Origin of the sequence: Klebsiella sp. CN_Kp104, from assembly GCF_040064515.1 — a bacterium.
In the GTDB taxonomy this organism is placed as follows: Bacteria; Pseudomonadota; Gammaproteobacteria; order Enterobacterales; family Enterobacteriaceae; genus Klebsiella; species Klebsiella aerogenes.
In genome coordinates, this window is the sequence record NZ_JBEAII010000031.1 from 1 (window position 1) to 85,222 (window position 85,222).

General features: G+C 53.9%; 79 protein-coding genes and 1 other annotated feature. Of the genes, 18 read left to right on the forward strand and 61 right to left on the reverse strand.

All coding sequences use genetic code 11. The features are described from left to right. The 3 genes from ABLU80_RS16660 to ABLU80_RS16670 all read left to right on the forward strand — a co-directional run. Positions 1 to 230 (forward strand): sodium ion-translocating decarboxylase subunit beta (locus ABLU80_RS16660; protein ID WP_348850218.1); only part of this gene is annotated, 230 nt, incomplete at its 5' end. A 170-nt stretch (positions 231 to 400) separates the two neighbouring features. Then, complete coding sequence (locus tag ABLU80_RS16665) at positions 401 to 2,029, forward strand: sensor histidine kinase (protein ID WP_045358816.1); 1,629 nt, start codon at positions 401 to 403, stop codon at positions 2,027 to 2,029. After that, positions 2,022 to 2,726 (forward strand): response regulator, encoded by a 705-nt coding sequence (locus tag ABLU80_RS16670; RefSeq protein WP_015368314.1) that lies wholly within the window; start codon positions 2,022 to 2,024, stop codon positions 2,724 to 2,726. The genes ABLU80_RS16665 and ABLU80_RS16670 overlap by 8 nt, the downstream gene beginning before the upstream one ends. A gap of 5 nt (positions 2,727 to 2,731) precedes the next feature. Here the strand turns inward: ABLU80_RS16670 and ABLU80_RS16675 are convergent, their stop codons facing one another. Next, positions 2,732 to 3,361, reverse strand: coding sequence for a hypothetical protein (locus ABLU80_RS16675; protein WP_063445707.1), 630 nt, complete (start codon positions 3,359 to 3,361; stop codon positions 2,732 to 2,734). Between the two features lie 92 nt (positions 3,362 to 3,453). On the opposite strand from ABLU80_RS16675, the gene ABLU80_RS16680 reads away from it, so the two are divergent. Next, entirely contained in the window at positions 3,454 to 4,386 is a 933-nt protein-coding gene (locus ABLU80_RS16680; RefSeq protein ID WP_348850219.1) for a LysR family transcriptional regulator, read from the forward strand. On the opposite strand, the gene ABLU80_RS16685 is transcribed toward ABLU80_RS16680, so the two are convergent. The 5 genes from ABLU80_RS16685 to ABLU80_RS16705 form a co-directional block, all read right to left on the reverse strand. Further along, positions 4,331 to 4,696 carry a DUF805 domain-containing protein gene (locus ABLU80_RS16685; RefSeq protein WP_047080134.1) on the reverse strand — a complete coding sequence of 122 codons (366 nt, stop codon included), beginning with the start codon at positions 4,694 to 4,696 and terminating at the stop codon, positions 4,331 to 4,333. The two genes, ABLU80_RS16680 and ABLU80_RS16685, sit on opposite strands and share 56 nt — an antisense overlap. A gap of 189 nt (positions 4,697 to 4,885) precedes the next feature. Beyond that, positions 4,886 to 7,171 carry a hydratase gene (locus ABLU80_RS16690; protein ID WP_348850220.1) on the reverse strand — a complete coding sequence of 762 codons (2,286 nt, stop codon included), beginning with the start codon at positions 7,169 to 7,171 and terminating at the stop codon, positions 4,886 to 4,888. Between the two features lie 55 nt (positions 7,172 to 7,226). Further along, positions 7,227 to 8,489 (reverse strand): SLC13 family permease, encoded by a 1,263-nt coding sequence (locus ABLU80_RS16695; RefSeq protein ID WP_348850221.1) that lies wholly within the window; start codon positions 8,487 to 8,489, stop codon positions 7,227 to 7,229. 79 nt (positions 8,490 to 8,568) lie between these two features. Continuing rightward, positions 8,569 to 10,002, reverse strand: a complete 1,434-nt coding sequence (locus ABLU80_RS16700) for an anion permease (protein WP_015368319.1) — start codon at positions 10,000 to 10,002, stop codon at positions 8,569 to 8,571. A 44-nt stretch (positions 10,003 to 10,046) separates the two neighbouring features. Further along, on the reverse strand, positions 10,047 to 11,102 hold the full coding sequence (locus tag ABLU80_RS16705) for a 4-oxalomesaconate tautomerase (protein WP_262853376.1): 1,056 nt from the start codon (positions 11,100 to 11,102) through the stop codon (positions 10,047 to 10,049). Positions 11,103 to 11,368: 266 nt separating this feature from the next. Between ABLU80_RS16705 and ABLU80_RS16710 the strand changes: the two genes are divergently transcribed. Further along, positions 11,369 to 12,307 carry a LysR family transcriptional regulator gene (locus tag ABLU80_RS16710; protein ID WP_020079641.1) on the forward strand — a complete coding sequence of 313 codons (939 nt, stop codon included), beginning with the start codon at positions 11,369 to 11,371 and terminating at the stop codon, positions 12,305 to 12,307. Positions 12,308 to 12,310: 3 nt separating this feature from the next. On the opposite strand, the gene rihC is transcribed toward ABLU80_RS16710, so the two are convergent. From rihC to ribF, 6 genes are all read right to left on the reverse strand, one after another. Further along, positions 12,311 to 13,225: a ribonucleoside hydrolase RihC gene (gene rihC / locus ABLU80_RS16715; RefSeq protein WP_046883386.1), complete on the reverse strand. Its 915-nt coding sequence runs from the start codon at positions 13,223 to 13,225 to the stop codon at positions 12,311 to 12,313. A gap of 67 nt (positions 13,226 to 13,292) precedes the next feature. Further along, positions 13,293 to 14,243 (reverse strand): 4-hydroxy-3-methylbut-2-enyl diphosphate reductase, encoded by a 951-nt coding sequence (gene ispH / locus ABLU80_RS16720; protein WP_015368325.1) that lies wholly within the window; start codon positions 14,241 to 14,243, stop codon positions 13,293 to 13,295. 1 nt (position 14,244) lies between these two features. Continuing rightward, on the reverse strand, positions 14,245 to 14,694 hold the full coding sequence (fkpB, locus tag ABLU80_RS16725) for an FKBP-type peptidyl-prolyl cis-trans isomerase (protein ID WP_015368326.1): 450 nt from the start codon (positions 14,692 to 14,694) through the stop codon (positions 14,245 to 14,247). Positions 14,695 to 14,819: 125 nt separating this feature from the next. Beyond that, positions 14,820 to 15,317 (reverse strand): signal peptidase II, encoded by a 498-nt coding sequence (gene lspA / locus ABLU80_RS16730; protein ID WP_015368327.1) that lies wholly within the window; start codon positions 15,315 to 15,317, stop codon positions 14,820 to 14,822. Beyond that, positions 15,317 to 18,133 carry an isoleucine--tRNA ligase gene (gene ileS, locus ABLU80_RS16735; protein ID WP_348850223.1) on the reverse strand — a complete coding sequence of 939 codons (2,817 nt, stop codon included), beginning with the start codon at positions 18,131 to 18,133 and terminating at the stop codon, positions 15,317 to 15,319. Before ileS ends, lspA begins: the two co-directional genes overlap by 1 nt. Positions 18,134 to 18,178: 45 nt before the next feature. Continuing rightward, positions 18,179 to 19,117: a bifunctional riboflavin kinase/FAD synthetase gene (gene ribF / locus ABLU80_RS16740; RefSeq protein WP_015704352.1), complete on the reverse strand. Its 939-nt coding sequence runs from the start codon at positions 19,115 to 19,117 to the stop codon at positions 18,179 to 18,181. A 330-nt stretch (positions 19,118 to 19,447) separates the two neighbouring features. Here ribF and rpsT point away from each other — a divergent pair, with 330 nt between their 5' ends. Next, entirely contained in the window at positions 19,448 to 19,711 is a 264-nt protein-coding gene (rpsT, locus tag ABLU80_RS16745) for a 30S ribosomal protein S20 (RefSeq protein ID WP_001518655.1), read from the forward strand. 72 nt (positions 19,712 to 19,783) lie between these two features. Here the strand turns inward: rpsT and nhaR are convergent, their stop codons facing one another. From nhaR to ABLU80_RS16815, 14 genes are all read right to left on the reverse strand, one after another. Beyond that, positions 19,784 to 20,683, reverse strand: a complete 900-nt coding sequence (nhaR, locus tag ABLU80_RS16750) for a transcriptional activator NhaR (protein ID WP_015368331.1) — start codon at positions 20,681 to 20,683, stop codon at positions 19,784 to 19,786. A gap of 50 nt (positions 20,684 to 20,733) precedes the next feature. After that, positions 20,734 to 21,906 (reverse strand): Na+/H+ antiporter NhaA, encoded by a 1,173-nt coding sequence (gene nhaA, locus ABLU80_RS16755; RefSeq protein WP_032706676.1) that lies wholly within the window; start codon positions 21,904 to 21,906, stop codon positions 20,734 to 20,736. A 120-nt stretch (positions 21,907 to 22,026) separates the two neighbouring features. Next, positions 22,027 to 22,317, reverse strand: coding sequence for a hypothetical protein (locus tag ABLU80_RS16760; RefSeq protein ID WP_047080140.1), 291 nt, complete (start codon positions 22,315 to 22,317; stop codon positions 22,027 to 22,029). Between the two features lie 60 nt (positions 22,318 to 22,377). Then, the gene (locus ABLU80_RS16765) at positions 22,378 to 23,217 is read right to left on the reverse strand and encodes a DsbA family protein (RefSeq protein ID WP_063445903.1); all 840 of its coding nucleotides are present in this window, start codon (positions 23,215 to 23,217) and stop codon (positions 22,378 to 22,380) included. A 58-nt stretch (positions 23,218 to 23,275) separates the two neighbouring features. Beyond that, the gene (locus tag ABLU80_RS16770; protein WP_348850225.1) at positions 23,276 to 23,974 is read right to left on the reverse strand and encodes a pili/flagellar-assembly chaperone; all 699 of its coding nucleotides are present in this window, start codon (positions 23,972 to 23,974) and stop codon (positions 23,276 to 23,278) included. After that, the gene (locus tag ABLU80_RS16775) at positions 23,967 to 24,485 is read right to left on the reverse strand and encodes a fimbrial protein BcfF (protein WP_348850226.1); all 519 of its coding nucleotides are present in this window, start codon (positions 24,483 to 24,485) and stop codon (positions 23,967 to 23,969) included. Before ABLU80_RS16775 ends, ABLU80_RS16770 begins: the two co-directional genes overlap by 8 nt. Before the next feature lie 10 nt (positions 24,486 to 24,495). Beyond that, positions 24,496 to 25,032: a fimbrial protein BcfE gene (locus ABLU80_RS16780; RefSeq protein WP_047080143.1), complete on the reverse strand. Its 537-nt coding sequence runs from the start codon at positions 25,030 to 25,032 to the stop codon at positions 24,496 to 24,498. Further along, positions 25,033 to 26,040: a fimbrial protein BcfD gene (locus ABLU80_RS16785; RefSeq protein ID WP_032709853.1), complete on the reverse strand. Its 1,008-nt coding sequence runs from the start codon at positions 26,038 to 26,040 to the stop codon at positions 25,033 to 25,035. Next, the gene (locus tag ABLU80_RS16790) at positions 26,041 to 28,644 is read right to left on the reverse strand and encodes a fimbrial biogenesis usher protein (RefSeq protein ID WP_227513471.1); all 2,604 of its coding nucleotides are present in this window, start codon (positions 28,642 to 28,644) and stop codon (positions 26,041 to 26,043) included. 7 nt (positions 28,645 to 28,651) lie between these two features. Next, entirely contained in the window at positions 28,652 to 29,371 is a 720-nt protein-coding gene (locus ABLU80_RS16795; protein ID WP_072206461.1) for a fimbria/pilus periplasmic chaperone, read from the reverse strand. 38 nt (positions 29,372 to 29,409) lie between these two features. Continuing rightward, on the reverse strand, positions 29,410 to 29,952 hold the full coding sequence (locus ABLU80_RS16800; protein ID WP_015704344.1) for a fimbrial protein BcfA: 543 nt from the start codon (positions 29,950 to 29,952) through the stop codon (positions 29,410 to 29,412). Positions 29,953 to 30,267: 315 nt separating this feature from the next. Continuing rightward, positions 30,268 to 30,960 (reverse strand): winged helix-turn-helix transcriptional regulator, encoded by a 693-nt coding sequence (locus ABLU80_RS16805; RefSeq protein ID WP_015704343.1) that lies wholly within the window; start codon positions 30,958 to 30,960, stop codon positions 30,268 to 30,270. 318 nt (positions 30,961 to 31,278) lie between these two features. Continuing rightward, on the reverse strand, positions 31,279 to 34,350 hold the full coding sequence (locus tag ABLU80_RS16810; protein WP_348850227.1) for a chitinase: 3,072 nt from the start codon (positions 34,348 to 34,350) through the stop codon (positions 31,279 to 31,281). Between the two features lie 88 nt (positions 34,351 to 34,438). Then, positions 34,439 to 36,556, reverse strand: a complete 2,118-nt coding sequence (locus ABLU80_RS16815; RefSeq protein ID WP_063445898.1) for a glycosyl hydrolase family 18 protein — start codon at positions 36,554 to 36,556, stop codon at positions 34,439 to 34,441. A 390-nt stretch (positions 36,557 to 36,946) separates the two neighbouring features. Here ABLU80_RS16815 and ABLU80_RS16820 point away from each other — a divergent pair, with 390 nt between their 5' ends. Together ABLU80_RS16820 and ABLU80_RS16825 are read left to right on the forward strand one after the other, a co-directional pair. Next, positions 36,947 to 37,390: a transcriptional regulator gene (locus ABLU80_RS16820; protein WP_015368346.1), complete on the forward strand. Its 444-nt coding sequence runs from the start codon at positions 36,947 to 36,949 to the stop codon at positions 37,388 to 37,390. Between the two features lie 15 nt (positions 37,391 to 37,405). Continuing rightward, the gene (locus ABLU80_RS16825; protein WP_015368347.1) at positions 37,406 to 37,939 is read left to right on the forward strand and encodes a glycoside hydrolase family 108 protein; all 534 of its coding nucleotides are present in this window, start codon (positions 37,406 to 37,408) and stop codon (positions 37,937 to 37,939) included. Between the two features lie 60 nt (positions 37,940 to 37,999). Here the strand turns inward: ABLU80_RS16825 and ABLU80_RS16830 are convergent, their stop codons facing one another. From ABLU80_RS16830 to dnaK, 4 genes are all read right to left on the reverse strand, one after another. Next, the gene (locus ABLU80_RS16830; protein ID WP_015368348.1) at positions 38,000 to 38,344 is read right to left on the reverse strand and encodes a phage holin family protein; all 345 of its coding nucleotides are present in this window, start codon (positions 38,342 to 38,344) and stop codon (positions 38,000 to 38,002) included. A gap of 126 nt (positions 38,345 to 38,470) precedes the next feature. Further along, entirely contained in the window at positions 38,471 to 39,415 is a 945-nt protein-coding gene (locus ABLU80_RS16835; protein WP_015368349.1) for a LysR family transcriptional regulator, read from the reverse strand. Between the two features lie 169 nt (positions 39,416 to 39,584). After that, entirely contained in the window at positions 39,585 to 40,727 is a 1,143-nt protein-coding gene (gene dnaJ, locus ABLU80_RS16840) for a molecular chaperone DnaJ (RefSeq protein ID WP_045395847.1), read from the reverse strand. 87 nt (positions 40,728 to 40,814) lie between these two features. Further along, positions 40,815 to 42,731, reverse strand: a complete 1,917-nt coding sequence (gene dnaK, locus ABLU80_RS16845) for a molecular chaperone DnaK (RefSeq protein ID WP_020079654.1) — start codon at positions 42,729 to 42,731, stop codon at positions 40,815 to 40,817. A 442-nt stretch (positions 42,732 to 43,173) separates the two neighbouring features. Here dnaK and satP point away from each other — a divergent pair, with 442 nt between their 5' ends. Next, the gene (gene satP, locus ABLU80_RS16850; RefSeq protein WP_015368353.1) at positions 43,174 to 43,740 is read left to right on the forward strand and encodes an acetate uptake transporter; all 567 of its coding nucleotides are present in this window, start codon (positions 43,174 to 43,176) and stop codon (positions 43,738 to 43,740) included. Positions 43,741 to 43,780: 40 nt separating this feature from the next. On the opposite strand, the gene ABLU80_RS16855 is transcribed toward satP, so the two are convergent. The 3 genes from ABLU80_RS16855 to tal all read right to left on the reverse strand — a co-directional run bounded on the left by ABLU80_RS16855 (position 43,781) and on the right by tal (position 46,850). Beyond that, a complete protein-coding gene (locus ABLU80_RS16855) occupies positions 43,781 to 45,085 on the reverse strand; it encodes an MFS transporter (protein ID WP_047041276.1) in 1,305 nt (434 codons plus the stop codon). Positions 45,086 to 45,198: 113 nt separating this feature from the next. Beyond that, positions 45,199 to 45,786, reverse strand: coding sequence for a molybdopterin adenylyltransferase (gene mog, locus ABLU80_RS16860; protein WP_015368355.1), 588 nt, complete (start codon positions 45,784 to 45,786; stop codon positions 45,199 to 45,201). 110 nt (positions 45,787 to 45,896) lie between these two features. Then, the gene (tal, locus tag ABLU80_RS16865; RefSeq protein WP_348850228.1) at positions 45,897 to 46,850 is read right to left on the reverse strand and encodes a transaldolase; all 954 of its coding nucleotides are present in this window, start codon (positions 46,848 to 46,850) and stop codon (positions 45,897 to 45,899) included. Between the two features lie 202 nt (positions 46,851 to 47,052). Between tal and ABLU80_RS16870 the strand changes: the two genes are divergently transcribed. After that, entirely contained in the window at positions 47,053 to 48,483 is a 1,431-nt protein-coding gene (locus ABLU80_RS16870) for a sodium:alanine symporter family protein (RefSeq protein ID WP_063445895.1), read from the forward strand. Positions 48,484 to 48,560: 77 nt separating this feature from the next. Then, positions 48,561 to 49,334: a peroxide stress protein YaaA gene (yaaA, locus tag ABLU80_RS16875; protein WP_032713284.1), complete on the forward strand. Its 774-nt coding sequence runs from the start codon at positions 48,561 to 48,563 to the stop codon at positions 49,332 to 49,334. Between the two features lie 50 nt (positions 49,335 to 49,384). On the opposite strand, the gene thrC is transcribed toward yaaA, so the two are convergent. The 6 genes from thrC to yjjY all read right to left on the reverse strand — a co-directional run bounded on the left by thrC (position 49,385) and on the right by yjjY (position 55,647). Beyond that, positions 49,385 to 50,665, reverse strand: coding sequence for a threonine synthase (thrC, locus tag ABLU80_RS16880; protein ID WP_015368359.1), 1,281 nt, complete (start codon positions 50,663 to 50,665; stop codon positions 49,385 to 49,387). A 3-nt stretch (positions 50,666 to 50,668) separates the two neighbouring features. Next, a complete protein-coding gene (gene thrB / locus ABLU80_RS16885; RefSeq protein ID WP_020079659.1) occupies positions 50,669 to 51,598 on the reverse strand; it encodes a homoserine kinase in 930 nt (309 codons plus the stop codon). A gap of 1 nt (position 51,599) precedes the next feature. After that, positions 51,600 to 54,062, reverse strand: coding sequence for a bifunctional aspartate kinase/homoserine dehydrogenase I (thrA, locus tag ABLU80_RS16890; RefSeq protein ID WP_042892484.1), 2,463 nt, complete (start codon positions 54,060 to 54,062; stop codon positions 51,600 to 51,602). Positions 54,063 to 54,087: 25 nt separating this feature from the next. Next, positions 54,088 to 54,206, reverse strand: a sequence feature (Thr leader region). Further along, positions 54,145 to 54,213: a thr operon leader peptide gene (gene thrL / locus ABLU80_RS16895; protein WP_004222578.1), complete on the reverse strand. Its 69-nt coding sequence runs from the start codon at positions 54,211 to 54,213 to the stop codon at positions 54,145 to 54,147. Its footprint overlaps the feature before it by 62 nt. Positions 54,214 to 54,423: 210 nt before the next feature. Beyond that, a complete protein-coding gene (locus ABLU80_RS16900) occupies positions 54,424 to 55,110 on the reverse strand; it encodes a tRNA/rRNA methyltransferase (RefSeq protein WP_032706622.1) in 687 nt (228 codons plus the stop codon). A gap of 396 nt (positions 55,111 to 55,506) precedes the next feature. After that, the gene (gene yjjY, locus ABLU80_RS16905; protein ID WP_001541509.1) at positions 55,507 to 55,647 is read right to left on the reverse strand and encodes a protein YjjY; all 141 of its coding nucleotides are present in this window, start codon (positions 55,645 to 55,647) and stop codon (positions 55,507 to 55,509) included. Between the two features lie 95 nt (positions 55,648 to 55,742). Between yjjY and arcA the strand changes: the two genes are divergently transcribed. After that, the gene (arcA, locus tag ABLU80_RS16910; RefSeq protein WP_002887843.1) at positions 55,743 to 56,459 is read left to right on the forward strand and encodes a two-component system response regulator ArcA; all 717 of its coding nucleotides are present in this window, start codon (positions 55,743 to 55,745) and stop codon (positions 56,457 to 56,459) included. A 65-nt stretch (positions 56,460 to 56,524) separates the two neighbouring features. On the opposite strand, the gene creD is transcribed toward arcA, so the two are convergent. The 4 genes from creD to creA are packed head-to-tail and all read right to left on the reverse strand — an operon-like array spanning position 56,525 to position 60,539. Next, positions 56,525 to 57,880, reverse strand: coding sequence for a cell envelope integrity protein CreD (gene creD / locus ABLU80_RS16915; protein ID WP_032713281.1), 1,356 nt, complete (start codon positions 57,878 to 57,880; stop codon positions 56,525 to 56,527). 59 nt (positions 57,881 to 57,939) lie between these two features. Further along, a complete protein-coding gene (gene creC / locus ABLU80_RS16920; protein WP_129243836.1) occupies positions 57,940 to 59,364 on the reverse strand; it encodes a two-component system sensor histidine kinase CreC in 1,425 nt (474 codons plus the stop codon). Further along, positions 59,364 to 60,053, reverse strand: coding sequence for a two-component system response regulator CreB (creB, locus tag ABLU80_RS16925; RefSeq protein ID WP_015368366.1), 690 nt, complete (start codon positions 60,051 to 60,053; stop codon positions 59,364 to 59,366). Before creB ends, creC begins: the two co-directional genes overlap by 1 nt. 12 nt (positions 60,054 to 60,065) lie before the next feature. Then, positions 60,066 to 60,539 carry a protein CreA gene (gene creA / locus ABLU80_RS16930; RefSeq protein WP_015368367.1) on the reverse strand — a complete coding sequence of 158 codons (474 nt, stop codon included), beginning with the start codon at positions 60,537 to 60,539 and terminating at the stop codon, positions 60,066 to 60,068. Between the two features lie 208 nt (positions 60,540 to 60,747). Between creA and robA the strand changes: the two genes are divergently transcribed. Continuing rightward, positions 60,748 to 61,617: an MDR efflux pump AcrAB transcriptional activator RobA gene (gene robA / locus ABLU80_RS16935; RefSeq protein WP_020079662.1), complete on the forward strand. Its 870-nt coding sequence runs from the start codon at positions 60,748 to 60,750 to the stop codon at positions 61,615 to 61,617. On the opposite strand, the gene gpmB is transcribed toward robA, so the two are convergent. After that, entirely contained in the window at positions 61,614 to 62,261 is a 648-nt protein-coding gene (gene gpmB / locus ABLU80_RS16940; RefSeq protein ID WP_015704328.1) for a 2,3-diphosphoglycerate-dependent phosphoglycerate mutase GpmB, read from the reverse strand. The genes robA and gpmB overlap by 4 nt on opposite strands. 113 nt (positions 62,262 to 62,374) lie before the next feature. Here gpmB and yjjX point away from each other — a divergent pair, with 113 nt between their 5' ends. After that, positions 62,375 to 62,890: an inosine/xanthosine triphosphatase gene (gene yjjX, locus ABLU80_RS16945; protein WP_042892498.1), complete on the forward strand. Its 516-nt coding sequence runs from the start codon at positions 62,375 to 62,377 to the stop codon at positions 62,888 to 62,890. On the opposite strand, the gene trpR is transcribed toward yjjX, so the two are convergent. Continuing rightward, a complete protein-coding gene (gene trpR / locus ABLU80_RS16950) occupies positions 62,877 to 63,203 on the reverse strand; it encodes a trp operon repressor (protein ID WP_015368371.1) in 327 nt (108 codons plus the stop codon). The two genes, yjjX and trpR, sit on opposite strands and share 14 nt — an antisense overlap. An 87-nt stretch (positions 63,204 to 63,290) precedes the next feature. Then, positions 63,291 to 65,228 carry a murein transglycosylase gene (sltY, locus tag ABLU80_RS16955; protein ID WP_348850231.1) on the reverse strand — a complete coding sequence of 646 codons (1,938 nt, stop codon included), beginning with the start codon at positions 65,226 to 65,228 and terminating at the stop codon, positions 63,291 to 63,293. 219 nt (positions 65,229 to 65,447) lie between these two features. Between sltY and ettA the strand changes: the two genes are divergently transcribed. Further along, on the forward strand, positions 65,448 to 67,115 hold the full coding sequence (gene ettA / locus ABLU80_RS16960; protein ID WP_015704325.1) for an energy-dependent translational throttle protein EttA: 1,668 nt from the start codon (positions 65,448 to 65,450) through the stop codon (positions 67,113 to 67,115). 97 nt (positions 67,116 to 67,212) lie between these two features. On the opposite strand, the gene nadR is transcribed toward ettA, so the two are convergent. The 3 genes from nadR to serB form a co-directional block, all read right to left on the reverse strand. Then, the gene (gene nadR, locus ABLU80_RS16965) at positions 67,213 to 68,445 is read right to left on the reverse strand and encodes a multifunctional transcriptional regulator/nicotinamide-nucleotide adenylyltransferase/ribosylnicotinamide kinase NadR (RefSeq protein ID WP_015368374.1); all 1,233 of its coding nucleotides are present in this window, start codon (positions 68,443 to 68,445) and stop codon (positions 67,213 to 67,215) included. A 67-nt stretch (positions 68,446 to 68,512) separates the two neighbouring features. After that, positions 68,513 to 69,895 (reverse strand): DNA repair protein RadA, encoded by a 1,383-nt coding sequence (gene radA / locus ABLU80_RS16970; protein WP_015368375.1) that lies wholly within the window; start codon positions 69,893 to 69,895, stop codon positions 68,513 to 68,515. A 9-nt stretch (positions 69,896 to 69,904) separates the two neighbouring features. After that, positions 69,905 to 70,876 (reverse strand): phosphoserine phosphatase, encoded by a 972-nt coding sequence (serB, locus tag ABLU80_RS16975; protein WP_015368376.1) that lies wholly within the window; start codon positions 70,874 to 70,876, stop codon positions 69,905 to 69,907. Positions 70,877 to 70,980: 104 nt separating this feature from the next. Here serB and ABLU80_RS16980 point away from each other — a divergent pair, with 104 nt between their 5' ends. Together ABLU80_RS16980 and lplA are read left to right on the forward strand one after the other, a co-directional pair. Next, complete coding sequence (locus tag ABLU80_RS16980; RefSeq protein ID WP_015368377.1) at positions 70,981 to 71,613, forward strand: YtjB family periplasmic protein; 633 nt, start codon at positions 70,981 to 70,983, stop codon at positions 71,611 to 71,613. A 17-nt stretch (positions 71,614 to 71,630) separates the two neighbouring features. Next, positions 71,631 to 72,647, forward strand: coding sequence for a lipoate--protein ligase LplA (gene lplA / locus ABLU80_RS16985; RefSeq protein WP_047080153.1), 1,017 nt, complete (start codon positions 71,631 to 71,633; stop codon positions 72,645 to 72,647). Between the two features lie 79 nt (positions 72,648 to 72,726). Here the strand turns inward: lplA and deoD are convergent, their stop codons facing one another. The 12 genes from deoD to ABLU80_RS17045 form a co-directional block, all read right to left on the reverse strand. Then, positions 72,727 to 73,446, reverse strand: coding sequence for a purine-nucleoside phosphorylase (gene deoD / locus ABLU80_RS16990; protein ID WP_002887789.1), 720 nt, complete (start codon positions 73,444 to 73,446; stop codon positions 72,727 to 72,729). Positions 73,447 to 73,643: 197 nt separating this feature from the next. Further along, positions 73,644 to 74,867 carry a phosphopentomutase gene (deoB, locus tag ABLU80_RS16995; protein WP_048230596.1) on the reverse strand — a complete coding sequence of 408 codons (1,224 nt, stop codon included), beginning with the start codon at positions 74,865 to 74,867 and terminating at the stop codon, positions 73,644 to 73,646. Positions 74,868 to 74,919: 52 nt separating this feature from the next. Then, a complete protein-coding gene (gene deoA / locus ABLU80_RS17000; RefSeq protein WP_015368380.1) occupies positions 74,920 to 76,242 on the reverse strand; it encodes a thymidine phosphorylase in 1,323 nt (440 codons plus the stop codon). Positions 76,243 to 76,355: 113 nt separating this feature from the next. Continuing rightward, positions 76,356 to 77,135 carry a deoxyribose-phosphate aldolase gene (gene deoC / locus ABLU80_RS17005; protein WP_015368381.1) on the reverse strand — a complete coding sequence of 260 codons (780 nt, stop codon included), beginning with the start codon at positions 77,133 to 77,135 and terminating at the stop codon, positions 76,356 to 76,358. Positions 77,136 to 77,543: 408 nt separating this feature from the next. Next, complete coding sequence (locus ABLU80_RS17010; protein WP_015368382.1) at positions 77,544 to 78,329, reverse strand: metal-dependent hydrolase; 786 nt, start codon at positions 78,327 to 78,329, stop codon at positions 77,544 to 77,546. Further along, positions 78,326 to 79,399 carry a patatin family protein gene (locus ABLU80_RS17015; RefSeq protein ID WP_260842156.1) on the reverse strand — a complete coding sequence of 358 codons (1,074 nt, stop codon included), beginning with the start codon at positions 79,397 to 79,399 and terminating at the stop codon, positions 78,326 to 78,328. The genes ABLU80_RS17010 and ABLU80_RS17015 overlap by 4 nt, the downstream gene beginning before the upstream one ends. Before the next feature lie 151 nt (positions 79,400 to 79,550). Further along, positions 79,551 to 79,712, reverse strand: coding sequence for a DUF1328 domain-containing protein (locus tag ABLU80_RS17020; protein ID WP_015368384.1), 162 nt, complete (start codon positions 79,710 to 79,712; stop codon positions 79,551 to 79,553). 123 nt (positions 79,713 to 79,835) lie between these two features. Beyond that, positions 79,836 to 80,447: a molecular chaperone OsmY gene (gene osmY, locus ABLU80_RS17025; protein ID WP_045358894.1), complete on the reverse strand. Its 612-nt coding sequence runs from the start codon at positions 80,445 to 80,447 to the stop codon at positions 79,836 to 79,838. A gap of 217 nt (positions 80,448 to 80,664) precedes the next feature. Next, positions 80,665 to 82,254 carry a peptide chain release factor 3 gene (prfC, locus tag ABLU80_RS17030; protein WP_015704321.1) on the reverse strand — a complete coding sequence of 530 codons (1,590 nt, stop codon included), beginning with the start codon at positions 82,252 to 82,254 and terminating at the stop codon, positions 80,665 to 80,667. A gap of 91 nt (positions 82,255 to 82,345) precedes the next feature. Next, on the reverse strand, positions 82,346 to 83,023 hold the full coding sequence (gene yjjG, locus ABLU80_RS17035; RefSeq protein WP_015368388.1) for a pyrimidine 5'-nucleotidase: 678 nt from the start codon (positions 83,021 to 83,023) through the stop codon (positions 82,346 to 82,348). A gap of 14 nt (positions 83,024 to 83,037) precedes the next feature. Next, positions 83,038 to 83,484 (reverse strand): ribosomal protein S18-alanine N-acetyltransferase, encoded by a 447-nt coding sequence (gene rimI, locus ABLU80_RS17040; RefSeq protein WP_015368389.1) that lies wholly within the window; start codon positions 83,482 to 83,484, stop codon positions 83,038 to 83,040. Continuing rightward, positions 83,453 to 83,866, reverse strand: a complete 414-nt coding sequence (locus ABLU80_RS17045) for a DNA polymerase III subunit psi (RefSeq protein ID WP_032715969.1) — start codon at positions 83,864 to 83,866, stop codon at positions 83,453 to 83,455. Before ABLU80_RS17045 ends, rimI begins: the two co-directional genes overlap by 32 nt. A gap of 102 nt (positions 83,867 to 83,968) precedes the next feature. On the opposite strand from ABLU80_RS17045, the gene rsmC reads away from it, so the two are divergent. Continuing rightward, the gene (rsmC, locus tag ABLU80_RS17050; RefSeq protein WP_032715968.1) at positions 83,969 to 84,997 is read left to right on the forward strand and encodes a 16S rRNA (guanine(1207)-N(2))-methyltransferase RsmC; all 1,029 of its coding nucleotides are present in this window, start codon (positions 83,969 to 83,971) and stop codon (positions 84,995 to 84,997) included. The last annotated feature ends 225 nt before the right edge of the window (positions 84,998 to 85,222 follow it).

The window sequence follows — 85,222 nt, forward strand, 5'->3', positions numbered from 1 at the left end:
TGATCATGGCGAAGCTGATGAACGTGTTCAGTAAACACAAGATCAACCCGCTGATAGGTTCCGCCGGGGTGTCGGCGGTGCCGATGGCAGCAAGGGTGTCCAACAAGGTGGGTCTGGAAGCGGACGGGCAGAACTTCCTGCTGATGCACGCGATGGGCCCGAACGTGGCCGGGGTGATCGGCTCGGCGATCGCCGCCGGGGTGATGCTCAAGTACGTGCTGGCGATGTAAGCCGGCATCCTTCCCGGGTTGCGGCTGGCGCCCAACCCGGGCAACCACACCAGCGCCCGACTCAATGGCTTTTGATCGGGCGTTTTTCTGAAATTATTGGATCTGTGTGCCATCTGGTAGCACGCAGGCCGCCAAACGAGGAAACTAACTATTTAATGTCTATCGGCCCTATGTCTACCCGCAAAATCACCCACTGGTTTGCAAGGCGATCCTTTCAAAACCGCATCTTCCTGCTGATCTTATTTACCTCGACCGTCGTCATGTTGGCCATGTCCTGGTATCTGACAGACATTACAGAGGAACGTCTTCATTACCAGGTCGGACAACGGGCGCTGATTCAGGCGATGCAAATTTCGGCGATGCCGGAGCTGGTGGAAGCGGTCCAGAAACGCGATCTCGCGAGAATCAAAGAACTTATCGACCCCATGCGTTCATTCTCTGACGCCACCTACATTACCGTTGGCGATGCGCAAGGCCGACGTCTGTACCACGTTAACCCTGATGAAATCGGCAAATCGATGGAGGGGGGCGATAGCGATGAGGCGCTGTATAACGCCAAAAGCTACGTCTCTGTGCGCAAAGGTTCATTAGGATCATCGTTACGGGGTAAATCGCCGATTCAGGACGCCAGCGGGAAAGTCATCGGCATCGTGTCGGTCGGCTATACCATCGAACAGTTAGAGAACTGGCTCAGCCTGCAGATAAGTTCGCTACTGATCCCGATGGCGATTATCCTGCTATTACTGCTGTATTGCGCCCGCCGCTTCTCGTTGCATATCAAAAAGCAGATGCTCAATATGGAGCCCCAGCAGCTATCGCAACTGCTCATCCAGCAAAGCGTGCTCTTTGAATCGGTGTTTGAAGGGCTTATCGCCATAGACTCAAACTATAAAATAACCGCGATAAATCAGACCGCCCGCCGTCTGCTTAATCTGAGCCAGCCAGAGCCGACGCTAATCGGCAAAGGGATCAGCAGCGTTATTTCGCAAGAGGCCTTCTTCTACGATGCGCCTCACGAGAATAAGAAAGACGCGATCGTCACTTTTAATCAGATCAAAGTGATCGCCAGCCGTATGGCGGTGATCTTAAATAATGCGCCCCAGGGATGGGTAATTAGTTTTCGCAGCAAAGATGATATCAATACCCTCAGCCTGCAGCTCAGCCAGGTGCAGCAGTACGCCGATAACCTGCGCGCCGTACAGCATGAACACCGTAATTTGATCTCGACTATCGCCGGACTGCTGTTTCTCAAACGCTACGATCACGCATTGGATCTGATTCAGCAACAGTCAGAAAGCCACCAGAAGGTGCTCGATTTTATTGCGCGTAATTTCCAGGATAATCACCTTGCCGGGTTACTGATCGGTAAATATTACCGGGCCAAAGAGCTCGGCCTTGAACTGGTGTTCGACCCATCCTGTTTCGTCGATAAACTTCCCGGCGCGCTTTCGCACAGCGAATGGATCTCGATCGTGGGGAATCTTCTCGACAACGCCTACAATGCCACTTTGCGCCAGCCGCTGGGATCGAAACAGATCGAATGTTTGATTAACAGCGATGGTCATGAACTGATTGTCGAGATCGCCGATCAGGGTTGCGGCATTGACGAGGCGCTACGCGATCGGATCTTCGAACGCGGCGTCACCAGCAGCGCTAGCGGCGATCACGGTATTGGGCTCTGGCTGGTACGCAGTTACGTAGATCAAGCAGGCGGCAGTATCGTCGTCGAAAATAATATTCCTTTTGGCACCATCTTTACTCTTTATATCCCCCTGACCCGAGATGAACATCATGGATAGCATCACTACTCTTATCGTTGAAGACGAACCTATGCTGGCGGAAATCCTGGTGGATACCATCAAACAGTTCCCCCAGTTCAACGTTATCGGCATTGCGGATAAACTGGAAAGCGCAAAAAAAATGCTGCGTCTCTACCAGCCGCAGCTGATCCTGTTAGATAACTTTCTCCCTGATGGCAAGGGATTGGATCTGATTCGCCACGCCGTCAGCACCAACTACAAAGGGCGAATCATTTTTATTACCGCTGATAATCATATGGATACCATCAGCGAAGCCCTGCGTCTGGGGGTATTTGATTACCTGATTAAGCCGGTGCACTATCAACGTCTACAACACACCCTGGAGCGCTTCGCCCGCTACCGCAGTTCACTGCGATCAAGCGAACAGGCCAGCCAGACCCACGTCGACGCCCTGTTTAATATTCAGGCCCGCGAGCAAACAGAGCCCGCTGAAGCGCCGCTACGCGGGATCGATGAAAGTACCTTTCATCGTGTGCTGCAGTTGTTCTCTGACCCGAAAGTAGTGCATACCGCTGACTCTCTGGCTCGCATCCTCGGCAGCAGTAAAACCACCGCCCGTCGCTATCTGGAACAAGGCGTCAAAAACGATTTTCTGGAAGCGGAAATCAGTTATGGCAAAGTCGGCAGGCCGGAGCGTATTTATCGCGGTAAGCATCCCTATCCGGAGCATGCCTGAAACACTTACTCGAGGTTATAGCTGACGATCATCTGCCCCTTTTTCATTTTCAGCTGGCTGATAACAATATTCCCCAGCGCCGCCAGACTGGCGACATGGGTACCGCCGCAGGGATAAGCCGGTAGCTCGCCGAATCCCACGGCGCGCAAGCCATTAGCGAAGGTGATGCGGCGCGGTAAATCCTGTCGTTGCCACGCGCTCACCTGTGTCAGCAGTGCGCTGGCTTCCGGTAATACGGCGCCAGCGCGGGCAGCAAACGTAATCCGCCCCTCTCCAGGCCAGTGATGCGCCTTCACCGGTCGCCAGCCTAACTGCTCGCCTGCCAGTCCCAGCAAATGACCGGCTGAGTGCAGACGGGCATGTAGCTGCCGCGCAGAGGCATCAATTCGTATCTTCACCTCGCCCAGCGGCAGCGGCTGCTCAACGATATGCAGTACGCTATCGCCGCGCGTAGCGACCGTCATTACGACCTGCTCGTCGATCCAGCCGCTATCCGACGGCTGGCCGCCGCCCTGTGGATGAAACAGCGTACGATCAAGTTCAATAGCGTAACGGCCATCGGCTTCGGCGCGACAGCCGATAATCTGTGCGCGCCCTTCGGTGGCGTCGCTGGCGTAATAAACACGTTCAGTCATGGTTGTTCTCCTCTCTGTCAGCACAGTATATTGATAATATTGACAGCGATAATCTCCTCTACAACCAATGCACTTTTGCTCCAAGGGCACAAATGAATTTGAACCTTCTACCTGACCTCGCCCTCTTTGTACAAATTGTCGAGCAAGGCAGCTTTTCCGCCGTCGCCCGCCAGAACGGCCTTACCCCCTCCGCCGTGAGCCGCAGCGTCTCGCGGCTGGAGCAGGAGATGAGCTGCAAGCTGCTGCACCGAACCACCCGCAAACTACGGCTGAGCGATGCCGGGAAAGTGGTGTATGAACCTGCGCTTGAAATGCTGGAAGCAGCGCGACAGGCCATGGACTCCGCCGGGAGTACCCAAACGGTGGCTCAGGGCAAACTGACCCTGAGCGTGCCGAAGGCCGTCGGACGCTTTGTCATCCATCCGCTAATGATGAGCTTTTTCAACCAATATCCGCAGGTAGACGTCTGCTTACGGTTGGAAGACCGCGACCTTGATTTTATCGATGACGGCATTGATCTGGCGCTACGCATCACCCATAGCCCCTCCCCTGGCCTGCATGGCAAACCACTGATGCCGATCGCGCATCTCATCTGCGCCACTAAGGAGTATTTACAGCGCCACGGTACGCCGCATACCCCGCAGGATCTGCGCGCGCATAGCTGCATCAGCCTTGGCGAAACGCCCGCCGACGCGCGGTGGAAATTTCGTCGCGAAGGCAAAAGCGAAACGGTGCAGACGCATGGGCGCTACGCCGCTAACCACACCGCCGTGCGTCTCGATGCCGTTAAGCAACATCTGGGTATCGGTAGTCTGCCGCTGTTTACCGCTCGCGAAGCGCTGGCAAAGGGTGAAATTGTGCAAGTGCTGCCGGAATGGGAATTTATCAGCAGCTATTCCGGCAATCTGTGGTTGTTATGGGCAGGCCATAAGCATATGCCCGCCAGGATGCGGGCAATGATTGATTTTCTTAGCGAGAAGGTGCCGGCGCTGAACGCAGGCAACACATTGCCAGCGATAAAATAAAAAACCACGGGAAAATGAACCCCGGTAAGAACCAAAGACCGGATCGGCCAATGTCATGCATTCGACGGAAACCTACCGCCAGCATCGGAATAGTCATTGGCAACAGCAGCACAATATCCACTGGAACGACAAACAGGATAAACATCCCGTAATCATCGTTGTATGACATCGCCAGATACCACAGCAGCAGCGGCGCTGACAATATCAGTAAATTGAAGATCAAAAATGCCCAGAACTCCAGTCGACCAGCGCGACCGGTAAAATTAAAGGCCTCTTTCCAGCCGTTCAGATATGCCTGTCCATAGGTCATGATTTTTCTCTCCCTGAGCATGACGTTAATTATGGTGGATCGGTGTAATAGCTACCTTATCAGGTACAACTGACCTGAGGGTAGATAATCCACTATGAATAATAAATGAACTGGCGCAAGAAATGGATTTATAAACCTGAAAAAAATAAGGCTGGCAGCGACACCGCTGCCAGCATGGGTTGAAATCAATTAATGACTACTGGTTAATTGATTTTTATTATAATTAATAAGGCCACCGGCTTTGATAATATCTTGTTCTGATGAAGTTAATTTCTCCATATACAGCGTTATCTGCTGCACCGGGCGATGGTCGCTAACGACAAAAGCGGTGATATCACTTAACTCGCCCTTCAGCGCGCTTTTTATTGCCGGGATATAGATAAAATCGCCGACCTCGAAATCAGGCGCCTCTTTCATCTGCAGCGGCAGCATTCCCCAGTTAATCACATTGGAACGATAGCGCTTGGTCGCGTACTCCTGACAAATATTTGCCAACCCGCCAAGTACTCGCTGGCAGCTGGCAGCCTGCTCTCGCGCCGAGCCATCACCGGGTTTCACCGCATAGATCATGCTACCGATCTCCGTCTGCGCCGCGGTAATATTTTCCTGACCCGGCAGCAGCCGTATCTGGGAAAATATATTTTCCAGCTGTGGATTTAAACGGCAAAGATCTTCACCTTTGACGCGTTGTTGCTCGATGGCGGCAATTTTTTTAGCCCGCTCCACATACTGCGGATCGCGTCGGGAAAGGGTAAATTCCGCCAGGCCTAATGGGTTTGAACGAAACGATGATGTTTCACCTGATGGTATCAGTTCGTCGGTAGTGGTCACCGGATCCATTATTTTTGAAGTAACGGCTAACAGAATATTATCCGTTAACGCATTCATTTCCGGCCAGTCTTTGATATTTGGGCCATAGATCAGCGGTTGCTGCGTAACACCTTTAACGAATCCCTGATAAACCCGGCTTTTATAGGGGGAAACATCAAATTCATATTCCTGAGCTTCGTGCCAACAATCAAGCTCCGCCGCCGAGGTTAACAATCCCCCGTTAGCGGCCGTCGCGGCAATTGAACGCGCATCCATCAGCGCCACCGCTGACATTTGCCCATTTCCAGGCTTGGAACCTTCACGGTTCGGAAAGTTACGCGTCGTATGACGGATGCTCAAGCCGTTATGCATCGGGGTATCGCCGGCGCCAAAGCAAGGACCGCAGAATGCGGTACGAATAATGGCGCCCGCGCTCATTAAATCATTGATCATCCCCCTTTTCGTTAACGCCATCAGCACCGGCTGAGAGGAGGGATATACAGAAAGCGAGAAAATATTGTCGCCACAGGAATGATGCCTCAGGGCATTAGCCGCCTGCGCCACGTTGACATAGTTTCCTCCCGCGCAACCAGCAATAATCCCCTGCTGAACGCGTAATTTGCCATTCTCTATTTTGTCCAACAGAGATAGCTTCGCGCGCCCAAGCGAGATTTTCTCAGATTCAATTTCAACTTCGCGTAAAATATCCGGCAAATTCTGATTAAGCGTATCAATTTCATAGACATTGGCAGGATGAAACGGTAGCGCGATCATCGGCTTGATAGTGCTTAAATCGATCTCAATGCAGCCATCGTAGTAAGCCATCTCTTTGGCTGACAGCGCCCGATAGTCTTTCTCTCTACCATGAAGCCGCAAAAAGTTTTTCGTCTCTTCATCGGTCTGCCAGATGGAGGATAAGCAGGTGGTCTCAGTAGTCATGACGTCAATACTGTTTCTATAGTCGGTCGACATACTGGCCACGCCGGGGCCGACGAACTCCATCACTTTGTTCTTCACATAACCGTTTTTGAATACCGCGCCAATTACTGCCAGCGCTATATCCTGAGGGCCAACGCCAGCGGCAGGTTTGCCGGTTAAATACACCGCGACGACCTCGGGATAATCAATATCCCAGGTGTTTCCCAGTAGTTGTTTAACTAGCTCACCGCCGCCTTCACCGACGGCCATCGTCCCCAGCGCGCCATAACGCGTATGGCTATCCGAGCCCAGTATCATTTGGCCACCGCCGGCCATCATCTCGCGCATGTATTGGTGAATAACGGAAATATGCGGCGGTACATAAATGCCGCCATATTTCTGTGCTGATGTGAGACCAAAAATATGATCATCGCTGTTAATGGTACCGCCCACTGCACAAAGTGAATTGTGGCAATTGGTTAAAACATACGGCAAGGGAAAGCGCGTCATTCCAGAGGCCTTGGCCGTCTGGATGATGCCCACGAAGGTGATATCATGGGAAGCCATGGAATCAAACTTTATTTTTAATTTCTGTTCATCGCCAGAAATATTATGTGCTGACAGTATTGACCAGGCGATGGTTCCCTTCCGCGCAATATCTTTAGCGACAGGATTTGCGCACTCCTCTTCCGGAATAATCCCATACTGATGGGATAAATATACCCCACGATCGTGTAATTTGATCATGACTAGCATCCTTTAAGATAGATTAAACAATAACGGTGTTCTTTTATTCGTGACTCTACGAATAAAAAGGAAAGAATATCGGCAGCAAAATAAAACTGACAATTACTGAGATGACAATCAGAGGTAATCCGACTCTGACATAATCCATAAAGCGATATCCTCCCGCGGAAAAAATCATCATATTCGCCGGCGTCCCGACCGGCGTCGCATAGGCACATGAACAGCCAATGACAATAGCCATCAACACCGCTCGCGGATCAGCGCCCATTGAATTTGCAATAGACAGGCCAATGGGAATAAGCAAGGCCGCCGTTGCGGTATTCGACATAAAATTGGTTAATACGCAGGAAATAATCAAAACGGCACTTAACAATAAGAACGGTGAAGCCTGTTGACCAAGCAGATCGATAATTGAGCGGGCCATGATTGCACCAGCGCCAGTGGTTTCGAGTGCTTTCGCTAAAGCTAATGTGCCGCCAAAAAGGAAAATCGTCTGCGAGTCAATTGACTGGTACGCTTGTTTTTCAGTAATCACGCGTGTAATAACCAAGAATAAAGCGCCAATTGAACCGATAATCGCAATCGGCAAACCAATGACGTTCTCAAAAATCATCCCCAGTACGGTAAATACCAACACTAAAACAGCAATTACTTGCTTATATTTTGGACAGCCAACGTTCCTGCTCTTTTCTGATTTCCCCGCAGTACTCACAGATTGCGCTGGCAACAGTTTATAACCGATGGTCAAAAAGTAGATGATCCCGCAAAGCAGCATGGGGATACCCAGTTTGGCATACTCGAAAAAACCGAAGCGCTGCCCGACTTGCTCCAGAGCTGACTGGGCGATCAGATTACCCGGCGAGCCAATAAGCGATAAGTTTCCGCCCAACGCTGAAGCAAACGCTAATGGCATCAACAAACGGGATTGCGCATAGCCGGACTTAACCGCGGCACCAATGACCACCGGAATCAGAACCGCAGCTGTTCCCGTATTAGACAGAAAACCAGAGAGTATTCCGCAGACCAACATAATAATAACGATGAGCTGCTTCTCTGTGCGAGCGTAACGGGTAACGATTCCGCCAATTTTATCCGTCACTCCTGTCTCAAATAAGGCGCCGCCAACCACGAACATTGCCACAAATAAAATAACGTTCTGATTAATAAACCCCGCAAAAGCCGTTTTTACATCAAAAACGCCTGTTACGACTAAAGTAATACAGACGATCATAGCCGTAGCGGCCAGAGGGATTTTTTCCCAAACAAACATCACAATTGAAAATAACAACAGTGACAATGTAATTGCTACTGGTGACATAAAGATATAACACCTCTTTTCAGTGTGTGAATTTAATAATTAGTCTAAGCAGGTGATGCAGCGTTTTATAAACTTCAAGTTAAATCACTTTCCAGTACATTAATAATTCCCACCACCATACCCCAACGGTGATATGCAGAATAAAAGTTAACAGCGCTAATATACCGCCAACAATCCACCAGGATTTAATATCATTATAACCAACCCCAAATATAACCGGGCCAGCTGCGCCACCATAATGGGTGACCATACCGCCATAGGAATTACTAAACAGCAGCGCTAAAGCGGTTAACATAACTGGTGCACCGGAAACATTCGCTAGCATGGCAAAGACCGGAACCATCGCCACAATATAAGCGCTGCCCGAGGCAAAGAAATAACGAACCAGTATACTCAACGCGACGATGACAACGAATGCCAGCGTACTATGACTGCCAAATGAAATGTTATTTTTCAGTAACTCGGCCAACCACAAGAAAAAACCAACTTTGGAAAGCAAAGAACTCAAACCAATGATACCGCCGTACCAAATTAGCGTGTTCCAGCCACCTTTATTTTTAATGACATCATCCCAGGTAACAATTTTTAATATCAGCATCAACGCCATGACGCAAATCGCCACCGTTGATTCATTAACCCCAAGCGAAGTGCTAAATACCCAACCCGCTAACGCCATCACAAACAAGCAGGAGAGCATTTTCTCACGCAAGGTCATCGGCCCTAAAGACTCAAGACCTTCTTTGGCAATGGCTTTATTATCTACTTTTTTTAATTCTGGCGGGTATAGCTTATAGGTTATAAGCGGTGTCAGTAACAGCATGATTAAGCCTGGCAATATGCCAGCCAATGCCCATCCGCCCCAGCTCAATTTGATATGGCAAATATCCTCAATCATTTTGAGCGCCAGGATATTACCCGCCATGGCGGTAAAGAACATATAACTGGTGGTTTTGGTAACCATATAGACGTTCATCATTAAATAATGACCAACGCGTTTTGCCGTATGCTCTGGTTCCGACCCTAGCGCGACAGCCACGCTATTGATGATAGGTAATACGATACCGCCAGCACGGGCCGTATTCGACGGTGTCGCGGGTGAAAGAATCAGATCCAGAAAGGCGGTAACATAGCCTAAGCCAAGTGTGGTACTCCCTATCTTGCCAATAAGAATATATGCAATCCGTTTACCTAAACCAGTAATAACAAAAGCGGCACTTAAGGTAAATGCAGAAAACACCAACCAGGTGGTACCTGATGCATAGCCACTTAATACGCTCGATGATTTTATTGAACCATCACCTAAATTGCCAATGATAACCATGGAGGCAGCCACAGCGACTAACAGTATGACTGGTTCAGAAAATGGTTTAATCACTAAACCAACAATTGCAGCCAGATAAATACCTGACAATACCCATGCAAGTTCAGTCAACCCAGCCGGGGCCGGAAATAGACTAATAAGCAATGGGATGGCAACAAGCACTAATAGCTTGCATAATGTTTTTTTATCCATTTCAATCCCTTACCTGAATGAATTTTATAAGTGCGCAGCCGCAATTATTCAGGGAGATAAACCATGCCAGAAAGAATTTTACGTGCGGTACGAATCACCGATGCACGAATATTTTCAGGAGTTTCATTAGCATTACTTAAACTGACGTCAATACTTCCGCTAGGGTGTTCAACTCTGATTAATCCCTCACCCGACATTCTCGTCAGCTCGTTAACTACGGTATCAGCAATAATACAAGAACTCGCCAGACCGATAGCGCCCGTAATAGCCAACGATTTATGACAGTTATGAGGCATGAAATACCGAACACTCAGCGTTCCACCATGTTGAGGTGGAGCAACCAGCACTGGTTTAGGTATTACCATGTTCGAGACATCGCCAAACCCCATTGCCACGCCTGCTTGCTTACGTATTGATTCAAGGCGCTGAAAAAATTCTTTATCCTGATCTAATTCCGCCGCCGATTCATACCCTGTTTTACCCAAGCTATGCGCTGGAATAATAACCATCGGCATCGCCATATCGATACAGGTGACGCGAATATCATCAAAAATATCAACCCGGTTGCCGGTTGGGAAAAGCTGGCCCGATTTCGCCCCGGCGGCGTTTAAGAATGTCAGGCCTACCGGGGCCGCATGCCCTGGAACGCCATCAATATGGGTATCTCCTTCATAAACAACCTGGCCGTCCGGGGTTTGAATGTCTGCGTCAACAAAGGTGTTGGTATTGACGTTTCTGATTCGCACCCGCGTTACTGGGGAATTCGCCGCGACAAGTCCTTTTTCGATAGCAAACCCGCCGACTGCGCACAGCATGTTGCCGCAATTAGGCGTAGTATCAACCCGTCGCTCATTGACAATGACCTGTACAAATAAGTAGTCAATATCCGCTTGCTGGCTGGTCGATTTACTGACAATAGCCACTTTACTGGTTTGCGGACTCCCGCCGCCAATGCCATCAATTTCCAGTTCATGGCCAGAACCCATGATAGTTAATAATGTTTCATCACGTTTTTGAATATCTTCTGGTAGATCATCTGCTAACAGGAAAGCGCCTTTTGATGTTCCACCACGCATGAGAACACACGGAATTTGTTTCATAACATGTTCCTTACAAATATAAAAAGATTAAATAAACGGGGCGTGAATTTAATGCACTTAATGTATTTAAAGTTTTTTATTTACTTTATTATTCATTTACTCGCACAACCGTTTACCATCTGATTCTACTTGCAAGGAAGATAGTGATTGATAAAATATAAAAATAAGACTTATACCTACAAAACATTAATAACAACTATCGTCATGGCAATAATTAACAGAGCCATTCTATATATAAATTATTTATTTCTGATTACGGAGCAGCAATGAACAATGAACTATCCGGAATGAAAGCTTTTGTCACTGTTGCCGAGCTGGGTTCATTTAGCAAAGCGGCAGAAGTACTTAACCTGACGCAACCCGCATTGACCCGCAAAATACAAAAAATAGAAAGTAACCTCAATACAGCCCTTTTCGAAAGAACCACCCGAAAAATCATGCTCACTCAAGCAGGAAAAATGCTTCTTCCAAAGGCAAAGTCACTGATTGCCAGCCTTGATGCCGCCATTTTTAACATCAGCAACCTGACTTCTAATGTGCATGATACGGTAACGCTTTCTTGTATCCCGACGGCGGTATTTTATTTTTTACCTCGCGCCATCGTTCAATTTAATCAGCGTTACCCCCATATCAAAGTTCGAATTTATGAACAAGGTATAGAAAATTGCATGGCCTCGGTGAGAAAAGGCGAAGTCGATTTTGGAATAAATATGAACTTCATCACACATCCCGACATCGAATTTAGCCCACTGGTTAATGAACCCTTCGTGCTGGCTTGCCGGCAGGATCATCCGCTGGCCAGTAAAAAATTAGTGGAATGGCGGGAGCTCGTCTCGCAGAGATTAGTTGGCGTCAGACGCTCGAGCGGTAATCGGCAACTGATTGAAAGTTGCCTGCAGGATAAGCCATGGAAATTAGATTGGTTTTACGAAGTCAGACATTTATCCACCTCTCTGGGTCTGGTCGAGGCGGGGCTTGGCATATCGGCCTTGCCCTGCCTGGCCATGCCGCATCACGCCAACAGCGCTGTCGTCAGCGTGCCGCTGGTCGAACCGGTAATCAGACGCACGCTTGGCATGATTCGCGTTAAAAACCGTCCTCTTTCCGCAGCGGCTGAACGCTTCGCGTCATTATTACTGCTCATGTGGACGGATGAAGCGAGCGAGTTATGGTGTAATGTGGTCGATTCACACCAGCAGCTATAACTGTCATGGCGCGAGAGCGAAAACCTCCGCCGCCCAATGTTGAAAACCCGCGACATCCAAATCCAACGCCACCTGTGCGTTGGCCGGTTGTCCCAGACGCCCTTCGATATCTACCACGGTAGCGCCAGCCGTCCAGGTCCCCTGCGTCTCTACCGCCACAAAGCAGGGTTTGAGCGTAAACAGATCCGGACGAACCAACCACGCAATAGCGCATAAATCATGCATTCTCAGACCGCTGCTCATACTGCCGCTGCGATAATGGCTAAATAACGCATGAAGCATTTTGCCTGTCTGATTGAGCGTTGGCAGTGTGACCAGATAGTCCGCACTCAGCATCGCTTTATTGGTGACATCCAGCCCGCACATCACAATCTCCAGCCCGCTCTGGAAGACTTTCGCGGCGGCTTCAGGATCAATGGCGATATTAAACTCGGCGTTGGGGGTAAAGTTACCGCGCCCGGCCGAGCCGCCCATCAGCACCAGTCGACGAATATTAAACAGGCACTCAGGATACTGCGTTATCAGCAAGGCAATGTTGGTTAGCGGGCCGATGGCCACCAGGGTCACGGGTTCCGGCGCGTGCATCAACGCATCGCGGATCGCCTGAAACGCCGGTTTTGCCAGCGGTTGACGGTTATGTTCGACGAAATCATAACCCTCCATGCCGGACTCGCCATGCACCGAGGCGGCATCGCGCAACGGACGTACCAGCGGCATCGACGCGCCTTGCGCCAACGGTACATCGGCATTCCAGAAATGCAGCAGTTGCAGCGCGTTGCGGGTCGTCTTTTCCACCGAGACGTTGCCCGCCACCGTGGTCATTAATTGCAAATCCAACTGTGGCGAGAAGAGCGCGGCGGCGATCGCCGCCGCATCGTCAATACCCGGATCGGTGTCGAGAATAATCGGTAAGCGCATGGTTTTCTCCCAAAAAAAATGCCAGACGTTAAGTCTGGCATCTTCTCATACTGCTGGGTGAAAGAACTTATTCTACTTCACGGACATCTACACGCAGCTCTTTCGGCACCTCGAAAACGATATTCTCTTCACGGCCTTCCAACGGCACCGCTTCGCCGCCGCCCAGCTCCTGCAGACGGGCAATCACATTCTGCACCAGGATATCCGGGGCCGACGCGCCCGCCGTTACCCCAACGCAGGCAGCAGACTTAACCCATTGTTCCTGGATATCGGTGGCATCGTCGATAAGATAGGCCGCTTTCCCCATCCGCTGCGCCAGTTCAGCCAGGCGATTGGAGTTCGAGGAGTTTTTCGAACCGACCACCAGCACCACATCAGCCTGCTCCGCCAGCGCGCGTACGGCTTCCTGACGGTTGGTGGTGGCGTAGCAAATATCGTCTTTACGCGGGCCGACGATTTTCGGGAAGCGCTCGCGCAGCGCGTCGATAACGTCAGAAGTATCATCGACGGAAAGCGTCGTCTGGGTCATAAACGACAGTCGGGCATCGTTTTTCACTTCCAGCGTCAGCACATCCTCCGGCGACTCAACCAGATACATGCCCCCTTCGGGGTTATTGTACTGGCCCATGGTGCCTTCAACTTCCGGATGCCCGGCGTGGCCAATCAGAATCGACTCTTCGCCGCGGCGGCTGGCGCGGGCGACTTCCATATGGACTTTAGTTACCAGCGGGCAGGTAGCGTCGAAAACCGTCAGGTCACGACTCTTCGCTTCGTTGCGTACTGCCTGCGAAACCCCGTGGGCGGAGAAAATCAGGATCGCGCCGTCCGGCACTTCGCTAATCTGTTCGATAAAAATCGCCCCACGCTGGCGCAGGCTATCGACGACGTAGCGATTATGGACAACTTCGTGACGAACGTAGATCGGCGCGCCGTACAGCGTCAGCGCGTTTTCGACAATGCTGATAGCGCGGTCAACGCCGGCGCAAAAACCGCGCGGGTTAGCCAACAGGATCTGCATCTTACCCCTCCAGCGCCGGATCGACTTCCAGCACTTCAATATCAAAATGAACGGTACGCCCGGCCAGCGGATGGTTGAAGTCGACGGTGATGGAATCGCCGTTCACTTCGCGGATCACACCGGGCATTTCGCTGCCATCCATTGCGGTAAAGAGCATAATCGCGCCGATTTCCGGCTCGCCGGCGTCGATAAACTCGCGGCGAGAGAAGTACTGGATCAGATCCGGGCTAGGTACGCCAAAGGCGGCGTCAGGTTCCAGCGAGAACGTGGTTTTATCGCCGGCTTTCAGCCCCAGCAGATGCTGCTCCAGCCCTTCGGAAAGCGAGGCATCACCAAGACGAAACAGCGCTGGTTTGCCGTTGCCGCGCGTGGATTCGGCGGTGGAGCCATCATCCAGTTTCAGCGTGAAGTGCACCAGCACCGCGCTGTTGCTCTGTACAGAGTTAGACATGCAGGTTTGCTCTTTTATATTGCCGCCGCTTGTTTGCCCGATGGCGCTGCGCTTACCGGGCAAACAAAGGGCGATATATACTGTAGGCCGGATAAGACGCTCTCGCGTCGCCATCCGGCAATTTTTTATGATGTTTTTTTATCACTGGAAGGCAAGAAGCCTTCCAGCACGATCAGCGCCGCGCCGATGCAGATGGCGCTATCGGCAAGGTTGAAGGTGGCAAAATGCCAGTCGCCGACATAGAAGTCGATCATATCGACCACAAAGCCGTGCCACAGACGGTCGAACAGGTTACCCAGCGCGCCGCCAATGATCAGCGCGTAGGCAATGTTGTTCAGCTTTTGCGTCGCCTTCGAACGGTACATCAGCACCGCCAGCACCACGCAGATACCAACGGCAATCCCGGCGAAGAACCAGCGCTGCCAGCCGCCGCTGTCGGCGAGGAAGCTAAAAGCCGCGCCGTAGTTGCGCGCATAATGCAGATTAAGCGATGGGAACAGCGAAACCGTCTCCCCCAGAGCGAAGTTCTGGAGGATCAGGAATTTGCTGCCCAGATCGATAATCAGCACGGCTACGACGACCCACAGCCAGCGTAGCCCCGTTGAACAGATCGATTTACTCATCAGGCGAATTTACGTTGCTCGCCGTCACCGGCGACGTTACTGACACAGCGACCGCAGATTTCTGCGTGTTCCGCTACCTTGCCGACATCGCTGGTGTAATGCCAGCAGCGTGGGCACTTCTCGCCCTCGGCTTTGCTCAGGACCACTTTCAGCCCTTTCAGCAGATCGCTCTGCCAGGCATCGGCCGGCGCCTGTGCATAATCGGCAACGTTGGCGCCGGAGGTCAACAGGACAAATCGTAATTCTTCGCCCAGCGCGTTGAGCTTGGCCGCCAGGTCAGCATCGGCATACAGCGTAACCGCCGCTTCCAGAGAACCACCGACTTTCTTATCAGCACGCGCCTGCTCGATCACCTTGTTGACTTCGCCGCGCACTTTCAGCAGTTCATCCCAGAAACCGTCGTTCATCGCTTCGTCATCGGCCAGGCCGAACAGGCCTTCATACCACTCGCCGGTGAAGACGTATTTTTCACGCTCGCCCGGCAGATAGCCCCAGATTTCGTCCGCGGTGAAGGACATGATCGGCGCCATCCAGCGCACCAGCGCTTCCACGATATGGAACAGCGCGGTCTGGCAGCTGCGACGCGCCACGCTGTCCGCTTTCGCGGTGTACTGGCGGTCTTTGATGATGTCGAGATAGAACGAGCCCATTTCGATGGAGCAGAAGCGCATCAGGCGCTGCACCACTTCGTGGAAGTCGTAGGATTCGTAGGCTTTGAGGATATCTTCCTGAGCCGCCTGCGCGCAGCCGACCGCCCAGCGGTCCAGAACGACCATCTCTTCCGGTTTAACCATATCTTTTGCCGGATCGAAACCGTTAAGGTTCGCCAGCAGGAAGCGCGCGGTATTACGGATACGACGATAGCTGTCCGCGGCGCGTTTGAGGATCTCATCAGAGACCGCCATTTCGCCGGTATAGTCGGTGGAAGCCACCCACAGACGCAGAATATCGGCGCCCAGTTTGTTCATCACGTCCTGCGGGCTAACGGTGTTACCGATAGACTTGGACATTTTGCGGCCCTGACCGTCGACGGTGAAGCCGTGGGTCAGTACCTGACGATATGGCGCTTTGCCTTTCATCGCTGTGGAGATCATCAGCGAAGACATGAACCAGCCGCGATGCTGATCGGAGCCTTCCAGATACATGTCCGCGGCGTGACCGGCGAATTCCGGACGCACATCGACCACAGAAGAGTGGGTGGACCCGGAGTCAAACCACACGTCGAGGGTATCCGGCACTTTTTCGTAGCTGTCGGCGTCATCGCCAAGGATGTCGCGGGAATCGAGATCCCACCACGCCTGGATGCCGTCAACTTCAACGCGTTTCGCCACTTCTTCCATCAGTTCGAGGGTGCGCGGGTGTAGCTCGTGGGTTTCTTTATGCACGAACAGCGACATCGGCACGCCCCAGGTACGCTGACGGGAGATACACCAGTCAGGACGGTTGGCAACCATCGATTCGATACGCGCCTGGCCCCAGTCCGGGATCCACTGCACGCCTTTGATCTCTTTCAGAGACTGCGCGCGCAGGCCTTTTTGATCCATGCTGACGAACCACTGCGGGGTAGCGCGGAAGATGATCGGCGATTTGTGGCGCCAGCAGCACGGATAGCTGTGCTGCATTTTTTCCACGTGCAGCAGCGCGCCGCTGTCACGCAGCATCTCGACGATGATGTCGTTGGCTTTGAAGACGTTGATACCATCCAGAGACGGGTAAGTCCCCGGCAGATAAGAGCCGTCCGGGCCAACCGGGTTGGCGATTTCCAGTCCATATTTCTGGCTGATAGTGTAGTCGTCCGGGCCGTGGCCGCCGGCGGTATGTACCGCGCCGGTACCCGCATCCAGCGTCACGTGGTCGCCAAGGATCGCCGGCACATCGAAATCGAGGAACGGATGCTTAAAGCGCATCAGTTCAAGCTCGGAACCCTGTACCGCCGCCAGGATGGTGTAATCCGCCACGCCAATGCGCTGCATCACGCTCTCAACCAGGTCTTTCGCCAGGATCAGCGCCTGGCCGTCAACCTGCACCAGCGCATAGTCGAACTCAGGAGACAGAGAGATAGCGCGGTTGGCCGGCAGGGTCCACGGCGTGGTGGTCCAGATAACCAGAGAAACCGGGCCGTTAACGTCGGTTACGCCGAACTTCGCCAGCACGGCGGCTTTATCTACCGCGTGGAACGCCACATCGATAGACGGAGACGTTTTGTCATAGTACTCAACTTCCGCTTCCGCCAGCGCGGAACGGCAGTCAACGCACCAGTGCACCGGCTTAGCGCCTTTATGCAGGTGACCGTTGCCGATGATTTTACCCAGCGCGCGGATGATATTGGCTTCAGTTTTGAAGTCCATGGTCAGGTACGGACGCGACCAGTCGCCCAGCACGCCCAGGCGGATAAAGTCTTTACGCTGGCCGTCGATCTGCTCGGCGGCATATTCACGGCACTTGGCGCGGAATTCTGCGGCGGTGAATTTCTCACCCGGCTTGCCGTATTGCTGCTCGACTTTCAGTTCGATCGGCAGACCGTGGCAGTCCCAACCCGGAACGTACGGCGAGTCAAAACCCGTCAGTCCTTTGGACTTAACGATAATGTCTTTCAGAATCTTGTTAACCGAGTGACCAATATGAATGCTGCCATTCGCATAAGGAGGGCCATCATGCAGAATGAAGGTTTTTTTGCCTTTTTTCGCCGCACGGATGATGCCGTACAGGTCATCATCGGTCCAACGCGCCAGCATTCCCGGCTCGCGTTTGGCGAGATCGCCACGCATCGGGAACCCTGTTTCCGGCAAATTCAGGGTGGATTTATAGTCACTCATCAGATTCTCGGTTCCGTTATTTCGGTTTGATAAATACCAGTAGGATTATCCCTGCCTGGTGAGCCCAAAGTACTCGCGGGCCGTTAACTCATCTCGTGCGATTTGCGCTTTTAGCTCATCCAGCGACGCAAAACGCTGCTCGTTACGTATTTTTTTACGCAGTATTACATCTATATGGCGACCGTAGAGGTCCATTACAACGTCCAGAAGGTGAACTTCCAGCTGCTGTCGCACGCCGGAGACCGTTGGACGAGTGCCAATGTTGGCGACGCCGGGTAATGGCTTATCGCCGAGCCCTGTCACTTCTACCGCAAAGACCCCTTTAACCGGGGAAACCTGACGACGCAGCGGTAAGTTCGCCGTCGGGAAACCTATGGTGCGCCCCAGCTCATCGCCGTGGACGACGCGACCTGAGATGGTAAACGGATGCCCCAGCAGGTTTTCCGCCTGCGCGAGGTCATCGTCGGCCAGCGCCTGACGCACCGCGGTGCTGCTAATACGCACGCCGCCTTCGCAGAAGGTCTGGGTACTGGTGACGTCAAAACCGTACTCCGCCCCGGCCTTCTGTAATAACAAGAAATCCCCCTGACGACCAGCGCCAAAGCGGAAATCATCGCCGACGGCAAGGAACCGCACGCCCAACTGGCGCACCAACAGTTCGCTGATGAAATCTTGCGCCGTCAGCGCCGCGAAACGCCGGTCGAAACGGACACACAGCACGTAGTCGACACCGCTTTCCGCCAGGTAGCCAAGCTTCTCACGCAGCCGCGTGATCCGCGCCGGCGCTTTATCGGCGGCAAACAGCTCCAGCGGCTGCGGCTCAAAAATCATCACCACAACCGGCAGACCGAGCTGGCGGCCCTCTGCGCGCAGGCGCTGCAGCAGCGCCTGATGCCCGCGATGCACGCCGTCGAAATTTCCAATGGTCAGCACGCACCCGTGCGGGGCCTGACTGAGATTATGTATGCCGCGTATCAGCTTCATGTCTGGCTCAAAACAGTGAAAATCGTCCGAGTATACCTTGTACAACAGGCGACGTTAACCAGCGATTGCACCTCGATTACGAAAGATCCTGCTAATTCATTCACTCAGCGTAATAATGCAGGAAAAACTATACGCAGCCGTCGATTTTTATGGTGGAAAGACTGTATTCGACTACAACAAGCTGGTAGAATCTTGCGCCATCACTACGTAATGAAGCCTCGTTATCTTAAACGGCGCTTATTTGCACAAATCCATTGACAAAAGAAGGCTAAACGGGCATATTCCTCGGCCTTTGAATTGTCCATATAGAACACATTTGGGAGTTGGACCTTGGCTAATATCAAATCAGCTAAGAAGCGCGCCGTTCAGTCTGAAAAGGCTCGCAAGCACAACGCAAGCCGTCGCTCTATGATGCGTACTTTCATCAAGAAAGTATACGCAGCTATCGAAGCTGGCGACAAAGCTGCTGCACTGAAAGCATTTAACGAAATGCAACCAATCGTGGACCGTCAGGCTGCTAAAGGTCTGATCCACAAAAACAAAGCTGCGCGTCATAAAGCAAACCTGACTGCACAGATCAACAAACTGGCTTAATCGCCCGCTTGCTGAACTTTGTTAAAAAAACCCGCGAAAGCGGGTTTTTTTATGTCTGTTGTTTGCCGGTACTTAGTTTTGCGGCTGCGCAAATAGCGATGAATAATCGCGGTTGCAGATACGCTGTACCGCGGGATGCTGAATCATTCGCTCGGCAAAAATAGCGTGATACTCCTCCATCACGTTTTCCATGCGGCCAATTTCAACAATCGACTCATCGGCATAGAAATCGTGAGCATAGAGGGTTGGCGCCACAAAAATCGCATTATGCGCCGCGCCGAAGGCTTTCATAAGCGCCGCATCGTCGAACTCGCCGAGAATTTCCACCTGCAGCCCCTGCGAATTAAACCAGTTCAGCAATTTGCGCCCGAGCATGGAACGGCGACCGGGAATGAGCAGACGACGTTCCTCAAGACAGGCGGGAAACGGTTTTTCCGGCGGCGGATTCATACACCAGAAGCTCACCCCGCATTCACCGATTTTCACCGAGAACAGCCCTTCCTGCTGGGTTGAATCAATCGGGCAATCCGAGATAATCATATCCAGCTTATGCTGGCTCAGTTGCTCCAGCAGCATCTCGTGGGTGGATTCAAAACAGCGCAGGTGAATTTGTTCATCTTCTACTACCGCCGCATCCAGAACGCCGCTCACCAGCCGCTTGGATAGCGCATCGGCGACACCGACATCAAACAGCAGGTTCGACTCTTTGCGATAATTGACGATATCGAGCATCTCCTGGCTCAGGGTGAACATGCGATCCGCGTAGCGAAACACCAGCTCTCCCAGCTCACTGGGTTCCAGGCCTCGTCCTTTACGTTTAAAGAGTTTGCCCTGTAATCGTTCTTCCAGCGCCTTAATCTGCCCGGTAATCGTCTGCGGCGTCAGATACAGCGCCTCGGCGGCTCCGACGACCGAGCCTTCCCGATAGACGTGCCAGAAGTAGTACAAATGGTTGTAATTGATATGCGACATGCTTCTCTCCCTGATATGCCCCGGAGAGCCCGCAGGCTCTCCCGATGATGTTACACGCTGTGAGGATCCGTTACGCGCTTACGCAGAATCATGTAGCCAATGATGGCTGACAGAATCGACCCTATCAGAATGCCCAGCTTGGCCCAGTTGATCAATCCGGGGTCAACGCTACTGAAGGCGAGCGTGGCGATGAAAATCGACATGGTGAAGCCGATTCCGCACAGTACGCCGACCGCCATAATCTGCGGGAAGCGGGTTCCTGGCGGCAACGAGGCCCACTTAAACTTCAGCGCCAGCCAGCAGAACAGGCTAATGCCAAGCGGCTTACCGACAAACAGCCCGGCAATAATCCCCAGAGGCAGCAGCGAAGTCAGCCCTGCGAACGTGACGCCCTGCAGCGAAACCCCGGCATTGGCAAAAGCGAACAGCGGCAGGATTAGAAACGCAACCCACGGATGCAGCACATGCTCAAGCTGCTTCGCTGGCGATTTACCATTCTGCTCCTTCAACGGGATCATAAAGCCGACGATAACCCCCGCCAGGGTCGCATGTACGCCGGATTTCAGTACTGCCGTCCACAGCACCGCGCCAACCAGGATATAGATACCGGTGCGCCGCACGCCGCAGAGATTGAGCGCCGCCAGTACCACAATCGCGCCAGCGGCGACGGCCAACGACAGTACCGACAGATCGTTGGTATAAAACAGCGCGATAATCACAATCGCCCCGAGGTCATCAATAATAGCCAGCGCCATCAGGAAAATTTTCAACGCCGTTGGTACCCGGTTGCCTAATAGCGCCAAAACGCCAAGCGCAAAGGCGATATCGGTCGCCGCCGGGATAGCCCACCCTTCCCGCGCAACGGGATCCTGGGCATTGAAGGCTAAATAGATAAGCGCTGGCACCACCATGCCGCCAATCGCGGCAACCACCGGGAACACCGCCTGACGGCGGCTGGCGAGCGCCCCCTGGATCATCTCACGCTTCACCTCCAGGCCAATTAACAGGAAAAACACCGCCATTAGCGCATCGTTGATCCACAACAGCATGTTTTTGTTAATTTCCAGCGCGCCGACGCGCAGCTGTACCGGGGTATCTAAAAAAGCATGATACAGACCGCTGGTGACGCTGCTATTGGCCATAATCATCGCCAGCGCGGCGGCGCAGATTAGGATAATGCCCCCGGAAGCATCGCTACTGAAAAATCGTTGCAGATGTTTCACTTTTACTCTCACCTTGTTGGTCAATAACTCGATAAAAGTATGATACAGCCGCCAACACATCGAAAAAAACAGATTTAAATTGCCATTAAGATCGCTTTTTTCGATCATTACCGACATCCGTTAATCATAGACCACCCGCAACAGAGTGAGCTGCTTGTCGGCATCGAGATAAATTTTTTCCACCGTTGCATAAGCCGAAGCCAGCGAAGTGGTGATATTTTCCACAATCACGTGGCGCTCGATACGATCGGCGCGCTGGCACAAAATCTCGCTACTTTCCGTTTCGTTCCAGCAGCTTTCAGTAACTACATTGCCAAAAAATTGGATATTACCGGCAGTGTGAGCCCGCACGCCGCCAATGGTGAACAGTGAAAGGGCCGCCAGCCCTAACCAGTCTTTCTTGAATTGCATACGCCAAATCCTCGGTCTGAGGAAGCTGATAACCGGGTACAGCGCCCCGGTCGCTGAGACTTAACCTTTAGCTTTCTGAATTGCCATCTGCAACGCATCCTGCGACGTGCTGCCCGGCACTACCGAGATACGCCCGGCATCCGGAGCCGCTGCCTGCGGCATCACCACAAAAGCCGGGGTTCCGGAGAAATTCATATGCTGCGCCAGCGCCTGATTGCTCAGCAGCGCATCATGTACCGCCCCGCTCTGCTGGGCAGTTTTAACCGCCTTAATCTGCGGCTGGGTGAGATAGTGCGACGCCAGCGCGTAAACATCCTGCTCGGTGAGCTGTCCCTCCACTTTACCCGTGGCGTACAGGGCATTATGCCAGGCCAAATACTTTGCCCCGCCATCGTTTAGCCACACCTGTTCGCCGATTCTCGCCGCCAAACCAGACACCGGCCAGCGGGATGAAAAGATCGGAAACTCTTTAAAGATAAAACGCGTATCAGGATTCGATTTCACCAGTTCTTCCACCACGGGCGACATCTTGCTGCACCAGGAACACTGGTAGTCAAAAAACATCACTACCGCCGCTTTAGCATCCGCCGGGCCAACTGAGGGAGAGCTGTCGCTCAGCAGCTCAGAGCGGTACTGCAGCGCCAGCTGCGCATAAGCCTGCTTCTGGGCAACCTGCTGGCGCTGATGTAGCGTTTCGCTGGCGGCAATCAGGAATTCGGGATGATCCGCCAGATAGGTCGCTACCGCTTCGCCAACTTTATCCGGATGGCTGGCGATATACGCCTCAGCGGTCGGCCCAATATCACCTATCGCCGGGTCGGTCTTCGCCGCCAACGAGGAAAAAGAGATGATGCCGCCAAGCGCTAGCCACGCCGCCGATTTACAGGAAAGTTTGCGCATTATTGAGTTCTCATTATCAAGTTCAGGGGATGCCCACAGGGGCAGAATAAAATCGTCATCACCGTTGTATCGTTACCGTGACCGGCGGCATTACGCCCCCGGCATCGTTGAGGCTTTGCCAACGCACGGCGCAGTGTGTCGTTTGTCGACACCAGTCTGTGCGGCGGGTAGAAAACGGCGCGACCACACCGGCAGCGTCGATCGGCGTACCGTTGACGCGGATTGAAAAGAGGGTGACGTAATAGGGTCCTGAATTACGTACCGTCAGCCCATCCGCCGTTAGGTTCCAAACCAACTGACGATAGGCCTGCTGCGGGTCACCCGTTAGCCCGGCAGGCCGGTAAATCAGTTTTAACGCTGAGCGAAATGCCATCTGCACGCTATTGGCGCCGGTTTTACCCGATGGAATAGCGGCAATGCTCAGCGTAAATAAGCTTTCGCGATCCCGCGCCAGCGCCTCGCCGCTCCATGCGACACGCAGCGTGTTTTCCTGGCCTGCGCGCAATAAAAAGAGCGGCGGCGTCACCGCGAATGGCGGTTTACGGGACGACAAATTATCGGCGCCGGGCCAGCGTCCACCGCTCAGCACGTGGCTATCCACCAGCCAGTCACTGTCCGAGGTATTGCGCAGTGGAACGCTCAACGTCGTCCTCTCAGCGTGATAAATAAAACGCGTGCCGCCAATCACCACGCCTGCATGGCTTATTGCTACGGGCAGCAGCCAGAGCCCTGGCCAGTAGAAAAGTCTTCTATTCATAACTCAGTACGAAAGTCGCGGAAGCATCGGCAGCCCCCGGCGCCACCGGGGCGCCATCAGCCACATAGCGGGCATAAAACTGTATACGTTCGGACGCGGCGCCCGCGGTTAGCGCCAGCACATCGCTCTGCGCCCCCGGCGCGATTTGCTGTTTATTCTTGTCATAGAGCGCAATTCCTATACCGCTTGCGGTATCCGCTCCGGTATTCACCGCGAACAAATCGCCATCTTGCGGATCGCTGGTACCGCTAAAGCTCACCGTTACGCCGCTGGCGGTGCTGCCGCAATTTTGTAGCGTGATCGAAAAAGGCTGCCACTCCGCGCCGGCGCCTGCCTGATAAAACTGGCGGTTGCTAACGGTTCCCATATCGACCTGAATGTTCTCGGAATCCGGCGACAGCGTGCAGGTGTTGTCGGTAATGGTTCCGGTGACGTAGACCCGGCCGTCATGGGCCAGCGCACCGCTTGCCGCCAGAGCCAGCCCCCAGCAGAGGTACAGTTTTTTAATCATTGCCGCGCGCCTATTCATATTGCAGGTCGAAATACATCACCGCCGTCGCATTGCCGGAGGTCACGGTTGGCCGGGTAGATTTGTAGCGGATATAGAACGATAAGGTGTTGCGGCCCGTTTTCAGCGGGTAGACCACCGAACTGGTGTTATTGATGCTAACGGCATCCTGATCCTCATCCAGGATCTCCACGCCAACGCCGCTTGCCAGCATTTTTTCGCTACCCATACCGGTGTCGCTCAGCGCCAGCAGCGCCGGATTGTCGCTGTCGGCGGTACCGGTAAACCAGATTTTGCTGCCGGTAATGCCGCGCGAGCAGTTTTTCAGGTTGATGTTGAACGGCTTGAACTTCGTCGTCGTACCGGTAGAGGGAAAATCTGCCACTGAGAACTGACCTAAATCGATACTCTGGCTGAGGCTGGAAATTTCGACATCGCAGGTTTGCGCGACAATGGTCCCGGTGAATTCCAGGTTGTAACCGCTATCGTCGCCATAGCAACCGTTGCCGCATAGCAGGATCAATAAGAAGAAGTAACGAATCAGGCGCATTTAGTCGAAATCCACCCGTAAGTTAGCCAGCGCGGTGAAGGCGCCCTCCGCCGGCGTCTGGCCGGTGGTACTGACTGGATACGCCTGTAGGGAAATAGTCGCGTGTCCGTTTTCATCCGTCGTGAAAGGCTCGACGCTGCTGGCGTCATTTGGCGTTAATACCGCGCCGTCGCTGCTCTCAACCACCACGCCAACATCAGGATTGTCGGAGGCAATAGCCTGGCTTAAGTGGCTATCGGCGGTGGCTATCAACCGCAGACTTAAGTTGACCTGCGAATCCACCCCGCTGCACTTCACCGGCACGGTGAATCTTTTCTTACGGACACCCGTTGGTTTTTCCCCGGCGCGATTGAAACCGCCGCTGTACAGCGAGCCAAAATCCACAAGAATGGTTTGCCCGGCGTTAATTTCGCAGCTTTGCGGCACGGTCACGCTGCCGCTGTAGACAATGCTATATACCACGGTACTCAGCGGGTCGTCCCCGGTGGTGGTGACATAGACATTAAACATGGTCTTCGGCTCGATATTTACCGTGCCAATAAATGGCTTCACAACCTTAAGCTGGAATACCAGATTCGAATCATGTACCGGAAAAGGCGAGCCGTTGTTAACGTTGGCGTCATAGCCCATATAGACATAATCCATTGGTGGATAAAATTCCCCGGCCGCCGAATCTTCAATGCGCATTGCTCCTTCAAGATAGGCGCCATCCAGCTGCATATATTTCCAGTCGCCGTTGGTTTCCACTATCGATGAAGAAGCGACATACGAACGATACGTCCGCCCCGAATCCGAAGAGCCGGCGGGACAAACCGCCTGCACGTTCACATCCTGGTTTTTACTAAGTTGTGTGGTGGTACCGGCCTGATTTTGCGCCGCCGTTAGCGTCGTCGTCAGGTCATAATCGACCGTCGCGGGCGAGCCATTGGTGTTCTGGCAAACGGCCGCCAGACTACCGCGGGCCAGCAGCAGCCCCATTAACAGAACAAGAAAAGAGACAGGCTTCATTTAGCGACATTCCAGATGCTGACGCACCAAAGGCTGGCTAACGTCAGGGAGATGATAATGAGTGAGACATTGTTGGTCAGGCTGCGGCCCCCATTGTGCTTTCAGCGTGCCCTGCGGGCTAAGGCCTGAGAGATACACTTCGCCATCGTCGCCAACGATGCCTTCTTCCGCCGCGCCAGCAATGGATACCGTAGCGCCAAACGGCAGCGGTTTCCCGTAATGGCTTAGCGTCAATAGCGCGCGCTCGCCGATCCGGGCGGTAAAGTTGGCCAGCACCAACGCCCCTTGGGTGGGAACGACATTGATCACCGCATCATCGATATCGACATCGTCTTTTAGCGAGTTGACGTCCAGCGCCATGCGATTCTGGCGGTAAGTAGTGGCATACGGTACCACCGCGTAGCCGCGGCCATCGGTGTGGATCCCCGGCTGATCTTCGATATTGACATTCCCTGCCCCCGGCACGGCGATAAGAACATTGGTGTCGCCCAACGGCTGGCTGAGGGTCAGACCATGAGCATGCGCAACCATGCCGCCGCTGAGGCCATAGTTCAGTTGCCGATAATCACCATGGTTGCTGTTGTTGTAGCCGACATTCAGGTTGCCCTTTGCCCCGTCGTATTCGAGGCTGGCGGAGCCGCTCGCGCCAACCCCCTGATTCTGATAGCCCTGCTGGACGCTATAGCTCAGGTTGTTTTGATCCAACAACGTGCCGCTGATACCGCTATTTTGCGTCACGCCGCCGTGTCCATCGCTACTGGTGGAAAACGTCGCATAAACGTTATGACGACGCTGGGTAATATCGTCGCCGTGAGAAAGCCACTGGCTGAGCGGTAGCGAAAGATTGAGCGCCAGCGCCTGGTCGCGTTCCTCCTCGCCGGGCGCGCGGCTACTGCTATATGACAGGCTCCACGAGATCCCAGCCAGCGTGTCGCTGTAGCCGATTTGCAGTAATTTATTGGTTTCATCGGTGTGCCAATAGCTCTGTTGGCTACCGGTGACATACAGTGAGCCAAAATGGCCGAACTGCTGAGAGAGGTTGATCTGTACCTTGCCGCGTTTGGTGTAATACAGATTGTAGTCATCGCCAGCATCACGATCGCTGTCTTCCTCCTGCGGGCCGTTATAGCCTGACATCCGTTTCCACGCGGTATCATCGAGGGTATAAAAACCAGAGGTTGAGTAGCGATATCCCAACAGTTGAAAATGGGTGCCCAGGTCATTTAAAGATTTGGCATATAAAAAGCGCAGCGATTGCCCCTGGTGCTCGCTCTCATCTGCAAGTGTACTGTAAGCCTGGGTAAGATCGACGGAAATCGCCCCCCAGTCGCCGAAGTTGGCCCCTGTTCCCAGCGCCAGCGCGCGGTAATCGGATGAAAACTGCGTTCCGCCGTACAACGTAACGCCGTGCGGCAACCCCCACATCAGGGTCGCCTGGCCGAAACTCACATCCCGTTTCTGGCTACTATCGCCGCGATAGGTCGCCGCGGTGGCGGCGTATTTCACCCGCCCCTCGCGTTGCAGAACCGGTACGGCGGCATAGGGTACGCTATAACTGGAGATGCTACCGTCGGACTCCTTGATCTCAACGTTGAGATCGCCACTGGAGGAGGTCGGATAGAGATCGTCAATAGTGAATGCGCCAGGCGGTACATAGCGCTGGTCTATAGTGTAGCCATTCTGCCGAATCGTCACCTGGGCGTTGCTTTTGGCGATGCCGTGAATAGTCGGCGCGAAGCCCTTCATGCTGTCCGGCAGCATATTGTCATCGGACGCCAACTGTAGCCCGCGAAACGGCAGGCTATCGAAAACGCCTGAGGGGGTGTAGCTGTCGCCCGCCGTCAGTTCGCCTTTCAGCGCCGCCACATCGCGTTCAACGTAGGTGCTGATGTGCTGCCAGTCGCTTTTCTGTTGCTGATTATCGCTGTTGTAGTTCCATGTCGAATAATCACGTAGACGCCAGGCGCCAAGATTTACTCCGCTATTGAGACCGAGGAAGTAGCTATCGCTATCGGTACCGCCAGCGCTACGGTCCCGGCTATTCGCACCGGTAAACGTATAGTTGAGCAACAACGCATTAATACCTTCATCCCAGTTTTGCGGCGGAATATAGCCCCGCGCCCGGCTGTTCAGCGCCGCCTGCGGAATGCTGATATTCAGCCGCTGCTGACTAAAATCAAAAGCGGTGGAGGCGGCAGGGATCGTAGCCGCAAGATCGACGCAGTCGCCCGTAGCGGCCTTCGCCAATTGTGGGAAAGCGCTAATATTCACGTTCATGCCGTTGAGCATCTCAGGCGTCAGGCAAGCACGAAGTCCAGAGCCATCAGTGGCCTGGTTATTGACGCGAAAAGCGATATCGCGGGTCGTCAACAATGCGCCATTAAGGTAGACATCGACCCGATAAACCCCCGGCGCCTGACCGTTGCCTTCAAAGTGGGAAAGGTCGGCGATCTTCGACGGATCGTCAGATAAAAAGGCCGGGTTAAAATAGTTTTCGGCCCAGCAGCTCGGCAGCGTGCATACGCTTGCCGAGATCAGAGCCAGGCTGATAAGCGCCGGCAATCTACCGAGCGTCAACTGGCACGCGGAGACATCGAGTTTCAACACAATATCAATGACTCAGACAGGTTTGCAGCGGCGTGGTGGCGCCGAAATCGTTAATTGACTGGAAGGTCGCCTGCCCTGCTCCGCCGTGCAACGTTATCTCGCTTTTCGGCGGCACCATTGAATTGGCTAATTTCTGCCCGCCAACATGAATATCAACCAGCGAGACATAATAGGGTGATGGATTGGCGATCGTCAGGCGGTCGCCTGCACGCTGGCAGCGCAACATCGCCGGAGCATCTACCGAGGCAACCGGTAAGTGTTTGGGGCGGATAAACAGTTTAATGACGCTTTGCGTGGCGATTTGCAGCGAATTCGCCGCCAGTTTACTTTTATTAACCGAGGGAATGGCTTTACTGTTGAGATAAAAAACGCTTTCGCGATCTGTCGGCAGGGAGGGGCCAACGTACATAATACGCAGCAGATTTTCTTTCCCCGGCTGAATGACGAACAGCGGCGGGGTAACGACAAAATCGGCGCTTCTGCCGCCATCGGCATTCGCCACCCACGACTGAATTAAAAATACATTATTGCTGGAAGAGTTTATCACCGGCAGAGAGACCTGCTTATCACCCTGCGGATAAATAACCCGGGTAGAACCCAGCGCAATACCACCCGCATGGGCCAGCTGAGTCATTCCCAGCGCCGCCAGCAGTACTAATAAAAATAAAATCGGGGTAATTCGCGTACTCATTCTTTTGATAACCAGGGAGGAGATGAAATGCATCCCTCCGCTGCCAACAACGGAGGAGATGCGGATACCAATCAGGAATAGACCATGCTGAAGGTCGCGGTCGCTGCGACGTTACCTGCAGTCGCCGCGCCGGTTGCGACATAATCAACGCTCAGCGGTACGGTGTTTTCACCATCAATCAGGGTGATCGTGCCAGAGGTGTCGCCGATGTTCAGAACCTGTCCATCCGGGCCGTACAGCTGCAGCGCAACATTAGTCGCCGAGCCTGCGCCTGCGGTATTCGCCAGCGAACCGGCAAGTGAACTGTCCTGCTGACCATTAAAGATAACCGCCGCATTCTGGCTGACGGTGGTATCGCAATCTTCCAGTTTGATTGAGAAATCTTCTTTCTGATTGGCTACCATTCCGGCTGCCGTCAGTTTGCTGGTGCGAACCTGGCTCAGGGTAACGGTTTGATCGATAGAGTCAGCAGAAACGGAGCATGCGGCATTCACAACCTGTCCGGTAAAATTCACCGTACCACCGGAGACCGTCGCGGTATCCGCATTCGCCGCGCAGCTCATACCGCCCGCCGTCATGGCAGTCATGACCATCACTAAAAGATGTTTTTTCATAAATAACCTTTTAAATACACAAGTCGAAAATAGAATTAATAACGAATTTTAGTACCGAGCCCTCTTCACAGAGATCTCTTGCTGGTACCGGGCGCAAAAACGTTAAAGTTTGTAGCGTACAGAAATACTATATTCAATGAATAGCAAACCAGCGCTTATTTATAAGCGCCGATAGATAATTAATTTCTGCCGTTATTTAATTATTATAAATTGGCCAGAGAGTTGCAATCGACAAAAACTGTTTTTATAGGACCACCATTAACTGACTGTTTTTACAGTAAATAAATCGTTATAGGTGTTATTTAGATACAGCAACTAGTAAGCCAGTGGCAGTTTTTTAATCCCTAACAGACGTCCACCATCAATATTGATATATCCGCCCTTTCGCAATTCAGAAAGAAGCTTCATGGTACGACTCCGCGATATTCCGGTACGACGTTGAATAAAGTTCAGAACATTAATGCTCTGGCGATATTCGTCGTTGTAGGCGGCAATTTCGATTAATAACGCACGAACCTTAAGATAAGAGTCAACGCCAACCAGCTCCCGGTCGCGAACGTTCATCACCATCAGACGATAAGCGAGAAAACGAGCTACGTCGTGCCAAAGATTGCACTCATCCGTCACCTTAATAAAATCCGCTAACGAGACTGCACGACCACGGCATTCTGTTTCAGCAATCAAAAAATGCTCCGGGCGGGTGGGAACATCGTATGTCACACCGTAGCTATCTATCAGTCCAGCAATTGACGGGGCGAAAACCGATAGCACGTTCAAGCCTCGATCACTGCGGCAAATTGAGAAGATACCGGACTCAAGCAACACAATGCGGCTGCTCTGCTCTGTGTATAGTGAAAATTCTTCACCCGACTGCACGACGAAAGATTTACCAAAGGGCAAGAGCGCTGAAAATAAGGCGTCAATCGCTGCATGGGGTTTAGCCTGCTGAGAGAAAATATATGAGTGCAAGGCATTCTCATTATCATTTTCGAAACCATTTAATTTCATTATATCTTCATTAAATATCCATAATCATATGAGAAATAAAGATATACATACATTAGTTAGCCTGCAATTAATAATAAATAAATATTAAATATAGAATAAATGTATGATGAAAGCACAAATAATCAATCATTTATCAAATAAGATAATCCTCAAACAAATAACCAACAAAGATCTCAAAATGTTATTAATCATTTTTAACATTACACACTATAACAAATGAAATTATTTCTTATGATATAACAAGAAAGAGAAAAGGCAGCGATCCAGTATAGTACCGCCACTGAATCACCGCCTTAACGCTACATGAAATACAGGGAATTAACTAAAGTAGCGGGGCGCCGCGTAGTACTCCACCATTTTCTCCGCCAACCAACCGCCATCTTCACCGTTGGAATGAATAGTGGTGATACTGACGGTCGAACCGCCGCCCCACAGCACGGCAAAAACGTTATAATCCGGCAGATTTAACGCCTGCATCTGGCTCCAATCGTATCCGCCATCGCGGCGCAGAAAATCACCCACCGTCGCGACGCCATAGGTCGTGCTGTTCACCGCGGTATTTAACAGCGCCGGGGTAATGGTGTCGATATCGCTGCCAATCCGCGAATCCCCCATGAAGAAAGTACCGCCTGACGCAAAATGCGCCGCAGCGATTTTACTGGTCCCTTCCGCAACCGTCGGCATATGGCCGCCGGGGATCTGCCACAACATCGCCGGTTTCTGCAATGCTCTGGCGGTCTCCTTCACCATGCCCAGATAGTTCATCCAGCAGGTAGCGTTCCAGCCGTAGTGGGCTAAGGCATCCGGGCTGAAGCAGTCGCGTTCAAATTTATCAAATGCGATAAAGTCTGGCGCATAGTCGCCGCCGTACACGCCCAGTTCATTAATGAAGTCAGCGATCGCCGCCCCTTGTTCCCGCGGCGCGGCATTGACGCGCAGCAGCCAATCTGCCGTGCCCGTCGCCCAAACGTTGGTCTGCCAGCCGAAAGCGATGTCCGGCGCGAACTGGCGAACGATATAGTTAATCGCCTGTACGTAGCCGTACAAATCGTTGCTGAAAGTCGGCAGCGTCGGCGCGCTAAACCCTGGCATCGAAGGAAGCGCATTAATCGCCGCCGCCAGTTGGACATTGACCTGTACGCTATTGGCCTTACGCAGCGCGGTATAGCCATAAGGCTCCTGCTGCATGGCGCCAAGGAAGTCTGGATTCAGGACAAAGGTTGCCGGAACCGGATGCAGGTCATCTTTCCAGGATTGCGCCGCCAGACACTGGGTAATGAAGCTACCAAAGTGATTGCGTAGACGCTGTTCGTCCTGCAGGTCCGATACCGCGCTGCCGCCGCTAGCATTGGCGGTATAGACCACCATCACCGGCATCACCGCGCGGCCGGCATCGGCTTCGATTTCGCGAACCAAAGGTACGGTTTTATGGATCGGTAGCGAGGCATAATCAAGGAAGCCATCGCCGTTAGTGTCCACTTCCGCCGCCGGAATCGGATCGCCGCCACCATCAAAACCATCATATTTAAACAGCGCGCTGAACGGGACATTGCGATAAAGATCGACAGTCTCCGCCGCATTCACCGTCACGCCGCCGTGCGCCAGATAATTCGGCCAACCTTTTACCTGCAACGGAACGCCCTGGATAAACTCAAGCGTGACGTTATTAACGCTTTGCAGCAAACGCAACGGCGCGCTGACATCACAGCGCCACGGCGTACCGGCGATATACACATCCGCGACCTGCACGCTATATTCCCCGGCAGATAAACGCAGCGGTAATTTCTGCTGACGAGTATCGCTTGCCAGCACGAAACTGTACTGGTAGCTGCCGCAGCGGAAACGATAGCGTTGAGCTGCCGTACCCTGCGGTAAGCCTAATACCGTCACCGCGACTTCAACAAAGTTGTCGCTCGCAACGGGCGTTTTTTGTAGCGCAACGTCTGCCTGAGCCGTCGTGCCTACCTTCGGCACGAAGGTCGCAGGCTGCGCAGACGTTGTCAGCAACTGGTTGTTCATCGTCGTCGGCTGCAGGCAAATAGCATATTGATGATTTGCTAATAGCCGAGTGACGCGCTGCGGTTGGTTCGCCATCAGCGTCAGGGTACGTTCGCGTACACCTGCTTCCGACCACAGCTCAACGACGACTTCCGCGCCTTCCAGTTCATCATCCGCAAGCAGCAGCTCGATCGCGGCAAAGAGCACCGCTGGCTGATAAGCAATCGGGCACCGTTCAACGGCGTTACCGGACGAGAGTATCAATGTATAGTTTTCGGCAACGGGTGAAATTCTCATCTCGTCGTTACACAACTCCAGTACCGTAATACCGTAACTTCCTGCACTCAGATCGCCAATGGTTAGCGAAGCGCCCCATTCGCCGGCAAAGCGCTGCTGGCGGCCATCCGGATACTGCAGCTCAATCTCCGGCTTCAGCGAGGTGCTCTGCGCCTGCGTCGGGAATTGCACAATGATTTGCCCCTGGCGTCCAGGATCATGGGCCAGCGTCGCCGTCAGATCGCTAAGCGCGACGGGCGTTTGCGTGGCCGAAAGATAAAACTCCAGCACCGCCGATTTACCGGAAGCCAACAGATACTCGCCGTCGTTATTGATTGTGATGGTATTTTTTTCAATCGGCCAACCGCCATCGCTGGCCAGCGTTACCGCCTGATTCCCCAGCATGGTGCCGCTAAATGGGCTGTACGGATCGGGATGCGCTGTCGCGGTGAAACCTAATTTCAACTGATTAATATCGACGGACTGCGAATAGTGATTCGTCAGCGTCAGGGCAATACGTTGGTACCAGCTGGACGCTTTCACCTCCCCAGATACCAGGGTCAGTCCCGCGCCGGTAATCTCATCATCGATGGGCGCTTCAGGTTCTGGCTCAATATCATCAGCGGTATCATCCGCCGGTACTTCAGGTTCTGGTTCAACCTCATCAGCGGTGTCATCCGCCGGTACTTCAGGTTCTGGTTCAACCTCATCAGCGGTGTCATCCGCTGGTACTTCAGGTTCTGGCTCAACTTCATCAGCGGTATCGTCAGCCAGAGTTAACGTAAAGGTGGACATTTTTACCGGTACCTGGGTGGCAGCCAGGCTAAAAAACAGGGTACCGCTTTCCCCTGCCTGCAGCAGCAGTTCACTACTGTTGTTAATGATGATTTCATTGAATTCCAGGGTTCCCTGGGCGGTGTCACGCAAAGTTAACGAACGATCTCCTTTTAGCGTGCCTCCCGTATTGCCCCACGGATCCGGATGCCCGGAGGCGGTAAAGCTAATTGTCGCCAGGTTCAGATCTAGCGGGCGGTTACTTTCGTTTGTGAAGGTTAAAGTGACTTTCTGGTACCAGCTATTCACATCAATCTGGCTATTTTTAATTGCAATGGTCATCAACGCGATTCCTCATTCCCTGGTGGAAAAAAGCCCCGGAAAACCGGGGCTTTGTCATGGAGCCCATACCTCGTTTAGCGCAGAAGTATTAGTAAGCGCCTAAGTCAGTCCATGCGCCGCTCTGACCGCAGTTCAGGTCAGGCTGGTCGCCCTGGGACCACCATTTCACCTGGTAGTTGTGACCTTTCCAGCTCACGGTTTCGAAGGTACCCCAGCTTGCGCCGTATACGGTGTTAGCATCCCACAGCGCGTGTGGCGCATCCTGGTCTGCCGCATCATCGGTAGAGGCGTCATCTTCAGCCGGTGTAGTATCTTCGTCTGGAACCGGAATAATGTCGGTTTCATCTTCTTCTTCATCAGCCGGTTCAGGTTCGCCCTGAGATGCTAATGCTGGCACCGCCGTCAGCACAAAACGTTGCTGAGTGGAAGGTTCGTTGTAGCAGTCACGCACAAACAGAGTGAACTGGAAGGCCGTTTTCGCGCTCACTTCAGGCACCACAAACTCAATCACTTCCGCAGTTTTATCCGCGACGGTAATTTCAGACGGTACGCCCCAGCTGTAGCTCAGTTCATCATCATCTTCATCAGAAGAATTCGCGCCTGACAGCTGGACGGTAGAACCGCCGACAACCAGCAGCTCGATAGCGGCTTTTGGCGCATGATTGACATCAGTTGCCTTATCGTCTTCTTCAGATTCATCTTTTTCTACGTTGATGCCTTCGAAGTAGAACGGTTCCATATCGATGACTTCAGATTCAATTTCATAACCCAGACCTTCACGAGCCGCGTTCAGCAACACGCCATTGTCCTGATCGATAGTCCAGGTAAACATACCACCCAGACCCAGGCTTGCTGCATATTCGCCCTTCGCTTTTACTGAACGTGGAGTATCCAGAGACATGAACAGCTTGGATTCCGGGTTATACAGATAATCAGCATCAGCGACCTGGTCGGTGTAGACGTTGAAACCGTTACGGCCTTTCTGGTTTTCCAGATCCAGGTAGTTGTAGATCACGTCATACCATTCATTAGTGCCGGATTCGAAAGTACCGGTGGTATCGCCGTTACCTGGGTTATAGGTGCCTTTCAGCGGAGACAGCGACTCCAGCTCAACGTTACGGCCATTACGGGTATAGCCGGCATAACCAATGTTGATATTTTCAGCAGGGAAACCTTCAGACAGCAGATGCTCCACGATAGTGTTGACACCCCAACCGCCCTCTTCCAGCGCATTCAGGTTGGTGTGATGGGCAACGCTTTCCGCCCACGGGGTACCGAAGAAGTCATAGGTCATCAGGTTGATGCCATACAGACCTGCTTTAATCAGCGCTTTCACGTTGGAGTAATCAAAGGTCTTCACGACCGCGGAGCTGGCGATGGAGATTTTCACATTGCTCAGGCTGGCGGAATCCAGTTGCTTACGCAGTTCGCCAATAAGCAACGCATAGTTTTCACCATCTTCCGGGCCGCAAGGGTTGCCAGCGCCTTCGGCGTTCGGGTATTCCCAATCGATATCCACTTCGCTGAACATCGGGAACTGTTTGAACAGTTTCACCACGCCTTTAGCAAAGGTTTTACGTGCGGAATCAGACGCTGCAGTTTCATGGAAGCCGTTACTCATGGTCCAGCCGCCGATGCTCATGGACAGCACCAGGTTATGGCCCTGCTGTTTGGCTTTCGCCTGCAGATCGCGCAGACCGCCAAGCAGACCTTTACAATTTTCTTGAGTCACGGTCTTCGGATCAACATCCCAGCCGCTAACGCTATGTCCAACGTTGACGTAAGACTGGAAATCACCCCATGGATCAAGGAAAGTCGGTTCGTACTTAACTTTACCGCACTGTTCCGCGCCTTCAGCCACGACGTCACGATATTGGCCATCATTTTTATGGAAACCGGTCACGCCAACGAAGCCGAAAATAATTTTATCGTAAGCAGTCGGTGAGATATTGGTCAGGTCGTAGCCGCGACCGCGGTTATCTTTAGAATCGTCCCCTTGCAGGCGACCATCATACTGAGACCAGTCGGTATAATAGCCAAATACCTTCGGCTTAGTGGTTGCTGCTTTATATTTGTTATAGACCGGCTTTGCGACACGAGCTGATGTATAGCTATAGTTGCTAACTTCAGTTGCTGGGTTAAAACCATCAGCGGCGTTGCTGGTTTCGGTAAGAGTATCGCCTTTAATCAGTTTGCTGGTAGCCATTTTAAATTTCCTTTTAAGTTTAAAATTTATCGCAGTTCGTTCTGCGAGACCAATAATCCATTACTCACCCCAAATTAGCTAATCACAAAACCTCAGCAATTCATCAGCACTAAAAAATTATTTTAATGATGTCTACTCAGGAAACATCAACGTGGAATCATTGGGCAAATGAGGCCCGCCTTCCAGCAGGAAAGATAAAAAACAGACAGCATATTAAATATAATTTAGGTAGTAATTAACCGTCATTTAATTTGCATGAGATTATGTGACGAAGGTCTCCCCATCAAATGGCAATACAATAAAATCGATGACAAAAAATGGATTAAGCCATTTCTTGTGCAATATATTCACCAACGACAATCAGGATGTGCAAATCTAAAGGAAGACGTTATGAAAACTTATCTCATCAATAACAACTGCATCTACAATGAACAGAAATATGAACTAAGAACGAGCTCAAACTCGCAAGTTATTAGAATGACAGCAATGCGTTCTAAATGTCTTAGCTTCATTATTGAAAACGCTCATCTGGAGATTATCGAACGCCAGAAAATCACTAATGAGCTATGGGGTAGCAGAAGTCATTTTGTGAATGATGCCAATCTAACGCAGATACTGTATTTAATCAGACGAGACCTGAAGGCGTTGGGCATAAACGATCTCTTCATTACCATCCCGCGCCAGGGATTACAGGTCAATAAGGATATCGCCATTGAGAAAGTCGAACCAAAAAAACCAAAAGCCAGGAAGCAGTTTTTCCGTAAAACGCTGGCAGCCCTGACCACCGTCTTTTCCGTCACGCTAGGTACAATGATGTACATGCATATTCATTAATTCAGGGAGAAAAAAATGAATCCAATTATTGATGGAATTCTGGGGCTGGAAGGCGGTTACAGCGCCAACCCGAAGGATAAAGGCGGCGAGACTAACTGGGGTATCACAGAAGCAACGGCGCGAGCGCATGGTTACCAGGGGAAAATGAGTGAACTTTCTCACAATGAAGCCTATGCAATCCTGGAAACGGATTACTGGATCAAACCCGGCTTTGAACAAGTATCGCAACTTTCCTGGGCGGTGGCATTTGAACTCTGCGACGCCGCCGTGAATATTGGTCCCCATCACCCTTGCACGTGGCTACAGCGCTGGCTTAACGTGATGAACCGCGAGCAGCAGTATTATCCGGATATAAAAGCAGATGGCAGCATCGGCCCGCAAACCCTACATGCGCTAAATTCCTATTTATCGCAACGAGGTAAAGAAGGAGAAGCGGTGTTAGTGAAAGCGCTCAACTGTAGCCAGGGCGCTTATTATCTGGATATCTGCGAAAATCGCCGACAAAATGAAGAGTTCATTTACGGCTGGATTAAAAACCGAGTGACATAGTTGAGATAAACAAATCCGTAATAAAAGACTCAAGGATGAGCCTTTTATTATCTGATAATGCTATTTGAGTTTCGAACCGCCAACAGCACTTTTAACTTTCTCTCCGAGGATTTTTAAAATCGGGCCGGCAAATACACCGCCTAAACCAGCGGCCAACAACACCATGTTAAAGCTAAACCCTTTTTCGATAGCAATAGCACTAAGGAGAAAACTGGTAAAACAAGATATGACTATCTGCGTCAGGCAGGTCATAATCCCCTGATGGGCTTCGCCAGCCTCTTCTTTATTCCTGCGAAGCAGGAAACTAACGAACCCGCCCCAGGCGCCGATAGAAATAATGGTCAGAAGTATTTCTACTTCCAATAGTACAACTTCCGTTGTCTCTAAATGATTAGGAATAGACATAATCGCTCCTGAATAACTAAAGTTTAAAAAAGATTCATCAGGAGTGTAAACGGCGGAATAGCGGAAAGGTAATCAAAGAACATCATGACTAACCACATCATATTAATGACGGTAAGATGAGGAAACTTACCGTCTGAATGAGGACAGCGTATGTAACATGGAAACCGTTTCATTTATCGCTGATATATTTCTACTATTTTTGTTCCATGAAGCATAAACCTGCACGGATTTAAACATCAACTCAGGGGGCGGTTGGATAAAATTTATATCATATTTACGCTGATTTTTATAAAACAACGCCAGTTTCAAAGGTAACAGTGCAATCAATGCGGTTCTTTCTACCATGCTAACCAGCCCGGTGATAGAATCGCTACAATAGCCCATAGTACGTGAACCGTTATAATAAACATCATCTTTAAATAATCCGTTATCAGTGATGATGGTGGGTGAAGTAATCCCCGGTTGATACATGGCATGGCGGGAAGAGTAGAATTGATGCAAAGAAAGCTGCGACAGCTCGCTGAATAAATGACCTTTGGCACAAATACAGACAAAGTTTCTGAAGCTATCAATAATTTGATTATCGAGTCCGGGCTCAACCAGCGGTTCAGAACCGATCGATAAATCACATTGAGCGGTCAATAAAAGCTCTTTAGCTTTATCGCAGCTAATGTTGCGGGATGAAAAATGGTTGATAACGCCCTGCTCGAAAAGCGCGCTACCGTACAGTTGGGAAAGGTAATAACTTTCGATGAAATCGCTTCCAAGGATCGTAATCCGGGTGTCATCATCCTTGTTTTCCGGCAGAAAAGTATTGTCGACAAGCGACATGGCCTGACGGAAACTTTGGTGTATTTCGAGTGCTTTCGCCGTTGGCAGTAAACCATCTTTGCTTCTGACAAACAGCTCCTGCTGATAGAAGTTTTGCAGACGTCTTAATGCCAAAGAGACCGCGGCGGGAGTGATGGCCAATTTTTTCGCCGCCTTCGCGGCATTTCCTGCCGAAATGACAGCGTCAAGAACCTTGATTAAATTATAATCAAAGCCCTTATTGGCACCTTTCGATCCCATCCACTGTCAGCCTCTTTTATCGAAAAAAGCAATATAGATAATACTCAAAATAAATCAAATCCGGACATGCTAAACAAAGTATAGCGTTTCTATTCAAGGCTGAGGTTGGGACAGAAAAAAGCCTGAACAGGGATGTTCAGGCTTGTGCTAATAAGGTGATTAAACGCAATTAACGCGTTAAATCATCAAAGAATTTTTTCACGCCATCGAAGAAGCTTTTGGAACGCGGGCTGTTTTTCTCACCCGTCGGACCGCCAAAAGTTTCCTGCAGCTCTTTAAGCAATTGCTTCTGCTTGTCATTGAGGCCCACTGGCGTTTCTACCACCACGCGACACAGCAGATCGCCCTGAGCACCGCCGCGAACGGATTTAACGCCCTTGCCGCGCATGCGGAACAGTTTGCCGGTTTGCGTTTCGCCAGGAACTTTCAGGTTAACGCGGCCATCCAGCGTCGGTACTTCAATCTCGCCGCCAAGCGCAGCCATGGTGAAGTTGATCGGTACTTCGCAGTACAGATTATTCCCCTCACGTTCGAAGATCGCGTGCTGTTTGACCTGAACCTGAACGTACAGATCGCCCGACGGAGCGCCATGCTCGCCCGCTTCGCCTTCGCCAGCCAGACGAATGCGATCGCCGGTGTCGACGCCAGCCGGGATTTTCACCGACAAGGTTTTGGTTTTTTCAACGCGACCGTGACCGTGGCATTTATTGCACGGATCTTTAATCAGCGTACCGCGTCCCTGACAGTGCGGACAGGTTTGCTGAACAGCAAAGAAGCCCTGACGCATCTGGACCTGACCGGAACCGTGACAGGTTGGACAGGTCTGCGGCTGAGTACCTGATTTCGCACCGCTGCCGTGGCAGACATCGCACTCTTCCAGCGTAGGGATGCGGATTTCCTTGGTGACGCCACGGACCGCTTCTTCCAGCGTCAATTCCATGTTGTAACGTAGATCTGCGCCGCGTGCCGCGCGCTGACGACCACGACCGCCGCCGAAAATATCGCCGAACACATCGCCAAAGATATCGCTGAAATCCGCGCCGCCGCCAAAGCCACCACCGAAACCGCCGCCGCCCATGCCGCCTTGTTCAAACGCGGCGTGGCCGTACTGATCGTAGGCTGCACGCTTCTGGGCATCAGTCAGGACTTCATACGCTTCTTTGATTTCTTTAAATTTGGCTTCGGCCTCTTTGTCACCCTGGTTACGGTCCGGATGGTATTTCATGGCCAGGCGCTTGTACGCCTTTTTGATTTCACGCTCTTCCGCTGTTTTGGAAACGCCTAAAATCTCGTAATAATCTTGCTTTGCCATTGGTGTTTTTCAGCCCCTTAACATGCGTGCACGGGCGGAGAGGAAACCTCTTCGCCCGTGCCAGTGTTTTACCCGTTCAAAGGGCGATTATTTTTTGTCTTTCACTTCTTCGAACTCAGCGTCGACAACATCGTCATCCTTCGCGCTGCTTTCTTGAGCGTCAGCGCCGCCAGCCTGCTGCTGAGCGTGCTGCTGCTGAGCGATTTCCATCAGCTTCTGGGAAGCCTGGGCCAGCGCCTGCATCTTCGCTTCGATGTCCGCTTTGTCTTCACCTTTCAGAGAAGTTTCCAGTGCGGTCAGCGCAGACTCGATTGCAGTTTTGTCGTCAGCCGGCAGTTTGTCGCCTGCTTCTTCAACCTGCTTACGGGTGCTGTGCAGCAGATGGTCGCCCTGGTTACGGGTCTGAACCAGCTCTTCGAACTTACGGTCAGATTCAGCGTTAGCTTCCGCTTCGCGAACCATTTTCTGAATTTCTTCTTCATTCAGACCGGAAGAAGCCTTGATGGTGATCTTCTGCTCTTTACCGCTGTTTTTATCTTTAGCGGAAACGTGCAGGATACCGTCAGCATCGATATCGAAGGTCACTTCGATCTGCGGCATACCGCGCGGTGCTGGGTTAATACCATCCAGGTTGAACTGACCCAGAGATTTGTTATCGGAAGCGCGTTTACGCTCACCCTGCAGCACATGGATGGTTACCGCGGACTGGTTGTCTTCCGCAGTAGAGAACACCTGGCTGTGCTTGGTCGGGATCGTGGTGTTTTTGCTGATGAGCGCGGTCATCACGCCGCCCATGGTTTCGATACCCAGCGACAGCGGGGTAACGTCCAGCAGCAGAACGTCTTTAACATCACCAGTCAGTACACCACCCTGAACGGCTGCGCCGATAGCTACAGCTTCATCCGGGTTAACGTCTTTACGCGGTTCTTTACCAAAGAACTCAGCAACTTTCTTCTGCACCATCGGCATACGAGTCTGACCACCAACGAGGATCACGTCGTTGATATCGGAAACGGACAGACCGGCATCCTGCAGGGCAACTTTCAGCGGCTCGATGGAACGGTTAACCAGATCTTCAACCAGGCTTTCCAGTTTCGCGCGAGTCACTTTGATGTTCATGTGTTTCGGACCGGTCGCGTCTGCGGTGATATACGGCAGGTTAACGTCGGTCTGTTGAGCGGAAGACAGCTCAATTTTCGCTTTTTCTGCGGCTTCTTTCAGACGCTGCATCGCCAGCGGGTCGTTGCGCAGGTCAATACCCTGCTCTTTCTTAAACTCGTCAACGAGGTAGTTGATCAGACGAGTATCGAAGTCTTCACCACCCAGGTGGGTATCACCGTTGGTTGCCAGAACTTCGAAGGTTTTTTCGCCGTCAACTTCGTCGATTTCGATAATAGAGATATCGAAGGTACCACCACCGAGGTCGTATACCGCGATAGTGCGGTTGCCGACTTCTTTATCCAGACCGTAAGCCAGCGCAGCGGCAGTCGGTTCGTTGATGATACGTTTGACTTCCAGACCCGCGATACGACCGGCATCTTTGGTTGCCTGACGCTGAGCATCGTTGAAGTACGCAGGTACGGTGATAACAGCTTCAGTTACCGGCTCACCCAGATAATCTTCAGCGGTTTTCTTCATTTTTTTCAGCACTTCAGCAGAAATCTGCGGCGGCGCGGTTTTGGTGCCTTTCACATCAAGCCAGGCGTCGCCATTATCTGCGGCAACGATTTTGTACGGCATGATGGAAACGTCACGCTGAACTTCTTCATCCTGGAAGCGGCGACCAATCAGGCGTTTAATCGCAAACAGGGTGTTTTGCGGGTTTGTCACTGCCTGACGTTTAGCCGGCTGACCAACCAGAGTTTCACCATCCTGGGTATAGGCAATAATAGAAGGCGTGGTGCGATCGCCTTCGGCGTTCTCCAGCACGCGAGCGGTAGTGCCATCCATAATCGCTACACAAGAGTTGGTAGTACCCAGGTCGATACCAATAATTTTACCCATCTAAACGTCTCCACTAAAAATTCGATCAACATGTGGTTGTGAACCTGTAATAAGGGCGAAACGTGCGGTTTCAACTGCCCTGACATCATTTTTTTTCAGGTTCTTCACTGCGGTTGACTACAAGATGGGGTCGCCCTGGTTTTCATCAAGGGGCAGGCCAAAAAAAATTTTGCTGGCAAAACGCAGACGCGAGAGCAAACGACACGCCAGACGATAAAAATAACCGGTATAACCCATACAAAAAATAAATAGTAAATAAGAACATATTCATTGGATATCGCACTCGTTCGCCGAAGAGTTGGCCATTATCGCCGCGAAAGGTAAATTGCTGAAAAATACCCCGCCAGATCATAGACAGCCTCTGCACGCCTCATTATTATGCCGCGCCCCACCGCAAGTGGCGGGGTAATGCTTCCCTTTCTAATCATTATTTTGAGGAATTATGGGCAACACTAAGTTGGCTAATCCGGCACCGCTGGGCCTTATGGGCTTTGGCATGACCACTATTCTGCTTAACCTGGCAAATAGCGGCCTTTTCGCATTCGATGTAGCTATCCTGGCGATGGGCATTTTTTACGGCGGCATTGCGCAAATTTTTGCCGGCCTGCTCGAGTATAAAAAAGGCAACACCTTTGGTTTAACCGCTTTTACGTCCTACGGCTCCTTCTGGCTGACGTTGGTCGCGATCCTTCTGATGCCGAAAATGGGCCTGGCTGATGCGCCGAACGCGCACTTCCTGGGCATGTATCTCGGCCTGTGGGGTATCTTTACGTTGTTCATGTTCTTCGGCACGCTGAAAGCCGCGCGCATGCTGCAGTTCGTCTTCCTTAGCCTGACGGTACTGTTCGCGCTGCTGGCGATTGGTCACCTGGTCGATAACGAAGGCATTGTTAAAATTGCCGGTTGGGTCGGCCTGGTATGCGGCGCGAGCGCTATTTACCTGGCGATGGGTGAAGTGTTGAACGAGCAGTTCGGCCGCACCGTTCTGCCGATTGGCGAGCCACGCTAATGGCCTGCCGCCGCCCGCAAACCGGGCGGCGGCGTTAAATTTAACGCTGCAGTTCTCCTTGCGGTAAAACCGCCTGCGTCGTCAACCCCTGACGCAGCCAGATACCTAACCCCAGCCCCATCAGCGACAGCGCCAGTACGTACCAGGCCGGCGCCATCGGCGAAACCCCCATCAGCATCGTAACGGCGATCGGCGTCAGGCCGCCGAAAATGGCGTACGACAGGTTGTAGGAAAATGAGATGCCGGTAAAACGCACTTCCGCCGGGAAAGCGCGCACCATCACGTAAGGTACCGCCCCCACCACGCCGACACACAGCCCCACCGTCCCATACAGCAGAAACAGCCGCTGCGGGCTGGCGCCGGAAAGGTGGTAAAAGGCCCAACTGGCGGCCGCCAACAATAGGCTACCGACGATAAAAGTGCGGCTGGCGCCGAAACGGTCTGCCGCCAGACCGGCGAGTAGACAGCCGATGCACAGCATAATCGTGGCGATGCTATTGGCCTGCAGGGTAATCGCCGGCGCAAAGCCATAATGTTTTTGCAGCCAGACCGGCGACATCAGGATCACCACCACCACGCCGGCGGACAGCAGCCAGGTGAGCAGCATCGAAACGATGACGGCCTTCTGGTGCTTAAGCGCCACCGCCTTCACCGGCAACTCCTGCGCCAGCGCTTTGCGCTTCTGCATCTCCAGAAATATCGGCGTTTCCTGCAGCCAACGACGCAGGTACATCGCCACCAGGCCAAAAACGCCGCCCAGCAGGAAAGGAATACGCCAGCCGCCGTCGTGGATATCTTGCGGCGTCATGCTGGTGTTGATAAGCGTCGCCACCACCGAACCCAACAGGATCCCGACGGTCAATCCCGCGGTCAGGGTGCCGCAGGCGATACCGATGCGTTTTTCCGGGACATGTTCGGCCACGAAGACCCAGGCGCCCGGCACTTCGCCGCCAATCGCCGCCCCTTGCAAAATACGCATGAGCAGTAATAGCAGCGGCGCAACGATGCCCATTGAGGCATAAGTCGGCAGCAGACCGATCGCCAGCGTCGGCAGCGCCATGAGCAGAATGCTGAGGGTGAACATTTTTTTGCGACCGACCAGGTCGCCAAAGTGGGCCATGATAATGCCGCCAAGAGGGCGCGCCAGATAACCCGCGGCAAAAATACCGAAGGTCTGTACCTGACGTAGCCATTCCGGAATATCGGCCGGGAAGAACAGTTCGCCGACGACGGCGGCGAAGAAAACAAAGATAATAAAGTCATAAAACTCCAGCGCCCCGCCGAGGGCGGCCAGCGTCAGAGTTTTATAATCCTGTCGATTCAGTGCTCGGGTGTGTTGTGACATAACTGGCGCTTCGTCCGCAGTAATATTACGCAATGTGTAAAGTAAAAAACACTATACCGTAAATAAAACAGCACACCACCGGCGATGCAGGTTATATCAGCAATGCATTAAATTCAGGATAAAGTTTCACGCCGTGCGCTTTTCGGGCGAAAAGCTGCTACAACGCTCGCTTCCGTCTCCACATACGGTCCCTCAAGCAACTGTACACAATAAGGTACACTTGCGAAGACACCATGCACCAGCACCTTACCGTCCGCGTCTTTGACCCCTTCAAGGGTCTCCTGAATCGCTTTCGGCTGGCCAGGCAGGTTGAGGATCAGCGCCTGCTTGCGGATGACGCCAACCTGCCGGGAGAGGATAGCCGTCGGCACAAAGTGTAGGCTAACCTGGCGCATTTGCTCGCCGAAACCGGGCATGACGCGATCGGCAATCGCTAAAGTTGCGTCCGGCGTCACATCACGGCGCGCCGGGCCGGTGCCGCCGGTGGTCAACACCAGATGACAGCCCATCTCGTCAACCAGCTCGCACAGCGTTTGTTCAATGATGGGCTGTTCATCAGGGATCAGGCGAGTCTGCAGTTCAAAGGGCGTTGTCAGCGCACGCGCCAGCCACTCTTCCAACGCAGGAATACCTTTGTCCTGGTAAACGCCGCTGGAGGCGCGGTCAGAAATAGAAACTAAGCCGATGCGTAATTTATTCATATTCATTCCGTTCAAATAGTGCAATTAAGCGGAATGATACACGCTGGAGAGAATTACAGACAGGATTCAAAAGAAGTAGCGTGACCGGTAGCCCGGTCACGCTGGGATGATTACAGCAGGTCGCCGATCATTTTTTCCAGTTTTTCCTGGTCGATGGCAAACTTACGGATACCTTCCGCCAGTTTGTCTACCGCCATCGGATCCTGGTTGTGCTGCCACAGGAACTGGGATTCAGTAATGCGTTCCGGACGCGCTTTCACTTCGCCGCTGAACGCCAGTTTACGTTCGACAGCGCCTTCGCTTTCCGCCAGCTCTTTCAGCAGCGCAGGGGCGATGGTCAGACGGTCGCAACCGGCCAGCTCAAGGATTTCGCCAACGTTACGGAAGCTTGCGCCCATCACGACGGTTTCATAGCCGTGCTGCTTGTAGTACTCGTAGATTTCGCTAACGGAAACCACGCCCGGATCTTCTGCCGGCGCGTACTCTTTCTTATCCGTGTTCGCTTTGTACCAGTCGAGGATACGGCCAACGAACGGAGAAATCAGGAAGACGCCCGCTTCGGCGCAAGCGCGAGCCTGAGAGAAGGAGAACAGCAGGGTCAGGTTACAGTTGATGCCTTCTTTTTCCAGCTGCTCAGCGGCGCGAATGCCCTGCCAGGTGGAAGCCAGTTTGATCAGGATACGATCGTTGCCGATACCGGCATCGTTATACAGTTTGATCAGGCGTTTCGCTTTCGCGATAGAGGCGTCGGTGTCATAGGACAGACGGGCATCAACTTCGGTAGAAATACGGCCCGGGATCAGTTTAAGGATTTCGAGACCGATGTTCACCGCCAGTTTGTCGGAAGCATCGATAATCTGCTGCGCGCGATCGCTGCTCTGGCCGCGAGCCCAGGCAACAGCGTCGTCAATCAGCTTACGGTACTCAGGGATCTGAGCCGCGCCGAGGATCAAAGAAGGGTTGGTGGTGGCATCCTGAGGCTGATACAGCTTCATTGCCGCGATATCTCCGGTGTCAGCTACGACAGTGGTGTACTGACGCAGAGAAGTCAATTTATCCGTCATGATAGTGTTTCTCTTAAACAGCAGTTAAGGGGATGTAACCGGTCTGCCAAGATGATAACACGCCATAGGGTCAGCGCAACCGCCGACAATGCAAGAGCGCAGAGTGTGATAAACTCGACATATTAATTATCTGAATGCTAAAGGATTGTCACCGGAGTGGTAGCGCTTACACCGCGCGCCGGCATGGACAAGAGGACGTTTAATGCCTGATTTTCTCTCGTTTATCAATGAAATACTCTGGGGCTCGGTAATGATTTACCTGTTACTGGGCGCCGGTATTTGGTTCACCTGGCGAACGGAGTTTATTCAGTTCCGTTATATTCGCCAGTTTGGCAAAAGTCTTAAAAAAAGCCTTCGCCCGCAGCCCGGCGGATTAACGTCTTTTCAGGCGCTGTGCACCAGCCTGGCGGCTCGCGTCGGCAGCGGTAATCTGGCGGGCGTGGCGTTAGCGATTGCCGCCGGCGGCCCAGGCGCCGTGTTCTGGATGTGGGTCTCCGCACTACTCGGCATGGCCAGTAGCTTCGCCGAATGTTCGCTTGCCCAACTGTACAAAGAGCGCGATGGCGAAGGCCAGTTTCGCGGCGGCCCGGCGTGGTATATGGCCCGCGGCCTCGAGATGCGCTGGATGGGCGTGGTCTTCTCAATTCTGCTTCTGCTGGCCTATGGGGTGATTTTTAATACCGTGCAGGCCAACTCGGTGGCGCACGCCATGGCCTATGCCTTCGATTTGCCGATAGTCGCCGTCGGCGCCGCGCTGGCTGCCGCAACACTGTTGATTATCGTCCGCGGTCTACGCGGCGTGGCGCGATTGATGCAGTGGTTTGTGCCGCTTATGGCTCTGATATGGGTGGGCGCCAGTCTGTTGATTGGCCTCTGGCACTTCGCCGCCCTGCCGGCGGTTTTTGAAACCATCTTCCGCTGCGCTTTTGGCTGGCAGGAAGCGGCGGCGGGCGCGGTGGGTTATACCATCAGCCAGGCGCTTACCGGCGGTTTCCAGCGCGGGATGTTTTCCAACGAAGCAGGCATGGGTTCAACGCCAAATGCTGCCGCTGCCGCTGCATCATGGCCTCCGCATCCCGCGGCGCAGGGCATCGTACAGATGATTGGCGTCTTTATTGATACCATTGTTATCTGTACCGCCAGCGCGGTCATTATCATGCTGGCGCCGCGCGAAAACCGCGACAGTGCGGTCAGCGGTATTCAAACCATGCAGCACGCGATGGGCGATCTTATTGGCAGTTGGGGACCGGGATTGGTGGCTGCCGTGCTACTGTTCTTCGCTTTCAGTTCGATTGTCGCCAATTATATTTATGCCGAAAACAATCTGATCTTCCTGCGTCTCAATAAGCCGCTACATATCTGGACGCTCCGGGTTATCACCGTGTTGATGGTACTGACAGGCACCCTGGTGAGTCTTCCGGTGGTCTGGCAACTGGCGGATATTATTATGGCGCTAATGGCGATCACCAACTTAACGGCGATTTTGCTGCTGTCGCCAACGGTTCGGCTCCTCGCCAGCGATTATCTGCGCCAGCGCAAACTCGGCGTGCAACCGGTCTTCGACCCCGCTCGCTATCCGGAAATTCAGCAACATCTGGCGCCCGGCGCCTGGGATGAGATACCGCGTGAATAGCGCGGTAATCGCAGCAATCGATCCCACCGTACTCTTTTTTTGTTAAAATTCGTCGAAATTCCCTGCAAGGACTGGATATGCTGATTCTGATTTCACCTGCTAAAACGCTCGATTATCAAAGCCCGCTGGCAACGACGCGCTATACCCAGCCCGAACTCCTGGAGCATTCTCAACAGCTTATCGGTATCGCCCGTAAGCTGACGGCGCCGCAAATCGGTAAGCTGATGAGCATCAGCGATAAGCTGGCCGATCTCAACGCCACCCGTTTTCACGACTGGCATCCGGACTTTACCCCGCAGAATGCCCGTCAGGCGATACTGGCGTTCAAAGGCGACGTTTATACCGGTCTGCAGGCCGAAACCTTTAGCGAAGCGGATTTCGATTTTGCCCAGCAGCATCTGCGCATGCTTTCCGGCCTTTACGGCGTATTACGCCCGTTGGATTTGATGCAGCCTTACCGTCTGGAGATGGGTATTAAGCTGGAAAATCCGCAGGGCAAAGATTTGTATCATTTCTGGGGCGATATCATCACCGATAAGCTCAATCAGGCGCTGCAGGCCCAGGGCGACGATATCGTCATCAACCTGGCATCCGATGAGTATTTTAAATCGGTCAAACCGAAAAAATTGCAGGGACGGTTGATTAAGCCGGTATTCCTCGATGAGAAAAACGGCAAATTCAAGGTGATCAGCTTCTATGCCAAAAAAGCGCGCGGTCTGATGAGCCGCTACATCATTGAAAACCGTTTAACCCGTCCGGAACAGCTGCAGGCGTTTAATAGCGAAGGCTATTTCTTTGATGGGGAAGCTTCGGAGAAAGGCGAACTGGTGTTTAAGCGCCACGAGCAGTAAAAACGACGACACCCCTGTCCGGTAACCGACAGGGGTGTTTTCAGTCTTAATTAGCCCATCATCAGCTTACGCAGCGCGGCGAAATCAGCCGGCAGATTATGCGACAGCAGCGGCAGGTCGGCGCGGTCAGCCAGTTCTTTCGGCAGCGGCAGCGTCTCCTGCAGAATCTCTTCTACGCTCTCTTTGAATTTCGCCGGATGCGCGGTACCGAGGAATAACCCGTACTCGCCCGGTTGCAATTGGTCGCGCAGCGCGCGATAAGCAATCGCCGCATGCGGTTCAGAGGTGTAGCCGATGGACTTCAGTTCACGCATGGTTGCTTTGGTGGTTTCATCATCAACCGCGGCGTATCCCAGCTCATTAAGACGCCAGATTTTGCGGCGGAACAGCTCTTCCACGCGCGGCCAGTTGTTCGGTTGGCTGACGTCCATGGCGTTAGACAGGGTCGCCTGCGTCGCCTTCGGCGCCCAGTTGCCATCCTGCAGGAAGCGCGGCACGGTATCGTTGGCGTTGGTAGCGGCAATAAAACGCTTAATCGGCAGCCCCAGCGATTTCGCCAGCAGGCCGGCGGTGAGATCGCCGAAGTTGCCGCTTGGCACCGACACCACCAGCTGGTTACGGGCCTCCTGCGGCAGCTGCGCGACCGCCTCGAAGTAGTAGCAGATCTGCGCCAGCAGACGACTGATATTAATAGAGTTGGCGGAGTTGAGGCCAAGCGCGACCTTCAGCTCTTCATCGTCAAACGCCTGCTTAACCAGCGCCTGACAGGCGTCGAAATCACCGTCAATCGCCACGGTTTCGATGTTGCCGCCCAGGGTGCAGAACAGCTTCTCCTGCAGCGGGCTAATCTTACCGCGCGGATAGAGGATAACTACTTTGACGTTCGGCAGGCCGTAGAAGGCATGCGCCACGGCCGCGCCGGTGTCGCCGGAGGTCGCGGTCAGGATCGTCACCGGCTTATCGCCTGCGATATGCGTCAGCATCTGGGCCATAAAACGGCCGCCAAAATCTTTAAACGCCAGGGTCGGGCCGTGGAACAGCTCCAGGCAGCCGACATCATCCTGTACTTGAGTGACCGGCGCCGGGAAGGCGAACGCCGAAGCTACGCGGGCCTGCAGTTCATTCTGCGGGATCTCATCGCCAATAAAGGCCGACAGGATTTTCGCGCTGCGGGTCACGAAATCCTGCTCCAGCATTTCGTCGATTTCGGTCAGATTGAATTCCGGCAAATCGTGCGGAAAGAACAGCCCCTGTTGTTTGCCAAGCCCTTGCGTCACGGCCTGCGCAAAGCTGACCTGTTCGTTATGATCTTTTAAGTTATACAGTTTCATCACTTATCCCACTACTCGAGCGCCCGCCGTGTCCAGCCGGCAAATATGAACGAAGCCTTCCTGATTTTGCAGATAATGCGCGGCCAGCCAGTCGGCGACGCGCTGCGCGGTGTCCGGTTTATCGCACAACGCGAACAGCGTCGGGCCGGAGCCGGAAATACCACAAGCCTGCGCACCGATTTCCATCGCCGCCTGACGCGCTTCGCTGAAGCCCGGCAGCAGTTTGGTGCGGTACGGTTCGGCAATAACATCTTTCATTAACTTTGCCGCCAACTGCGGCTGACGGCTATAGCAGGCGTGAATAAAACCTGCCAGATGGCGACCATGGGCGATGCAATCCTGACGGCGATACTGTGCCGGAAGAATCGCGCGCGCTTCGGCGGTAGAGACCTTAATACCCGGATAGGCCAGCACCCACAACCATTCATCAAAACCCGGGATCTGCTGGCTGATGATGCCTTGCTCTTCAATCATCAACTGCATACCGCCAAGATAGCACGGCGCCACGTTATCATAGTGAACGCTGCCGGAGATGCGCCCTTCCATCTCGCCCATCAACGCCAGCATCCGGTTTTCATTCAGCGGCTTGCCGCAGTGTTCGTTCATCGCCACCAGCGCGGCGACCACCGAACAGGCGCTGGAGCCAAGGCCCGAGCCAATCGGCATATTCTTTTCCAGGGTCATCGCCACCGGAACCGTTTTACCGATCTCGCGGCAAAAGGCTTCCCAGCATTGATAGACGATATTTTCCTGCGGCGCCGACGGTAATTTTCCGGCAAAGCGGCCTACGTTACGCAGGCTAAACTCCGCCGCCGCCTCTACCGAGACGTTATCACCCAGCAACGTGCCGTCGACCGGCGTCACCGCGGCCCCCAGCACATCAAACCCGACGCTCATATTGGCACTGGAAGCCGGGGCGTATACTTTGACCATCTTAAACTCCTAACTTCCATGACAGGGTACGCAGCAGGTCGGCGAACACGCCAGCCGCGGTTACGTCGTTACCCGCGCCATAGCCGCGCAGCACCAGCGGCAGCGGCTGATAATAGTGGCTGTAAAACGCCAGCGCGTTCTCGCCGTTCTTCACCTTATACAGCGGATCGTTACCGTCCACTTCGGCGATTTTCACCCGGCAGACGCCATCTTCTTCAATATTGCCGACGTAACGTAAGACTTTACCCTCGTCGCGCGCTTTAGCAACCCGCGCGGCGAATTGATCGTCAAGCGTCGGCAGGCGCGCCATAAAGCTATCGACATCGCCGCTGGCATCAAAATCGGCAGGCAGCGCAGGCTCAACGATAATGTCCGAGAGCTCCAGCTCGCGCCCGGTTTCGCGGGCAAGGATCAGCAGCTTGCGCGCCACATCCACGCCGGAAAGATCGTCGCGCGGATCCGGTTCGGTATAGCCCATCTCACGCGCCAGTTTAGTGGCTTCGGAGAGGCTCATCCCTTCATCCAGCTTACCAAAAATGAATGAAAGCGAGCCAGACAGAATCCCGGAGAAGTGCAGCAGTTCATCGCCTGCATTCAGCAGGTTCTGCAGGTTTTCAATGACCGGAAGACCCGCGCCGACGTTGGTGTCGTAGAGGAATTTGCGCCGCGAGCTGCTGGCGGCGTGGCGTAACTGGTGATAGTAATCCAGTGAAGAGGTGTTGGCCTTTTTATTCGGCGTCACCACGTGGAAACCTTCACGCAGGAAGTCAGCGTACTGGTCGGCTACCGCCTGGCTGGAGGTACAGTCAACGATAACCGGGTTCAGCAGGTGATACTCCTTCACCAGGCGGATTAAACGGCCCAGATTAAAGGGTTCTTTCGCTTCCGCGAGTTCGCCACGCCAGTTTTCCAGATTCAAACCATGGACGTTGGTCAGCAGCGCCTGCGAATTGGCGACGCCGCATACGCGCAGATCGATATGCTTGCCCTTCAGCCAGCTCTGCTGGCGTTTAATCTGTTCGATTAACGCGCCGCCGACGCCGCCGACGCCAATCACGAAGACTTCAATAACCTGGTCGGTGTTAAACAGCATCTGATGCGTCACGCGCACGCCAGTGGTCGCATCGTCATTGCTGACGACCACCGAAATTGAGCGCTCGGAAGAGCCCTGGGCAATCGCCACGATATTAATATTGGCGCGCGCCAGCGCGGCGAAGAATTTCGCCGAGATACCGCGCAGCGTACGCATCCCATCACCCACGACGGAGATGATCGCCAGCCGCTCCATGATTGACAACGGCTCCAGCAGACCTTCTTTCAATTCGAGATAAAATTCATCTTCCATCACCCGCTTCGCGCGAGCGCAGTCGCTTTGCGGCACGCAGAAGCTGATGCTGTATTCCGAAGAGGATTGGGTAATCAGCACCACAGAGATACCGGCACGGGACATGGTGGCAAAGACGCGCGCCGCCATGCCAACCATGCCCTTCATTCCCGGTCCGGAAACGTTGAACATCGCCATATTGTTGAGATTCGAGATCCCTTTTACCGGCAGGCCGTCTTCATCAAGGCTGGCGCCGATAAGCGTTCCCGGCGCCTGCGGATTACCGGTATTTTTAATCAGGCATGGGATCTGGAACTGGGCGATGGGCGCGATGGTGCGCGGGTGCAGCACCTTAGCGCCAAAATAGGAAAGCTCCATCGCTTCCTGATAAGACATGGATTTCAACAGGCGCGCATCCGGTACCTGACGCGGATCGCAGGTATAAACGCCATCGACGTCGGTCCAGATTTCGCAGCAGTCGGCACGCATACAGGCGGCCAGCACGGCTGCGGAATAGTCAGAGCCATTACGCCCCAGCACCACCAGTTCACCCTTTTCATTGCCGGCGGTAAAACCGGCCATCAGCACCATGTGGTCTGCCGGGATTTGGCTGGCGGCGATACGGCGAGTGGATTCAGTAATATCGACAGTGGATTCAAGGTAGTGGCCGACGGCCAGCAGTTTTTCGACCGGGTTAATCACGCTGACTTTATGACCGCGCGCTTCCAGTAGCGCCGCCATGATAGCGATAGAGAGCTTTTCACCGCGACAGATCAACGAGGCGTTAACGCCGTCCGGGCACTGCCCCAGCAGGCTGATACCGTGCAGGACGTGTTTAATCTGCGCAAACTCTTGATCAACGAAGGTTTTCAGCTGTGCGAGCGGGAAGCCCGGCTGCATGTCGGCCAGCCCCTGCAGCAGGTCGGCAAAGATACGTTCGGCATCGGCGATATTGGTCAGAGCGTCCTGGCCGCTGATAGTTTTTTCAATCATCGCGACCAGATGGTTGGTAATTTTCGCCGGGGCAGACAGCACGGTCGCAACCTGCCCCTGCCTGGCATTGCTCTCCAGAATATCGGCAACTCGCAGAAAGCGTTCTGCATTTGCCACTGATGTACCGCCGAACTTCAACACTCGCATGGTTCTTACCCCTTGATCTTTTGTCAAAAAAAAAGCCCGCACTGTTCAGGTGCGGGCTTTTTTCTGTTGTTTCCTGTACGCGTCAGCCCGCACCGTTACCTGTGGTAATGGTGGTGGTGATAATGGTGGTAATCATGCCGATGCGATTCATGGATGTTGTGTACTCTGTATTTTTATCTGTCTTGTGTCCTGCCTATATTGGTTAAAGTATCTGCCTGCTTAAGTCAACGAATTTCTAAATTGGCGACTTTTCAACCAACACCATCATTCCGCCACAGCGCCCCGATATTTCCGCCGCATAACCAGACTGTTGCTATTGCAATCAGTACACAAAACCATAAAAAAAACTTATTACGGTATTTTATTCCGGAAGACTTTTTTCAATATCATGCAACAAACGATGCAGCATGGCGGTGTCGCGCTGCTGTAACAGGCCGATTCGCTGTTGTAGCCAGTCGGCCAGTTTCATGTCGTCATCGACCCCCAACCGTCCAAGTAGTGAAAGCGCCCGCTGACGAAGCGCCTGCAGTTGTTTTTCGTCGGTTTCAGGCTGCTGAACCGCAGTCTGCTGCTGCAGTGAGCTCAGCTGATAGCAATACACCATCACCGATTGCCCAAGATTCAAGGAGGGATAATCGGCGACCATCGGCACGCCGGTAAGCACATCGGCCAGCGCCAGTTCATCGTTAGTTAATCCGGAATCTTCACGGCCAAAGACCAGCGCCGTATGTTTCATCCATTGTGCTTTTTCTTCCAGCAGCGGTAGCAACTGCTGCGGCGTGGCGTAGTAGTGAAAACGCGCGCGACTGCGGGCGGTAGTGGCGACGGTAAAGTCGACATCGTGCAGGGCCTGCTCAAGCGTCGGGTAGGTTTTTATATTATCTAAAATATCTCCCGAACCATGCGCCACCCAGCGCGCGGCGGGCTGCTGATGCGCTTCGCTATCGACAATCCGCAATTCGCTGAATCCCATGGTTTTCATCGCTCGCGCCGCCGCGCCCACGTTCTCCGCCCTGGCGGGCGCCACCAAAATAATTGATAAACGCATTGTGCTTCTCTTTATCCTCTTACGCGGCGCGACTCTGCGGTCTCCCCCATTTTACGCGGCGAAAATTTACAAATTTGCAACAAAAATCACTAAAAATGGGCTTTCTTACTCTTAAAAAAAACTAAACTGTTCACATTGGACACCAATACGGAGTATGTTAACAGAACGCATTTATCCATATGTTTGGCAATGATATTTCAGTTTTCATTTGCCCACAGGCTTAGGATTCACTGCATTTATTAATTCATAGTTGCAACTAATTGAGCTGTGTAAGAAATGTGACGATAAGTCGCAAATCGATGCAATGATTTCACAAGACTGTTAACGTGCTACAATTGAACTTGATATATGTCAACGAAGCGTAGTTTTATTGGGTGTTCGGCCTCTCTTAGCCTGTTATGTTGCTGTTAAAATGGTTAGGATGACAGCCGTTTTTGACACCGTCGGGTCCAGAGGGAAAGTACCCACGACCAAGCTAATGATGTTGTTGACGTTGATGGAAAGTGCATCAAGAACGCAATTACGTACTTTAGTCATGTTACGCCGGACATGTTAATTTGTGGCATGTACCAGGCAGGTCAGGGACTTTGGTACTTCCTGTTTCGATTTAGTTGGCAATTTAGGTAGCAAACATGCAGACCCCGCACATTCTTATCGTTGAAGACGAGTTGGTAACACGCAACACGTTAAAAAGTATTTTCGAAGCAGAAGGTTATGATGTATTCGAAGCGACCGATGGCGCGGAAATGCATCAGATCCTGTCTGAAAATGATATCAACCTGGTGATCATGGATATCAACCTGCCAGGTAAAAATGGTCTTCTGCTGGCGCGTGAACTGCGTGAGCAGGCTGACGTCGCGCTGATGTTCCTTACCGGCCGAGACAACGAAGTTGATAAAATTCTTGGCCTCGAAATCGGCGCCGATGACTATATCACTAAACCGTTTAACCCGCGTGAACTGACTATCCGCGCGCGCAACCTGCTCTCCCGTACCATGAACCTCGGTACCGTGAGCGAAGAGCGTCGCAGCGTTGAGAGCTACAAGTTCAACGGTTGGGAACTGGATATCAACAGCCGTTCGTTGGTGAGCCCAAACGGCGAGCAGTATAAGCTGCCGCGCAGTGAATTCCGCGCGATGCTGCACTTCTGCGAAAACCCGGGCAAAATCCAGTCGCGCGCAGAGCTGCTGAAGAAAATGACCGGTCGCGAGCTGAAGCCGCATGACCGTACCGTGGACGTGACCATTCGTCGCATTCGTAAGCATTTCGAATCCACGCCGGATACCCCGGAAATCATCGCCACTATTCACGGTGAAGGTTACCGCTTCTGTGGCGATCTGCAGGAATAACTTCGGTTATGCCGCAGCTATAATGCAAAAACAGCGCCTTCTGGCGCTGTTTTTTTATGTCTCTTTTACTTCCAGATACGTAACGTGTCGTCATCCTTACTTTGCGGTTTTTCCGGATTGCTTTGCGGTAGTGACAAGGCGTACCAGTCCACGCGGCGGGTCAGGAACATCAACGCGCACAGCGCCAGCAGTAGCACTCCGGTGCCAAGCAGCAACGCGCTATCCTCAGAACGCAACAGTAACCACATCACGCCATCCAGCAGCAGTAGCGCTGCAACAAATAACAGACTATTACGCCACCCTTTCAGTACCGCCTGTAAATAAACGCCGTTTATCACCGCGCCAATCAGGCTGGCAACGACCCAGGCAGGCGTAAACCCAACATGTTCCGAGAGCGCCAGCAACACCAGGTAGAACATCACCAGCGATAACCCCACCAGCAGATACTGCATTGGATGCAGACGGCGATGCGTCAGGCTCTCGAAAACGAAGAAGGCCATAAAAGTTAACGCGATTAACAGGATGGCGTATTTAGTCGCCCGATCGGTGAGCTGATATTGATCGGCCTGCGACATCACGTCCACGCTGAAGGCGGGTAAACGCGGCCATTCAATATCGGTATCATCGTTGAAATAGCTGCCCATATTGTTGGCGAACCAGCTGCTTTGCCAGTGCGCGCTATAACCCGAGGCGCTCACTTCGCGCTTTGTAGGCAGGAAGTTGCCCAGGAATCCCGGATGCGGCCAGTTACTGGTTAGCCGCAGCTCGCTGTTGCGGCCCAACGGTACGACGGAGAAGTCGCCGGTACCATTAAGATCGAGGGTAAAAGCAATCTCCAGCGGTTTGTTGTCTGCGGTTAATGCCGGCATCGGCATATGAATGCCCATACCGCCGCCGTTCAATCCCAGCCCCGGTTCAACGACCAGTGCCGTACCGTTAATGACCGGCGCGTTGATGGCGCCTATGCCGCGGGCATCGCTCACGCTGAGAACTAAAAACGGCTTTCCTAACGTGGTATTCGCTTTTTTCAGCTCCGTCAGCCGCGTAGGATCATACTGCGCCTTAATTTGCAGGGTGTTATGCCAGACCTGCCCACTGTAAATGCCGACTTTTCTCGACTCCACATTTTGCGCGCCGCTGACCGCCAGCGATTCCGGTAGCCAGTAGTAGATCCAGCTACGCTGATATTCGACCTCTTTTTGGTTCTCCATTCGGGTCAGCGTCTCGGTTACCGGGATGGCGATCAGCGGCCCGGCCAGCTTTTGTGAACCGCTGGTGCTGTGCTCTATCGCATCCACAACATCGCTACGATAGTCCGCCCGCTCGACAATAAGCGCTCTGACCATCATCAGCGGCACGGACAACAGCAAAATACAGCCCAACAACGTACTAATTTTCCAGAACAACGGTGATTTCATCATAGCCTTCTCCCAATCGTGATGGGCTCACTGTAAGGGGGCTATGTGCAGTGTGTTTGAAGCTATGTGAAGGGACGGTGAAGATGTAGCGTCGCGACCACGCCGCCTTCGGGGCGATTGTGCAAACTAATATCGCCCTGATGTAGACGCGCGACTTCACGAACGAACGCCAGGCCAAGACCACTGCTTTTATGGCCGTCATCACGCGGCAGCGAGTAAAAGCGTTCAAAGATGCGCTCCAGCGCAAAATCAGGAATTCCGCTACCGTTATCCGTGACGCTCAACCACGCCTCTTCATTACGCATCTCTACCGCCAGGGAAATTTCGCCGCCGCGGGGGGTAAAGTCAATCGCATTGTCGATAAGATTGCCCAGCGCCTGCCCCAGTAGTTCGCTATCGCCATTCACCGTTACCCCGCTCTCCTGCCAGCGTAAGGTGATGGCTTTCGCCGCCAGCGCAATGTCGCGGTCTTCAGCCAGACGTTGGAAAAGCGCATCAACCGAAACCAACTGCGGCGTTATCTCCAGACGATTTTCCAGCCGCGCCTGCTGCAGCAGTTTTTCCACCAGCAGTTGCATACGCGTATTCTGCGCAAGAATATTGGCGGTGAAACGCGCGGCGATCTCGGGCGGCGGCCCCTCGCGCAGGATCTCCGCCGCGCCGCGAATGGCCGCCAGAGGGCTTTTGAGTTCATGCGTAAGATCGTAGACATAGTTTTCAATCGCGTTTTTGCCTTCAAGCTTCACGCGCATGCTCTCCAGCGCCTGCGCCAGCTTGCTTAGCTCGCGACTACCGACGTTCGGTAGAGGTAGCGGACGCTCGGCGGTCACCGAATCGGCGTAACGCACCAGTTTGCCAATTGAGAAGTTAATCCACCAGACGATCCCGCCGCCGATCAGTAAAGCGATCCCCAACAACGCGCCGCCAGCCCACAGGATCCGCCGCTCGCTGCGTTTAATCACCGGCGTCATGGCCAGATTAGGTTTGCCGACGCTCACCACGCCGATGATACGGCCGTTATCCATTACCGGTGCGGCAATGTACATGACTGAGCTATTATCATCATCAGGATCGCTGCGCGTGCTGCGCGCGCCGTACTGGCCGCGTAGGGTCAGCCAGACGTCGTTCCAGCGCGAATAATCCTGGCCCACCGCCTGCCCGCTGGAGTCAAACACCACCTTTCCCTGAGCATCCGTCAGATAGACGCGATACTCATTGCGCATTTTCCTGATACCGCTGATATTGGCGTTGATGGGCTGCTGATTAAGCGACTGAAACGCCTGCGCCAACCGCCCTTGCTGCGGGTTTGCCGAAAGCAGGTCATCACGAGCCAGCGCCGCCAGTAGCGTTGCAGTATCGTTAAGCGTGCCTTCCGTTGCCCGACGCACGCCCGGTTTGACTTCCTGCACAAATATTGAGAGCACAAACCACGCGGCAATGGCGACAATCAAAAAATAACCCAGCAGCAGGCGCATCCCGATACGCATCAACAGCCTCCCAGGCTATAGCCCAAACCGCGATGCGTATTAATAGGGTTAACATTCGGATTCACCGCCCGCAGCTTGGCGCGCAGGGTCTTGATATGGGTATCGACGGTGCGATCGATACTCTCGTAGGCATCGCTCCATACCAGTTCCATCAGCTGCTGGCGGGAGAATACGCGACCGGGGGCGTTGATTAGGGTTTTCAGCAGCAGGAATTCGTAACGCGTCAGATTCAACGGTTGGCCAAACCAGCTTATCGCCATCGCCTGCTCATCCAGCAGGAACTCGCCAACGCGCACCACCGGCGAAGGAGCTGAAAATTTCTGTAGCCGACGCAGAACGGTACGTACCCGCGCGCAAACTTCGCGCGGCGAAAATGGTTTGGCGATGTAGTCATCAGCGCCAATTTCCAGTCCCAGCAGCTTATCAACCTCTTCGCTGCGTGCGGTCAGAAACAATAGCGGCAATGCCGGATGGCGCGCCAGCAGTCGTCGGCATAGTTCAAAGCCGCTAATATCGGGCAAACCAACGTCGAGGATCGCTAAATCCGGGATCTGATGCAGCGCCGCATCAAGCGCGGGCAACCCGCGCCCGAAAACGGTCACGTCGAATCCTTCCTGCTGCAGCATGTAAACAAGGGTATCGGCGATACTCTGTTCATCCTCAACTAACCAAATCCGTGGCTGTTGCATTGCGACTCCCGTTTATTTATTCCAGGGCATGATTGGCACGGCGCTGATGGCATTCTTCGGCGAGCCGTCGACCACTTTATCCGAATAGGTCAGATACACCAGCGCATTACGTTTAGCGTCAAAGAAGCGAACGACCTGCAGTTTTTTGAACACCAGCGAGGTACGTTTCTGGAACACGACATCGCCCTGACTTTTGCCGTTTTTGATCTTGTCCGTCAGCTCAATCGGCCCGACCTGCTGACAGGAGATGGCGGCGTCTGAGGTATCTTCCGCCAGCCCCAACCCGCCTTTAATACCGCCGGTTTTCGCCCGACTGATATAGCAGGTGACGTTCTGTACATCGGGATCGTCGAAGGCTTCGACCACGATTTTGTGATCCGGTCCCAGCCATTTAAATACCGTATCGACGGAGCCAATTTGCTCGGCGTGCGCCAGTTGGCCCGCCGCCAGTAAGAACAACCCTGCTACTAACTTCTTGTATTTCATATTGTTACCATTTCTTAAAATTCCGCTGCGTGATAATCACAAACGCTGTGGAAAAGGTTTAAAGATCACAGCTTTACAAAATTACTAACGATATCCACCAGATAATCGCATTTAAAAGCAAAAAAAACACTGAATGCTAAAACATCAAAAAATGCTATTATCCGCTACCTTAATATAGGTACCTGAGTTTAAAGGATGGGGACATTTTATGGATCAAGCTGGGATTATTCGCGATCTCCTGAGCTGGCTGGAAGGTCACCTGGATCAGCCCCTCTCGTTGGATAATGTGGCGGCGAAGGCAGGTTATTCCAAGTGGCATTTGCAACGTATGTTTAAAGACGTCACGGGTCAAGCTATCGGTGCCTATATTCGCGCACGTCGCCTGTCAAAATCCGCCGTTGCGCTACGCCTGACCGCACGTCCGATCCTCGACATCGCGCTACAGTACCGCTTCGATTCTCAGCAGACGTTTACCCGCGCCTTTAAAAAACAGTTTAACCTGACCCCCGCGCTCTATCGCCGTTCTGCGGACTGGAGCTCGTTTGGGATGCGTCCGCCGCTGCGCCTCGGTGAATTTACCATGCCGAAGCATGAATTCGTGACCCTGAGCACCACGCAACTGGTCGGCGTGACCCAAAGCTATACCTGTAAGCTGGAAGAGATTTCTGAATTCCGTAACCAGATGCGCGTTCAGTTCTGGCGCGAATTCCTCGGCAACGCGCCCAGCATTCCGCCGACGCTGTACGGCCTGCATGAACCGCGTCCAAGCCTGGAAAAAGATGACGAGCAGGAGGTGTTCTACACCACCGCGCTGACGCCAGAGCTGGCGAACGGCCACCTGCATAATTCCCATCCGGTGATTCTGGAAGGCGGCGAGTATGTGATGTTCACCTACGAAGGGTTAGGTACCGGGCTGCAGGAGTTTATCCTGACGGTGTACGGCACCTGTATGCCGATGCTCAACCTCACCCGCCGTAAGGGCCTGGATATTGAACGCTTCTACCCGGAAGATGATAACCGGAACCAGGCCACGCCAATTCAGCTGCGCTGCGAGTACCTGATTCCGATTCGTCGCTAACGCTGCAGTTCGTCCATCGCGGGGGCATCGAGATGCGAAACGTCCCCCGCAGTCTCCACCACCCATCCTGACGCCAGCCACGGGCTCTGCTGGTAATCAACACGTGAAATCGAACAGTTGCGCAGGCGCAAACGACGCTCCGCATAAGCAGGCAGTCCGAGGATCGTGCTCACCAGACAGCCGAGCGCCATCCCATGACTCACCAGCAGCGGCCGGCTCCCTGGCGGTAACTCCAGACAGGATGATAGCGCCGCGCGCATACGCTCGCTAAGCTCCTGCATGGATTCGCCCTGCGGAATGCGGCCATCCGGCGTACCGTTGACCAGCTGACGGCGCCAGCCCTCCTCTTCTTCGCTAAGCGAGTCGATATGTCGCTTCTCCAGCACCCCCATATCCAGTTCGCGCAGGCGTGAATCGGTGACCACGCCGCAACCGCAGGCTTCGGCGATAATTTCTGCCGTGCGGCGGGTACGGCCGAGGTCGCTGGCGATAATATGGGTAATCCCCAGCGTTCTGGCGCGCTCGCCAACCTGCCATGCCTGGCGCTCACCGTGAGCGGTCAGCGGACTATCGGACTGGCCTTGAATACGTCGCTCGGCGTTCCACTGCGTTTCACCGTGGCGAACAAGGTATACCTGTAACATGCTTATTTTCCGTTCTGAACCCTTCATCATTCAACGAGCAGCGCGATCGGCTGCCGCCAGAGTGATTTAGAGTATACTGCGATGACGTTAATTAATTCTGAGTTGTTTTGATTATGCACCATGTTGTCTCAGCTACCACTAATCCCGCCAAAATTCAGGCAATTCTGCAGGCTTTTAACGAGATCTTCGGCGAAGGATCCTGCCATATTGAGTCCGTCGCCGTCGAGAGCGGCGTGCCGGAACAACCCTTCGGCAGCGAGGAAACGCGGGCTGGCGCACGAAATCGCGTCGCTAATGCCCGGATCGCACAGCCTGAAGCCGATTTTTGGGTGGCGATCGAAGCCGGGATCGACGAAGGCAGCACCTTCAGTTGGGTAGTGATTGAGAGCCAGCAGCAGCGTGGCGAAGCGCGCTCGGCGACCCTGCCGCTGCCGGAGGCGATCCTTGCGCAGGTTCGCGCCGGAGAAGCGCTGGGGCCGGTCATGTCGCAACATACCGGGATCGACCAGATAGGCCGCAAAGAGGGCGCTATCGGCGTCTTTACCGCGGGTAAGCTGACGCGCAGCAGCGTCTACCATCAGGCGGTAGTACTGGCGCTCAGCCCATTCCATAACGCTATTTATCGTTAAGCAGCGTCTGTTCCAGCCACTGGCGTAGCTCTACCGGTGCCGATTTCAGGCTATTTGAGCCGCGAGTAATCGTGGCAATACCGGCGCCGAGTTCGTTTTTCAGCTCGCGCTGGCTCATCTCGCCGCGCAGCAGCTCTTCAATAATACGCACCCGGGTGCCCAGCGCTTCGCGCTCGTCGGGCGTCAGCATCAGCTGCAGTAACGGCAGGTGAAGATCTTCGGCGTAGGCCTGCTGCAGTAGCGCCACAAAGCGCAGCCACTCCTGATGACGTTGTTCGGCCACTGCCGCTGAATAGGGAGATTGTTGGGTCATGTTACGTCGCCATGTTGAGACGGGCAGCCAGGCTGCCCGTCGAATGTACTCATCAACGAGTACAAAGAATAACATACTTACGGACGATCAGTAACGCTGTTGCCATTCGGCGTCGCTCAGCAAGTTATCCTGCTTGCCCATAAAGTAGCGGTAATAGGCATCGTAAGAGAGGACGTTTTTTACGTACCCGCGGGTTTCCGAGAACGGAATACTCTCGACAAATGCCACCGCATCAATGCGCCCGGCGCTATTGCCCTGCCAGGTGCGTACGCGTCCTGGCCCGGCGTTATAGGCGGCGGAAGCGTAAATGCGGTTATTGCCGAACTGCTGGTAGACGTACTGCAGGTAGCTGGTACCAATGTTGATATTGGTTTCCGGATCCAGCAGCTGAGACGGGCCGCTATAACCAGGAATGCTGAACATGCTGACGGTATGCGTCGCGGTGCCCGGCATAATCTGCATCAAGCCGCTGGCGCCGACCGGTGAACGCACTTTCGGGTTCCAGGCGCTTTCCTGACGCGCAATCGCCATCGCGTAGCTCTGTGGAATATCTTTGCCGCTAATGTAACGTGCGAACAGATCGTTGTACGCCAGCGGGAAGCGCTCTTCCAGTTGATCCCACAATTTACCCGCGATCGTCGCCTGCACGCTGAGATCCCACCAGTGTTGATCAAACGCGTAACGCGCCAGCTGCGCCTGCTGCGATTTGGTCCGGCTGCTCACCAGGTTCGCCCATTCGCTGCGCGCGGTGTTGTCCATGTTCCAGTACATCAGCTCGCGAACGCGCGCCATCTCAGGGCCAGAGGCCAGCGCCGGGTCAATAGTGCCGGAGGCTTTATCAATGCGGAAGGTGTACTCTTCGCCCAGACGTTGAGCGGCAACCATCGGATAGAAGCCGCGCTGCTGCATCAGCGAATGCAAGATGGCTTTCGCTTCGTCATCGCGCCCGCGCTCCAGCAGCAGATCCGCCTGCCAGTAGCGCCACTCGTCTTTTTCTTTCGCCTCCATCGGCAGACGCGCCAGCCAGGTGTTCAGCCCATGACGATCGCCGTTGCCGAGCGCCATACGTACCCGGCGTTCCACCAGCGAGGTTGATTGCGAACGCATGATGGCGTCATCGCGCCACTCCGCCTGCGCTTCGGTCACATCGGTGCCCATCAGGCGCCAGGCGACAATATCGCGCAGCTCCTGGGTTTGATCCTCATTCAACTGCTGCGCCTGCACCAGCGACGGGATCATCAGACGAGCGTTTTCTACATCCTGACGCGCGACGCTGGCAAAAGCGACCGCCGCCATCTGGCGGGTAAAGTCGGTGGCCCCGGTGGTGCGGGCAAAGGTCATCACGCTATTGGGATCGTTGGCCAACGCCACCACCGCCGAAGAGATGCTCTGATAGTTTGACGGCATCTGCTGAGCAAGCACGCGGACCAGACTGGTATTGCCTGCCTTCATCGCCAGACGAATTCGTTCGAGATAGGCCAGCGGATCCTGCTGCCCGGAATCGCGCCACGCGCTGAACAGCGGATCGCAGGCATTTGGCTGGCTCTTGCCGGTTAGCCACAGCTCTTTCGCCCCGCTCCAGGCTTCCTGCGATTGGCCGACGCTGAGTTTGGCGTAGTAGTAGTTACACTGCGCTTCGGTTGTCGCCGGTTTATCCGGGCTGAACGCCAGTAAGCCGCGCCAGTCGGTGCGCCGCGCCAGCTCATTAACAAAGCGTGATTTCAGCGAACGCGCCGCCGGTAAGGTCGGGTTCGCCGCAATGAAATTAGTGACCACCAGCGGCGGCTGGTTCATCAGGTCATCGGTAATTTGTCGATATTGCAGGTAGGGATACAGCGGATAGCTGCTGAGCGTGGGCATCAACTGGTTGACGACATCCATCTGGTGTTTGTCCCACGCCTGTTTAATTTGAGCATAGCGGCTGCGCTGTTCATCCAGTGAATCCGCATGCGCCAGCTGGCTTAGCGTCAGCAGACTCACGCCGGCAGCCAGAAGACGCCATGCCGTAGTTTTGGCTTTTTCCACAAGCTCTTCCTCTAGTTTGGTGCATCACCGCGGCATCGTGCCGCTTCAAAAAATTCAGGTATTGCTTAGTTATGCTAATCAGACAACTGAAAACATGCCATGTCCTGAACATTTTTTTACGCTTCTGTGAATCCTGTCGCCTCGCTGGGATTACCGCGCGAAAAAGGCTACACTTCGCCTTTGAACTATCTATCAGAATAGAAAGAGGCGAAGTCCAACGTGGCTCAATTCGTTTATACCATGCATCGTGTCGGCAAAGTGGTTCCGCCGAAACGTCATATTTTGAAAAATATCTCCCTCAGTTTCTTCCCTGGCGCGAAAATCGGTGTTCTCGGTCTGAACGGCGCCGGTAAATCTACCCTGCTGCGCATCATGGCCGGTATCGACACCGAAATCGAAGGTGAAGCGCGCCCGCAGCCCGGTATCAAAATCGGCTACCTGCCGCAGGAGCCGCAGCTGAATCCGGAGCACACCGTGCGCGAATCCGTTGAAGAAGCGGTCGCCGAAGTGGTTAACGCGCTGAAAGGCCTGGACGAAGTTTATGCCAAATACGCCGAGCCGGATGCCGACTTCGATAAGCTTGCCGCGCAACAGGGCAAGTTCGAAGAGATCATCCAGGCGCACGACGGCCATAACCTGAACGTACAGCTGGAGCGTGCGGCTGATGCCCTGCGCCTGCCGGACTGGGATGCGAAGATCGCCACTCTTTCCGGTGGTGAACGCCGTCGCGTCGCGCTGTGCCGTCTGCTGCTGGAAAAACCAGACATGCTGCTGCTCGACGAACCGACCAACCACCTTGACGCCGAATCCGTCGCCTGGCTGGAACGCTTCCTGCACGATTTCGAAGGCACCGTGGTAGCGATTACCCACGACCGTTACTTCCTCGATAACGTCGCCGGTTGGATCCTCGAACTTGACCGCGGCGAAGGTATTCCGTGGGAAGGCAACTACTCCTCCTGGCTGGAGCAGAAAGATCAGCGTCTGGCGCAGGAAGCTTCTCAGGAAGCTGCACGCCGCAAATCTATCGAGAAAGAACTCGAGTGGGTTCGCCAGGGCGCGAAAGGCCGTCAGTCTAAGGGTAAAGCCCGTCTGGCGCGCTTTGAAGAGCTTAACAACGTCGAATACCAGAAACGTAACGAGACCAACGAACTGTTCATTCCGCCAGGAGCGCGTCTGGGCGATAAAGTTCTGGAAGTCAGCAATCTGCGCAAATCTTACGGCGACCGCGTACTGATTGACGATCTGAGCTTCTCCGTACCGAAAGGCGCTATCGTTGGTATCATCGGTCCGAACGGCGCGGGTAAATCCACCCTGTTCCGCATGATGTCCGGCCAGGAACAACCTGATTCCGGCACCATCACGCTGGGTGAAACCGTTAAACTGGCTTCCGTCGATCAGTTCCGCGACGCGATGGACAACAGCAAAACCGTTTGGGAAGAAGTGTCCGGCGGCCTGGATATCATGAAGATCGGCAACACCGAGATGCCGAGCCGCGCCTACGTTGGCCGCTTTAACTTCAAAGGCGTCGACCAGGGCAAACGCGTTGGCGAACTGTCCGGCGGTGAGCGTGGTCGTCTGCACCTGGCGAAGCTGTTGCAGGTCGGCGGTAACGTCCTGCTGCTCGATGAACCAACCAACGACCTGGATATCGAAACCCTGCGCGCGCTGGAAAACGCCCTGCTGGAGTTCCCGGGTTGCGCCATGGTTATCTCGCACGACCGCTGGTTCCTTGACCGTATCGCGACCCACATTCTGGATTACCAGGATGAAGGTAAAGTTGAGTTCTTCGAAGGTAACTTTACCGAGTACGAAGAGTACAAGAAACGCACCCTCGGCGCCGATGCGCTGGAGCCGAAGCGTATCAAGTACAAACGCATTGCCAAGTAATCTGTAAGTGCCGGATGGCGCTACGCTTATCCGGCCTACCAGGCGTGTAGCACTTGTAGGCCGGATAAGGCGTTCACGCCGCCATCCGGCAAAAAGCCTACCCCTGCTCGCCCATCAACTGCTTCACCAGCTCAACGCAGCGCAGGAACCGGGCATCGTAATCCGACTCTTCCACGTGGACAAATTCGATCTCGTTTTCTTTCAGCAGCGACACCAGCAGCGTCTGAAACTCTTTGCGATCTACCGAACTGCCGAGGCTACGCAACCCATCGGCTACCCACGGCGTGTTGTTTTCCAGCAGGATCACCAGATCAAAGCGATATTCATCGATTAACGCCTGCACGAACGGATGTTCGCGGCCTTCGTACTTCAGGCAGAAGGCCTGAGTGCTGACGAAGTCGGTATCGATAAACGCCACCTTATTGGCGTATTTCACCGCGAAATCAATGTACTGTGCGTGCCCCAGCGCGATTTTATCGTAATCGGAATACTGCAACGCCATTTCATCGCCGCCGAGGTGTGAGAAGACGTAATCGCGGCCATATTCCCAGGCGCTGGTAGTATTGAAGATATTGGCGAGCTTATTCACCAGCGTCGATTTACCGCTCGACTCGCCGCCGAGGATCGCCACCGTACGCACAAAGAACGGTTTTACCTCAGTCGGAATATATTCCCAATAGCGGAACGGGTTTTCGCGGATCTGGCCGCCGCTGATACTCATGAAGGTTCGCTTCGGATCGATAAGCACGGTTTCGATCCCCAGATGCTCCAGATACTGCGGCGCATCGGCCTCTTCTGAGGTATAAATCCAGTTTGGCTCGATTCCCTTTTCACTCATGAAGGCGCGGATCCCACGGCTCCAGACATCCCAGCCGTGCGGGTACGGCTCCATCCCCTCTTCATTGAAGGCATGGATGCGAATGTTTTTTTGATATTTAAAGGTTTGCAGCAGCCAGCGCAGACGATCGGGAACCGTCGGCTGTTGCGACATGGCGCTCTCTTCGAACAGCTCGCGGTCACGAGTGTCGTCATAGCCCATGATGATATGAAGCTCATCGACCTGGCTACAGGCGCGCTGAATCAGGTAAATATGCCCGGTATGCAGCGGATAAAATTTACCAAAAACCACCCCGACGCTTTTTTGTTTGCGCGGGAATTCAAGGCCGAGGAAGCGGTGTAAGGCTTCGAGCTTCTGGGCGCTCGGGCTTTTGATTTTCGCGTTTAATAGCTGACTGAGATAACCTTTGGTCATCCCGCTGGCTTCTGCCACCTGCTGCAGCGTACAACCCTTTTGCTTAATGGCGTTTTTCAGATAGTCGAATGACGACATAGTTTATGCGTGCCTCCTGCAAACTCGGGTTTGCTACCCGTCATACCCTGAAGTATGACGGGTATCATTATAAGTCGTCAAAAACGCTCAGCGCATCGGCCAGTTTTTTCACGCCAAAGATTTGCATCCCTTCCGGCGCTTTTTTGGGCACATTGGCCGCTGGTACGATGGCGCGACGGAACCCATGTTTCGCCGCCTCGGAAATGCGCTCCTGGCCGCTTGGCACCGGGCGAATTTCACCGGCTAATCCGACTTCACCAAAAACCACCAGATCCTGCGGCAACGGACGATCGCGCAGGCTCGAGACCATCGCCAGCAGCAGCGCCAGGTCGGCGCTGGTTTCAGTGACTTTGACCCCGCCAACCACGTTGACGAAGACGTCCTGATCGGCCATCTGCAGGCCGCCATGACGGTGCAGCACCGCCAGAAGGATCGCCAGACGGTTCTGTTCCAGGCCTACCGCTACGCGACGCGGATTAGACATCATCGAGTGATCGACCAGCGCCTGAATCTCAACCAGCAGCGGGCGGGTGCCTTCCCATACCACCATGACCGAGCTGCCGGAGGTGACTTCATCGCCGCGGCTGAGGAAGATGGCGGAGGGGTTGCTGACTTCGCGCAGGCCCTGCTCGGTCATCGCGAAGACGCCGAGTTCATTGACCGCGCCAAAGCGGTTTTTATGGCTGCGCAACGTGCGGAAACGGGAATCGGCATCGCCGTCCAGCAGCACCGAGCAGTCAATACAGTGTTCCAGTACTTTCGGACCGGCCAGCGAGCCATCTTTGGTGACGTGGCCGACCATCACAATCGCCACGCCGCGAGTTTTGGCAAAGCGCGTCAGATAGGCCGCGGTTTCACGTACCTGGGCCACGCTCCCCGGCGACGACTGGACATCAGCCATATGCATCACCTGGATGGAGTCGATGACCATCAGCTGCGGCTTTTCTTCATCGGCAATCTGGCAAATTTGCTCGATGCTGGTCTCCGAGAGCATATTCAGATTCGCCGTCGGCAGCCCGAGACGATGCGCGCGCATCGCTACCTGCTGTAGGGATTCTTCCCCGGTGACGTACAGCGTTTTCATCCCTTCGGCCAGCTTACAGAGGGTTTGCAGCAGCAGCGTCGATTTCCCGGCGCCGGGGTTACCGCCGATCAGAATGGCGCTGCCCGGCACGACGCCGCCGCCGAGTACGCGGTCGAACTCTTTAAATCCGGTGGAAAAACGCGGCAGCGCCTCCAGGCTTATCTCCGATAGCTTCTGTACCTTCGACACGCCGGCATTCCCGGCGTAGCCTGACAGACGCTCGTTTCTCGCCACCTGCGGCGAGGCGGCGATGCGCATCTCGGTGATGGTGTTCCAGGCATGGCAGGCGCTGCACTGCCCCTGCCAGCGCGGATAATCCGCACCACATTCATTACAGACAAATGCGCGTTTTGGAGCTTTCGCCACGTTAACCTCTTACTTTTGATTCATGCTGCCGGAGAGAATACAGAATACCCCCATCAGGTCAGCGTGGCGGATGGTGACTTCCGCCTGTTCATTGACTTTTGGTTTCGCATGATAGGCAATACCGAGACCTGCCGCCTTGATCATCGGCAGATCGTTGGCGCCATCGCCAATCGCCACGGTTTGCGCCGACGGAATTTCATATTTTTCCGCCAGCTTACGCAGAGTATTGGCTTTATATTTGGCGTCGACGATGTCGCCGATCACGTTGCCGGTGAGCTTGCCGTCCATAATTTCCAGCTCGTTGGCGAATACCGCATCGAGATGCAGCTTATCGCGCAGATATTCGGCAAAGAAGGTAAAGCCGCCGGAGGCGATGGCTACCTTCCAGCCCAGCGTTTCCAGCTTCAGCACCAGTTGGGTCAGCCCCGGCATCAGCGGCAGCGCTTCCCGCACCTGCAGCAGAATGTTCGCGTCGGCGTCTTTCAGAGTGGCGACGCGCTGGCGCAGGCTGGCGGTGAAGTCGAGCTCGCCGCGCATCGCGCGTTCGGTCACTTCCGAGACCAGTTCGCCGGTGCCGGCAAGCTTAGCGATTTCATCGATACATTCGATCTGAATCGCCGTGGAGTCCATATCCATCACCAACAGGCCCGGCGTGCGCAGATGCGGGATTTTCCCCAGCGGCGCGACGTCCAGCCCGGCCTCATGGGCCAGGCGCGTGGCGCGCTGCGTCAGCGAACCCGCCAGGCGAATCACCTGATAGTCTTCCACGACCCAGGAAGAGACGATGACCAGCGCCGCGCCGAGCTCGCGCTGCCACGCCGTCAGCCGACGTTTATCGAGACCGCGACCATACAGCAGCCAGCCGCTGCGCCCGGCGTGATAATCCAGCGGCATGACCTCGTCGCCGCTCAGGGAAAGCGGCAACCCAGGCCACAAGGAAACATCTTCGGGCAGGTCGCACCAGGTCAAACTGTTAGGCATTACGGCTCCACATCTCTTCATTCAGGCGAGGAAAATAACGCATGAGGCTACCTTGTAACCAGCGCTTCTGGCAACATTAAGCTGCAAATTTTCAAAGGTGGAATATGGTACGAGCAAAACTGAAATTCCGACTGCATCGCGCCGTCATTGTTCTGATCTGTCTCGCGCTTCTCGTCGCGCTGATGCAGGGCGCCTCGTGGTTCAGTCAGAATAGCCAAAAGCAGCGTAATCCGCAGTTGGAAGAGCTGGCGCGAACGCTGGCGCAGCAGGTTACGCTGAACCTGGCGCCGCTGATGCGTAGCGAAACGCCCGACGAAAAGCGCATTACCCGCCTGCTGGAACAGCTGACGGACAAAAGCCGGGTGCTCGATGCCGGGGTATATGATGAACAAGGCGATTTGGTGGCCCGCTCCGGCGAAAGCGTCGATGTGCGCGACCGCCTGGCGCTGGATGGCAAAAAAGCCGGCGGCTACTTTAACCAGCAAATCGTCGAGCCGATCCTCGGCAAAAACGGTCCGGTCGGCTATCTGCGCCTGACGCTGGATACCCACACGTTGGCCACCGAGGCAAAACAGGTGGATAATACCACCAATATCTTACGCCTGATGCTGCTGTTGTCGCTGGCCATCGGCGTGGTGCTGACCCGTACGTTGCTGCAGGGCAAACGTACCCGCTGGCAGCAATCGCCCTTCCTGCTCACCGCCAATAAGCCCGTCCAGGACGAAGATAAAGATTAATCAGACAAGGATATCCTATGCCGACGCTCCGCCTGTTGCTCTCCGATTCCTACGACCCCTGGTTTAACCTCGCGGTCGAGGAGTGTATTTTCCGCCAGATGCCGGCCACCCAACGGGTACTGTTTCTGTGGCGCAACGCCGACACCGTGGTGATTGGCCGCGCGCAGAACCCGTGGAAGGAGTGCAATACCCGGCGCATGGAAGAGGACCACGTCCGGCTGGCCCGGCGCAGCAGCGGCGGCGGCGCGGTATTCCACGACCTCGGCAATACCTGCTTTACCTTTATGGCGGGCAAACCGGAATACGACAAAACCGTTTCTACCGCTATCGTGCTGGCGGCGTTGAATTCGCTTGGCGTGACCGCCGAGGCTTCCGGGCGCAACGATCTGGTCGTGAAAACCGATAATGGCGACCGCAAGGTTTCCGGATCCGCCTATCGCGAAACGATGGACCGCGGTTTTCATCACGGCACCCTGCTGCTAAACGCCGACTTAAGCCGTCTCGCCAACTATCTTAATCCGGACAAAAAAAAGCTGCAGGCCAAGGGCATTACCTCGGTACGCGGGCGCGTAGCGAACCTGGTTGAGCTGCTGCCGGGCATCACCCATCAGCAAATTTGCGAGGCCATTCAGGAGGCATTCTTCAGCCATTACGGCGAGCGGGTAGAGGCGGAAGTCATTTCACCGGACAACACGCCGGATCTGCCGAATTTTGCCGAGACCTTCGCCCGCCAGAGCAGCTGGGAGTGGAACTTCGGCCAGGCGCCCGCTTTCTCCCACCTGCTGGATGAGCGCTTTCGCTGGGGCGGCGTCGAGCTGCATTTTGACGTCGAGAAGGGCCATATCACCCGCGCCCAGGCTTTTACCGATAGCCTGAACCCGGCGCCGCTCGAGGCGTTGTCGGCACGATTAGTCGGTTGTCAGTATCGGGCGGAAATATTACAGCAGCAGTGTGAGGCGCTGCTCGCCGATTTCCCTGAGCAGGAAGCGGAACTGAAAGAACTGTCGGCGTGGCTGGCCGGCGCGGTGCGCTGATAAAAAAGCCCGCTGCGCTTAGCGGGCCTGGGAAACCGTAGGCCGGGTCAGGCGAAGCCGCCACCCGGCACAACAGGTCTTACTCTTTATCGCCCAGCAGTACGGATTCCAGCGCGATTTTAATCATATCGTTGAAGGTGGTCTGACGCTCAGCGGCAGTGGTCTGCTCGTGAGTGCGGATATGATCGGAAACGGTGCAGATGGTCAGCGCTTTCGCACCGAACTCAGCCGCTACGCCATAAATGCCGGCCGCTTCCATTTCCACGCCCAGAATACCGTATTTTTCCATCACGTCGAACATAGACGGATCCGGCGTATAGAACAGATCAGCGGAGAAGATGTTGCCAACGCGCGCGTCAACGCCCAGCGCCTTCGCCGCGTCTACCGCGTTACGCACCATGCCGAAATCGGCAATCGCCGCGAAGTCGTGGTCTTTGAAACGCAGACGGTTGACTTTAGAGTCGGTACACGCGCCCATGCCGATAACCACATCACGCAGTTTGACATCTTCACGCACCGCGCCGCAGGAGCCGACGCGGATGATTTTCTTCACGCCGAAATCGGTGATCAGCTCTTTGGTGTAGATAGAGCAGGATGGGATACCCATGCCGTGGCCCATCACGGAGATTTTGCGGCCTTTGTAGGTACCGGTGAAGCCCAGCATGCCGCGCACGTTGTTCACTTCACGCACGTCTTCGAGGAAGGTTTCTGCAATGTGTTTCGCGCGCAGCGGGTCGCCCGGCATCAAAACTACGTCAGCAAAATCGCCCATTTCTGCGTTAATGTGTGGGGTGGCCATCGTTTTATCCTTATATAAATTGTTCGGGCCTGATGGCGGCTACGCCTTATCAGGCCTACAAAACGTATTCAAATACCCTAAGGATTTCGCGTTGTAGGAAGGTGACGAATTCGTGAATCCCCGGGAGCATAGATTAACTATGTGACCGGGGTGAGCGAATGAAGTCAACGCATCTACAGCGCGAAAGACAACGGGTATTACAGCATGTTTTTACCGTACGCCATTGGCGAAGTACCAAAGTACGTCGCCAGCGTCTGGCCGATATCGGCGAAAGTTTCGCGGTGGCCTAACGAACCCGGTTTCACTTTCGGGCCGTACACCAGCACCGGAATGTGTTCGCGGGTGTGGTCGGTACCGGTCCAGGTCGGGTCGCAGCCGTGGTCGGCGGTGAGGATCAGAATGTCGTCTTCCCCAACCAGCTCCATCAGCTCCGGCAGACGACGGTCGAACAGCTCCAAACCCGCCGCGTAGCCAGCGACGTCGCGACGGTGGCCCCAGGAGGAGTCAAAATCGACGAAGTTAGTGAAGACGATAGTCTCGTCGCCCGCTTCCTTCATCTCTTTGATGGTCGCGTCGAACAACGCGTCCAGCCCGGTGGCTTTCACTTTCTTAGTGATGCCGCAGTTGGCGTAGATGTCGGCGATTTTACCCACGGAAACCACGTGGCCGTTTTTCTCGTCGACCAGCTTCTGCAGCACGGTCGGCGCCGGCGGCTCGACCGCCAGATCGTGACGGTTACCGGTACGCTGGAAGTTACCGGCTTTGTCGCCAACAAACGGACGAGCAATCACGCGGCCAATGTTATAGCCGCCTTCGGTCAGCTCTTCACGGGCGATTTCGCACAGCTCATACAGCTTGTCGAGGCCGAAAGTCTCTTCGTGACAGGCGATCTGGAACACCGAGTCAGCAGAGGTATAGAAAATCGGTTTCCCGGTTTTCATATGCTCTTCACCCAGTTGGTCCAGAATCACGGTACCGGAAGAGTGGCAATTGCCGAGATAGCCCGGCAGGTTCGCGCGCTTAACCAGTTTATCCAGCAGTTCCTGCGGGAAGCTGTTCTCGTGATCGCTGAAGTAGCCCCAGTCAAACAGCACCGGCACGCCGGCGATTTCCCAGTGGCCAGACGGCGTATCTTTACCGGAAGAGAGTTCATGCGCCCAGGCATAGGCGCCAACAACTTCGGCATTACCGTCCATACCGGCGGCAATTTTACCGGTAGAACCTTCATGCGCTTTCACCAGACCCAGACGGGTCAGGTTAGGTAAATTCAACGGGCCTTTACGACCATTGTCAGCTTCACCTTTGGCGCAGGCTTCCGCAATGTGGCCCAGGGTATCGGCGCCCACATCGCCAAAGCGGTCAGCGTCTTCCGTTGCGCCAATCCCAAAGGAGTCCAGCACCATAATAAATGCACGTTTCATCTTGTTCTCCATACATCATGCGCTGCAAAAAAGCGATCAGATCAGTATATCGCTACTTGGTGATACGGCGATAGACCGTCGGTGTAATTTCTGGGGCGTGGGCGTCCAGTTTTATTGCCGCTTTCACGGCTTTGGCCGCTTCCTGCCAGCTCGATTCATCTTTCGCATGAATCACCGCCAGCGGACGTTCGCCATCAACTTTATCGCCAAGGCGCGCCATATCGGTAAAGCCAACGCTGTAGTCAATAGTATCGGAAGCCTGACGACGACCGCCGCCCATCGACACCACCGCCATCCCCAGCGCGCGGGTATCCATTTCAGAGACAAATCCGGCGCCTTCAGCATAGACCGCTTTGCTCAGCATTGCCGTCGGCAGGTATTTCGCATAGTTTTCGACAAAGTCGCTCGGCCCCTTCTGCGCCGCCACCATGCGGCCAAAGACTTCCGCCGCTTTACCGTTATCCAGCACCGCCTGCAATTTCGCGCGCGCCTCGGCGTCATCCGCCGCCAGCTTGCCGGAAATCAGCATTTCCACGCACAGCGCCATGGTGACGTCGTACAGGCGCGGGTTGCGGTATTCGCCGGTCAGGAACTGTACCGCTTCGCGAACTTCAACGGCGTTACCCGCGCTGGAGGCCAGCACCTGGTTCATATCCGTTAACAGTGCGGTCGTGCGCACGCCGGCGCCGTTGGAGACGCCAACGATCGCTTCGGCAAGCGCTTCTGAAAGCTCATAAGTCGGCATAAAGGCGCCGCTGCCGACTTTAACGTCCATCACCAGCGCGTCCAGACCTTCCGCCAGTTTCTTGGCCAGAATAGACGCGGTAATCAGCGGGATGGAATCCACCGTCGCGGTAATATCGCGGGTGGCATAGAAACGTTTGTCAGCCGGCGCGAGCGAGCTGGTCTGCCCGATAATCGCCACGCCGACATCTTTAATAATTTCGCGGAAACGCGCGTCGTCCGGGAAAATATCAAAACCCGGGATCGCTTCCAGTTTATCAAGCGTACCGCCGGTATGGCCGAGACCACGCCCGGAGATCATCGGTACGTAACCGCCGCAGGCGGCAACCATTGGCCCCAGCATCAGCGAGGTGACGTCACCCACGCCGCCGGTCGAGTGTTTATCGACGATCGGGCCGTTGAGGTTAAGGCTTTTCCAGTCGAGAACGGTTCCTGAATCCCGCATCGCCATGGTCAGCGAGACACGTTCCGGCATAGACATATCATGGAAGAAGATGGTCATCGCCAGCGCGGCGATCTGTCCTTCAGAGATAGTATTATCGCGGATACCGTTGATGAAAAAGCGAATTTCTTCATCGCTTAATACATGACCATCACGTTTTTTACGAATAATTTCTTGTGCGAGAAACACGGTAACCTCCCAAATAGTATAAATTGCCGGATGGCGGCGCGAGCGCCTTATCCGGCCTACAGGCATCCATTCGTAGGCCGGATAAGCGCAGCACCATCCGGCGTATCAAGGGATTAGTAGCTGCTGGCGCTCTTACCGTCGCCGTGACCCAGGGCTTTCAGCAGGCTAGCCAACAGGCTGGATGCGCCGAAACGATAGTGACGGGAATCGGCCCAGTCGGCGCCGAACAGTTCATCAGCAATCGCCAGGAACTGCTGCGCGTCTTCCGCGCTACGCACGCCGCCGGCAGGTTTAAAGCCAACGGTTTTCTCAACGCCCATATCGCGGATCACTTCCATCATGATGCGCGCGCTTTCCGGTGTCGCATTCACCGGCACTTTACCGGTAGAAGTTTTGATGAAATCCGCGCCCGCTTTAATAGAGATTTCAGACGCCTTACGAATCAGCGCTTCTTCTTTCAGTTCGCCGGTTTCGATGATCACTTTCAGCAGCACATTCGCCGCCGCACAGGCTTCTTTACAGGCTTTCACCAGATCAAAACCCACCTGCTCGTTACCCGCGATCAGCGCGCGGTACGGGAAAACCACATCCACTTCATCCGCGCCATAAGCGATTGCCGCGCGGGTTTCCGCCAGCGCGATATCGATATCGTCATTACCATGCGGGAAGTTAGTCACCGTCGCGATGCGGATATCCGGCGTTCCTTGTTCGTTCAGCGTCTTACGGGCAATCGGGATAAAACGCGGGTAGATGCAGACCGCAGCGGTATTTCCCACCGGCGTTTTCGCCTGATGACACAGAGCGATCACCTTCTCATTGGTGTCGTCATCGTTCAGGGTGGTCAGATCCATCAGTTTCAACGCGCGCAGGCTGCTTGCTTTCAAATCAGTCATTTCATACTCCGACGGCGTATTGCCGGTTCAATAGTTTGTTCACCTTGCGAGCCTGTTACTATTGTAACAACCGCTCGCCATTACACTTCGACATTCATCACAGTTAATGAAAACTAATTACTAATTTGCATTACTGTAACGTGATAAAAATCACAATTAGCCAGCAATTCCCGCCAGCCTCACCGTCATCTCCTGTTTAAGCATAATCGGCAAACCGAAGTTCATGGTGATGTTATTATTCTAACATATCAAAACAAGTTATCTCGACGTCATAGCGCACAAATTGTGCAAATCCTGGCCATAAATATACTTTCTGATTGAAACTTAATGGATTTTATATTTATAAAAAATGATGGGATTGTCACACCCGACCAGAACCGGGGACGACGTTGTCCAGTATGTGGGTCGTTAGAGGGTTAGCGCGGTAAAGAGGTTTTTGGTATTCGCCAGTAGTGCCGCTTCAATTTCCTGCGCCGGTTCCGCGCGCAGTTCGCAGAGCGAGTCAAAGACGCGGGCCGCCTGTTCCGGGCGGTTCGGCTGTCCCTGAAAACCATTCAGCGGCATATCCGGAGCATCGGTTTCCAGCAGCAGCGAAGAAAGCGGCAGACGCGCCATAACATCGCGAGTTTTGCTGGCGCGGGGATAGGTAATGGTACCGCCAACGCCAATCTTATAGCCCAGCTGTACAAAACGTTCCGCCTGCTGCAGGCTGCCGGCAAAACCATGCACCACCCCGGCGCGCGGCAGGTTATGTTTTTTTAGCAACATCGCCAGCTTATCGTGGGTGCGGCGCGAATGCAGGATCACCGGCAAATCGTAACGCTTTGCCAGCCGCAACTGCGCTTCCAGCAGCGCCTGTTGGCGATCGTATTGCGGATCGTCGCGGTAGAGATCGAGGCCAATCTCCCCGACGGCCACGAGTTTCGGATGACGCTGTGCAAGATAGCTTTCCAGTTGCGCTAACCCGCGGTCATCATGCTGTTCGATAACAATGGGATGCATCCCTAACGCGGCATACAGCGGCTCGTGTTGCTCCGCCAGCGCCAGCACGCGAGCAAAGCGCGCGGCGGATATCGACGGCACGATTATGCGCCCAACGCCGGCCTGCGACGCCCGTGCGATACTCGCCGGTTCATCCTCTGTAAATGGGGGAAAATCGAAATGACAGTGGGTATCAATAAAGCGTAACGTCACGCCAGATCCTCGTTATTAAAGCTGGGGTCATTAGCCTGCGGCGCGGTGATAATCGCCTGTTGCGGCGTTTCGTTAGCTACCGGCAGCGGCGGCACCACTACCGGCGTCGTCATTGCCACACGCGGCGCATGACGTAACAGCGGCGGTTGCTCGGTCAGCAGTTTCCCTACCGTAGCGAGGAAGTAGCGGCCGCACTGGCGCCCGGTTTTATAATCTTCCAGCAGCGCCGGCAGACGGCTACCAAGCGCCATACTGCGCAGCGGCCGCTGCGGATAGATTTCGAATATCCGCAGTTTACCCGGCGGTTTTTCAATAAACTGCTGCGTCGCGCGATAGGTGGTTTCGTGGTGCTGTACCAGGTTCACAAAAGGCTGCAAACTGCTTTCCCCCAGCCAGCGCTCCATCCGTTTAAACCACTGCGGAGTGTAGAACATCTGCGAAGGGACGGTACGGATAACCACAATAGTCTGCGCGCCGCGGCGCGCCGCCTCCTGCACAGGGATCGCGTCGCTGACGCCGCCATCGAGGTAGTTCACGCCATCCAGCAGGACACCGCTACGGTAAAAGCCTGGAATGGCGCTGGAGGCGCGGATCAGATCAAGCCAGGTCTGGCGGGTAGGGGAAAAATAGTTTGCCGTGTAGTCGTCACCGCGGCAGGCGCACATCCACAGCTCTTTACCCAGCGCGAACTGCTCCTCGGCATAGTTCATCGCCAGCGGCATTTGTTGTGCAGTGGAATCGACCAGCCAATCGAGATCGATAAGATTGCCGCCGCGTACGAAGCGCATCGGGTCAAAAAATTGCCGCGAGGTGGTGTAACGCGTAATGACTTTACGGGCGTAGCCCTGCTGATTACAGATATAAGCGGAGATGTTTTGCGCGCCAGCGGAAGTGCCTAGCATCAGGTCGAAAGGGTTAAATCCAGCGCGCATGAATTCGTCCAGAACCCCGGCTGTGAAAATACCTCTCTGACCACCGCCTTCACACACCAGAGCCAATTTGCCTGGACGGAAAGGTTTTACCGCTAACGGGGCGATATTGCCCAACGTCACGGGAATGCGCTGCCCCACCCTGCTTTCCTGTTTGTTTATTTTCTATCATTAAAGTAACGCAAATTGTCGTCCCCTGAAACCGCAAAAGCCAGTCACATTGACTGGCTTTATGTAAGACGTTATGTCATCACTGCCCGGTTATTGATTCACGCCTTTCGGCACATCGCCTCTAGGGTCGTTTTCGCCCGGTAAACAGGCTGACCAGGAAAATGATAATACCGACAACAAAGACGATTTTAGCCGCCCACGCCGCGGTACCCGCCAGACCACCAAAACCCAATGCGGCGGCAATTAACGCGATGATCAGAAAAATAATGCCCCATCTAAACATACTGTTCTCCTTACCATATGATTAACGGTCGCTTTTCTGCGCGCTCAGGCCGCGCATACATCAACCCTGCGTACAACTCGCTCAGCGGTCTCGCCGCTGGCGAATATCTTTTAATAAATACCCTTACTGCACTTTAAGATCGTTTTTCACGCTCTTAACACCGGTAACCGCTTTGGCAATGTCTGCCGCGCGATCGACCTGCTTGCTCGATTCCAGGGTTCCGGAGAGATGTACCACCCCGTTGCTGGTTTCCACCGTCACCTTACGCGACGGAACGATATCGTCCGCGAGCAGTTTGGCTTTGACTTCGCTGGTGATTGCGGTGTCGCCGGCATAGCCCTTCAGGCTTGCCGATTTTTCACCCGCCACGGTCAGCTTATCGCTTACCGAACTCACCCCTTCGACGCCTTTCGCCGCGCTGACGGCCTGTGATTTTTGCTCAGCGCTCTCCACCGTTCCGCTTAAGGTCACCACTTTGTTTTCCGTTTTCACCGAGATATCGGTGCTACGGATCCTTTTGTCATCGATCAGCGCCGCCTTAACACGGGCGGTGATCGTGCTGTCATCCATAAAATCGCCAACCTTGTTGATTGACTTATCGACGCTTTCTCCGGCGCTGGTCGCGGCAGCCTTCGCGCTATCGGTTGCGGTGGTTTCCGCATAGGTCGAGGCGCTTATCAACGCTGAGCCTAAGAAGAGAGGCAGCAATAGCCTGGCGCTCTTTAGTCTGGTCATTGGTATGCCCTCACGATGTCTGCTTTGGTAAAACACATGGCTATTTATTCAGCCAGGTTTCTGAAAAGTGCTTAATAAATATAGTAGATGAGCGGAGATGCGGCGGAGGGTTTGAATAAAAAAGCTACGATTCGCGCAGATTTAAGAACTTTCTATGGTAAGGAGTGTGGCTGGGAAAACAGGCTGGAGCGCAGCATCGCCGCGCTCCAGAGAGATATTAGTGTTCGCGGGTTTTGCGGAACACCACGTCAGGATAACGCTCTTGCGTCAGGTTCAGGTTCACCATCGTCGGGGCGATATAGGTGAGATTATCGCCGCCATCCAGCGCCAGCTGAACTTCGTTCTTACGCTTAAACTCTTCAAATTTCTTCACGTCTGTCGATTCAACCCAACGCGCGGTAGCCACGTTGACGGATTCGTAAATCGCTTCAACGTTGTATTCGCTTTTAAGACGCGCTACTACCACGTCAAACTGCAGCACGCCGACGGCGCCAACGATCAGATCGTTATTAGCGATAGGGCGGAAGACCTGTACCGCGCCCTCTTCAGACAGCTGTACCAGCCCTTTCAGCAGCTGTTTCTGCTTCAGCGGATCTTTCAGGCGAATACGACGGAACAGTTCCGGCGCGAAGTTCGGAATACCGGTGAACTTCATCATTTCGCCCTGGGTAAAGGTGTCGCCAATCTGAATGGTGCCGTGGTTATGCAGACCGATAATATCGCCCGGGTAGGCTTCTTCAACGTGCGAGCGATCGCCCGCCATAAAGGTCAGCGCGTCGGAAATCACCACGTCTTTGCCGATACGCACCTGACGCAGCTTCATGCCTTTCTCGTATTTGCCGGAAACCACGCGCATAAAGGCCACGCGGTCGCGGTGTTTCGGGTCCATGTTGGCCTGAATCTTAAACACGAAGCCGGTGAATTTCTCTTCTGTAGCCGTCACTTCACGGGTATCAGTGTTACGCGGCATCGGCGCCGGCGCCCACTCCACCAGACCATCCAGCATATGATCCACGCCGAAGTTGCCTAATGCGGTCCCGAAGAACACCGGAGTAATTTCGCCCGCCAGGAACAGTTCTTTATCGAACTCGTTCGAAGCGCCCTGCACCAGTTCCAGTTCATCGCGCAGCTGCTGCGCCAGATCGTCGCCCACCGCGGCATCGAGTTCAGGGTTATTCAACCCCTTAACCACGCGCACTTCCTGAATGGTGTGCCCTTTACCGGTCTGATAGAGGTAAGTTTCATCTTTATAAAGATGATAAACCCCTTTAAACAGCTTGCCGCAGCCGATAGGCCAGGTAATCGGCGCGCAGCCGATTTTCAGCTCATTTTCAACTTCATCCAGCAATTCCATCGGATCGCGGATATCACGGTCGAGTTTGTTCATAAAGGTGAGGATCGGCGTATCGCGCAGACGGGTAACTTCCATCAGCTTGCGGGTACGATCTTCGACGCCTTTCGCCGCATCGATAACCATCAGACAGCAGTCAACCGCCGTCAGGGTACGGTAAGTATCTTCGGAGAAGTCTTCGTGCCCCGGGGTATCCAGCAGGTTAACCAGGCTGTCATGGTACGGGAACTGCATCACCGAGGTGGTAATCGAGATCCCACGCTGCTTTTCCATTTCCATCCAGTCGGATTTAGCATGCTGGCTGGAACCACGGCCCTTCACGGTACCTGCGGTCTGAATCGCCTGTCCGAACAGCAGCACTTTTTCAGTGATGGTGGTCTTACCGGCATCCGGGTGAGAAATAATGGCAAAAGTGCGGCGTTTAGCCACCTCTTGCAGATAAGGAGACAACGTCATAATTCAATCTTCTAAGTAAACGCGGCAATGGGCCGCGCATGTGGAATACGAAAAATTGCGGCTATTTTACCCATCAATGGGGGGGAGGCAATTAGTGTTTACACAGGAGTTGCTCCAGTTCGCTTAAAGAGGTCACCGTCCAGTCTGGCTGCAGGTCTGCCGGCAGCGTTTGCTGGTGCGCATTCAACCAACAGGTGGCAAGCCCGGCATTGACGCCGCCGCGGATATCCGACTCGGCGGTATCGCCAACCATCAATACCCTGTCGCGCGACGGATTACCCGCTTGCGCCAGCGCGTAATCGAAGATACGCGCATCCGGCTTCGCGACGCCGACTTCCTCAGAAATAATCAGCAAATCAAAGTGATCGCGCAGGCCTGTTCGTTCCAGTCGAGTCTGCTGCAACGAGGTAAAACCGTTGGTGATGATGCCCATTTTTACCTTGCCCTGCAGCGCATTCAGCAGCGATACAGCGCCCGGCAGCGGCGCGCAGATTTCCGCCATCGCATTCATGAAAGCGTCGTTCAGTTCGCCCGGAGGGACGTTCAAACGTTCCGCCCAGCTATCAAAACGCTGATGCTGTAATTGTAGCGAGGTGATGGCGCCGTTTTGATAATCCACCCACAGCGGCTTATTAACGGCCTGATAGTCCTGAAAATCTTTGGCGGTAAATGTCACGCTATAGTCGAGAAACATCCGCTGTAAACCGCTGAAAGAGTCAAACGTAAACAACGTTTCATCGGCATCAAAGAAAATCCAGTCCCATTTCATCGTTTCACCTTGTCTTACATACTGATTGGCAGAGCCATGATAATTGCGTCTTCACGCCCGTCGGCCGTAGGGTAGTAATTGCGGCGGATAGTCGCCTCGTTAAAGCCTAAGCTTTCGTAGAGCGCGATGGCGGCGACATTCGATGCCCGCACCTCCAGCCACAGCGTGACGACGCCGAGTTTTTCGACTTCATCAATAACATGTTCCAGCAGTTCCCGTCCCAGGCCGCGGCGCTGGTAGGCGGGGTCGACGGCGATGTTAAAAAGCGTCGCTTCATCAAGGACAATCTGAGTAATGGCAAATGCCGCCATTTCTCCATCCACTGCCAGTTGGTAATTCAGATAACGTTCACCCTGATTGCTGGCAAAGGTTTGTTCGCTCCACGGAAAAGCGTGGGCGCGTTTTTCGATTTGCCAGGCTTTGGATAAATCAGCCGTGCTGAGGGTAGAAATCGTGTTCATGTGCGCAGATTTGTTGCCAGAGCGCGATGCGAGCCGGCACGCTGCTCTGAAGTTCATCAAAAACGGGCGTCGAGACCTGGGCGCCCGCCAGCGACAGCGGCGTCTCGCAGCCCAGTCGCCAGCTGTTGCAGCGGCTATTTTGCGGCAGCATCGCTACCCGGTCCGGCGTAAGCTGCAGTACCTGATCGGCGCGAATCGAGAGCGCGCGCAGAATATCGCTAATGAGCGGTTCAGTCAGCGACGGCGGGGTTTCCGCCACCATCACCAGACGAATATGTTCAGGAAGCGAGATAGCGATTTCGCCCTGCAACGCCCCCGGGCGACGCAGCGACCACTGGGTAATTCCCAGTTGCTGTAATTGCCAGTCTCGTCGGGAAGTCATAGCGAAACACTCCTGTTAAACAAGCGCGCAATATAGCAAATCCGTCGTATCTGCGCCAACAAACTACTATAATCGGCGCCAGTCTTATTGAAGGAGTGTTTCATGTCAGCTTTTACCCCGGCAAGTGAAGTCTTGCTGCGCCACAGTGATGATTTCGAGTCCGCCCGCGTTCTGTTTGCCGGTGACCTGCAGGATGACCTGCCTGCACGTCTGGATACCGCGGCCAGCCGCGCTCATACCCAACAATTCCACCACTGGCAGGTCCTGAATCGCCAGATGGGCGACAACGTTCGTTTTAGCTTAGTGGCCGAGGCCGCCGACGTCGCCGATTGCGATACCCTGATCTACTACTGGCCGAAGAACAAGCCAGAAGCGCAGTTCCAACTGATGAACCTGCTCTCTCTGCTGCCGGTGGGGATCGATATTTTTGTGATTGGCGAAAACCGCAGCGGCGTACGTAGCGCCGAGCAAATGCTCGCCGAATACGCGCCGCTAAATAAAGTGGATAGCGCCCGCCGCTGCGGTCTCTACCACGGCCGTCTGGAAAAACAGCCCTCCTTCAACGCCGAACAGTACTGGAACGAGTACACGCTCGATAATCTGACCATTAAAACGCTGCCGGGCGTGTTCAGCCGCGACGGCCTCGATGTCGGCAGCCAGCTGCTGCTGTCGACCCTGCAACCGCACACCAAAGGTAAAGTGCTCGATGTCGGCTGCGGCGCCGGGGTGCTTGCCACGGTACTGGCCAGCCATTCACCGAAGGTACGCCTGACGCTATGCGACGTCAGCGCTCCGGCGGTCGAAGCCAGCCGCGCGACGCTTGCCGCGAATGGTTTTGAAGGCGAGGTCTTTGCCAGTAACGTCTTCTCTGAAGTCAACGGCCGTTTTGACATGATCATCTCAAATCCGCCATTCCACGACGGCCTGCAGACCAGTCTTGAAGCGGCGCAGGCGCTGATCCGCGGCGCGGTCCGCCATCTGAACAGCGGCGGCGAACTGCGTATCGTTGCTAACGCCTTCCTGCCGTATCCGCAGGTGCTGGATGAGACGTTTGGCTTCCACGAAGTGATCGCCCAAACCGGCCGTTTCAAAGTTTACCGCACGGTGATGACTCGCCAGGCCAGGAAATAATTTTCTTTTCCCATCGGCGGCATGCTCGACGTGCCGCCAGTCCTTCCCTTCGCTCTGAATAGCCCATTTTTGCAGCAATCGAGAAAACCTGCATAATTAACTATTGACGTGTCGCCGAAAACCACTAGAATGCGCCTCCGTGGTAACGATACTTTTTAGTGTCGATGGTATGCGAAGGTGGCGGAATTGGTAGACGCGCTAGCTTCAGGTGTTAGTGTCCTTACG

Excerpts from the sequence above, each read along its gene's own strand:
- ABLU80_RS16665 (WP_045358816.1), top strand. The coding sequence starts at position 401 with ATGTCTACCCGCAAAATCACCCACTGGTTTGCAAGGCGATCCTTTCAA.
- ABLU80_RS16670 (WP_015368314.1), top strand. The coding sequence starts at position 2,022 with ATGGATAGCATCACTACTCTTATCGTTGAAGACGAACCTATGCTGGCG.
- ABLU80_RS16675 (WP_063445707.1), bottom strand. The coding sequence starts at position 3,361 with ATGACTGAACGTGTTTATTACGCCAGCGACGCCACCGAAGGGCGCGCA.
- ABLU80_RS16680 (WP_348850219.1), top strand. The coding sequence starts at position 3,454 with ATGAATTTGAACCTTCTACCTGACCTCGCCCTCTTTGTACAAATTGTC.
- ABLU80_RS16685 (WP_047080134.1), bottom strand. The coding sequence starts at position 4,696 with ATGACCTATGGACAGGCATATCTGAACGGCTGGAAAGAGGCCTTTAAT.
- ABLU80_RS16690 (WP_348850220.1), bottom strand. The coding sequence starts at position 7,171 with ATGATCAAATTACACGATCGTGGGGTATATTTATCCCATCAGTATGGG.
- ABLU80_RS16695 (WP_348850221.1), bottom strand. The coding sequence starts at position 8,489 with ATGTCACCAGTAGCAATTACATTGTCACTGTTGTTATTTTCAATTGTG.
- ABLU80_RS16700 (WP_015368319.1), bottom strand. The coding sequence starts at position 10,002 with ATGGATAAAAAAACATTATGCAAGCTATTAGTGCTTGTTGCCATCCCA.
- ABLU80_RS16705 (WP_262853376.1), bottom strand. The coding sequence starts at position 11,102 with ATGAAACAAATTCCGTGTGTTCTCATGCGTGGTGGAACATCAAAAGGC.
- ABLU80_RS16710 (WP_020079641.1), top strand. The coding sequence starts at position 11,369 with ATGAACAATGAACTATCCGGAATGAAAGCTTTTGTCACTGTTGCCGAG.
- rihC (WP_046883386.1), bottom strand. The coding sequence starts at position 13,225 with ATGCGCTTACCGATTATTCTCGACACCGATCCGGGTATTGACGATGCG.
- ispH (WP_015368325.1), bottom strand. The coding sequence starts at position 14,243 with ATGCAGATCCTGTTGGCTAACCCGCGCGGTTTTTGCGCCGGCGTTGAC.
- fkpB (WP_015368326.1), bottom strand. The coding sequence starts at position 14,694 with ATGTCTAACTCTGTACAGAGCAACAGCGCGGTGCTGGTGCACTTCACG.
- lspA (WP_015368327.1), bottom strand. The coding sequence starts at position 15,317 with ATGAGTAAATCGATCTGTTCAACGGGGCTACGCTGGCTGTGGGTCGTC.
- ileS (WP_348850223.1), bottom strand. The coding sequence starts at position 18,133 with ATGAGTGACTATAAATCCACCCTGAATTTGCCGGAAACAGGGTTCCCG.
- ribF (WP_015704352.1), bottom strand. The coding sequence starts at position 19,117 with ATGAAGCTGATACGCGGCATACATAATCTCAGTCAGGCCCCGCACGGG.
- nhaR (WP_015368331.1), bottom strand. The coding sequence starts at position 20,683 with ATGTCGCATATCAATTACAACCATTTGTACTACTTCTGGCACGTCTAT.
- ABLU80_RS16760 (WP_047080140.1), bottom strand. The coding sequence starts at position 22,317 with ATGCAATTCAAGAAAGACTGGTTAGGGCTGGCGGCCCTTTCACTGTTC.
- ABLU80_RS16765 (WP_063445903.1), bottom strand. The coding sequence starts at position 23,217 with ATGCGCAAACTTTCCTGTAAATCGGCGGCGTGGCTAGCGCTTGGCGGC.
- ABLU80_RS16770 (WP_348850225.1), bottom strand. The coding sequence starts at position 23,974 with ATGAATAGAAGACTTTTCTACTGGCCAGGGCTCTGGCTGCTGCCCGTA.
- ABLU80_RS16775 (WP_348850226.1), bottom strand. The coding sequence starts at position 24,485 with ATGATTAAAAAACTGTACCTCTGCTGGGGGCTGGCTCTGGCGGCAAGC.
- ABLU80_RS16780 (WP_047080143.1), bottom strand. The coding sequence starts at position 25,032 with ATGCGCCTGATTCGTTACTTCTTCTTATTGATCCTGCTATGCGGCAAC.
- ABLU80_RS16785 (WP_032709853.1), bottom strand. The coding sequence starts at position 26,040 with ATGAAGCCTGTCTCTTTTCTTGTTCTGTTAATGGGGCTGCTGCTGGCC.
- ABLU80_RS16795 (WP_072206461.1), bottom strand. The coding sequence starts at position 29,371 with ATGCATTTCATCTCCTCCCTGGTTATCAAAAGAATGAGTACGCGAATT.
- ABLU80_RS16800 (WP_015704344.1), bottom strand. The coding sequence starts at position 29,952 with ATGAAAAAACATCTTTTAGTGATGGTCATGACTGCCATGACGGCGGGC.
- ABLU80_RS16805 (WP_015704343.1), bottom strand. The coding sequence starts at position 30,960 with ATGAAATTAAATGGTTTCGAAAATGATAATGAGAATGCCTTGCACTCA.
- ABLU80_RS16810 (WP_348850227.1), bottom strand. The coding sequence starts at position 34,350 with ATGACCATTGCAATTAAAAATAGCCAGATTGATGTGAATAGCTGGTAC.
- ABLU80_RS16815 (WP_063445898.1), bottom strand. The coding sequence starts at position 36,556 with ATGGCTACCAGCAAACTGATTAAAGGCGATACTCTTACCGAAACCAGC.
- ABLU80_RS16820 (WP_015368346.1), top strand. The coding sequence starts at position 36,947 with ATGAAAACTTATCTCATCAATAACAACTGCATCTACAATGAACAGAAA.
- ABLU80_RS16825 (WP_015368347.1), top strand. The coding sequence starts at position 37,406 with ATGAATCCAATTATTGATGGAATTCTGGGGCTGGAAGGCGGTTACAGC.
- ABLU80_RS16830 (WP_015368348.1), bottom strand. The coding sequence starts at position 38,344 with ATGTCTATTCCTAATCATTTAGAGACAACGGAAGTTGTACTATTGGAA.
- ABLU80_RS16835 (WP_015368349.1), bottom strand. The coding sequence starts at position 39,415 with ATGGGATCGAAAGGTGCCAATAAGGGCTTTGATTATAATTTAATCAAG.
- dnaJ (WP_045395847.1), bottom strand. The coding sequence starts at position 40,727 with ATGGCAAAGCAAGATTATTACGAGATTTTAGGCGTTTCCAAAACAGCG.
- dnaK (WP_020079654.1), bottom strand. The coding sequence starts at position 42,731 with ATGGGTAAAATTATTGGTATCGACCTGGGTACTACCAACTCTTGTGTA.
- satP (WP_015368353.1), top strand. The coding sequence starts at position 43,174 with ATGGGCAACACTAAGTTGGCTAATCCGGCACCGCTGGGCCTTATGGGC.
- ABLU80_RS16855 (WP_047041276.1), bottom strand. The coding sequence starts at position 45,085 with ATGTCACAACACACCCGAGCACTGAATCGACAGGATTATAAAACTCTG.
- mog (WP_015368355.1), bottom strand. The coding sequence starts at position 45,786 with ATGAATAAATTACGCATCGGCTTAGTTTCTATTTCTGACCGCGCCTCC.
- tal (WP_348850228.1), bottom strand. The coding sequence starts at position 46,850 with ATGACGGATAAATTGACTTCTCTGCGTCAGTACACCACTGTCGTAGCT.
- ABLU80_RS16870 (WP_063445895.1), top strand. The coding sequence starts at position 47,053 with ATGCCTGATTTTCTCTCGTTTATCAATGAAATACTCTGGGGCTCGGTA.
- yaaA (WP_032713284.1), top strand. The coding sequence starts at position 48,561 with ATGCTGATTCTGATTTCACCTGCTAAAACGCTCGATTATCAAAGCCCG.
- thrC (WP_015368359.1), bottom strand. The coding sequence starts at position 50,665 with ATGAAACTGTATAACTTAAAAGATCATAACGAACAGGTCAGCTTTGCG.
- thrB (WP_020079659.1), bottom strand. The coding sequence starts at position 51,598 with ATGGTCAAAGTATACGCCCCGGCTTCCAGTGCCAATATGAGCGTCGGG.
- thrA (WP_042892484.1), bottom strand. The coding sequence starts at position 54,062 with ATGCGAGTGTTGAAGTTCGGCGGTACATCAGTGGCAAATGCAGAACGC.
- ABLU80_RS16900 (WP_032706622.1), bottom strand. The coding sequence starts at position 55,110 with ATGCGTTTATCAATTATTTTGGTGGCGCCCGCCAGGGCGGAGAACGTG.
- yjjY (WP_001541509.1), bottom strand. The coding sequence starts at position 55,647 with ATGACTAAAGTACGTAATTGCGTTCTTGATGCACTTTCCATCAACGTC.
- arcA (WP_002887843.1), top strand. The coding sequence starts at position 55,743 with ATGCAGACCCCGCACATTCTTATCGTTGAAGACGAGTTGGTAACACGC.
- creD (WP_032713281.1), bottom strand. The coding sequence starts at position 57,880 with ATGATGAAATCACCGTTGTTCTGGAAAATTAGTACGTTGTTGGGCTGT.
- creC (WP_129243836.1), bottom strand. The coding sequence starts at position 59,364 with ATGCGTATCGGGATGCGCCTGCTGCTGGGTTATTTTTTGATTGTCGCC.
- creB (WP_015368366.1), bottom strand. The coding sequence starts at position 60,053 with ATGCAACAGCCACGGATTTGGTTAGTTGAGGATGAACAGAGTATCGCC.
- creA (WP_015368367.1), bottom strand. The coding sequence starts at position 60,539 with ATGAAATACAAGAAGTTAGTAGCAGGGTTGTTCTTACTGGCGGCGGGC.
- robA (WP_020079662.1), top strand. The coding sequence starts at position 60,748 with ATGGATCAAGCTGGGATTATTCGCGATCTCCTGAGCTGGCTGGAAGGT.
- gpmB (WP_015704328.1), bottom strand. The coding sequence starts at position 62,261 with ATGTTACAGGTATACCTTGTTCGCCACGGTGAAACGCAGTGGAACGCC.
- yjjX (WP_042892498.1), top strand. The coding sequence starts at position 62,375 with ATGCACCATGTTGTCTCAGCTACCACTAATCCCGCCAAAATTCAGGCA.
- trpR (WP_015368371.1), bottom strand. The coding sequence starts at position 63,203 with ATGACCCAACAATCTCCCTATTCAGCGGCAGTGGCCGAACAACGTCAT.
- nadR (WP_015368374.1), bottom strand. The coding sequence starts at position 68,445 with ATGTCGTCATTCGACTATCTGAAAAACGCCATTAAGCAAAAGGGTTGT.
- serB (WP_015368376.1), bottom strand. The coding sequence starts at position 70,876 with ATGCCTAACAGTTTGACCTGGTGCGACCTGCCCGAAGATGTTTCCTTG.
- ABLU80_RS16980 (WP_015368377.1), top strand. The coding sequence starts at position 70,981 with ATGGTACGAGCAAAACTGAAATTCCGACTGCATCGCGCCGTCATTGTT.
- lplA (WP_047080153.1), top strand. The coding sequence starts at position 71,631 with ATGCCGACGCTCCGCCTGTTGCTCTCCGATTCCTACGACCCCTGGTTT.
- deoD (WP_002887789.1), bottom strand. The coding sequence starts at position 73,446 with ATGGCCACCCCACACATTAACGCAGAAATGGGCGATTTTGCTGACGTA.
- deoB (WP_048230596.1), bottom strand. The coding sequence starts at position 74,867 with ATGAAACGTGCATTTATTATGGTGCTGGACTCCTTTGGGATTGGCGCA.
- deoC (WP_015368381.1), bottom strand. The coding sequence starts at position 77,135 with ATGACTGATTTGAAAGCAAGCAGCCTGCGCGCGTTGAAACTGATGGAT.
- ABLU80_RS17020 (WP_015368384.1), bottom strand. The coding sequence starts at position 79,712 with ATGTTTAGATGGGGCATTATTTTTCTGATCATCGCGTTAATTGCCGCC.
- osmY (WP_045358894.1), bottom strand. The coding sequence starts at position 80,447 with ATGACCAGACTAAAGAGCGCCAGGCTATTGCTGCCTCTCTTCTTAGGC.
- prfC (WP_015704321.1), bottom strand. The coding sequence starts at position 82,254 with ATGACGTTGTCTCCTTATCTGCAAGAGGTGGCTAAACGCCGCACTTTT.
- yjjG (WP_015368388.1), bottom strand. The coding sequence starts at position 83,023 with ATGAAATGGGACTGGATTTTCTTTGATGCCGATGAAACGTTGTTTACG.
- rimI (WP_015368389.1), bottom strand. The coding sequence starts at position 83,484 with ATGAACACGATTTCTACCCTCAGCACGGCTGATTTATCCAAAGCCTGG.
- ABLU80_RS17045 (WP_032715969.1), bottom strand. The coding sequence starts at position 83,866 with ATGACTTCCCGACGAGACTGGCAATTACAGCAACTGGGAATTACCCAG.
- rsmC (WP_032715968.1), top strand. The coding sequence starts at position 83,969 with ATGTCAGCTTTTACCCCGGCAAGTGAAGTCTTGCTGCGCCACAGTGAT.